At 62.9% G+C, this 114,152-nt stretch carries 107 protein-coding genes, 1 tRNA gene, 1 pseudogene and 1 CRISPR repeat array (2 of these 110 cut by a window edge); of the genes and pseudogenes, 53 read left to right on the plus strand and 56 right to left on the minus strand.

The window, feature by feature from the left end:
* From D8Y22_RS09030 to mbhE, 5 genes are all read right to left on the minus strand, one after another.
* A protein-coding gene (locus D8Y22_RS09030) for a Na+/H+ antiporter subunit E (RefSeq protein WP_141464375.1) crosses the window boundary here: on the minus strand, nt 1-588 show its 5' portion. The gene continues 114 nt to the left of window position 1, outside the view; 588 of the gene's 702 nt are visible here — the first part of the coding sequence; its start codon is at nt 586-588; its stop codon lies beyond the left edge, outside the window.
* Nucleotides 585-2,216, minus strand: coding sequence for a complex I subunit 5 family protein (locus tag D8Y22_RS09035; protein WP_141464505.1), 1,632 nt, complete (start codon nt 2,214-2,216; stop codon nt 585-587). Before D8Y22_RS09035 ends, D8Y22_RS09030 begins: the two co-directional genes overlap by 4 nt.
* Nucleotides 2,217-2,254: 38 nt before the next feature.
* Nucleotides 2,255-2,608 carry a sodium:proton antiporter gene (locus D8Y22_RS09040; RefSeq protein WP_141464376.1) on the minus strand — a complete coding sequence of 118 codons (354 nt, stop codon included), beginning with the start codon at nt 2,606-2,608 and terminating at the stop codon, nt 2,255-2,257.
* Nucleotides 2,605-3,054: an MnhB domain-containing protein gene (locus D8Y22_RS09045; protein WP_141464506.1), complete on the minus strand. Its 450-nt coding sequence runs from the start codon at nt 3,052-3,054 to the stop codon at nt 2,605-2,607. Before D8Y22_RS09045 ends, D8Y22_RS09040 begins: the two co-directional genes overlap by 4 nt.
* Nucleotides 3,055-3,133: 79 nt before the next feature.
* Entirely contained in the window at nt 3,134-5,500 is a 2,367-nt protein-coding gene (gene mbhE, locus D8Y22_RS09050) for a hydrogen gas-evolving membrane-bound hydrogenase subunit E (RefSeq protein WP_141464377.1), read from the minus strand.
* A gap of 149 nt (nt 5,501-5,649) precedes the next feature.
* Between mbhE and D8Y22_RS09055 the strand changes: the two genes are divergently transcribed.
* Together D8Y22_RS09055 and D8Y22_RS09060 are read left to right on the plus strand one after the other, a co-directional pair.
* A complete protein-coding gene (locus D8Y22_RS09055; protein ID WP_141464378.1) occupies nt 5,650-6,168 on the plus strand; it encodes an SHOCT domain-containing protein in 519 nt (172 codons plus the stop codon).
* Nucleotides 6,169-7,110: 942 nt separating this feature from the next.
* The gene (locus D8Y22_RS09060; protein WP_141464379.1) at nt 7,111-8,772 is read left to right on the plus strand and encodes a tRNA uridine(34) 5-carboxymethylaminomethyl modification radical SAM/GNAT enzyme Elp3; all 1,662 of its coding nucleotides are present in this window, start codon (nt 7,111-7,113) and stop codon (nt 8,770-8,772) included.
* Between the two features lie 10 nt (nt 8,773-8,782).
* Here the strand turns inward: D8Y22_RS09060 and D8Y22_RS09065 are convergent, their stop codons facing one another.
* Nucleotides 8,783-9,565, minus strand: a complete 783-nt coding sequence (locus tag D8Y22_RS09065; protein WP_141464380.1) for an HpcH/HpaI aldolase family protein — start codon at nt 9,563-9,565, stop codon at nt 8,783-8,785.
* A gap of 156 nt (nt 9,566-9,721) precedes the next feature.
* On the opposite strand from D8Y22_RS09065, the gene tenA reads away from it, so the two are divergent.
* Together tenA and D8Y22_RS09075 are read left to right on the plus strand one after the other, a co-directional pair.
* The gene (tenA, locus tag D8Y22_RS09070) at nt 9,722-10,381 is read left to right on the plus strand and encodes a thiaminase II (RefSeq protein WP_141464381.1); all 660 of its coding nucleotides are present in this window, start codon (nt 9,722-9,724) and stop codon (nt 10,379-10,381) included.
* Nucleotides 10,378-11,148, plus strand: a complete 771-nt coding sequence (locus tag D8Y22_RS09075; protein ID WP_141464382.1) for a TenA family protein — start codon at nt 10,378-10,380, stop codon at nt 11,146-11,148. Before tenA ends, D8Y22_RS09075 begins: the two co-directional genes overlap by 4 nt.
* A 36-nt stretch (nt 11,149-11,184) precedes the next feature.
* Here the strand turns inward: D8Y22_RS09075 and D8Y22_RS09080 are convergent, their stop codons facing one another.
* Nucleotides 11,185-11,844, minus strand: a complete 660-nt coding sequence (locus D8Y22_RS09080) for a hypothetical protein (RefSeq protein WP_141464383.1) — start codon at nt 11,842-11,844, stop codon at nt 11,185-11,187.
* 214 nt (nt 11,845-12,058) lie between these two features.
* Here D8Y22_RS09080 and D8Y22_RS09085 point away from each other — a divergent pair, with 214 nt between their 5' ends.
* From D8Y22_RS09085 to D8Y22_RS09095, 3 genes are all read left to right on the plus strand, one after another.
* Nucleotides 12,059-13,039, plus strand: a complete 981-nt coding sequence (locus tag D8Y22_RS09085) for a class I SAM-dependent methyltransferase (protein WP_141464384.1) — start codon at nt 12,059-12,061, stop codon at nt 13,037-13,039.
* An 85-nt stretch (nt 13,040-13,124) separates the two neighbouring features.
* Nucleotides 13,125-13,198 (plus strand) — tRNA-Thr (locus D8Y22_RS09090).
* A 318-nt stretch (nt 13,199-13,516) separates the two neighbouring features.
* Complete coding sequence (locus D8Y22_RS09095) at nt 13,517-14,734, plus strand: DUF418 domain-containing protein (protein WP_141464385.1); 1,218 nt, start codon at nt 13,517-13,519, stop codon at nt 14,732-14,734.
* A 125-nt stretch (nt 14,735-14,859) separates the two neighbouring features.
* Nucleotides 14,860-18,502: a CRISPR direct-repeat array (repeat unit 30 nt; unit sequence GCTTCAACCCCACAAGGGTTCGTCTGAAAC).
* A gap of 107 nt (nt 18,503-18,609) precedes the next feature.
* Here the strand turns inward: D8Y22_RS09095 and cas2 are convergent.
* The 9 genes from cas2 to D8Y22_RS09140 form a co-directional block, all read right to left on the minus strand.
* Nucleotides 18,610-18,870 carry a CRISPR-associated endonuclease Cas2 gene (gene cas2, locus D8Y22_RS09100; protein ID WP_141464386.1) on the minus strand — a complete coding sequence of 87 codons (261 nt, stop codon included), beginning with the start codon at nt 18,868-18,870 and terminating at the stop codon, nt 18,610-18,612.
* A gap of 1 nt (nt 18,871) precedes the next feature.
* The gene (gene cas1b / locus D8Y22_RS09105) at nt 18,872-19,864 is read right to left on the minus strand and encodes a type I-B CRISPR-associated endonuclease Cas1b (protein WP_141464387.1); all 993 of its coding nucleotides are present in this window, start codon (nt 19,862-19,864) and stop codon (nt 18,872-18,874) included.
* A gap of 3 nt (nt 19,865-19,867) precedes the next feature.
* Complete coding sequence (locus tag D8Y22_RS09110; protein ID WP_141464388.1) at nt 19,868-20,416, minus strand: CRISPR-associated protein Cas4; 549 nt, start codon at nt 20,414-20,416, stop codon at nt 19,868-19,870.
* Complete coding sequence (locus tag D8Y22_RS09115; RefSeq protein ID WP_141464389.1) at nt 20,413-23,088, minus strand: CRISPR-associated endonuclease Cas3''; 2,676 nt, start codon at nt 23,086-23,088, stop codon at nt 20,413-20,415. Before D8Y22_RS09115 ends, D8Y22_RS09110 begins: the two co-directional genes overlap by 4 nt.
* Nucleotide 23,089: 1 nt before the next feature.
* Nucleotides 23,090-23,896 (minus strand): type I-B CRISPR-associated protein Cas5b, encoded by an 807-nt coding sequence (gene cas5b, locus D8Y22_RS09120; RefSeq protein ID WP_141464390.1) that lies wholly within the window; start codon nt 23,894-23,896, stop codon nt 23,090-23,092.
* Nucleotides 23,897-23,900: 4 nt separating this feature from the next.
* A complete protein-coding gene (gene cas7b / locus D8Y22_RS09125; RefSeq protein ID WP_141464391.1) occupies nt 23,901-24,974 on the minus strand; it encodes a type I-B CRISPR-associated protein Cas7/Csh2 in 1,074 nt (357 codons plus the stop codon).
* Nucleotide 24,975: 1 nt separating this feature from the next.
* Complete coding sequence (cas8b, locus tag D8Y22_RS09130) at nt 24,976-27,132, minus strand: type I-B CRISPR-associated protein Cas8b/Csh1 (protein WP_141464392.1); 2,157 nt, start codon at nt 27,130-27,132, stop codon at nt 24,976-24,978.
* A complete protein-coding gene (cas6, locus tag D8Y22_RS09135) occupies nt 27,119-27,925 on the minus strand; it encodes a CRISPR-associated endoribonuclease Cas6 (RefSeq protein ID WP_141464393.1) in 807 nt (268 codons plus the stop codon). Before cas6 ends, cas8b begins: the two co-directional genes overlap by 14 nt.
* Before the next feature lie 180 nt (nt 27,926-28,105).
* Nucleotides 28,106-28,651: a CDP-2,3-bis-(O-geranylgeranyl)-sn-glycerol synthase gene (locus D8Y22_RS09140; protein ID WP_141464507.1), complete on the minus strand. Its 546-nt coding sequence runs from the start codon at nt 28,649-28,651 to the stop codon at nt 28,106-28,108.
* A gap of 136 nt (nt 28,652-28,787) precedes the next feature.
* Between D8Y22_RS09140 and D8Y22_RS09145 the strand changes: the two are divergent.
* From D8Y22_RS09145 to D8Y22_RS09160, 4 genes and pseudogenes are all read left to right on the plus strand, one after another.
* Nucleotides 28,788-29,084 (plus strand): annotated as a pseudogene (locus D8Y22_RS09145) (aminopeptidase P family N-terminal domain-containing protein); the annotation flags it as partial.
* 71 nt (nt 29,085-29,155) lie between these two features.
* Entirely contained in the window at nt 29,156-30,013 is an 858-nt protein-coding gene (locus D8Y22_RS09150) for a proline dehydrogenase family protein (RefSeq protein WP_141464395.1), read from the plus strand.
* Nucleotides 30,014-30,052: 39 nt separating this feature from the next.
* Nucleotides 30,053-30,802 (plus strand): DUF502 domain-containing protein, encoded by a 750-nt coding sequence (locus D8Y22_RS09155; RefSeq protein ID WP_141464396.1) that lies wholly within the window; start codon nt 30,053-30,055, stop codon nt 30,800-30,802.
* Nucleotides 30,803-31,011: 209 nt separating this feature from the next.
* Complete coding sequence (locus tag D8Y22_RS09160) at nt 31,012-32,292, plus strand: MFS transporter (RefSeq protein ID WP_141464397.1); 1,281 nt, start codon at nt 31,012-31,014, stop codon at nt 32,290-32,292.
* Between the two features lie 114 nt (nt 32,293-32,406).
* On the opposite strand, the gene D8Y22_RS09165 is transcribed toward D8Y22_RS09160, so the two are convergent.
* Both D8Y22_RS09165 and D8Y22_RS09170 read right to left on the minus strand, forming a co-directional pair.
* Nucleotides 32,407-33,336 (minus strand): branched-chain amino acid transaminase, encoded by a 930-nt coding sequence (locus D8Y22_RS09165; protein ID WP_141464398.1) that lies wholly within the window; start codon nt 33,334-33,336, stop codon nt 32,407-32,409.
* Nucleotides 33,337-33,483: 147 nt separating this feature from the next.
* Nucleotides 33,484-34,011, minus strand: a complete 528-nt coding sequence (locus D8Y22_RS09170) for a winged helix-turn-helix transcriptional regulator (RefSeq protein ID WP_141464399.1) — start codon at nt 34,009-34,011, stop codon at nt 33,484-33,486.
* 201 nt (nt 34,012-34,212) lie between these two features.
* On the opposite strand from D8Y22_RS09170, the gene D8Y22_RS09175 reads away from it, so the two are divergent.
* On the plus strand, nt 34,213-34,560 hold the full coding sequence (locus tag D8Y22_RS09175; protein WP_141464400.1) for a DUF7471 family protein: 348 nt from the start codon (nt 34,213-34,215) through the stop codon (nt 34,558-34,560).
* A 140-nt stretch (nt 34,561-34,700) separates the two neighbouring features.
* Here D8Y22_RS09175 and D8Y22_RS09180 read toward each other — a convergent pair whose 3' ends face one another.
* The 4 genes from D8Y22_RS09180 to D8Y22_RS09195 form a co-directional block, all read right to left on the minus strand.
* Nucleotides 34,701-36,323, minus strand: a complete 1,623-nt coding sequence (locus D8Y22_RS09180; RefSeq protein ID WP_141464508.1) for an ABC1 kinase family protein — start codon at nt 36,321-36,323, stop codon at nt 34,701-34,703.
* Between the two features lie 66 nt (nt 36,324-36,389).
* Nucleotides 36,390-36,821 carry an Hsp20/alpha crystallin family protein gene (locus tag D8Y22_RS09185; protein WP_141464401.1) on the minus strand — a complete coding sequence of 144 codons (432 nt, stop codon included), beginning with the start codon at nt 36,819-36,821 and terminating at the stop codon, nt 36,390-36,392.
* 97 nt (nt 36,822-36,918) lie between these two features.
* Entirely contained in the window at nt 36,919-37,272 is a 354-nt protein-coding gene (locus D8Y22_RS09190; protein WP_141464402.1) for a type II toxin-antitoxin system PemK/MazF family toxin, read from the minus strand.
* The gene (locus D8Y22_RS09195; RefSeq protein ID WP_141464403.1) at nt 37,272-37,553 is read right to left on the minus strand and encodes an AbrB/MazE/SpoVT family DNA-binding domain-containing protein; all 282 of its coding nucleotides are present in this window, start codon (nt 37,551-37,553) and stop codon (nt 37,272-37,274) included. Before D8Y22_RS09195 ends, D8Y22_RS09190 begins: the two co-directional genes overlap by 1 nt.
* Before the next feature lie 92 nt (nt 37,554-37,645).
* On the opposite strand from D8Y22_RS09195, the gene D8Y22_RS09200 reads away from it, so the two are divergent.
* From D8Y22_RS09200 to D8Y22_RS09215, 4 genes are all read left to right on the plus strand, one after another.
* Nucleotides 37,646-38,962 carry a molybdopterin molybdotransferase MoeA gene (locus D8Y22_RS09200; RefSeq protein ID WP_141464404.1) on the plus strand — a complete coding sequence of 439 codons (1,317 nt, stop codon included), beginning with the start codon at nt 37,646-37,648 and terminating at the stop codon, nt 38,960-38,962.
* 100 nt (nt 38,963-39,062) lie between these two features.
* Nucleotides 39,063-39,338 (plus strand): AbrB/MazE/SpoVT family DNA-binding domain-containing protein, encoded by a 276-nt coding sequence (locus D8Y22_RS09205; RefSeq protein WP_141464405.1) that lies wholly within the window; start codon nt 39,063-39,065, stop codon nt 39,336-39,338.
* A 1-nt stretch (nt 39,339) separates the two neighbouring features.
* On the plus strand, nt 39,340-39,765 hold the full coding sequence (locus D8Y22_RS09210; protein WP_141464406.1) for a type II toxin-antitoxin system VapC family toxin: 426 nt from the start codon (nt 39,340-39,342) through the stop codon (nt 39,763-39,765).
* Between the two features lie 74 nt (nt 39,766-39,839).
* Nucleotides 39,840-40,202 carry a rhodanese-like domain-containing protein gene (locus D8Y22_RS09215; protein WP_141464407.1) on the plus strand — a complete coding sequence of 121 codons (363 nt, stop codon included), beginning with the start codon at nt 39,840-39,842 and terminating at the stop codon, nt 40,200-40,202.
* Between the two features lie 135 nt (nt 40,203-40,337).
* On the opposite strand, the gene yciH is transcribed toward D8Y22_RS09215, so the two are convergent.
* From yciH to D8Y22_RS09245, 6 genes are all read right to left on the minus strand, one after another.
* Nucleotides 40,338-40,631: a stress response translation initiation inhibitor YciH gene (gene yciH / locus D8Y22_RS09220; protein WP_141464408.1), complete on the minus strand. Its 294-nt coding sequence runs from the start codon at nt 40,629-40,631 to the stop codon at nt 40,338-40,340.
* 44 nt (nt 40,632-40,675) lie between these two features.
* Entirely contained in the window at nt 40,676-43,072 is a 2,397-nt protein-coding gene (locus D8Y22_RS09225) for a transglutaminase family protein (RefSeq protein ID WP_246084386.1), read from the minus strand.
* A complete protein-coding gene (locus D8Y22_RS09230; RefSeq protein ID WP_141464409.1) occupies nt 43,069-44,073 on the minus strand; it encodes a DUF58 domain-containing protein in 1,005 nt (334 codons plus the stop codon). Before D8Y22_RS09230 ends, D8Y22_RS09225 begins: the two co-directional genes overlap by 4 nt.
* 6 nt (nt 44,074-44,079) lie before the next feature.
* Complete coding sequence (locus tag D8Y22_RS09235; RefSeq protein WP_141464410.1) at nt 44,080-45,072, minus strand: AAA family ATPase; 993 nt, start codon at nt 45,070-45,072, stop codon at nt 44,080-44,082.
* A gap of 163 nt (nt 45,073-45,235) precedes the next feature.
* The gene (locus tag D8Y22_RS09240; RefSeq protein WP_141464411.1) at nt 45,236-45,430 is read right to left on the minus strand and encodes a cold-shock protein; all 195 of its coding nucleotides are present in this window, start codon (nt 45,428-45,430) and stop codon (nt 45,236-45,238) included.
* Between the two features lie 115 nt (nt 45,431-45,545).
* A complete protein-coding gene (locus D8Y22_RS09245; protein ID WP_246084387.1) occupies nt 45,546-45,860 on the minus strand; it encodes a DUF7573 domain-containing protein in 315 nt (104 codons plus the stop codon).
* Between the two features lie 86 nt (nt 45,861-45,946).
* On the opposite strand from D8Y22_RS09245, the gene D8Y22_RS09250 reads away from it, so the two are divergent.
* Complete coding sequence (locus D8Y22_RS09250; protein ID WP_141464413.1) at nt 45,947-46,141, plus strand: hypothetical protein; 195 nt, start codon at nt 45,947-45,949, stop codon at nt 46,139-46,141.
* 67 nt (nt 46,142-46,208) lie between these two features.
* Here D8Y22_RS09250 and D8Y22_RS09255 read toward each other — a convergent pair whose 3' ends face one another.
* Together D8Y22_RS09255 and D8Y22_RS09260 are read right to left on the minus strand one after the other, a co-directional pair.
* Nucleotides 46,209-47,183, minus strand: a complete 975-nt coding sequence (locus D8Y22_RS09255) for a 5,10-methylenetetrahydromethanopterin reductase (protein WP_246084392.1) — start codon at nt 47,181-47,183, stop codon at nt 46,209-46,211.
* A 74-nt stretch (nt 47,184-47,257) separates the two neighbouring features.
* On the minus strand, nt 47,258-48,034 hold the full coding sequence (locus tag D8Y22_RS09260) for a coenzyme F420-0:L-glutamate ligase (RefSeq protein ID WP_141464415.1): 777 nt from the start codon (nt 48,032-48,034) through the stop codon (nt 47,258-47,260).
* Nucleotides 48,035-48,445: 411 nt separating this feature from the next.
* Here D8Y22_RS09260 and D8Y22_RS09270 point away from each other — a divergent pair, with 411 nt between their 5' ends.
* Nucleotides 48,446-50,419, plus strand: a complete 1,974-nt coding sequence (locus D8Y22_RS09270) for a DUF460 domain-containing protein (RefSeq protein WP_141464416.1) — start codon at nt 48,446-48,448, stop codon at nt 50,417-50,419.
* 31 nt (nt 50,420-50,450) lie between these two features.
* Here the strand turns inward: D8Y22_RS09270 and D8Y22_RS09275 are convergent, their stop codons facing one another.
* Nucleotides 50,451-50,630, minus strand: coding sequence for a DUF7470 family protein (locus D8Y22_RS09275; protein WP_141464417.1), 180 nt, complete (start codon nt 50,628-50,630; stop codon nt 50,451-50,453).
* A gap of 131 nt (nt 50,631-50,761) precedes the next feature.
* Between D8Y22_RS09275 and eif1A the strand changes: the two genes are divergently transcribed.
* Together eif1A and D8Y22_RS09285 are read left to right on the plus strand one after the other, a co-directional pair.
* Entirely contained in the window at nt 50,762-51,052 is a 291-nt protein-coding gene (eif1A, locus tag D8Y22_RS09280) for a translation initiation factor eIF-1A (protein WP_141464418.1), read from the plus strand.
* 159 nt (nt 51,053-51,211) lie between these two features.
* A complete protein-coding gene (locus tag D8Y22_RS09285; RefSeq protein ID WP_141464419.1) occupies nt 51,212-52,849 on the plus strand; it encodes a sensor histidine kinase in 1,638 nt (545 codons plus the stop codon).
* Between the two features lie 124 nt (nt 52,850-52,973).
* On the opposite strand, the gene D8Y22_RS09290 is transcribed toward D8Y22_RS09285, so the two are convergent.
* The 3 genes from D8Y22_RS09290 to D8Y22_RS09300 all read right to left on the minus strand — a co-directional run bounded on the left by D8Y22_RS09290 (nt 52,974) and on the right by D8Y22_RS09300 (nt 56,097).
* Nucleotides 52,974-54,086, minus strand: coding sequence for a pyridoxal-phosphate-dependent aminotransferase family protein (locus tag D8Y22_RS09290; RefSeq protein ID WP_141464420.1), 1,113 nt, complete (start codon nt 54,084-54,086; stop codon nt 52,974-52,976).
* A 170-nt stretch (nt 54,087-54,256) separates the two neighbouring features.
* Nucleotides 54,257-54,760: a plastocyanin/azurin family copper-binding protein gene (locus D8Y22_RS09295; protein ID WP_141464421.1), complete on the minus strand. Its 504-nt coding sequence runs from the start codon at nt 54,758-54,760 to the stop codon at nt 54,257-54,259.
* Between the two features lie 107 nt (nt 54,761-54,867).
* Nucleotides 54,868-56,097 carry an MFS transporter gene (locus tag D8Y22_RS09300; RefSeq protein ID WP_141464422.1) on the minus strand — a complete coding sequence of 410 codons (1,230 nt, stop codon included), beginning with the start codon at nt 56,095-56,097 and terminating at the stop codon, nt 54,868-54,870.
* Nucleotides 56,098-56,274: 177 nt separating this feature from the next.
* On the opposite strand from D8Y22_RS09300, the gene D8Y22_RS09305 reads away from it, so the two are divergent.
* Both D8Y22_RS09305 and metX read left to right on the plus strand, forming a co-directional pair.
* On the plus strand, nt 56,275-57,606 hold the full coding sequence (locus D8Y22_RS09305) for an O-acetylhomoserine aminocarboxypropyltransferase/cysteine synthase family protein (protein WP_141464423.1): 1,332 nt from the start codon (nt 56,275-56,277) through the stop codon (nt 57,604-57,606).
* Nucleotides 57,603-58,805: a homoserine O-acetyltransferase MetX gene (metX, locus tag D8Y22_RS09310; RefSeq protein WP_141464424.1), complete on the plus strand. Its 1,203-nt coding sequence runs from the start codon at nt 57,603-57,605 to the stop codon at nt 58,803-58,805. Before D8Y22_RS09305 ends, metX begins: the two co-directional genes overlap by 4 nt.
* Before the next feature lie 28 nt (nt 58,806-58,833).
* Here metX and D8Y22_RS09315 read toward each other — a convergent pair whose 3' ends face one another.
* Nucleotides 58,834-59,199 (minus strand): hypothetical protein, encoded by a 366-nt coding sequence (locus D8Y22_RS09315; protein WP_141464425.1) that lies wholly within the window; start codon nt 59,197-59,199, stop codon nt 58,834-58,836.
* 196 nt (nt 59,200-59,395) lie between these two features.
* Nucleotides 59,396-60,040, minus strand: coding sequence for a phosphoserine phosphatase SerB (gene serB / locus D8Y22_RS09320; RefSeq protein WP_141464426.1), 645 nt, complete (start codon nt 60,038-60,040; stop codon nt 59,396-59,398).
* Between the two features lie 139 nt (nt 60,041-60,179).
* On the opposite strand from serB, the gene D8Y22_RS09325 reads away from it, so the two are divergent.
* Entirely contained in the window at nt 60,180-61,643 is a 1,464-nt protein-coding gene (locus tag D8Y22_RS09325; RefSeq protein WP_141464427.1) for a PAS domain S-box protein, read from the plus strand.
* A gap of 86 nt (nt 61,644-61,729) precedes the next feature.
* On the opposite strand, the gene D8Y22_RS09330 is transcribed toward D8Y22_RS09325, so the two are convergent.
* Both D8Y22_RS09330 and D8Y22_RS09335 read right to left on the minus strand, forming a co-directional pair.
* A complete protein-coding gene (locus tag D8Y22_RS09330; RefSeq protein WP_141464428.1) occupies nt 61,730-62,179 on the minus strand; it encodes a universal stress protein in 450 nt (149 codons plus the stop codon).
* 173 nt (nt 62,180-62,352) lie between these two features.
* Nucleotides 62,353-63,582, minus strand: coding sequence for a mechanosensitive ion channel family protein (locus tag D8Y22_RS09335; RefSeq protein WP_141464429.1), 1,230 nt, complete (start codon nt 63,580-63,582; stop codon nt 62,353-62,355).
* Between the two features lie 136 nt (nt 63,583-63,718).
* Between D8Y22_RS09335 and D8Y22_RS09340 the strand changes: the two genes are divergently transcribed.
* The 4 genes from D8Y22_RS09340 to D8Y22_RS22335 all read left to right on the plus strand — a co-directional run bounded on the left by D8Y22_RS09340 (nt 63,719) and on the right by D8Y22_RS22335 (nt 66,993).
* Nucleotides 63,719-64,903: an inorganic phosphate transporter gene (locus tag D8Y22_RS09340; RefSeq protein WP_141464430.1), complete on the plus strand. Its 1,185-nt coding sequence runs from the start codon at nt 63,719-63,721 to the stop codon at nt 64,901-64,903.
* A 337-nt stretch (nt 64,904-65,240) separates the two neighbouring features.
* Nucleotides 65,241-65,630 carry a ferredoxin Fer gene (fer, locus tag D8Y22_RS09345; protein ID WP_141464431.1) on the plus strand — a complete coding sequence of 130 codons (390 nt, stop codon included), beginning with the start codon at nt 65,241-65,243 and terminating at the stop codon, nt 65,628-65,630.
* Nucleotides 65,631-65,767: 137 nt separating this feature from the next.
* On the plus strand, nt 65,768-66,799 hold the full coding sequence (locus D8Y22_RS09350; RefSeq protein WP_141464432.1) for an A24 family peptidase: 1,032 nt from the start codon (nt 65,768-65,770) through the stop codon (nt 66,797-66,799).
* 53 nt (nt 66,800-66,852) lie between these two features.
* Nucleotides 66,853-66,993 carry a hypothetical protein gene (locus tag D8Y22_RS22335; protein ID WP_174811810.1) on the plus strand — a complete coding sequence of 47 codons (141 nt, stop codon included), beginning with the start codon at nt 66,853-66,855 and terminating at the stop codon, nt 66,991-66,993.
* Between the two features lie 119 nt (nt 66,994-67,112).
* On the opposite strand, the gene lrp is transcribed toward D8Y22_RS22335, so the two are convergent.
* Nucleotides 67,113-67,577, minus strand: coding sequence for an HTH-type transcriptional regulator Lrp (gene lrp, locus D8Y22_RS09355; protein ID WP_141464433.1), 465 nt, complete (start codon nt 67,575-67,577; stop codon nt 67,113-67,115).
* Nucleotides 67,578-67,703: 126 nt separating this feature from the next.
* Here lrp and glnA point away from each other — a divergent pair, with 126 nt between their 5' ends.
* On the plus strand, nt 67,704-69,059 hold the full coding sequence (gene glnA, locus D8Y22_RS09360) for a type I glutamate--ammonia ligase (RefSeq protein ID WP_141464434.1): 1,356 nt from the start codon (nt 67,704-67,706) through the stop codon (nt 69,057-69,059).
* A gap of 44 nt (nt 69,060-69,103) precedes the next feature.
* On the opposite strand, the gene D8Y22_RS09365 is transcribed toward glnA, so the two are convergent.
* Both D8Y22_RS09365 and D8Y22_RS09370 read right to left on the minus strand, forming a co-directional pair.
* Entirely contained in the window at nt 69,104-69,583 is a 480-nt protein-coding gene (locus D8Y22_RS09365) for a universal stress protein (RefSeq protein ID WP_141464435.1), read from the minus strand.
* Between the two features lie 93 nt (nt 69,584-69,676).
* Nucleotides 69,677-70,699: an amidohydrolase family protein gene (locus tag D8Y22_RS09370; RefSeq protein ID WP_141464436.1), complete on the minus strand. Its 1,023-nt coding sequence runs from the start codon at nt 70,697-70,699 to the stop codon at nt 69,677-69,679.
* Between the two features lie 110 nt (nt 70,700-70,809).
* Here D8Y22_RS09370 and D8Y22_RS09375 point away from each other — a divergent pair, with 110 nt between their 5' ends.
* The 7 genes from D8Y22_RS09375 (at nt 70,810) to D8Y22_RS09405 (ending at nt 79,008) form a co-directional block, all read left to right on the plus strand.
* Nucleotides 70,810-71,604 carry an enoyl-CoA hydratase/isomerase family protein gene (locus tag D8Y22_RS09375; protein WP_141464437.1) on the plus strand — a complete coding sequence of 265 codons (795 nt, stop codon included), beginning with the start codon at nt 70,810-70,812 and terminating at the stop codon, nt 71,602-71,604.
* 106 nt (nt 71,605-71,710) lie between these two features.
* Entirely contained in the window at nt 71,711-72,376 is a 666-nt protein-coding gene (hisH, locus tag D8Y22_RS09380) for an imidazole glycerol phosphate synthase subunit HisH (RefSeq protein WP_141464438.1), read from the plus strand.
* A 170-nt stretch (nt 72,377-72,546) separates the two neighbouring features.
* Nucleotides 72,547-74,091: a methyl-accepting chemotaxis protein gene (locus D8Y22_RS09385; protein WP_141464439.1), complete on the plus strand. Its 1,545-nt coding sequence runs from the start codon at nt 72,547-72,549 to the stop codon at nt 74,089-74,091.
* Between the two features lie 106 nt (nt 74,092-74,197).
* Nucleotides 74,198-74,680, plus strand: a complete 483-nt coding sequence (locus tag D8Y22_RS09390) for a hypothetical protein (protein ID WP_141464440.1) — start codon at nt 74,198-74,200, stop codon at nt 74,678-74,680.
* Between the two features lie 275 nt (nt 74,681-74,955).
* On the plus strand, nt 74,956-76,413 hold the full coding sequence (locus tag D8Y22_RS09395) for an ATPase domain-containing protein (protein ID WP_141464441.1): 1,458 nt from the start codon (nt 74,956-74,958) through the stop codon (nt 76,411-76,413).
* A 34-nt stretch (nt 76,414-76,447) separates the two neighbouring features.
* Nucleotides 76,448-77,521: a sensor histidine kinase gene (locus tag D8Y22_RS09400; RefSeq protein ID WP_174811811.1), complete on the plus strand. Its 1,074-nt coding sequence runs from the start codon at nt 76,448-76,450 to the stop codon at nt 77,519-77,521.
* The gene (locus tag D8Y22_RS09405; RefSeq protein WP_141464443.1) at nt 77,518-79,008 is read left to right on the plus strand and encodes a PAS domain S-box protein; all 1,491 of its coding nucleotides are present in this window, start codon (nt 77,518-77,520) and stop codon (nt 79,006-79,008) included. Before D8Y22_RS09400 ends, D8Y22_RS09405 begins: the two co-directional genes overlap by 4 nt.
* A 28-nt stretch (nt 79,009-79,036) precedes the next feature.
* On the opposite strand, the gene D8Y22_RS09410 is transcribed toward D8Y22_RS09405, so the two are convergent.
* Entirely contained in the window at nt 79,037-79,393 is a 357-nt protein-coding gene (locus tag D8Y22_RS09410) for a hypothetical protein (RefSeq protein ID WP_141464444.1), read from the minus strand.
* 116 nt (nt 79,394-79,509) lie between these two features.
* Here D8Y22_RS09410 and D8Y22_RS09415 point away from each other — a divergent pair, with 116 nt between their 5' ends.
* Together D8Y22_RS09415 and D8Y22_RS09420 are read left to right on the plus strand one after the other, a co-directional pair.
* Nucleotides 79,510-80,625, plus strand: coding sequence for a tRNA (guanine(26)-N(2))-dimethyltransferase (locus D8Y22_RS09415; RefSeq protein WP_141464445.1), 1,116 nt, complete (start codon nt 79,510-79,512; stop codon nt 80,623-80,625).
* A 93-nt stretch (nt 80,626-80,718) separates the two neighbouring features.
* Nucleotides 80,719-82,038, plus strand: coding sequence for a YihY/virulence factor BrkB family protein (locus tag D8Y22_RS09420; protein WP_141464446.1), 1,320 nt, complete (start codon nt 80,719-80,721; stop codon nt 82,036-82,038).
* Between the two features lie 18 nt (nt 82,039-82,056).
* On the opposite strand, the gene D8Y22_RS09425 is transcribed toward D8Y22_RS09420, so the two are convergent.
* Nucleotides 82,057-83,355 (minus strand): MFS transporter, encoded by a 1,299-nt coding sequence (locus D8Y22_RS09425; protein ID WP_141464447.1) that lies wholly within the window; start codon nt 83,353-83,355, stop codon nt 82,057-82,059.
* A 296-nt stretch (nt 83,356-83,651) separates the two neighbouring features.
* On the opposite strand from D8Y22_RS09425, the gene D8Y22_RS09430 reads away from it, so the two are divergent.
* Nucleotides 83,652-84,713, plus strand: coding sequence for a phosphotransferase family protein (locus tag D8Y22_RS09430; protein ID WP_141464448.1), 1,062 nt, complete (start codon nt 83,652-83,654; stop codon nt 84,711-84,713).
* Nucleotides 84,714-84,779: 66 nt separating this feature from the next.
* Here the strand turns inward: D8Y22_RS09430 and D8Y22_RS09435 are convergent, their stop codons facing one another.
* Nucleotides 84,780-86,072, minus strand: a complete 1,293-nt coding sequence (locus D8Y22_RS09435) for a TIGR00341 family protein (RefSeq protein ID WP_141464449.1) — start codon at nt 86,070-86,072, stop codon at nt 84,780-84,782.
* A gap of 321 nt (nt 86,073-86,393) precedes the next feature.
* Between D8Y22_RS09435 and D8Y22_RS09440 the strand changes: the two genes are divergently transcribed.
* A complete protein-coding gene (locus tag D8Y22_RS09440) occupies nt 86,394-87,740 on the plus strand; it encodes a hypothetical protein (protein WP_141464450.1) in 1,347 nt (448 codons plus the stop codon).
* An 82-nt stretch (nt 87,741-87,822) separates the two neighbouring features.
* On the opposite strand, the gene D8Y22_RS09445 is transcribed toward D8Y22_RS09440, so the two are convergent.
* The gene (locus D8Y22_RS09445) at nt 87,823-88,320 is read right to left on the minus strand and encodes a DUF4870 domain-containing protein (protein ID WP_174811812.1); all 498 of its coding nucleotides are present in this window, start codon (nt 88,318-88,320) and stop codon (nt 87,823-87,825) included.
* A 776-nt stretch (nt 88,321-89,096) separates the two neighbouring features.
* On the opposite strand from D8Y22_RS09445, the gene D8Y22_RS09455 reads away from it, so the two are divergent.
* Nucleotides 89,097-89,426 carry a DUF7344 domain-containing protein gene (locus D8Y22_RS09455; protein ID WP_141464452.1) on the plus strand — a complete coding sequence of 110 codons (330 nt, stop codon included), beginning with the start codon at nt 89,097-89,099 and terminating at the stop codon, nt 89,424-89,426.
* A gap of 138 nt (nt 89,427-89,564) precedes the next feature.
* Nucleotides 89,565-90,233 (plus strand): NADPH-dependent F420 reductase, encoded by a 669-nt coding sequence (gene npdG / locus D8Y22_RS09460; protein ID WP_141464453.1) that lies wholly within the window; start codon nt 89,565-89,567, stop codon nt 90,231-90,233.
* Between the two features lie 98 nt (nt 90,234-90,331).
* Here the strand turns inward: npdG and trxA are convergent, their stop codons facing one another.
* A complete protein-coding gene (gene trxA, locus D8Y22_RS09465) occupies nt 90,332-90,634 on the minus strand; it encodes a thioredoxin (protein WP_281282391.1) in 303 nt (100 codons plus the stop codon).
* A 129-nt stretch (nt 90,635-90,763) separates the two neighbouring features.
* Between trxA and D8Y22_RS09470 the strand changes: the two genes are divergently transcribed.
* Nucleotides 90,764-90,925, plus strand: a complete 162-nt coding sequence (locus tag D8Y22_RS09470; protein WP_141464455.1) for a preprotein translocase subunit Sec61beta — start codon at nt 90,764-90,766, stop codon at nt 90,923-90,925.
* A 333-nt stretch (nt 90,926-91,258) separates the two neighbouring features.
* Complete coding sequence (locus D8Y22_RS09475) at nt 91,259-91,585, plus strand: HalOD1 output domain-containing protein (RefSeq protein ID WP_141464456.1); 327 nt, start codon at nt 91,259-91,261, stop codon at nt 91,583-91,585.
* 50 nt (nt 91,586-91,635) lie between these two features.
* On the opposite strand, the gene D8Y22_RS09480 is transcribed toward D8Y22_RS09475, so the two are convergent.
* Nucleotides 91,636-92,370 (minus strand): hypothetical protein, encoded by a 735-nt coding sequence (locus tag D8Y22_RS09480; RefSeq protein ID WP_141464457.1) that lies wholly within the window; start codon nt 92,368-92,370, stop codon nt 91,636-91,638.
* 228 nt (nt 92,371-92,598) lie between these two features.
* Between D8Y22_RS09480 and D8Y22_RS09485 the strand changes: the two genes are divergently transcribed.
* On the plus strand, nt 92,599-92,844 hold the full coding sequence (locus D8Y22_RS09485) for a PRC-barrel domain containing protein (protein ID WP_141464458.1): 246 nt from the start codon (nt 92,599-92,601) through the stop codon (nt 92,842-92,844).
* Between the two features lie 50 nt (nt 92,845-92,894).
* Here the strand turns inward: D8Y22_RS09485 and prf1 are convergent, their stop codons facing one another.
* Nucleotides 92,895-94,154, minus strand: a complete 1,260-nt coding sequence (prf1, locus tag D8Y22_RS09490; protein WP_141464459.1) for a peptide chain release factor aRF-1 — start codon at nt 94,152-94,154, stop codon at nt 92,895-92,897.
* Between the two features lie 133 nt (nt 94,155-94,287).
* On the opposite strand from prf1, the gene D8Y22_RS09495 reads away from it, so the two are divergent.
* Together D8Y22_RS09495 and D8Y22_RS09500 are read left to right on the plus strand one after the other, a co-directional pair.
* Nucleotides 94,288-95,115: a MinD/ParA family ATP-binding protein gene (locus D8Y22_RS09495; RefSeq protein WP_141464460.1), complete on the plus strand. Its 828-nt coding sequence runs from the start codon at nt 94,288-94,290 to the stop codon at nt 95,113-95,115.
* Nucleotides 95,116-95,425: 310 nt separating this feature from the next.
* Nucleotides 95,426-95,950 carry a hypothetical protein gene (locus D8Y22_RS09500; protein WP_141464461.1) on the plus strand — a complete coding sequence of 175 codons (525 nt, stop codon included), beginning with the start codon at nt 95,426-95,428 and terminating at the stop codon, nt 95,948-95,950.
* A gap of 134 nt (nt 95,951-96,084) precedes the next feature.
* On the opposite strand, the gene argS is transcribed toward D8Y22_RS09500, so the two are convergent.
* Nucleotides 96,085-97,872, minus strand: a complete 1,788-nt coding sequence (argS, locus tag D8Y22_RS09505; RefSeq protein WP_141464462.1) for an arginine--tRNA ligase — start codon at nt 97,870-97,872, stop codon at nt 96,085-96,087.
* A gap of 45 nt (nt 97,873-97,917) precedes the next feature.
* Nucleotides 97,918-98,652, minus strand: a complete 735-nt coding sequence (locus D8Y22_RS09510; RefSeq protein ID WP_141464463.1) for an MBL fold metallo-hydrolase — start codon at nt 98,650-98,652, stop codon at nt 97,918-97,920.
* Nucleotides 98,653-98,770: 118 nt separating this feature from the next.
* On the opposite strand from D8Y22_RS09510, the gene D8Y22_RS09515 reads away from it, so the two are divergent.
* Nucleotides 98,771-99,148, plus strand: coding sequence for a 6-pyruvoyl trahydropterin synthase family protein (locus D8Y22_RS09515; RefSeq protein ID WP_141464464.1), 378 nt, complete (start codon nt 98,771-98,773; stop codon nt 99,146-99,148).
* A 35-nt stretch (nt 99,149-99,183) separates the two neighbouring features.
* A complete protein-coding gene (locus tag D8Y22_RS09520; protein WP_174811813.1) occupies nt 99,184-100,086 on the plus strand; it encodes a methyltransferase domain-containing protein in 903 nt (300 codons plus the stop codon).
* A 19-nt stretch (nt 100,087-100,105) separates the two neighbouring features.
* Here D8Y22_RS09520 and D8Y22_RS09525 read toward each other — a convergent pair whose 3' ends face one another.
* A complete protein-coding gene (locus tag D8Y22_RS09525) occupies nt 100,106-101,101 on the minus strand; it encodes a radical SAM protein (RefSeq protein WP_141464465.1) in 996 nt (331 codons plus the stop codon).
* Between the two features lie 303 nt (nt 101,102-101,404).
* On the opposite strand from D8Y22_RS09525, the gene D8Y22_RS09530 reads away from it, so the two are divergent.
* The 3 genes from D8Y22_RS09530 (at nt 101,405) to D8Y22_RS09540 (ending at nt 106,575) form a co-directional block, all read left to right on the plus strand.
* Nucleotides 101,405-103,294, plus strand: coding sequence for a PAS domain S-box protein (locus tag D8Y22_RS09530; protein WP_141464466.1), 1,890 nt, complete (start codon nt 101,405-101,407; stop codon nt 103,292-103,294).
* A 112-nt stretch (nt 103,295-103,406) separates the two neighbouring features.
* Nucleotides 103,407-105,278 carry a hybrid sensor histidine kinase/response regulator gene (locus D8Y22_RS09535; RefSeq protein ID WP_141464467.1) on the plus strand — a complete coding sequence of 624 codons (1,872 nt, stop codon included), beginning with the start codon at nt 103,407-103,409 and terminating at the stop codon, nt 105,276-105,278.
* A gap of 193 nt (nt 105,279-105,471) precedes the next feature.
* The gene (locus D8Y22_RS09540; protein WP_141464468.1) at nt 105,472-106,575 is read left to right on the plus strand and encodes a DUF373 family protein; all 1,104 of its coding nucleotides are present in this window, start codon (nt 105,472-105,474) and stop codon (nt 106,573-106,575) included.
* 31 nt (nt 106,576-106,606) lie between these two features.
* On the opposite strand, the gene D8Y22_RS09545 is transcribed toward D8Y22_RS09540, so the two are convergent.
* The 3 genes from D8Y22_RS09545 to D8Y22_RS09555 all read right to left on the minus strand — a co-directional run bounded on the left by D8Y22_RS09545 (nt 106,607) and on the right by D8Y22_RS09555 (nt 109,351).
* Nucleotides 106,607-107,449 (minus strand): polyprenyl synthetase family protein, encoded by an 843-nt coding sequence (locus D8Y22_RS09545; protein ID WP_141464469.1) that lies wholly within the window; start codon nt 107,447-107,449, stop codon nt 106,607-106,609.
* 160 nt (nt 107,450-107,609) lie between these two features.
* Nucleotides 107,610-108,563 (minus strand): electron transfer flavoprotein subunit alpha/FixB family protein, encoded by a 954-nt coding sequence (locus D8Y22_RS09550; protein WP_141464470.1) that lies wholly within the window; start codon nt 108,561-108,563, stop codon nt 107,610-107,612.
* Nucleotides 108,560-109,351, minus strand: coding sequence for an electron transfer flavoprotein subunit beta/FixA family protein (locus D8Y22_RS09555; RefSeq protein ID WP_141464471.1), 792 nt, complete (start codon nt 109,349-109,351; stop codon nt 108,560-108,562). The genes D8Y22_RS09550 and D8Y22_RS09555 overlap by 4 nt, the downstream gene beginning before the upstream one ends.
* A 175-nt stretch (nt 109,352-109,526) precedes the next feature.
* Between D8Y22_RS09555 and D8Y22_RS09560 the strand changes: the two genes are divergently transcribed.
* The gene (locus D8Y22_RS09560; RefSeq protein WP_141464472.1) at nt 109,527-109,988 is read left to right on the plus strand and encodes a TRAM domain-containing protein; all 462 of its coding nucleotides are present in this window, start codon (nt 109,527-109,529) and stop codon (nt 109,986-109,988) included.
* 174 nt (nt 109,989-110,162) lie between these two features.
* Here the strand turns inward: D8Y22_RS09560 and D8Y22_RS22340 are convergent, their stop codons facing one another.
* Complete coding sequence (locus D8Y22_RS22340; RefSeq protein ID WP_174811814.1) at nt 110,163-110,321, minus strand: hypothetical protein; 159 nt, start codon at nt 110,319-110,321, stop codon at nt 110,163-110,165.
* 136 nt (nt 110,322-110,457) lie between these two features.
* On the minus strand, nt 110,458-113,382 hold the full coding sequence (locus tag D8Y22_RS09565) for an oligosaccharyl transferase, archaeosortase A system-associated (protein ID WP_141464473.1): 2,925 nt from the start codon (nt 113,380-113,382) through the stop codon (nt 110,458-110,460).
* A 195-nt stretch (nt 113,383-113,577) separates the two neighbouring features.
* Between D8Y22_RS09565 and aglG the strand changes: the two genes are divergently transcribed.
* On the plus strand, nt 113,578-114,152 hold the 5' portion of the coding sequence (gene aglG, locus D8Y22_RS09570; RefSeq protein ID WP_141464474.1) for a glucosyl-dolichyl phosphate glucuronosyltransferase. 385 nt of this gene lie beyond the right edge of the window; only the first 575 of its 960 coding nucleotides appear in the window; it begins with the start codon at nt 113,578-113,580; its stop codon lies beyond the right edge, outside the window.

A 114,152-nucleotide genomic window follows, 5' to 3' on the forward strand; every position in this document is an offset into this window, starting at 1 on the left:
CTGGGCCTGTTCGTCCGGGCGACGCGGGTGATGGCCACCGGAGACGACGATGTCGGGCACCGGGTCCGACGGCGACTGCGGTTCGTCGAACATCTCGAGGGCGTAGTTTTCCCAGGTGCGGATGGGAGCGACGATCGCGTCGGGATCGCGACCGTCGATTGCGTGGACGTAGAGGGCGTTCGCGTCCGCGACGTAGTCGAGGGTGACCGTTCCCGGCGTGACCGTGATGCTGTTAGCGATGAGGGTGACCGCCACGTCGGTTTCGACGCGCAGCGGGATCAATATCACCTCGGGTTCGATCGGCAGTTCGGGCGAGAGCACCCGGTAGGCGACGTCGATGTTCGCGCGGACGAGTTCCCGGACGAACGCGCGGAGGTAACGGCCGGCGGCCGGCAGCGCGCGAGCGCCGCGACCGAGATCGAGGGACTCGAGATAGAGCCGGCGGAAGACGAACGCGGTCGGCAGGCCAACGGCGAGCCCGAAGAAAAACTGGCCGATCACGACCGTCGGCGCGAGTTCGACGCCGCGGACGAAGAGCCAGAGGACGGCGAATCCGGCACCGGCGACGGGCCAGGCGGGGATCCTCACATCTGCTCACCTCCCGCGGCGTCCGGATCGGCCGGGTCGACGGCCTCGACGTACCCCTCGACATCCAGCGCGGCCGCTGCCGCGGCGTCGGCAAATTCGTAGACCGGCTCGAATCCGATGCCGACCGCGAGGATGGTCCCCGTGAGCGCGAGGAGAACGCCGATCTTGACGGGATCGACGGTCGCCCTCGAAACGGCGGCCGTTCGGGTTCCCCAGAAACTCCGATTCCACGTCCGCGTGGTGTAGGCTATCGTCAGTACGGAGCCGCCGACCAAGAGTACGAGGACGGGCATCGTCCCCGCTCGAGCTGCGGCGTCGAAGACGAGGAGCTTGCCGAAAAAGCCCGATAGCGGCGGAATGCCCACGAGCGCGAGCGAGCCCACGAAGAAGGCGATCGCGAGCGGTGGCGAACGGCCGGCTAGCCCCCCGAGGTCGGCCAACTGGCTCGTGCCGGTCGCCGACCTGACCGCGCCGACCGAGAGAAAGAGCAGGCCCTTGGCCAACGTGTGGTTGAGCGCGTACACCAGCGCGGCGACGATCGCGAGCTGTCGCAGTTCGGGAGCGGTCGTGGTCGCCGCGATGGCGACCGGCACGGCAATGAAGCCGACCTGGCCGATGCTCGAGTACGCGAGGATCCCCTCGAGCGAGGAGCGGCCGACGGCACCGATCCCGCCGACGAGGATGCTCGCGGCGGCCATGACGAACAACGCGGCGCCGACGAACGCCAGCGGCGACGTGCCGGCGACGACGGTTCCGACGCCGGGAACCGCGAGGTCGACGCCGACCTGCGCGCCCGCAAAGATCGTAAAAGAGAGCCGGAGGATCGCGTAGATGCCGACTTTCTTGGACGCGCCGGCCAGCACGGCGGTGACCTGGGGCGGCGCGGATCGGTAGGCGGTCGGGATCCAAAACTGGAAGGGAACGAGGCCGGCTTTGATCGCGAACACCGACAGCAACAGCGCCAGTAGGCCGACGACCGGTCCGGGGTCGATCCCGTAGGCCGCCGGCTCGGCGAGGCGGCGGGCCAGATCAGCCATGTTGAGCGTCCCCGTGGTCGCGTAGAGGCCGCCGACGCCGAGCAGGAAGACCGCACTCGCCAGCAGGTTGAGCGCGACGTACCAGAACGCGGCGCGAGTGTGTTGGGCGCCACCGTAGTAGGCGACGAAGATGTAACTGGCCATCAACATCACCTCGAACCAGACGAAGAGGTTGAACAGGTCGCCAGTGAGGAACGCGCCGGTGACCCCGAGCAACAGGAAGTGAAACAGCGGAAAGTAGTAGCTGCGCCGGTCGAGTTCGGGCAGCGTTCGAGCCGAGAAGACGAGCGACGTGATCCCGATCGCAGCGACCATCGTCAGCATGAACGCCGAGAGCCCGTCGGCCACGAGCGTGATGCCGAACGGTGCCGGTAGATCCGCGACCTGGTAGGTCGCGATGCCCGGCGCGTCGGGCGCGAGCACGACGTACCAGGCGATCGCCGTGACCGCGAGAACGTATCCCGCGCCGCCGACCAGGCTCACCCCGACTCGAGCGCGCGGTCGGCGACCGAGCACCAGCGTGAGTACGGCCGTCACGAGGACGATCAGCATCGGCGCGATCACGAGGTCCGAGGGGGTGCCGACCGGCATCGTCGTCAATGGTTCCGGCACGGCCGAACTCGCCGTCGTCACTCGCGATCACCCAGTTCCGAGACGTCGAGCGTGTCGTGTTCCTCGTAGACCCGGTAGGAGAGCACGAGTGCGAACGCGGTCATACCGAAGCTGATGACGATCGCCGTGAGGACGAGCGCCTGGACCAACGGATCGGCGGTCGCGGGGACATCCACGCCGTGACCGGCCAGGATGGGAACCGTCTCGAAGTCACCCTCCGTGAGGCCGCCCATCGCCAGCAGATAGACGTTCGCCGCCTGTCCGACGATCGCCAGCCCCCAGACGACCCGGATCAGATCCCGGCGGAGCAACAGGAAGGTGCCAAGCGCGAACAGCGCGCCAACGACGAGCGCGAGGACGAACGCCGTCATTCGGCACCCACCACCGAGAGGATCGTCAGCAACCCGCCGACTACGACGCAGTAGACACCGAGGTCGAACGCGAGCGCGCTCGCGAGTTCGACGTGATCGTAGATCGGGACGCCCTCGAGTTCGACGTAGGACTGGGTAAGGAAGGGCAGATCGAACAGCAGCGGCACTAGCCCGCTGGTGACGGCGATGACGAGCCCGATCGTAAACAGCCGCCGGTAGGCCGTCACGATGCGGTCCCGCGAGGGCTCCTTGCCGGGTTCGACGTCGCGACCGAGGACGCCCCGCTCGAGGAAGTCCAGCCCGAACGCGAGATAGAGGACCGCGAACGCCGTCGTCGTGAGGACGCCGGCGATGAAGCCGCCGCCGGGAAGGTTGTGGCCCTCGACGAACAGCGACGCCGAGACGACGAATATGATGGGGACGACCGCTCGAGCGGTCGTGCGCATGATGACGGTCGTGGTCACGCGCGATCACCGTCGGTATGTGTCACGGACAGCCACTTTCCGAGTTCGATACGTCGGACCGTCATTCGGAATCACCGCCGGTGCGCATGATGATGAGGGTCAGGATCGAAATCGCCGCGAGCGCGACGACGACGAGTTCGCCGAGCGTGTCGAATCCCCGGAAGTCGACGAGGATCACGTTGACGATATTGGTGCCCCCGCCTTTGGGCACGGCCTGTTCCGCGTAGTAGCGCGCGAGCGCGGTGGTCTCCGCTGGACGGGCGTCGGTGGTGACGAGCACGGTGACGAACGCCGTCGCACCGACGGCGATCGAGAGGACGCTATCGCGGACGACGTTCCCGAGTTCGACCTCGTCGTACTCCGGAATTTCCTCGATAACGAGCAAGAACAGTACCAGCAGCAGCGTCTCGACGACCAACTGGGTCAGCGCCAGATCGGGCGCGCTGGCGAGGATGTAGAAGATGGCGATCATGAATCCGAGAATTGAGAGCGTCAGGATGCCGGCGACGTGTGACTCGGAACGGACGACCGCAATTCCGGCGGCAACCGCGACGAGCAGCACGAGGGCCGCTTCGGGCGGGGCGTCGAGACCGACGACGTCGGCAGGAACGATAGTTGCCGTCGCGGCGAACCCCAGGAGTGCAAGCGCGCACGTGGTGGCGAGCGTCCACGTCGCGTACGTCCGGAGCAGACCGTTGTGGACTCGACTGGCGAGCCAGGCGCCGCCGTCGGTGAGGCCATCGACGACGGCGTCGTACCACCAATTCGAACTGACCGGCGGCAGCGTCCGCGGAAAAGCGCGTATCCGCTCGTGAATCCACCCGTAGAACGGGTACGCAAGGAATCCGACGCCGATCGTGACGGCGCTCATCCCGACCGCCGGCGAGTACGCCGTCGGGAGGCCGACGTGCATCTCGTGAGGAGACACGGCGGTCGCGTCGACGCCCGACTGGACGATCGCACGGACCGCGAGTTCGGGATCGACGCTGAAAACCGCCGTTAGTGCGGCCAGCAGTGCCGGCGGTGCAAGCAGCGTGACCGGCGGTCGATGAATGGAGACCTCGCCAAGGGGTGCAGGACGGCTGCCGAAAAATAGCGAGAGGAATCGTAGCGAGTACAGGACCGTAAAAATGCTTCCGAAGACGGCGACCGCCGGATAGAGCCACTCGAGGGGGCCGATATCGTGGACGTGGCCGGCCTCGACGGCCGCCTCGAAGAGCAGCTCCTTCGAGTAGAAGCCGCTGAAGGGCGGGAGCCCCGCCATGCTGAGCGCGACGACGACGGTGACGAGCGTCGTTATCGGGAGGTCGTGGCGGAGTCCGCCGAGGTCCCCGAGTCGGCGCGTGCCGGCTTCGTGAGCGACGATGCCTGCGATCAGGAACAGGGCGGCCTTGAATAGGGCGTGGTTGAGCAGATGAAAGACGCCGGTTTCGGCACCCAGAACGGAGGTAAAGCCGAAGCCGGCCGTAATGAGCCCGAGGTGACTCGCGGTCGAGTACGCCAGCAGTTCCTTGATATCGGTCGATGCGACCGCGAGGACGGCACAGATCGTCATCGTCGCCAGTCCGAGCGTCGCGAACAGGAGGAGCCACTCGAGGCCGGCGAGCAGGGGTCGAACTCGGCCGACGAAGTAGACGCCGACTTTCACCATCGTTGCGGAGTGGAGGAAGGCCGAAACCGGGGTGGGAGCGGCCATCGCGTTAGGGAGCCAGAAGTGGACCGGAACCTGCGCGGACTTCGTCGCTGCGCCGATTGCGACGAGTCCGAGCACCGGGACGAACAGGCCCGCCTCGCGCAACGCCCTCTGCATCTCGTCGGAGCTCTCGAGCATCGCGGCGAGGTCGAAGGCGGCGGCGGGGCCGAGGGCATCGCCGGCCACGATCGAGAGCAACAGGAAGCCGACGAGCAAAAAGAGCCCGCCGCCGACGGTGACGAACATGGCCATGCGGGCGGCGTACAGCGAGGCGTCGTCGTCGGTGTGATAGCCGATGAGGACGAACGAACAGAGGCTGGTGAGTTCCCAGAACAGAAAGATCGCCACCAGGTCGGCAGCCAGCGCGACCCCGATGACCGATCCCATGAACGCCAACAACGCGGCGTAGTATCTGACGAGACCCGGTTCGCCGTGCATGTATGCCGGTGAGTACAGAAAGACGCAGACCCCGATCCCACTTGCGAGCAGCGCGAACAACAGTGCCCAGCCATCGACGGTGAATCTAAGCGTCACCTCGAGCGAGGGGATCCAGGCGAGTTCGACGGTCCCGGCGGCCCCGTACTGGGACGCGAGCAGGCCGAAACAGCAGGCCGCCACCGCTCCACCGGCGTACCCCGTCCGTTCGCCGAGTACGTGAAACAGCAGTGGCGTCACAGCTGCGGCTGCAAACGGTAACGCAACTGCAGCAAGAACGACCGTCAGTTCCGGGGACATCCAGACTGTGAGTCACGCTACAGGTAGCGGTGGCTTAACCGTTTGGCCAGAGTTTTCGGCGCCGACCACTTCCGCCGGGGGGTTGCTGACGCCCCAACGATGGTATCCGTGTGGAAACATCTTTCCTCGTCCCCGGTGTATCAACCAGTATGAGCGACGATCCCGTGACGCGTCTCCGCGACAACGTGACGGAAGTCACGGCGATGGTGCTGACCGGGCTCTGGCTGCTCGGACTCTTTACTGGCCAGTGGTGGTGGCTCCCGCTGTTGCTCGTCAGCTACGTCGTCATCATCCCGATGGTCGCCCTACTGTTTGGCGACGAGGCCGACCACGAGGAGTGGTGGGACTGGAGCGACACCGCATCCTGGGACGACGAAGCCGAGTCCAGCGGGTCAGCCGACGACCGACCGACTCGAGCCGACGCGAGCGAGTCCAGTCCGGGCGATGCGCTGGAGACGCTTCGGGATCGGTATGCGGCCGGCGAGTTGACCGACGCGCAGTTCGAGCGGAAACTCGAGCGCTTACTCGAGACGGAGACGATCGAGGACGCCGATCGGTGGCGCCACGACGCGCGCGAGGAACGCGATCGCCGCCACGAGCGACCCACGCAGAGCACAGACACCACCGATGGGCCGAGAGAGCGAGAACTCGAGCGGGATCCGAACTGAGACGGGATTGGGAAATCGGGTCCCAGTGTCCCCCATTCCGATCGCGGTTATACGCTAAGCAGGCGCAATACCACGTCGTTCACGGCGTGGATACGCGCCGTCATCCCACCACCAATCATCGGAATCCAACTTCTCTGAGATTTGAACGCTAACGTTCAAGTGGACAGGCCACTTACATTACAAGTAGGAATTAGGTTGGAACGGAGCGATTCCCACCGGTCCTGCGGAGGCGGCCTGTCCGCCCCAAGCAATGAGATCGTTCGAGAATCTTTGATTCTCGTGATGACGAAAATCGTCGATTTTCGAACCACAGTATCCGGAACCAGTCGGGTGAACGGTCGGTTCCTATAATGAACCGATGCAGTGCCTGACTGCTTGGAAGCAGTCGGAAAGTAACTCCGAGTCCGTCGAAATCTGCCGGACTCCCCCGTGGCAAAAACAACACCGGGAGTCCGAATATGACCAAGGATAGGAGTACCGGGGGCTTGGCACTCCCAGCAGTCCCACCCGCCAAAAGACCATGAGCATCCCGACGGATTCTCACCGACTGGATGCTCGGTGAGACTGCAAACCTGAAATCTCCAACGCTGAGCAAACCGGAGGTTTGCGACGTACGCGAATCTTCGATTCGCTTGACTCAGGATTCCTCCGCGTTTACGCGGAAGAGGATGTCAAATTCGTCCTCGTTTGTTTCGTCTCCCATGGGTGTCGGACGGACGACAACCGTATGTACTTGTTGTGATGATTTGAGTAACTACTGTGTTTTCGCTGGTAGTTCTCCGTCCGAGACGACACCGCGTCAGTATCAGGATGACCGGAATCAGTCGTTGCACCCGTTTCGAAGGAATTGGTGGCGTCGTGGCTCCGTGATGGACACCGACGTGACGCTCCGAAGTGGTGACTCCGACACGCTTATTCACGCCGCGCGACGAAATCCCTGTAGTGAGCACCGAGACGCCCGAACCCACCGAGACCGAGGCCTTCGAGCGAGTCTGTGAGACGCTCGTCGAGCGCATTCTCGCCGGCGAGATCGAGCGCGACGAGGTCGAGAAAGCCAAACTCGAGGCCTGTTCGGAGCACTCGGCGCCGAAGGTACCCAAGAACTCCGAGCTGTTGGACTACGCGCCACAGGAGCACCGCGAAGCACTCGAGGAAGTCCTCCAGCGCAAACCCGTCCGGACGGCCTCGGGCGTCTCGCCCGTCGCGATCATGACCTCGCCCGAACGGTGTCCCCACGGGAAGTGTCTGTACTGTCCCGGCGGCCCCGACTCGGAGTTCTCGAGTTCCCAGAGCTACACCGGGAACGAGCCCGCTGCCGCCCGCGGCGTCCAGAACGACTACGATCCCTACGGCCAGGTCCGGCTCCGTCTCGAGCAACTGCGCGAGATCGGCCATCCGGTCGACAAGGTCGAACTCATCCTGATGGGTGGGACGATGACCGCCCGCAGCCACGACTACCAGGAGTGGTTTGTCAAGCGCGCCCTGGAAGCGATGAACGACTTCGACGTGGACAAACAGCCCGAGCCGGCCGAGGGCGTGAGCTTCGCGCAGGATCCCGACGAGTACGAGTGGCGATACGTAGAGGACGTTATCGCCGAAAACGAGACGGCCGACATCCGTAACATCGGGACGACCTTCGAGACCAAACCCGACTGGTGTGACCCCGAGCAGATCGACCGAATGCTCGATCTGGGCGGGACGAAAGTCGAGGTCGGCGTCCAGACCACCTACGAGCGGATCAACCGGGAGATGCACCGGGGCCACGGGGTCCAGGCCTCGATCGACGCCAACCAGCGCCTGCGCGATTCGGCGTTCAAGGTCGGCTTCCACATGATGCCCGGCCAACCCGGGATGAGCAAAGAGATGTGTCTCGAGGACTTCCGGCGCATCTTCGAGCAGGAGCAGTGGAAGCCAGACTACCTAAAGATCTATCCGACGCTGATCGTCCGCGGGACGGCGACCTACGACTGGTGGCACGAAGGCGAGTACGAGCCACTCGGCAACGAGGAGGCCGCCGAACTGATCGCCGAGATTAAGGACATGATCCCCCGGTACACGCGCCTGCAGCGGGTCCAGCGAGACATTCCGGCCGATTACATCGACGCCGGCGTTTGGAAATCGAACCTCCGACAACTGGCCAGAAAGCGGATGGCCGACCACGACTGGTCCTGCGAGTGTATCCGCTGTCGCGAGGTCGGGATGAACGACGCCGAGCCCGACGAGATCGACCTCGAGGTCACGAGCTACGACGCCTGCGGCGGCACGGAACACTTTCTTTCGTTCGAGGATTTCGATCAAGACCTCTTGATCGGCTTCTGTCGACTCCGGCTCCCGTCGGATCCGGTCCGACCGGAACTCGAGAACGCGGCCCTGATTCGGGAACTGCACGTCTACGGCTCCGAAGTCACGGTCGGCACCGACGGGGAGACCGACCAGCACCAGCACAAAGGCTACGGCCGCCGGTTGATGGAACGCGCCGAGGAACTTGCCAGCGATGCGGGCTACGACAAACTCAGCGTCATCTCGGGGATCGGCGCTCGAGAGTACTACCGGAACAAGTTGGGCTACCACCAGGATGGCCCCTACGTCAGCAAGCGGTTGTAGCGTCGATCGGTCAGCCCTTCTCCGCACTCGAGTCGAGTGCGTCGTCGAAGGCCGCTTTCGTCCGTTGGCTTGCCGCCCGCACGTAGGCCGTATCGACGCCGACCATGAGGCCGTCGAAGCCGCGCTCGAGCCAGCGCTCGATATCCTCGTCGCCGAGCGCGAGCGTCGTGACCGCCGTCTCCGCCGCGTGACCGGCCTCGAGGATGCGATCGACCGCCTCGAGAAAGCGGTCGTTCGTCACGTCCGCGGTGATGCCAAGCGCCGTCGAGAGATCGGCGGGGCCGACGAAGAGGCCGTCCACTCCCTCGACGGCGGCGATCTCCTCGACGTTCTCGAGCCCCGCCTCGGTCTCGATCTGGGCGATCGTCACGATCTCGTCGTTGGCCTCCTCGACGTACTCGGGGAATCGGTAGCCGTACTCGCTGGCTCGTCCGTTCGCGACGCCGCGGATGCCGTCGGGCGGATACTTGGTCGCCTCGACGAACGCACGGGCCTCGTCGGCCGTGTCGATCATCGGCGCCATCACGCCGTCGACGCCGATGTCGAGGACGCGCTTGATCTCGGCCGCGTCGTTTTCCGAGACGCGAGCGAGCGTCCCGGTGTCGGTGCCGGCCGCGTCGACCGCTCGCGCCATCTCGATCGCCGTCTCGAAATCCATCGGCGTATGCTCTACGTCGATGACGGCGACGTCGAATTCGGTGAGGCCGGTGATCTCGGCGACGGCGGGATCGGACAGCGTGTGCCAGTTCCCGACGATCGGCTCGCGCGCTCGCAATTTAGCTGGGAAGGACATGTCCCGATGTTGCCCATAGCCGGCGAAAAAGCTCCGGGTAGCGGTCGGTCGTGTGGCGACCACCGGTCGGACGGTACGGCGTGGCACCGAGACGACCGCGAGCATAACTCGATTGTATCGACTAGTTATAATAGACTGGGAATCGGTCACGTTCGTATGGCGTTCAGCGACCAGCTACTTGAGGAGGGAAGCCACATCTGGGCGGCCCAGAAAGACCACCCGTTCGTCCGCGAACTCGCCGCTGGCACGCTCGAGCGGGCGGCGTTCGAACACTGGGTGAAACAGGATTATCGCTACCTGCTCGATTACGCGCGCGTGTTCTCCATCGCGGGGACGAAGGCTCGCGACGAGGCGACGATGACCCACCTGCTCGGGGTCGCCCACGAGGTCTTAGATCACGAGATGGACCTCCACCGGGCGTTCGCCGCCGACTACGGAATCAGCCGCGAGGAGCTCGAGGCCGTCGAGAAGGCCCCGACCTGCGTCGCCTACACGAACTTCCTCGTGCGGACAGCTCACGAGGGCTCGATCGCCGAAATCGCCGGCGCGCTCTACCCGTGCATGCAGGGGTATCTCGACGTCGCCGAGCACATGGCCGACCTCGCCGAGGACGACCACGAGTACACGCCCTTCATCGAGCTGTACACCGGCGATGAGTTCCGCGAGGCGACGGCCTGGTGTCGCGAGTTCGTCGACGACTGCGGCGAGCGGTTCCCCGGCGAGCACGAGGCCATGACCGAGGCGTTCCTGACAAGCGCAAAACTCGAGTACCGGTTCTGGGAGATGGCCTACACGCTCGAGGGGTGGGAGCTGTGACCGCCAGTACTCCCGCCGAGGGTGATTCGGGCGCTCGGCCGACGTACGAGGCCTACGCCGCCGATAGCGACGAGCCCGAGCCGCGGTTTACCGACTGGCTCCGCGAGCGATCCGAACCCGCCTGGACCGACGCCGTCGACCACCCCTTTACCCGGGAGTTAGCCGACGGCACGCTCGCCGAAGACGCCTACGCCGACTATCTCGTCCAGGACTACGCGTTCGTCGGCCAGCTCGTCGGCGCGTTCGGCCACGCGGTCGGGCAGGCTCCCGACATGGCGGCGAAACGTCGACTCGTCGAGTTCCTCGAGACGGTCACCGACGACGAGGACGACTACTTCGAACGGTCGTTCGACGCGCTCTCGGTCCCGGAGTCGCGCCGACAGGATCCAGACCTCGCGGAGCCGACGGCGGCGTTTATCGATCTGCTCGGCCGAGCCACAGGCGAGGGCGGGTACGCCGAGACGCTCGCCGTACTGGTGCCCGCCGAGTGGATCTACGAGGCCTGGGCCACCGCAGCCGTCGAGACACACGCCGATTCCGCCGCTGACGGCCCGCCAAGCGCCGGCACCGAGTTGCCGTTCTACTACGCCGAGTGGATCGACCTCCACGCCGTCGAGCCGTTCTGTGAATTCGTCGCCTGGCTTCGGAGCCAACTCGATGCGATCGGCCCCGAACTCTCCCCGCGGCGCCAGCGACGCGTCGCGGCGCTGTTCGGGCGGACCGTCACCCTCGAGGTCGCCTTTTTCGATGCGGCCTACGAACGGTAAGCAGACGAGACTCTCGATCGTCCGCGATACGGCCGGTCAATCGATCGAAATCTCGAGTTCGAGCACACCGAGATACGACGGCGCGTTACCGCCGCTGGTTCGGAACTCGGTCGGCGTCGAGTCGACGTACTGGTAGAACTCCGCCTGCGTGGTCGGCATCGTAACCCGGCCGTCTTCGCCCTGCAGGTATGCTGGGGCCTTCGTCTGGTGCATCCGCTCGACCTGTTCGGTCCACTCTTCGCCGCTGTGGAGGAAGATGCCGAACGAAAAGCGGCCGGCGGCGACGGCGTCGCGTTTCGTCTCGAACTCGTCGGCTTCCTCGACCGTGTACTCCTCGTCGCTGATCCAGGCGATCGCCGCAAGTCCGCTCGTCCGCAGCAGGTAGGCGTCCCAGGAGAGCGTATCGTCGAAGATCTCCCAGGCATTTCGCGGGCCGACCGTGTTGACCTCGACGCTGAAGGCGGGGCGACCACGCGCGCCGGTCGCCTCGTGGACGAACGTCGCGTCGTAGCCCGGCACCCGAATGCCCCGATCATGATACACCAGTCCGTCGGCCTCGAGGTCGAGGTCGTTGTGCTCGGTTACCCCCTCGAGAAAGTCAAGTACCGAAATGGCACCGGTCTCCTCGAGTCCCTCGAAAAACGTGGGGAGGTGATGCACCGCCGACCACGGCTGGAATCCCTCGGGCGTACTCATCGCTGTCACCGCCCCCCGTCGCGGGCTGCACTCGTGGTCGCACTCGAGGGCGGCATCTCGAGCGTGGCGTAGACATCGCTCATACCCGACTCCAGGTGCCGGATTCGGATTAGTGTTTCCGACTGCCGCTCTCGCCCTGTCACAGGGGCGCCGTGGCCCCCACTCCCGGACGGCAAAACGCCAGGGTTACGGCAGGCGGGTCCCGACTACGGCTATGGAAGTGCCGTGCGTTCGCGTCGCGCCGGCTGCAGGCGAAGCGACGCGTCGCGACCTGGCGGACGCGAACCTGATCGACGACGGCTACGAGATCGCCGTCGTCGACGACGACCTCTACATCCCCGTCACCGATCCCGACGCCGTCCCCGACGACCTCGAGGTCGTCACTCGAGACGCGACCGAGCGCGAGACCCAGACGACGCCGGCCGATCTCCTCGGATTCGACCCGTCCTACGAGCGCCTCGGCGAGGCGGCGCTGATCGACGAAGACGATTCCGACCGCGCCCGCGAAATCGCCGACGCGATCGTCGACTCGGATCTCCCCCTCGAGACCGTCCTGAACAAGGCCTCGAAGGTCAAAGGCGAGACCCGGGTTCGCGACTGGGAACTGCTCGCGGGCGAGAGCACCGCGGTCGTCCACCGCGAGTACGGCTGTGAATTTGGGCTGGATCTCGCGGCGGTCTACTTCTCGCCGCGGCTCGCGACCGAACGCTACCGGGTTACCGAACAGGTCCAGGAGGACGAACGGGCGTTCGACATGTTCGCCGGCGTCGGTCCCTTCGTCGTTCCCGTTGCCAAGCGTGGCGCCGAGGTGGTCGGTGTCGACATCAACGAAACCGCGATCGAGTACCTCCGAGAAAACGCCCGGCGCAACGATGTCGACGACCGCGTCACCGCCATCTGTGACGACGTTCGCGAGGTCGCCCCCGACTACGAAGACTGGGCCGACCGACTCGTGATGAACCTCCCCCACAGCGCCGACGAGTTCCTCACCGCCGCAGTCACGATCGCTGGCGACGACTGCGTGCTCCACTACTACGACATCCAACACGAAGACGATCCCTTCGGCCCCGGTGAACGAGCCATCCGAGCGGCCGCCGAACCCGACTACGGCGTCACCGTCGAAACCAAGCGCGTCGTCCGCTCGTACGCCCCCCACGAACTCAACGTCTGTCTCGACGTCCGACTCGAGCGATAACCGGATGGCGAGCGAATCGCTCCCACGACGATATCGATTCGCAATCCTTATGGCTGGTATCGGCCTTACAACAGAATGCACTCGCGCCGGTGTAGCTCAGACTGGCAGAGCGAATCCTTCGTAAGGATTAGGTCGAGGGTTCAAATCCCTCCACCGGCTTTTTGCTGCGAACAACACGTGAGCAGCAACAGCCGTCGAGTGATTTGATACGGTCTGGTGTCACGATTCACCGGTGAAACCACAGCTGGAACCGCGGTTCCTCCCCCTATCGATCGGCCTCGAACAGATCGATCGGCCAACTCGAGGAGTTCAATAAACGTCTTCTATACGGACCATTATTGCCTCTTGGCGAGCGTATTTTACCTTCGTTACCCGAATTCACAACCGTTTGAAAGTATCCGCACAGCGATGTTGTAGATTGGGCGCCATGACTGTTCAGTCACAGCGACTCACGACCGGCGAGTCGGAGCGGGATTGATGAGTTCCGAAACCAGCCCGACGATACCATCGGACCGTATCGTCGCGCTCGATGCACTTCGCGGAGTCGCGTTGCTCGGCATCTTGCTGGTCAACATCTGGGTCTTTTCGATGCCCGAAGCGACGCTATCGAACCCGACGGTCTACGGCGACCTCTCGGGCTACAACTACTGGGCCTGGCTCGGCACACACGTCTTCGCCCAACAGAAGTTCATCACGCTGTTTACCATCCTGTTTGGCGCCGGCGTCGTCCTATTCACCCGAAGTGCCGAACGGAAAGCACAGTCTCCCATCGGGTTATTCCACCGTCGATCACGGTGGCTCATCCTCTTCGGACTCGCCCACGCCTATCTGCTGTGGTACGGCGACATCCTCTTTGCCTACGGCGTCTGCGCTCTCGGCGTCGTCTTCCTGCGAGACCTCGAGCCACAACCGCTGGCACTGTTCGGCGTCACGCTGGTGGCCGTTCCCTCGATACTCGAGGTTCTGGCTGGCCTCACAGCCGATCCTACGGCGCTTGCGAGCGCGTGGCGCCCCTCCGCAGTCGCGCTCGAGGCGGAACTCGAGGCCTATCGCAGCGGCTGGATCGCCCAGCTGAACCATCGGGCACCGGCGGCCTTCCAGCGACAGACATCGGGCTTTGTCAGCTACACCGCCTGGCGGGTCAGCGGCTCGATGCTACTTGGCATGGCGCTGTTCAAGTGGGGCGTGCTGACGAACGACCGCTCGAGTCGGTTCTATCGCCAACTGGTCGTCGGCGGTGCCACGAGCGGCCTCACCGTCATCCTCGCCGGCGTCTGGTTCATCCAGGCGACGAACTGGGATCCCGCGGCGGGGCTGTTCTGGCGGCAGTTCAACTACTGGGGGAGCTTTGCACTCGCCGGCGCCTACATCGGCGTCGTCATGTTGTATTGCCAGTGGCGATCCGACGGCGTCGTCACCCGAGCGACAGCCGCCGTCGGGCGGACTGCGTTCAGCAACTACATCCTCCAGACGCTGCTGGCAACGTCGATTTTTTACGGGCACGGTCTCGGGCTCTTCGGGCAGGTCACGCGCCTCGAGGCCCTCGGCATCGTCGTGGCGATCTGGGCAGTACAGGTCCCGCTGTCAGTGCTGTGGCTGCGGTACTTCCAGTATGGACCATTGGAGTGGGGCTGGCGCGTGCTGACGTACCGGTCCAGCCAGCAACTTCGGCGAAGCAACCATACCAAAAATTGAGTTTGACCGGCTTCAGTTCGTACTCGACCGAAAGAACAGTAGGGTAGGACCAAGAATTGTCACTCCAAACCCGCCAAGGATCGACCTAGCTTTTCTAGGTGCCCGATGATCTCGAACAACTGCCAGTTTCAACCCCACAAGGGTTCGTCTGAAACGTTGGCGTTCGGGAATTGGGCACGGCATGGTAACGGTGCTTCAACCCCACAAGGGTTCGTCTGAAACATCGCCAATATCCATCGCGAAGACAGCTGTGTCTCCGCTTCAACCCCACAAGGGTTCGTCTGAAACTCGGCGCACCGCCGCGTTGTGGGTGAGTCATCGTTCGCTTCAACCCCACAAGGGTTCGTCTGAAACCGCCAGCGGTCGGGTGAAGCCTACGAACAGGAGATTGCTTCAACCCCACAAGGGTTCGTCTGAAACGCCGTCCTCGGCAGCCGTATCCTCGAGTCCCCAACTGCTTCAACCCCACAAGGGTTCGTCTGAAACCCTCGACCGGCTCCAGTTCGCCCACGAGAACAACCCGCTTCAACCCCACAAGGGTTCGTCTGAAACAGGCAGTCGTCCCGCGGGACGAGTGGCGCGACGTCGCTTCAACCCCACAAGGGTTCGTCTGAAACCTCATCAGCGCCGTCGAAGACAGCGAGACGACCGTCGCTTCAACCCCACAAGGGTTCGTCTGAAACAAGACGCGACGGTTGACGCCATCCTCGAAGGGGTTGCTTCAACCCCACAAGGGTTCGTCTGAAACCCGTGATACTAAGGTCGTCCTTGGTACAAAGTCCAAGCTTCAACCCCACAAGGGTTCGTCTGAAACCAACGCAGTCAACGGAGCCGTGACTGCGGCACTGAGCTTCAACCCCACAAGGGTTCGTCTGAAACCTCGAGCGTAGTCCCAAGCGCGAACTCACCGGGGGCTTCAACCCCACAAGGGTTCGTCTGAAACAGTGCATACGAGACAACCGCTAGAACCACACTAGCGGCTTCAACCCCACAAGGGTTCGTCTGAAACAACACCCTTATCGAGTTGGTCATCCAACCACCGCATGCTTCAACCCCACAAGGGTTCGTCTGAAACTGCTCGGTATCGTCGCCACTCGAGAGGCTTGGAAGGCTTCAACCCCACAAGGGTTCGTCTGAAACGGGGTGGTTCGCTATGGTAGATAGTGATACTGAGCGCTTCAACCCCACAAGGGTTCGTCTGAAACACTCAACACCGGGGATTCGGTTGACTTGGTCAATGACGCTTCAACCCCACAAGGGTTCGTCTGAAACGCACATGATTAGCATTAAATACAACGACGACGGACGCTTCAACCCCACAAGGGTTCGTCTGAAACCTGCGTCCGTCGCGTCTACAGAAAAGGTTAGCTGGCTTCAACCCCACAAGGGTTCGTCTGAAACACGTCGTTCGTATCTGAGTTCTGAAACTCCAAGTCGCTTCAACCCCACAAGGGTTCGTCTGAAACGATTCGCAATGAGACGGTTTCAAACGACCAATCAGGCTTCAACCCCACAAGGGTTCGTCTGAAACTGATTGTCCATCCACCGATACACAGTACCCTGATTGGCTTCAACCCCACAAGGGTTCGTCTGAAACTTGCCAAGACTTCGAGCGTGCTGTCGTACCACATGCTTCAACCCCACAAGGGTTCGTCTGAAACGAGATCAATCGCGACTTCGTCGTAATCGCCAGCAGCGCTTCAACCCCACAAGGGTTCGTCTGAAACTTTACAGTCCATCACAAGGCATATTATACCTCGAGCCGCTTCAACCCCACAAGGGTTCGTCTGAAACTTCGCCCCACCAGCCCACATCGGGTTCCCATCACCCGCTTCAACCCCACAAGGGTTCGTCTGAAACTGGACATCCAGACGGGACGCTTGACAACATCGGATCGGCTTCAACCCCACAAGGGTTCGTCTGAAACTCTGCTGGATGACGGCCTCGAACAGTTGGGTTAGGCTTCAACCCCACAAGGGTTCGTCTGAAACACATATCATGGATTGTTTCGTTGAGGTCAGCGTTGGTGCTTCAACCCCACAAGGGTTCGTCTGAAACGAGGATGTGATCGTCCGCGTCCTCGAGTACCTCTGGGCTTCAACCCCACAAGGGTTCGTCTGAAACTGGACTTGAGTGGGTCGGAGGTAACAGAGGAGGACGTGCTTCAACCCCACAAGGGTTCGTCTGAAACTCGCTACCGACGCCCCACCAGTCCTAACTCGTGGCGCTTCAACCCCACAAGGGTTCGTCTGAAACCTGTTGCAGCACTCCAAGAGTTAGGCCACCTCGAGCTTCAACCCCACAAGGGTTCGTCTGAAACTCTTCCGCGTCCGCTGCAATCACCGTATCGTCAAACGCTTCAACCCCACAAGGGTTCGTCTGAAACGGTCATCACTTCCCCCGTTGTCCGAAGACTGCTCGAGGCTTCAACCCCACAAGGGTTCGTCTGAAACTACAACCCGGCATTTTGCACTCGGTCATGCTAGTTCGCTTCAACCCCACAAGGGTTCGTCTGAAACGCTCCCAGCGTGCTCGAGGCAGTCGGGATGTACGAAGCTTCAACCCCACAAGGGTTCGTCTGAAACCCGGCGATTCGCCCGCGTTTCGTACCGTTGTTCCAGCTTCAACCCCACAAGGGTTCGTCTGAAACACAATCCAGAACCGTGCGAGTGGGAAGATACTCGCGCTTCAACCCCACAAGGGTTCGTCTGAAACAAACAGTCGATCACCCGACAGGCGTCGGAGCTGATCGCTTCAACCCCACAAGGGTTCGTCTGAAACGCGAGGTCGTCGACTCCGAGGCCGTCTCAGTTGCGGCTTCAACCCCACAAGGGTTCGTCTGAAACTATCAACGCGGCCACGGACTACCTCGAGCGTTTCAATGCTTCAACCCCACAAGGGTTCGTCTGAAACTCGTCGTCTGTCTCCGGTTCTGGCAACTCGAAGCATGCTTCAACCCCACAAGGGTTCGTCTGAAACCCGTCGTCAAGGCTTTCGATAAGTTCGCTTGCGCTGCTTCAACCCCACAAGGGTTCGTCTGAAACGATCTACCCCATAGGCAAATCCATGTCCGAGCATTCGCTTCAACCCCACAAGGGTTCGTCTGAAACGTCGGCCTTGTCCGGCCGCTCGACCGCTGTCGGATCGCTTCAACCCCACAAGGGTTCGTCTGAAACAAGGAGCTCACTGGTGGCGAGGACGAGGTCAGCGCCGCTTCAACCCCACAAGGGTTCGTCTGAAACGTCAAACGAAACGAGCTTGAAGACGCGGATAGAGACGCTTCAACCCCACAAGGGTTCGTCTGAAACGCGGTCGTCCCCCTCTCGAGCAGGGTCAACACCAAGGCTTCAACCCCACAAGGGTTCGTCTGAAACCCGATCTGTCCCTCGGCGCCGTAGTCACGGAGGTTGCTTCAACCCCACAAGGGTTCGTCTGAAACGCTTCGACCAGTACGAGCCGATCAGCGAACAGATCGCTTCAACCCCACAAGGGTTCGTCTGAAACATCGTTCACAATGCGGATACGGGCGAGATATTCGGCGCTTCAACCCCACAAGGGTTCGTCTGAAACATCGAACCCACAAGGGAGACTCGAATTTGGCCAACCGCTTCAACCCCACAAGGGTTCGTCTGAAACGAGTTCCTCGACCTGCGGGTCGATTCCCGGCTCGATGCTTCAACCCCACAAGGGTTCGTCTGAAACACTCTTTTTACTCACAAGTCCCGTCATCGGGATTCTGCTTCAACCCCACAAGGGTTCGTCTGAAACCGTGCCCAATTTCCAGGCCACAGGAGCTATATCGTACGACTACACTATAGTGCTTCCGTCGACCGTCAATAACTAATCAACCGCTAGGGGTCGACGATTATAGAGGGTTACAGAAACCGCTGGTCATCGGTTGGATCATCACCATATACTGTCCGGTTGACCAGAGAATCCGAGGAAATCTCATAGAGTATGGCAGATTCACCAGGTTGTAACAACTCATCAATTTCGTTCCGTAACCGTTCGAGATCACCCTTCGAAATCTCGCCCTCGAGGACGGAGTTTTGAACGTGTGTGAGATATCGCCGGCCGATTTTCAGCGCTTTGTGTGTCCGCTCGGCTTCGAGGTCGTATACCATTACGACGTACATATCACCACCATCGTTTGAACGAGTCGTATTGTTCGCCGGTCAAGAGGTGTTTTTTGAGCTTATACGCCTCGAGTCGCATGAGATACTGATAGCTCACCTTTCGGTTCAGCTGTGGATGGTCGACTGTCCGCTCGAGTGTTTCCTCGAACGCTTTGGAATACGTTTTTCGCCCCGTCTCGTTCAGGAGACACGACTCGAGTTCGGTTTCGAAGTCGTCGCTCGTGATTTGGGATCGGTTGACGAGTCGAAAGAGAACGCGATCCGCGATGATGGGCTTGAAGAGGTCTGCGAGATCGAGTGACAGCGAATAGCGGCGTTCGCCGGGTTCGTGGAGGTAGCTGATCGTCGGATCGAGCGCGGTTGCGCGGATGGCTGACGTGCAGGTGGCGTAGACGAGCGAGTTGCCGAACGAAATCAGGCTATTGATCTCGTTCGGTGGCGGGTTGTACTCGCGTCGAGAGAGTTGGAACTCCGGCGGAAGAATGTCGTTGAACGATCGGTAGTAGGCCTTTCGGGCAGTCGCTTCGATTCCCATCAGTTCGTCGACTGGCAGGGTGGGTTCAATACGGTCGGTTGCAGCTTCGAGATCGTCGATTTCCTGCTCGAGGGCGCAGTCACGACCGTCGTAGTAGACGAGGTTCGTTCGCATGTTGTGGATGCTCCCCGAGACGATGGCAGCCGCGAGTTGGCGTCGGTGCTCGCTGTCGTCGTACGCCCGAACTTGCGCGACGACGGTTTGGCCCGACGTTTGTCCGCGTTCTGGCATGACCGATCCGGCGTAGTAGTCTTCCCAGCCGAAGACGTGGAGTGCAACGCCCTGGTCGTTCAGAAACGACATCAGACGCGTGTTGAAATCGAGTTGGCCGTGTAGAAACAGTGCCTCGGCGTTCTCGATCGGGACGTACTTTTTGTCGCCGTCTTCGGTGACAATTCTCACCGTGTCGTCTTTGCGCTCGATACGGCCGTCGGAAAACACGTGGTAGTTTCTATCCATTGATCAACACCAGCAGAAGTCGTGATACGCACAGGAGCCACAGAAGGGCTTTTCCTCGGCCGGTGGTGGTGCTTCCTGTGAGACGATGTCGTGAATTCCTCGGATCGCGTCTTCGACTCGATCAACGCGGTCGTCAGTGAGTTCGATTGGCTCGCGCTTTCGCTCCCGCGGATGGGCGAGGACGCCGTCTTTCTCGATGCCGGCAACCCGATCGAGATACCAGAGGTAGTACGAGAGTTGCATTTCTGCCGGTTCGGTGAGCGACGACGAGGGTTTGACTTCGATGACGCGACCGTCCTCGAGGAGATCGAGTGCGATCATGCCGAGATGGAGATTCTGGCGCTTGTCGTCGTAGGCCGTCTCGTCGACTTGCGTGCCACGGACGACGGTGGGATTTTCGCGATCGATCTCGAGATCCCGTGATTCGAACCAGAGTTCGCGCTTGCAGACGTGATAGTACTGCATCATCACGCCGGTGACTCGAAACGGATCGTCGACTGGGTTTCCGCGAGCGGTCTCGAGCAGTCGGGTAACGGGATCTAGATCACTCATAGGAATCGACGCTCGACAGTGTTGTCAGGGACGACGAATCCGGTTGTCGGATCGAAGAAATTTTCGAACTGTGACTTGGACGGGTCGAGACAGCGGATCTCGGTTTCGGAATGGACGGGTGGGAGGTCAGACAGCTCTCGAGCCTCTCTCGAATCGGACTGGTAGATCGGAACCGAGATTTGTTTCGTCCGTAGCTTGTCCATGAGCGAGTCGACGGTCTCGAAGTCATACCGTTTGCTCGCTGCTTTGGCCTCTTCTATCAGTTCTCGGTCCTCATCTGTCCGGGAGATGACGACATCGATGGCACGTCGTTGCTCGATCAGCGAGAGCGCCTCGAGTTTGTCGCCTCGAGCATCGTCGACGTACGTGGGGTACGCATCTTTCCCGACGTTTTTCTCCTGATGTAGTCGCTCGTAGTATCGCTTGACGGCGGTCCGAGCGACGGCGGTTTCGGGGAGTGTAGAGCCGGCCACTCGTACTTCGGCAAGTGTTTCGGCTGCGACAGGGAGCAACGACGGACCGCGATTGTAGACTGCTTCTGCAGGCGTCTTTTGTTGCTCTTCGGGAACGTCAAGCCACCAGACGGTGACGATCCCGGATTCGCGTTCGAACGATCGATTGCACCGACCGGCGGCCTGAACGATGCTGTCGATCGGTGCGAGATCTCGATACACGCGATCGAAGCTAATATCGACGCCTGCCTCCACGAGTTGCGTCGAAACGGTGACGAGGGGGTGTCCGTGTTCGGTAAGGATCTTCGCCGTTTCGATGAGTGTGAGCCGATCGACAGGACGAAGTCGTGTCGAGAGATGCAGTACCGAGTTCTCTCCGCTGTCCATAATCCGGTTTGCAAGCACTCTCGGATCGACATTGTCGACGCTACTACACCGTTCGAGTTCACCAGCGTACGTCTCGCCGATGTCGACAAGTTCCGAATGCCCTCCTGTGACGTGCTCTGTGAGGGTCTGTGCGCTGTCTATCGTATTGCAGATTGCGAGTGCAGACTCGCCATCGGCTATCGCCTCGAGCAACTCCGCCGCTGCGCCCTCGTACGATTTTGGGCCGGTCTGTTCGTCGATGTACCGTTCGGTCGACGAATCGAGTTCGTACGTTACTCGTTCAGTCGTTTTGAAGTATACGTCCGGGTCATCGACGAGTTCGGTCGCGTCCTCGACGAACGGAGTCGTTTCGTCGAAGAGCTGTGGTTGCGTTGCCGTCATGGCAATGACCGTCGCATCGTAGCGTTCGGTCAACACCGCCACCAGTCGGGGAACGAGTTTCCACCAGTCCAGTGGAAGGCTCTGCGGTTCATCGAGGATCACAACGCTGTCTCGAAGGGCCGGAAGCTTCATCGATTGCGTGTTCGCCGGACCGGCGAGGCTCTCGAACAACTGGACGAACGTCGTCACCGTGAGGCCAGCCCGCCAGCTTTCTGCTAACATCCCGGCAACATCGTCATTTTGATCGGCGTCATCAGCTTCCTGATCCGAATCCTCACCGGAGTGTTCTTCGTCCCGTATCGTCGTTTCCGAGAGGTGGTGGTGTGCCGTGAGCAACCGACCAGCGGTATCGGCGTCGTAGATCTCCTCGATCTCGTCGACGACTTGATCGATGATGCTCGTAAACGGGAGTGCGTAGACGATTCTGTCGCCACCAGTTCGATCACGGATCTCCATCGCTGCTGAGAGCCCGGACAGGGTCTTTCCCATTCCGGTTGGCAGCGTTAGCGTCGCGACGCCGCCACCGTTTTCCGCGAACGAGGCGGCGTTCTCGAGAACTCGCCGCCGCGCTCGAGAGCGATAGTGATTCAACTGCTCCGATCGCGTTCCGTTCGGGTCGGCGGTGACGCCGGCTTCGATCTCTGCGACGTGTTCGTCAAGTTGGGAAAGCGAGGGCGAGTCTGCGGCGTAGGTCGCTTCGGAAACGTCGTCACCGCTTCCCGCCTGTGCCGCGCTCGTCTTGTCTGCGAGGACGAGCGACCCCCAACACTCGAGGACGAGTGCGTAACACGACTCCGAAAGCGACTCGTAATCGAACGATCCCGTCTCAGTTGTTGTGACGGTTGATTCGATGTCGTCGAGTAAGTTACCGGCATACCGTTCACAGAACTCGCTCCAAGAGCCGTGTCCGTCGGTCGCGGCTTCGAACACCTCGGATGCAAGATCCGGTGCGTGATCGAGTATGTCCTTGATCTGCAGCCGAATCGCAGTCTGGGACTGCTCTGTCTGTGTTTGTTCGGAAACGTTTTCGCGTCGGTGAGAACGGTCGAAGACGTACGACGCAACGTCTGGGATGCTCCCATGGTGTTTCGCGACGGCGACAAAGCCCGCGAGGCACGTCTCTGCGTCGTACCCTTTCGCCTCGAGCGCGTAGAACGCGGCGAACGAACCGAGTGGGGCGTGGTACCGGTACATCTTGCGGTCCGGCTCGACCGACTCGAGCAGGTAGTCCTGGAAGAACGTCGTCGCTTTCCCGAAATCGTGAACGTATGCAAGCGTTTCGACGACGTCCTGTAACGGTTCGCCCTCGGGCGTCCGTGCATCGTCTGGGACGACGTGGCCAGTTCGCTTTGCAACGTCCTCGAGGTGGTCGAAAAGCAAGACGCCGCCATTGGATCCACTCGAGGGATCGTCGTGACCGTCTTCCGGTGGATGTGAATAGCGCGTTGGCATCTCAGACGAAGACGACGGTTCTATCGTCGACCGTCACCGGATCGACGTTTCGGACGGTAAGTGGTTCAGCGTCCGGGTTGTACGTGTACGCGGTAAAGTCCGTAGTCGTCCGACCGCCCGAGTCGGTCGCCATGAACGCGGGCGATTCCTCGACCTCACAGCGGGTTCCCGACTCGAGGACGACATTTTCGACCGCATTGGGCACGGCAGAGTCGACACCGATCTGCTGTTCACAATCGACTGACTCAGGCTCGATATCGAATTCACCGTGGTACTCGATCTCGGCGAGATACTCCGACAGCCCTAAGCTCGGAACGTAGTGTGAACGCCCGTCCTCGAGCGTCGATCGAAGCTCGCGGTATCGGTCGTCGTCGGCCAGCGCTACGTCGATACGGTACGCGGGGTCGACGAGTACTTCGTAGTTGTGTTGCTGCCGGAGCGTCGTTGGGTCTGGAAGCTTCACACTGATTTTCCCGCGGCCGTTCAGCGATTGGAGGTTTCCATCGGCCGTCGAGAGCGTGTTCATCGGCATGTTGATCGTCCGGACCTCGTTTACCGGTTCGATCGCGATCGCTGACTGTCCAGGACCGAACAGCTCGTAGTAGCCGTCCCGTTCGATACCGAGTATCGCGGCGATCAGTCCTGCGACCGTTGTCCGGGGGATAATTCGATAAGTTTGTTTGACGATATTCCCCTCGATACGCCGGAAGTGCCCCCACGGTCCCCGAACAGTGAACGAGAGACACCGCTCCGGGGCATTGGGAGCGTCGACGCCCGGCGTCCACGCCTCGAGTGATTCCCGTCCCATCGTCTCAGGTGTCGTCCGGCATCGTGGCGGTGTGTTCCTCGTAGACATCGACGACCTCGACCGCGTCTGCTCCGAGTGCGTCCTCGAGTGCATCGTACAACACGTCGGGACCGCCATGCTCGTCCTCGTAGCTGAACGTGAGTACGTCACTCGCAACGACCCGAACCCGTTCGATCTGGTCGCTCGCGCCCTCGAGACGTCCGACGAAGGCGTCGGCCTCGACGGCGAGATCGCGGACGTTTCGGAGTTTTTCGTCGGGTTTCGAACGTTCCTCGTCGAGTTCGAGGTCCTTATCGAGACCACCGAGGTGGAAGCTCTCGTCGGCGTACTCGACGCGACAGTAGAGGCGCGGTTCCTGACCGACCTTACTCCGGCTGATCGTCTGGTTCTTGATCGCGCGCCAGCAAAGCGTGTCGAGTCGGTCGATGTCGTCGCTCGTGAGATTAGTGTCTTCCGCGCCGTGTTCGTCGACGAGACCGTGGAACCGAATGAGGCCGTACTGAATACGGTGGTCGTCTAGATCGAATCCGCCCTGCTGTTTGTCCTCCTGAGTCGCGATCACGCTCGTCAGACTGTCGTATTCCTCGTTCTCGTTGACAGCGTGCATCGTCTTACCTGGCGAGAACTGGACGGGACCGGTGAAATGGTCCGGGAGGTGTTCCGCATAGATCTCGTCAGTATCGACGGACATCGTCGCACCGAAGTACCGAACGTCAACGCTTTTGTCGAGGAATTCGCCGAAAACGTCCTCGCGGAACTGATCTGCTTCCTCGCCGTCGTCGAGTTCGTAATCGTCGGGTTCGACATCTTTCAACCGATCCTCGAGCAATTGCCCTCGTGTGAACTGATTTCCTTCTTCCTGCACGTTCCGAATGTAGACGCCGTGGCCGTCATCCTCGAGTTGATCGCGGAGGTATCGTTTCAGTCGGACATCGGTGACGATCGCCTGCTGGGTCTGGGGATCGATCCGCGGTCGGTTCGCACCGCTGAGCGGATTCCCGTTCGGATTCGCGTCGACGGCGTCGTACAGGAAGACGATTTCTGAGCGATTCTCGACAATGTCGATAGTGTCTGCCATATTAGTGTTCCTCCTCGAGTGTGGTTGTTTCGTCGTCCTGTGCATCGGTGTCCCACGGGTGGTCGTTCATGCCGTAGGTCACCCCGAGCGCGTAGTAGAACCGTAAATCGTCGGTGTCGATCTCCCAGTCGTCGGGATCGGGATCGAGAATCGTCTCGCGAAGTCGGTCGACGATATGGTCGGCTTTCGTTCCTGGATAGCCGCCCTGTTGTTTCTTCTCCTGTCGGGTGTAGGTTAGCGTCTTCGCGATCGTCTCCTGAGTGACTTTCTTGATTCGCGAGTTCGTGATCGATTTCACCGGATACTGATCGACCAGCGTCGTCGACCGATCCTCGTGGTACTCCTGGTAACTCCCGATGTCGCCCACGAGTGAGCCGAGCAAGAACGCCCCGCGGCGCTGTGTGGCAACGGCCTCCTTGTCGTCTGCCGTGGACGACAGGGCGGGTGTGCTTTCGATGAACGATTCGAGCTTGTCGTCTGCGGGGTGTCCCCCGTCGGTGATCGGTATTGCGTCGAAGTCTGGCATCGTGTGTTCCTCGTAGGTCGGTTCTCGCGTGATCGGTGCTTTCGCAGTATCGGTCGTCCTCAACAACTCGAGTTTGCTATCGGCCAGCGAGCACAGCTGTGCGAACTGGCTGGCGACAAGGAACGACGGGAATCCCTCGTGCTCGCTGTCGTCGGTCTGGTCGTCGATGATTCGCTGGACGTACTCCTCGAGCAGTACTTCGATAGCGATGGCGTCGCCGCTCAGGACGCTAACGAGTGCTCCGATCCGCGGATCGTCGGCGTCCGCATCGGCGTCGTCTCGTTCGGCAAACGTCTGGTAAAAATACCAGCCCGTCGATACGGAGTTGAGACGGGAGTCATCCGACGTGAGCAGCCCCCAGCTATCGTTCGTCGGCAGGGGCGGCGTCCAATCGGTAATACTGTTAAACGCACTGGTGTCGTCGACGAGACGGTTGTGCGTGAACGCGAGTTCCCGTGGATACTGCAGTCGTCCGTTCAGCGTCTCGCCGAAGACATCGTACCGAGACATCTGATGTGGCATCACCGCCGAAACGTAGAACCGGAGGTCCCTCTCGTCGACGTTTTTCTCTCGATGGTCTATGTACGCTCGTTCGATCGGCGTCTCGTCCCCATCGTTGGTCGCCGCTTGATAGAGGAGATTGTATAGCCTGTACGCCTTCTCGGGTGTCGGTCGTCCGAAAAAGTACGGCAGGTAGTAGACCTTCGTGCCGAAGGTTCGGTACGTACAGGCCTCGACGAACGTATCAGCGTTCATCACCGTGATGGCTGCATCCTCTGAAATAGGGTGCGAACGCCACGCCTCCTCGATATCGAGTCCGGGGAATTTCTCGAGTTGTTTGCCCAGAAAGTAGTTCTGGGGGTCTTCGGAGGTACCGACCGTTCGTTCCGGCTGTCCGGTCACAATGCCAGTCGCATCACCCGAGGAATCGTCGGCGTCGTTCTTGGTGACGAGTTTCGAGAGCTTTCGCTGGCGCATCGCCTCGAGAAAGGCGTCGATCTCGCCGGGCCATCGATAGTCCCCGTTTGGTTCAGTTTTGACCTGTACCGTGAGCAAGGCAGTGGTCGATTCACCGCCGAGACTCGTGGTCACGGCGTCTTCGATAGCCTCGAGGGTCGTTTCGTCCTCGCTCAGTGCCGCTAGATCCTCGATGATCCAGCCGTCCGGGTGTTCTTCCGCAACGTCGATCACGACATCGTCGGTGGCCCATTTCGTCAGACGCTCTTTTGCGTACCGAGCGAGCTTGTCGGGATCGCTGTTCCGACCGGCCTGGTGCGTGATACTATGATCGATTCCTCGAGCGGCCGGGTACTTGCAGTGGCTGACGTTTTGGACCAGCGATTCGGTGTATCGCGTTAGCTGAACGGGACCGATCGTATCGTCAGCGAGGGTCGGATCTTCGCCGGAGATATCGATTCGAACGACGACGAGACTGTCGTCGGTGTCGACGAGATCGCCGGCCGCATCCGGCGTCAAATAGGAAGCGTACTCCCCACCACCCGTCGTCGCGAGCGTGTAGAGTTTGCCGTAAAGATACTGGATGTCCCGAAGCGACGCGATCGGCGAATTCGGGAGTTCGTCAGCTAGTTCGTCGTCGGGATAGGCCGCTTCGAAAGCCTCAGGCGAAAGCATCTTCGCCCTCCAGTTCGGTTTCACCGGGTCGCGTTCGATCGGAAATATTGACAAAGCCAAGCCCCAGCGAATTTCGCTCCCCAAGCCCGACATCCAACGCCAGGTTGAGATGCCGACGGTGATGATCGTCCCGAACGGTGTAACTGAACTTCCACTTGCTCAGCACGTAGGTCATCTCCTGGCCTTCGGTCACCGTCACCGGCACCGCGAACGTTTTGAGCAGTTCGTAGCCATCAAAGAGATCACCATCCACGTCGCTCGGTCCCGGCAAGTGATCGTGTGCGAACAACTCGTGTTTCTGATCGAGGTTCGACTCGAGTTGCGTCACCAGCGGCTCGGTCGTATGTTCGGGCCGCCAAAACACCGCCGTATCCCCGCCGGGATGGTCGATGCCGTACTCCGCGCACTTCCAGGGCGGAATCCGAACGAGCAGTCCGGTCCCCGTCTCGAGCGTCCCACGCGTTCCCGGTTCGCCGACATCTGGCTCGAGCGAGGTGACATCCTCGACGTGAAACGGCATCTCGCCGACGTTCAATTCGCGGTCCTCGAGTAGATCCGCCGCCACGTTCGCGAGTAGCTGTTCGTCGTGTGAGGCGACGAGCAGTTTTCGTTCGTCGCCCTCGGCCATGTCGTGCGGTGGAAACGGATTCGACATCGAGAATCCGGGGGGCTCGCCGGTGTTGTGGCGTTCGTCGTACGCCGTCCCCTCGAGCGCCTGCCAGATTCGACCCCGAAGTTTGTGGTGGTACGCGTTATCGTAGCTCGTATCCGCTCGAGCGCTGAGATGAGCCATGATGCGCACCGGTCTATCCACCCCTATTTGCTACGCTCATAACGCATGGAATTGGTTTTATTACCTTCATAAAATTGTTGGCCAGCAAAAATAATTCTGAGAGATCGCAAGCGGAGTTACATAGAACAAGATCCGACGGAGCGTCGTTAACGCGATCAGTTGTGTGTTAGCTCCTCTCAGCTACCACGGCTCGTTCTTCAACCCCAACCCGTACGCGACGACGTTCGTCGTCACGTGCAAAATCGGCGTGAGGACGACGACGACGAGGACGACCTCCCAGGTGAAGACGGCGAAGAACCAGCTCGGGGCCAGTAGCGCCGTCAGCGGCAGCGAGACGACGACGAAATCGAGCTGGTCGACGCCGGGGAACATCGCGCCGCGCTGGCGGCCGGTCCGGCGCTTGAGAAAGGATGCGAGGATGTCACCGAGCATCGCCCCGGCGGCGAGACCGACGGCTGCAAGCGGCGTAAACGTCGGCAAATCGAAGCCGGTCAGCCCACGCACGTCGACCGCAAACAGCGTCAATACGGTTGCGACGAGCAGTCCGGCGGCGATTCCGGCGGCCGTCCCGCGCCAGGTCTTCCCGTCGCCCAAAATCCGGCTGCCGCCCCACGTCCGCCCGCCGTCGATCGGCCGACCGCCGCCGGCCAGCACCGCAGCGTTGTTGGGAACGTAGGCGGGCAACATCGCCCAGAACGCGACGACGACCGTCTCGAGTAGTGCCATAATCGCCGCGAGGAACTGATACGTCTTAATCTCCGGTGGTTCGAGCCGCCTCGAGCACCGCGAGCGTCGAATCGCGTCCGCTTGCTGTGGACGAAACGCTTTTGCGGGTAGTTCGCGTGCGATATCTATCGTTACCATGAGACAAGATATCTTCGACGAACGCGAGTATCACGGCCGAATGGAGCGAACCCAGTCCCGGGTGCGCGAGGAGGGGTTCGACGCGGTCGTCGTCGCCGATCCCGCAAACATGAACTACCTGTCAGGGTACGACGACTGGTCGTTCTACGTCGATCAGGCCGTCGTCATCACGCCGGACCGGGACGAACCCGTCTGGATCGGTCGCGAGATGGACGCGAACGGGGCGCGAGCGACCACCTGGATCGCCGAGTCGAGCATCCGTTCGTATAGTGACGATCACGTCCACTCTCATCACTGATTCCCGAACGCAGTCCAGGTCGTGACAACCCACCAAACCCACTTGGTCGTCGACATCGTTTCGTCGGTATGATCCCGCCAATCGCGAACCGGTTCGTCGCGGGGGAGTCACCGGCGACGGCGCTCGATCACGTCAGGACGATCAACGACCGAGACGTGGGCGCCATCGTCAACCTGCTCGGCGAGCACTACGACGAGCGCTCGACGGTCCGTGCGGATGCCACGGAGTATCGCACGCTCGTCGAGGACATGGCCCGGTCGAATCTCGAGGGCTGCATCTCGGTCAAACCCTCACAACTGGGGCTCGACCTCGGCGAGGACATCTTCCGCGAGGAACTCGAGGCGATCGTCGCTACGGCGGCTGAGAACGACGCTTTCGTCTGGATCGATATGGAAGATCACACGACGACCGACGCGACGCTCGACGCCTACGAAGAACTGGCTCGCGAGTATCCCCGTTCCCCGCCGGAGTCAGGGAGCGGCGTCGGCGTCTGTGTGCAAGCGAACCTGAAGCGGACCCGCGAGGATCTCGAGCGACTGGCCGACATCCCCGGGAAGGTCCGGTTCGTCAAAGGAGCCTACGACGAACCAGCCGATATCGCCTACACCCGTGGCGAACGCGTCGATCAGGCCCTCGAGGCGTTGCTTACCTATGCGTTCGAGCACTTCGAGGGCGGCATCGCGGTCGGCAGTCACGACCCGGCTATCCTCGAGCACGCTCAGACGTTGTACGACGAGCACGGGACCGAGTTCGAGATTCAGATGTTGATGGGCGTTCGCGAGGACGCCCAGTACGAGTTTGCCGAATCCTACGACGTCTACCAGTACGTCCCCTACGGCGGGCGCTGGAAGTTCTACTTTTACCGGCGAGTGATGGAACGACGGGAGAACCTTCGATTCGCGCTTCGGGCCGTCCTCGGCCGCTAAAGGGAAGGGCTCATAACGCCATGGTGTGAGACCCAGTACATGGCCTCGTGGAAGCGGGACTTCGCGAGTGGACTGATCGTCCTCGGTCCCATTCTCATTACGCTCTACGTTCTCTACTGGCTCTACGGAATCGTCGCCGGGGTGACCCCCGGGATCATCCTCGACTCGGACGCGCTCCGGCCGCTGATTCCAAGCGACGGCGAGCAGGCCACACAGACCCGTGAGCAACTCACGCAGTTCCTGCGGGTCGTCGTCACGGTGACCGTGTTTATCATCCTCACGCTCTCGGTCGGCTATCTCATGCGGACGACCATCGGCGACCTCGCCGAACGCGTCGTCGACAACGTCGCCAACCGCGTCCCCGTTATTCGCGTCGTCTACAACGCCTCCAAGATGGCGGCCGAGACCGCCTTCGGCGAGCAGGAGTCGCTCCAGGAACCGGTCAGACTCGAGGTCTGGGACGGTCTCCGGATGACCGCGTTCAAGACCGGAAAGACGACCGACGACGGGAGACACGTGCTCTTCTTGCCGACCTCGCCGAATATCACGACGGGCTTCGTCATCGAAGTCGAGCCACAGCGATATGAGGAGATCGACGAAGACGTCGAAGACGCACTCACCCGCGTGCTCAGTGCCGGATTCGGTGATGCCGACCGACGCGGGATGGACGCGGGCGTCCAGATCGATGTCGTCGACGAGATGACGGCCGGGCAGTCCTCGAGCGACCGTCCCTCGAGCCGAGACCGAGCGATCGACGACGGGGAGTCGACCGACGCCGACGACGACTGATACGGTTTACTGTAAGTCATTGCCGGCGCAACCGCGACCCGGGCGGCGGTTGCGCCGGTAAACCGTTACAGCAATCCGTATGATGCGGACCGCTGTGTCGATGTATCGGCGCGGGCGCGACCGGGGCTATCGGAGTGGATCGTGGCGAACCGATTGCCGGTAGTCCGGGAACTGATACCCCGGCGTGCGATTGGGCGCGTACTATACCGATGTCTCGCGATGAGATACGGCCGTCTGGGGCCCACCGGTGGACCGTCTGTGTACTTTCGGCAGCCTGTCTCACCGGATTGACCGGCGTCGTCTACTCCTTTGGGGTCCTCTACGGACCGATACAGGCGGCGTTCGATATCTCCGCGGATCGGGTCTCGCTCGTCTTCTCCGTGAACACGTTTCTCACTTACGTCTGCGGGATCGTCGTCGGCTACGTGGTCGATCGGTACGCGACTCCGTGGTTGCTCGTCGCGGCCGTCGGCTGCTGGGCCGGCGGGTTGGCCCTGACGGCGACCGCGAACTCGTATCTCGGCGTCCTGTTTTTCTTCGGATGCGTCGTCGCCCTGGGGATGGGCATCCCCTACATCACGCTGTATGCCGCCGTCTCCCAGTGGTTCGACCGGCGTCGCGGCCTCGCGTTGAGCATCCTCTCGGTCGGGTTCGGTCTCGGCGGATTGGTCGGCCCGCCCGTCACCGAATATCTGCTCGGACGACTAGACTGGCAATCGACGCTGTTGGTGCTCGCGATACCGACGACAGCCGTCATCGCTCTCACCGCAATCGTCCTCGCACTCGCAGAGCGAAGTGTAGCCGACGCGATTCGAACTAGCGCCTCGAGCGGTGAATCCGATAGCGAGTCACCAGTCGCCGACCAGACGCGGACGAACGACGAGAGTGATGACGGGATGGTCGCGGCGTTGCTCGAGGCGGCGACCTCGCGGCGGTATCTACTCGTGACGTTCGGGTTCGTTTTCGGGCTGTACGCGTTCTACGCGCTGATGGTTCATTTCGTCCCCTACGCCGAGAGCGCCGGCGTCTCGCGTGAGACGGCCGCACTCGGGCTCGGGTTGATCGGCGGCGCGAGCATTCCCGCGCGGCTTCTCGCCGGCTATTTATCCGATCTGTACAACCGATTGCCGGTGATCCTGGTCGGGTTTGCGTTGATGGTCGTCGCGATGGTCGGCCTGGTCGCCGGCTCGCCACGGTGGTTCGTCGTGCTCGCGGCCGTCTTCGGGGTCGGCAACGGCGTCGTCGCGGCGTTGTACTCGCCGATCGTCGTCGAGATATTCGCTCTTAAGGATATCGGCACGATGCTCGGATTGACGAGCATCTCCTTCGGTATCGCAGGCGTGGCCGGACCGTACGTGACCGGCCTGCTCGTCGATACGACCGGCAGCTACGTGCTCGGTCTGGTAGTTGGCATCGTCTCGCTGGTGATCGGCGCTTGCTGTATCGTGCTCGCGACCGCACCGCGGTTCGAAACGAGCGAGTCGACGTAACGACGTGGCGCTCGGTCGGGTCTCGTGGCTGCTCGTACGGATCGTTGGAACGGCTTACCGGTGATTGCTCGAACGGGGTCAGCGATCACCGGTAACGAAAGACGACGGCCCGTATCAGACGTAGGTGAACCACTCGTCGTAGGCGTCGGTCTCGCGTTCGACGACCTCGAAGAATCGCTGCTGGATCTCCTCGGTCACCGGACCGCGCGAGCCGTCCCCGATGACGACGTTGTCGACCTGCCGGATTGGGGTCACCTCGGCCGCGGAGCCGGTGAAAAACAGTTCGTCGGCGGTGTTGAGTTCGCCCCGCGAGAGCGAGACGTTGTCGTGGACGGTGTAGCCCAGATCCTCCGCGAGCGTGATCACGGTATCGCGGGTGATACCGTCGAGGATCGACTCCGAGAGCCCGGGCGTGTAGAGTTCGCCGTCGCGCACGAGGAAGACGTTCTCGCCGGGCCCTTCCGCGACGTTGCCCTCCTTGTTCAGGACGATGGCCTCGGCGTAGCCGTTGCGACGGGCTTCCTCGCCGGCGAGCATGCTGTTGACGTACAGCCCCGTCGTCTTCGCGTTCGTCGGAATCTGGCTCGAGGCGTGCTTGCGCCACGAGGAGATCATCACCTCGATCCCCTCCTCTAAGGCTTCCTCGCCGAGGTACGCGCCCCACGGCCAGGCGGCGATCGCCGTTCGCGTCGGGCAGTCCTCGGGACTAACGCCCAGGGAGTTGTAGCCGTAGAAGGAGACGGGGCGGATGTAACACGACTCGAGACCCTGACGTTCGATGAGTTCGATCGTCGCGTCGGTGAGTTCTTCGATCGTGTAGCCGATGTCCATCTCGTAAGGTTTTGCAGATTGGAAGAGTCGTTCCAGGTGTTCCTCCCAGCGAAAGAGCGCGGGGCCGTTCTCGGTGTCGTAACAGCGGGCGCCTTCGAAGACGCCGCTGCCGTAGTGGAGACCGTGTGTGAGCACGTGGACCTGCGCGTCGTCCCAGTCGACGAATTCACCGTCCATCCAGATCGTATCGACGTCCATCTCGTCGAATCCCATACTCGGGTGTGATGAAGACCACCGTACTAAGTGTTCGTGATTTTCGGGCTCCGTCGAGACCACATTCGCTGGCAGACAACCGATGTCTCAAAACGAGATCGGTGTCGACGATGCCCCGGAGTCAGTTCCGCTACCAGTCACGGTCGGCTACGCCGAGTCGACGGGACCCTCAAGGAGGCTATCGACGAGCCGAGTAAACCGATCGAGGAGGCGGTCGGGGACCGTCGGCTCGACATCGGCGAGCAGTTCGCCCGTGCGCTGGGGGTTCGCGAGCGCGAGCGAGACGCGATTGCGCTCGTCGTATCGTTTGTCGACGACGCCGTGGTCGACGAGTCGATCGAGGTGGTACTCGAGGGTGCTCCGGGCAATCTCGAGATCTGTGGCGACATCGTCCGGTCGAGCTGGCTCGCGTTCGATGAGATAGACGACGATCTCACGGGTCGTTTCGCGTCGGAACAACGCGAGGGCCGCCCGTTCCCACTCGTCGTAGGCTGGCGGATAGTAGTGGGTGCGGCCGTAGAACTCATCCCGAAGGAGTTCGCCGTCGTCGATCAGCCGGCGAACGTGGTACTGGACCTGGCCGGGCGCAAACGCTGACTCCCTGACGAGTTCGTTGAAGTGGATGCCGGCGTGGGCGTAGACGTGCGTTCTGATCTGCCGTCGAGTCGTGCTCATAACTGGGTGGTGTCGCCGGGACAGCCGATACTAGCGCGATAGTGGTGATAACGGGTTCGGATCGTTCCCACGGTATAAGAACCATCCATATGGCCCCCTCGAACGCCCCCGGTACGTTATTTTCAGTGAGAAAGGGTGCCGGTAAATCAATTGACGACCGACACACATACGTAACTCTCACTCCCAGGTAGTGTAGCGGCGATGCATCATACGAACCCGCTCGAGATGGAGTGGATCAACCCACAGCTCGCGCCAGTGTTGATGCTCGTAATCGTGCTGGCAGTACTCGGCACGACGATGCTGTTTCTCTGTGGCGTCGTCGCCTACAGGCGACGTCGATCGTTCCGATACCTCCTCATCACCGTCGTCCTCGGACTCCTGGTTGGCCGGTCTATCGTCGGGCTAGGAACGATCTTCGGACTGGTCCCGATGACGGTCCACCACCTGGTCGAACACGGCGTCGACTTCGGGATCGCCGTCCTCATCCTCTATACCGTCTATCGAAGCGGACCGAGTCGGAACGGCCCGACCGCGAATTCCGACGACTGATACGGATTGCTGTATCGGTATCCACTGCCCGGCCTGTGGTTCGCCGGGCACTCGTTACCGTTACACAACCCCAGACCGTCTGGACGGTCGAGCACTCCCGCCGTGGAGCGGTCACCGGACTCCTGGCGAGCCGATCGTCGTCACGAGAAGCCCTCCTCGTCGTCGCGACGCTGCCGTTGGCGCAGGTTCTGCCGAGTAAACTGCGGTTTGACACGCGTGGTCGCCGGCTCTCGAAAGGTTCGATAGAGTTGGACCGTCATCGCGAGGGCAAACACCGCGGCGACGACGGCTGCTTCGGGCGCCTCGAGCGCGTAGAGGACGCCGGTCGAGAACAGCGACATCGTGAGCAACATCCCGTAGACCAGCCGGCGAGCGAGGTTGTCGAAGACATTCTCGGGATCCTCGACGCCGATGCGAACGTAGAGGTCGTCACGCTCGAGCCGGTCGAGCGCGCGCTCGGTCTTGGGTGCGAGTCGGGTCAGCGACTGAGCCGACTGCCGGAGTTGATCGCCGGTTTCGCTGGCGTACTGGCGGATGGATTCCTCGCGGTAGCCCGCTTCGGTGAGGTAGTCCGTCGCCGTATCGATGAAGTCGAACTCGGAGTCGAGGGTGACGCAAACGCCCTCGACGACGGTCGCGACCCGCAACACGAGCGCGAGGTTCTTCGGGAGCCGGAATGGAAAGACGTAGATCGAGTCTTCGATCTGGCTGACGATCTGGTTGACCCGATACTGGTCGACATCCTGACCGCGGGCATCCTGGATGGCGATCTCCATCACCTCGGCCATCATCGCCCGATCGGCGTCCGGTGAGAGCGTCCCGATCTCGATCAAGGCGTCGAGGATCGCGTCGATGTCTCGGTTCGCGACTGCGATGTAGAAGTCGACGATTTTCTCCTGGACGAACGCGTCGACCCGGCCGGACATGCCGAAATCATAGAAGACGATCCGGCCCTCGTCGGTCACGGCGAGATTCCCTGGGTGGGGATCGGCATGAAAGACGCCGTCGTCGATGATCATCTGCAGGTACGCCCGCTCGAGATGCTCTGCAACCCGCGTTCGGTCGATGTCCTTGCACTCGAGTTCCTCGACGTCGTTGATCTTCGTCCCCTCGACGTACTCCATCGTGAGCACCCGTGGGCCGGAGTGGCCCTCGAGGACATCGGGGATGACGAATCGATCGTCTTCGGCGAAGTTCGACCGAATCTCCTGGAGCATGGTCGCCTCGCGCTCGTAGTCCATCTCCTCGCGGATGGTCTTTGCAAACTCATCGGCCAGATTCTCCAGCGAGAACGCCCGCGATTCGTCGACGAACGTCAGGAGGATCGGCAGCGACCAGCGGATGACCCGCAGGTCGGCCGCCACCAGCGATTCGATGTTCGGCCGGCGAACCTTCACCGCGACGGCTTCACCGTCGATCTCCGCGCGGTAGACCTGCCCCAGACTCGCGCCGCTGATGGCGTCGGTCTCGAACTCGTCGAAGGTCTCATCGACGGGCCCGAGTTCGTCCTCGAGAACGGCCTTGGCCTCGGCCCAGTCGGCCGGAGGGACATCGTCTTGCAGCGCCGAGAGCACGTCGATGTACGCCGGCGGCAAGATATCGGGTCGCGTCGAGAGCAGTTGACCGAGTTTGATGAACGTCGGCCCCAGCGTCAACAGCGACTCGAGCAACACCTCGGCGCGCTGGCGGTGCGTTTCTGGATCGACGCGTCTGGTCCGTCCGAACAGGAGAAATCGCCGGCGGTCTCGAGCGTACGCGACCAGGAGGGGCAGAAAGTGCCAGGCAACGAGGATGAATCGTTTGTACGCGCGCAAGGAGGCCAGCCTGAGTCACCTCGGTTGGTCGTCGTCCCCAGCATCGTCGGCCGCCGTTGTCCCGGTTTCGTCGGCCGTTTCGCTCGCTCGCTCTCGCTCGACGACATCGATCGTCGTCTCCGTCGTCCCCGAGCGCTTGGGAAGCTCGATCTCGAGGACGCCCCGATCGACGGCGGCTTCGGTCTCGGCCGCGACTGCGTCCTCGGGGAGGGGCAACGAGACGTCGACGAACATCGGTCGATTCTCCTCGAGATAGCGGTAAGCGTCGGGTCGGTCTTTCTGCCGGGTCGCCTCGATCGAGAGGGTCCCGTCTGCGACCGACAACTCGAGCGAGTCGGCGGTGACGCCGGGCGCGTCGAGTACGAGCAGGTAGGCGTCCTCGCTCTCGAGCAGATCGAAGAAGACGTCGTCGGAAAGCTCTCCTAACGCGTCCCGAAGCCCAGACATGGATACACGTTCGAACGCCGATACGAAAAAGCCCGCGGTAGCGGTCGGTTCGTGAAGTCGGCGCGAGTGGTTCCAGGTACCGAAATCGCGGCGACCGTCAGAGATCACGCAATCCCAGACTGTACTCGAGTGCAGTATCGACGTCGTCCAGTCGTTCGTCCGGAATCGAGCCGATAACGTTCGAGACTCGGTGGTCGATCGAAACTGTTCGGAGTTGGCTACAAAGCGCGACAGAATCCTCACGGAGTGCACACTCTTCAGCCGAGAGCAACACTTCGAACGGATACAGTTCGTCTCCGAACGACGTCGTCAGCGGGACCACGATGGTCGTTGGTGCGTTCTCGTTGCCGACATCGTTCTGGACGACGAGGCACGGACGGGTGCCACGCTGTTCCGAGCCTCGCGTTGGATCCAGTCCGACGATGCAGATATCACCGCGCCGTACGTGCATTACTCGTCACCATCTTCCCAGTCTGGGACGTCGCCAAGGCCCCGATTTGCCTCCCGAGAAACGCCAGTCAGTTCTTCGGTAAGCGCCTGCTGCTGGTCACTTCGTCGACGGTATCCCTCGGCGAGTTCCTCCCGTGACGTCGGTTTCTCGATGACGATCTTCGTTCCTTCCGCTCGAATCGTCACCTCGTCACCACCACGGATGTCGAACGTTTCACGGAGGCGTTTTGGGAGCGTTACTTGACCCCGGTCACCGACAGTTCGCCGTTCGGCGTCCACCATACATATTCACATCATATTCGTACCCATAACCGTATCGGTGCACCTGGCGTGGCTCCCCCACGTTTTTGCCCTCCCGCGCCCCGAGTCCACGTATGAAAGGTGCCGACAGCGAACGGACGGCCGCCGGCTTCCGAGAGCGGACGCCGGTTCCCGAAGCTCGCCGAATTCTTCGAGACGCAGTCGACACAGCCGGCAACGGTGAACGCGACGAGAAGACACCGCCCGTCGGAACCGAGCGCATCGACATCGAGCGGGCCGACGGTCGGGTACTCGCCGCGGCGCTCGAGGCCGCTCGAGACGTGCCCCACTACGAACGGGCGGCGATGGACGGCTACGCGGTCGTCGCGAAGGATACGTTCGGTGCCAGCGAGCGCTCGCCGGCCGTCCTTGACATCGCCGACGGCGTCGGCGCGGACGCGACTGTCAGACCAGGAACGGCCGCGCGCGTCCACACCGGGAGCGCGCTTCCCGATGGTGCAGACGCCGTCGTGCTGATCGAACGCGTCACCGAACGCGAATCAGTCGGCAACCTCGAGGTCGAGACGGCACTCGCGGAAGGGGAAAACGTCGCCCCCGTCGGCGAAGATATCGAGGCCGGCCAGCACCTCTACGACGCGGGCCACCAGCTTCGGCCGTCGGATCTCGGGCTGGTTCGATCGGCGGGGTACGCACAGGTCGACGTGGCCGAAGAGCCGAGTGTCGGCGTCATTCCGACCGGCGAGGAACTCGTCGCCGGCGATCCCGACCCGGGTGAGGTCGTCGAGACAAACGGGCTGACCGTCTCGCGACTGGTCGAACGGTGGGGCGGACGGGCCACCTACCGTGACGTCGTCACCGACGACCCCGACTCGCTGCGGGTGGCGATCCAGCGCGATCTAACGAACGACGTCGTCGTCACCACCGGCGGCTCGAGCGTCGGCGAACGGGACCTCCTCCCGGAGGTGATCGACGACCTCGGCGAGGTGCTCGTCCACGGCGTCGGGCTCAAACCCGGCCACCCCGTCTGTCTCGGGATCGTCGAAGAGACCCCCGTCCTCGCGCTGCCGGGCTATCCCGTCGCCTGCATCGTCAACGCCGTCCAGTTCCTCCGACCGACCCTGCGCTGGCTCGAGGGTACGACTCCCGACCCCCACCCGACTACCCGGGCCGTGCTCGACCGGAAAATCCCGAGCGAACCCGCCACCAGAACCTTCGCCCGGGTTCGCCTCGAGCGGCGGGACGAGGCGGACCTCGAGGCGACCGATCAGCCGGACGAACCCGCATACCGTGCGATTCCGACGCGGGCAAGCGGCTCGGGCGTGCTTTCCTCGGTCGCGCTCGCGGACGGCTGGGTCGTCGTCGACGACGCTCGAGAGGGGATCCCTGCCGGTGAGACCGTCGCCGTCGAGGATTGGGAGCCAAATCGGTGAGCGGTATCAGAAACCGCTTCAGGTCACGAGAGTCGAGAGAGGTGTCGCTCCCCGCTCTCGCGGCAGAAGAGATTTATATATTCCCACTGTAGTGGGATCCATGAATATCGACGGGGAAAACCGCCAGATCGATGATAAAGGGCGGATTACCATTCCGAAACAATTACGCGAGCGGTTGAATCTCGAGCCAGGTGAACAGGTTCGAATTGGCGTGGAAGATGGAACGATCGTCGTCCGGCCGCGCGTGTCTCGGTCGACGTTCATCGAGTCGATGGAGGGCTGTATCACGGACGAGTCGAAAGCGACCGATGCGCCATCCGTTTCTCCAGACGACCTGAAATCCGACTGGACGTCCGACCTCCCGAACGAGTCGTAGTATGCGATGTCTCGATGCAAATATCTGGGTCTACTACTTCGATCAGACACTCGAGGAACACGCTGCCGTCACACCTGCTGTAAGGCACGTCCTCGGCTCCGAACCGATATTCGTGCCGACGGTTTTACAGATGGAGGTCGTCCACTACCTCGAGGGACAACTTTCTGAGTCTCGAGCGTCGACGAACCGATTTCTCTCGCTCGAGGATGTCGTTACCGCGGAGTTGACAGCAGCGGACGTCGAACGGGCGACCGAACATCTCCAGACGCATCCCCACGTTGGCATCGGTGGTCGGGATGCAACGGTGCTCGCGGCGATGGAACGGTTCGACGTTGCCGAGTTGTGGACCCACGACGGTGGATTGCAACGAATTGGAGACGAACTCGACTGGCTGCGAGTGTTCGATCCAGTCGAAGAAGACGTGTAAATACCGTATCGTTGCCCCCGAGTGAATCGACTCGAACCGCACCCTTATTCCGCCCGCGTTCGAATGTGGTTGCGATGGACGGCGAAATTGCACCCAAGGAGGTCAAGGAGTTACTCGAGTCAGACGCGGACGTTCGGATCGTCGACATTCGCGACGAGGCCAATTTCGAGCACAGTCACATCCCCGACAGCGAGAACGTGCCGTTTCACGAACTCACCCAGCGGATCGACGAATTCGAGGACGCAGACCGCATCGTCACGGTCTGTCCCCACGGCAAAGCCAGCGTCCAGGCCGCGAAACTCATCGGTTCTTACGAGGGAAGCGCCGACGCGACGGTCGAAAGTATGGCCGGCGGCCTCGAGGAGTACGGCCTGCAGTTCGGCCTCGTTCGCGACGACGACGACGTACAATCTCAACGTAGCGAGTCACCGTTTTGAGACCGGACAGGCGATAGCGTCGAGCCAGCGGCTCGATCGCTGAACCGGGTCCTCTCGAGAACGAGAAACGAGGTCGTAACGGGTCGGTGCACGGCCGAGTCGTGGGTTCGGAAGTCGTCTCAGATCATCGCGGGCTCATGCGACGTTGAAGCCGCGGTCCCGAAGGAAATCCTCGATGCGGCCGGTATGGTTGCCCTGGAGTTCGATCTGGCCGTCCTCGACGGTGCCGCCACAGGCGAACTTTGACTTGAGATCCGACGAGAGACTGTCCAGATCGACGTCCTTCGGATCGAATCCTTCGACGATCGTTACCTCTTTACCGTATCTGCGCTCGTCAATGCGGATGGTGAGTTGCTGTTGTCCCTTGGCCACGTCTTCACAGACGCAGAGTTCCTCGGGCAGCCCGCACGTCGAGCAGACTTCCGACATTACGTTCGTCCGTACGAAAGGCCCATATTAAACACTATCGGGACCTACACGCCGTCGCCCGGTTCTTTTTGATGCTCGCGGTCGGAAAACCGACTTCGACCGACGAACGGGAGCCGCTCGCGTGCCAATTCGTCGACCGTTTCGATCGCCTCGTCGGCCTCGGCCCGCTCGAGACCCCCACCGTAGACCGCTCGTTCGTAGTGCTCGAGGACGTCTCGCACGCGCGGATCGGTGGCGAGCGCGGAGTCGCCGTGGGTCTCCGCTTTGGCCGTGGCACTCGTTTCCCCCCCAGCTCCGGCACTCGCCGCCGCTCGTCCCTCGGTTGCGAGCGCCTCGAGGTAGCCCCGAGCGGACTCACCGGGACATCGCGGTCGATACTCGTCGGCCAGCAGCCACTCGAGTCGGCGGTAGGCACGCACCACGTCTCGATCCGGCTCGCCGCGGCGGCCGTGCCAGTAGCACCCGACGCTCCGTCGAACCTGGGCCGCCATTCCGGCTCGGTGGATACCAGCGACGACACCGAACAGGAGGACGGCTGCGAGGGCGATCGTCTCTCGGCCGACGGTGACGGGAATCGTCAGCCCGTCGGCGTCGTCTCCCGTCGTCGCGTCGTCGGGAGCAGGTGAACCGACATCGTCGCCGCCGTCGTCGGTCTCGTTCGGTTCGGATTCGTTGGTTTCGTCGTCGTCCGGTTGCTCGGGTTCGTCAGTCGCATCGTCGGTCGTTTCCTCGCCGTCATCGGATGGATCCTCGGCAGCGGCATCCGCACTCGCCGGGGTATCCACGTCTTCGAGCCCGTCCTCGCGTGCTTGCTCGAGTTCCTCGCCGTGAACCTCGTTGCGGTCGCTCGGTGGCGTGGGTTCGAACGCGACCCAGCCGTGGTCGGGGAAGTAGACTTCGACCCAGGCGTGGGCGTCGAGGCCGCGGACGACGTAGGTGTCGTCACCGACCGGTTCGCCCGTCGAGTACCCCGAGACGTAGCGGGCGGGCACGTCCTCGGCGCGTAGCATCTGGGTCATCGCGGTCGCGTAGTAGACGCAGTAGCCTTCCTCCATCTCGAGGAGGAACGCCTCGGCGACGTTATCGGTGGGGCGTTCGACCTCGAGGGAGTACTCCTTGGACGTTCGCAGATACTGCTCGATGGCGATGGCGGTCTCGAGGGGCGTCTCGGCGTCGTCGGTGATCTCGGCCGTTCGCTCGTCGAACTCGCTGGACGTGTCCTCCGGCCGCTGGAGGTAGTGGTCGGTGATCTCCTCGGGGTAGTCCGTCCCCGCCTGTTGAAGCGGCTCGCGCTGGGGCAGGACGACCGCGCTTTCGACGGTATAGCGTTCGCCCTCGCGCAGCGTCGTCGTCGGATGAACCTGGCCGTGACTCGAGACGGTGGCGTCCTGGGCGATCGGGCCGTCGAGGTCGACCGGTTCGGGTGCGACGGGAACGACACCGAGGTCTGATTCGGCCTGGACGGTCTGTTCGACGCGATTGAACTCGCCCGGCGGCGTCTCGAGTTGGCCCTCGAACGGCTCTTCTTGGCCGGATCGAAGCCACTCGTCGCCGGTAAACCGATCGTAGACACCGGTTCGCCAGTAGGACGGCCGCTCGGATTCGACGGTGAATCGCACCGCCGGTGAGAGATCGACGTCGCCGGCGATTCCCGAGCGCTCGGGCGAGGAATCGATCGCCCCCTCGAGCGTGCCGGGATCGCTCGCGCCGGCCGTCGTCGGGTTGGCTGGCCCGCTCGGAACGAACGTGGCCGACAGCGAGAGCACGATGACGACCGCAAAGAGGACGGCCAGCAAGTCGAGTTGGGCGATGGAGCCGCCCCGGGACGTGAGTTCACCGAAGCCGACGGTCGCGAGCGCGCCGAGCGTTCCCACCAGCGTCACCGTCGTCCCGGCGTCGCCGGTCAACACGAGAAACAGAAGCGCCACTCCGCCGGGGACGACGCTCAGGGCGTACCGCCCGCGCAGGGCCAGATACCACGAGAGAAAGACCGGGGCCGGCGCGAACGCCAGCGTCCAGACGCCGGCTTCGATCATCTGCAACAGCGGCAATCCGGTCGCAAGCGTCAGCGCGTCCGATAGCAACTCGTCTGCACTTCCAAGCACCGCCCGGCTGCCGATCCCGGCCGCCTCGAAGTAGTACGCGAACCCGCCGACGCCAGCCAGGATGGCGAGCGTGCCGGCGGTTCGCGGTCGAATCGCCCGCGCGAGGACCGTCGCGACGAGCAACGCGGCCCCGACGATGGCGAGTAGCGACTGGGTGCCGCCGACGACGCGAGTTACCTCCCGCAGGACGCTGACGTACGACGCCGTCAGGACCAGTACGCTCGCGAGCGCGAACAGCCGGAAGGTGGTGGCGTCGACCGTTCCGTCCGCATCGAGCCGAATTGATCGACCGTGCGGACTCGTCTCGGGACTCGAGTCGCCGGTATCGATGCTCACGCCGCCACCCCCGACGGATCGCTCCCATCCCGGAAGCGTTCGAATTCGCGTTCGGTGTCGTCGACGACGACGGTTGTCCCATCGTCGTCGGTCCGAACGAGGACGTCTGCCTCCCGACGCCGGTCATGATCGAGGTCGCCGCCGTCACTGACCGCGAGCATCGCCAATATGTCGCGGCGGTGTCTGGATCCCCCGCCGGGTGGGCATGCATCGTCGCCGAGCGTGACGCCGACGTCGATCCCGCCCGCGAGCAGATCGGTCGCGATGCTGGCGAGGGCACTGGTGAGTTCGTCCGCGTGTGCGGGTGAACACTCGCCGGCGAGGGAAATCGAGCCGACCGCGGCGTCGGCGAGGTGTTCGGTGACGACGAGGTCGCCGTCGGCGCGTTTGGCCGTCGCCTTCCAGTTGACGTCGCGCATCGGATCGCCGCGCTGGTAGGCTCGGAGGTGGTCGAACTCGTCGCGATCCTCGCGGGCGGCGTTCCCCTGCGATCGGACGGCGCGAGCGGCGTCGCCCGAGAGTTCGTATACGGGTGGATAGACAACCACCATCGATGTCGCGTCGTCGTCGAATCGCCGCCGGAAGAGTCCGAAGATATCCGTCACCGTGATCGAGAGCGGACCGACCGTCCGCTCGCCCCGTTCCTCGAGGGCGACGTCGTAACGCAGTCGCGTCTCCCCCTCGAGGGTCGTCTCGGCGACCGGTTCGCCGTCGACGGCCGCGAGCCCATCCCCGACGGTATCGCGGATCGTCGCGGCGACGGTGGCGTCGGTGTCGACGGTGACCGTCACCGTCCTGTGATCGCCGACCGGCCCGTCGTCGATCGGCTGGCGCTCGACGCTGGGGCGATCGTACAGGGCGACCGCGGCCAATCCGGCCACGAACACGATCACGAGCGGCACGACGATGGCGTTCAACGATCGGGGACCGTACTGCCAGCTCAACGCGAGAGCGGCGACGACTGTCGCGAGGACTGTCCAGCCTCTGCGTGTGAGTCGCATACGGGATCACTCGAGATCGGTTTCGACCGGCACGGACTCGAGGGCAGCCGAAACGATGTCGTCGCCGTTCCGGTCGCGATCCTCGGTCCGGATCCGATGGGCGAGGACGACCGGCGCTTGGAGCTGAACGTCGTCGGGGATGACGTACTCCCGACCGTTGGTGCCGGCTCGAGCCTGGGCGGCCCGCAACAGCGAGATCGTTCCACGGGGACTGACGCCGACGCGGGCGTGCTCGCGAGTGTAGCCGGCGAGTCGCGTCACGTACTCCCGGATGGGCTTTGCGACGCGAACGTTGGCGACGGTTTCGCGGGCACGAACGAGCGTTTCGCGCGTCGTGACTGGCTCGAGGGCATCGATCGGATGATCGCCGATGGTGCGACCGAGCAGTTCCGACTCCTGGGCGGGATCGGGATAGCCCAGCTGAAGCTTCGCCATGAATCGATCGAGTTCGGCAAACGGCAGGTCGTAGGTCCGGTTCGGTTCGACGGCGTTCTGGGTCGCGATAACCGTAAAGGGAGCGGGAAGTTCGCGTGTCTCGCCGTCGACGGTGACCTGTCCCTCTTCCATCGCCTCGAGCAGTGCCGACTGGGTCTTCGGCGGTGCACGGTTGATTTCGTCGCCCAAAACAACGTTACCGAAGACGGGGCCGGGCTGGAACTCGAATTCGCGGCTCTTCTCGTTGAAAACGTTGACGCCGGTGACATCGGCCGGGAGCAGATCGGGTGTAAACTGCACGCGACGGAAGCTGCAGTCGATCGAGCGGGCGATCGAACGAGCCAGCATCGTCTTTCCGACGCCAGGAACGTCGTCCAACAGGACGTGTCCGCGGCCGAGCAAGGCGATCACGACGTGTTCGACGACATCTTCGTGGCCGACGATGACACGCGAGACGTTGTCCTGAATCTCCGCACTGACCGATTCGACCGCCGATATCGAGAGTCGATCCCGGTCGGTCGAGGACTGTTGGGTCGGCGACGGTGGGGAGTTCACATCAGTCATCTGTCGAGCAACGGGGTGACGATCGGTCCCGCAACGGGCGGCACATAGCTTCGGATCAGGGACAGCGAAACATATGCTTTGTGTCGAAAAACTGCACCGTTTCGGGTCGAGCGCTGCTGCTGGTCGGTCGACAATCGGAAAACGATACCCCTTCTGAATCGACTTACAGTCGTTCGAGATTCGTCGCGCGTGGGCCTTTGTCGGCCTGCTCGATGTCGAACTCGACCTCCTGTCCCTCCTCGAGGTCGGGACCGCCGACGTCTTCCATGTGGAAGAATACGTCCTCGTCCGCGTCCTCAGTCTCGATGAAACCGTAACCGCCCGTGTCGTTGAAGAATGCGACCGTACCTTTCGCCATTGCAGGTTTACAAAGCCACGACTACGATATAAATGTTCTGGAGGCAGACACCAAAACGGCAGTAATCGACGACAGCAGCCCGTATTACAGCAGTCCGTATGGATCGTGAGCGGTGTTACCACGCCTTGCAGGCCGGACAGACCGTTTCGTCCCCGTCGCGCCAGACCCGCTGGGCGACTCGATCACAACGTTGGCAGCGAAACTCGCCCCAACCGTAGGTCGCCCTCGCGTGTAACGGTTCACGTGGGCCGTCGTCGTCACTCGAGCCGGCGCCGTCGTTCGGGTCGATCTCCCCGTTGTTCCCGCTGGCGGGGTCGATTCCCTCGTCCCCGTCGCGATCGCCGCGATCGGCGGTGTGCTCGTCGATGTCGGAGTCACCGTCGCCGTCGGTCGGTCCGGTGAAATCGGTGAGGCTCGCGTCCTCGGTCACGACGGACAGTAGGAGCGAATCCGACATATACCGATCGATAACGACGGACCGGCACGGCCAAGTACCACCATTGCCAACCGTCTCGCATGGAAACCGCCGCAGTACTGAACGTCATCGTGGACAACATCGTCGAGATGAACGAATACTTCAGCGACGTCGCGATGGGCGACGGTCTGGCACCGCTGCTCGTGCTCGCCGGCACGCTGCTGGTCGTCTTCTCGCTCGGCGTCTTCGGCGCGCTCACGCTGGGGGCACTCGGCAGTCTCGTCACCTCGAGTTGAGTCACCGTTCGAAATCGATTTCCCGAGTCCGTCCTCGCTCAGCGGCTCGTACGCGAACGCGCCTCGCTCAGCGGCTCGTACGCGAACGCGCCTCGCTCGCGCGCTCGATCGCGTCCTCGAGGTCCGGACCCAGCGGCGAGCCGACGACGATCCCGTCGACGTGCTCGAGCACCGCGTCGAAACGGTCTGCGACCGTCTCGGTCGTGCCCGCGATACAGAACGCGTCGACCATCGACGGCGTCACCGCGCCGAAGGCCTCGTGTAACTCGCCACGCTCTAAGGCGTCGCTGACCGACTCCGCGACCCCACGATCGATATCGTGTCGCTCTAAAACCGGCTCGGCCGCGCCGCCAACGATGAACGCGACCGGCGGCCGGGCCGACTCGCGGGCGGTCGCCTCGTCGCCGGCGACGCTGACGCTCGCGAACGCGAGCGACTCGAACTCGCCGTACTCGTCGGGCCGCGCGTCGAGGCCCTGCTCGATCTGGCCGGCTGCCCACTCGAGATCCCGCGGGTGGGCGGCGTTGATCAGCGCCCCGTCGGCGTGTTTTGCGCTCATCCGGAGCATGTGCGGTCCCTGTGCGCCGACGTAGACCGGGATCGAGGCCGAAGGGGGATCGACGTTGAGCGAGGCGTCCCGCGCCGTGAAGGTCCCTTCGTGGGTGACGGTCTCGCCGTCCCAGAGCTCTCGTGCGAGGTCGAACGTCTCGAGGACGCGTCGCAACGGTCGGTCGCGCTCTATGCCGAGGTTCGAAAGCGAGGAGCGGTCGCCGGCACCGACGCCGAAGACGCCGCGCCCGCCGCTGATCTCGTCGATCGTCGCCGTCTGGCTGGCGAGTTTGACGGGGTGGCTCTCGTAGGGGTTGACGACGCCCGGTCCGAGGCGGATCTCGTCGGTGGTATCGACCATCCGCGACAGCGTCACGAACGGATCGCGATTGAAGTAGTGGCTGCTGGCGAAGGCGATATCGAACCCCTCGGATTCGGCCAGACTCGCGAGGTCCGCGATCCGATCTGGCGGGTGTTCGGGGGTGAGCTCGATACCCCAGGTCGGTCCGACGGATTCGTCGGCAGCGGCGTTCGCAGTGGAATCGTCGCCGCCCTCCGTTTCATCACTCACGAATCGTCACCCCAGTCCCACTCCCGAAGCGCCTGCCGAACGAGGTCGTCCTCGACGGCTCTGAAGAGTTCGTCGCTGCCCTCGAGGTCGCCGAACGCCCAGTCACGGACGACCACCGCGGGCGTCCCGTCGGCGCCTTCGCCCGTGACGAGGTTCGCAGCCGAGGCAAGTTCGTCGACGACCGACTGGACGGTGACACCGAGTTCGCGCCCGTCGCGGTCGGGTTCGCCACGCCAGTCGCGACTCGCGGGCATCCCCGCCCAGCCGAGCGCGACGCCGCGCTGGCCGTGACGGAACGGGCGCCCGCAGGTGTCGGTGACGATCACCGAGACGTCCTCGAGTCCGCGCTCCGTGAGCCCCGTTCGGATGCGCTCGGCGCTCTCGGCGGGCTTCTTCGGGAGCAACAGCAGGTCGTGATCCGGCACGTTCGACCGGTCGATCCCCGCGTTCACGCAGATGTGGCCAAAGCGCGTCTCGGTGAGCAAAAAGGGCGCCTCGATCAGCAGTTCCGTACTCTCCGCTAAGACCGCCTGTGCGAAGCGCGGATCTTTTCGTTCGCCTGCGACCGATTCGATTCGATCGGCAAGCTCCTGGGCTCGCCCGCTCACCGGATACGACTCGAGGTCGACCATCCGGCCTTCGGCCTTGGAGACGACCGTGCTCGCGACGGTGAGCACGTCGCCGGCCTCGAGCGACGCTCGGTCCGCGATCAACTCGGCGAGATCGTCGCCGGGACGGATCTCTGGCAGATCCGCCACTGGCTCGAGTTTCATACTGAAAGGTAGGACAGTGACGTGAAAAACACACCGTCACCGGATAGAGTGGCCACTGTACTCGACGTCAGTCGGTCGTACCGGTGGTCATGCACTCGATGTCGGCCGATCCACAGCGCGAACAGTGTTGGATCGGCGAATCACTGAAATTCGTGTTACAACCGAACATCGCTCTCGACTCGTCTCGATGCCGGGCGTCCCACACAGCGAGCACTGGCGGCGACTCGCTTTGAAGTTCGCTCCACAGGACCGACAGCGGTAGACTCCCCGCACGGGGTCGCTCGGTTGGCGACGGAAAAAACGCCCGCGCTTGCGAACGCGTGCCACGGCCGGCTGGTCGACGGACGGCCCGGTTCGGTCGCCCCTCGAGTCCGCGCCGGATTTATACCCAACTCGTTCCTATAGCCTCCTGTGAGTACGCGAACGAGTGCGCTCGATGCAGTCGTCTTCGGTGTCGATATCCAAAGCGGTGACGTCCGCGGCGACGCGCCGTCCTACGCGCTGGTCGTCTACGACGGCGAAGACATCACGCGCGACGTCGTCTCCCACCGGAAACTCAGGCGACTGATCGACGACGAGGCGCCGGCGATCGTCGCGACCGACAACATGTACGAACTGGCCGCCGACAAGGACCAGTTGATCCACTTCCTGGGCTCGCTGCCGACCGGGACGAAACTCGTCCAGGTTACCGGCTCCCAGCAACCCGAGCCCCTCTCTCGCGTCGCGAAACGCCACGGCATCCCCTACGGGAAAGATCCGATGCAGGAAGCCGAAGCCGCCGCTCGGCTGGCCGCTCACAACGTCGGCTACGAGGTCTCGGCGTTTACCGACACGACCACCGTCAAGGTCTCTCGCGGGCGCTCGACCGGGAGCGGCGGCTGGAGCGAGGACCGCTACACCCGCCGCATCCACGGCTCGGTCAAGAAACGCGCCCGCGAGGTCGAATCCGAACTCGAGGACGCGAACCTCGCCTTCGAGACGGATATCAGGGAGGCCTACGGCGGCTACGCCAACGCCGTCTTCACCGTCGAGGCGCGACCGGCCGACCTCCCCGTCTCCCGCAATCGATCCGGCGACGTTCGCGTCGAGATCGAGCGCGAACGCCGGGACGGCATCGAGTTTCAGCCGCTCGCGAAGCGACGCGATCACGTCGTCGTCGGCATCGACCCCGGGACGACGACCGCCGTCGCCATCGTCTCGCTCGAGGGCGAGGTGTTAGACGTCTGGAGTTCCCGCACGAGCGACACCGCAGACGTCATCGAATGGATCGTCGAACGCGGACGCCCGATCGTGATCGCGGCCGACGTGACGCCGATGCCCGAGACGGTCGAAAAATTCCGGCGGAGCTTCGACGCCGCCGGCTGGACGCCCCAGACGGACCTGCCGGTCGACGAGAAACAACATCGCACGCGCGAGCACCCCTACGACGACGACCACCAGCGCGACGCGATGGCCGCGGCGCTGTACGCCGCCGACGCCCACGAAAACCAGTTCGACCGCATCGCGGAAAAACTCCCGCCGGGACTCGACCGCGGCGAGGTCACCGCTCGCGTCGTCGCCGGCGAGGAAAGCGTCGAGGCCGTCCTCGCCGACCTCGAGAACGACGACGGCGACGACGAAGAATCGACCGAGCACGAACCCCGCGAACTCACCGACGACGAGCGCCGAATCAAGGACCTCGAGACCCAAGTCGAGCGCCTCCAGTCACACGTCGAGACGCTCGAGGATCGTCTCGAGGAGAAAGACGACCGAATCGACGAACTCGAGGGCGAACTCGAGAGCGCCCGACGGGAGGAACGCAAGGAAGTCCGGCGGAACCGCGAAGTCACGCGCTACCGGCGCAAGGCCGAGCGCCTCGAGTACGAACGCGACGAGGCTCGGGAAGAAGTCGAGGCACTCGAGGCGAAAGTCGACCGAATGAAGGCCCTCTGGAAGCTCGATCACTCGAACTTCAGTGACGTCTCCGCGGAGAAGGAAGGCTTGGTGCCAGTAAAGGTGATCGAGAAGTTCACCAAGGGAGCGATCCGCGAGGCAGACCAGCAGTACGGCATCGCGCCCGGGGACGTGGTCTACGTGCGGGATGCAAGCGGTGCGGGCCGGTCGACGGCGGATCTGCTCGTGGAGTTCGAACCCCGCGTCGTGTTGAAAGACGGTGGACTGTCGGAGATCGCCGACGAGATCCTCTTCGAACACGAGATTCCCGTCGGCCCAGCCGGTGACGTCGCGATGCAGGAAGTCGACGAACTCGCCGTCGCCCGCGAGGACGACGTCGAAGCCGTCGTCGAGGACTGGCGCGAGCGAGCGACGAAACGCGAACTCGACAAGAAGGCGGCGATGGTCGACCAGCTCATCAGCGAGCACCGGGCCGGCGACAACGAAGTGTAGTTCCACACGCCACCGCAGGATCGAATCCGTATCAGAACATGCCGAAACTCTGGAGCATGCCCGACACGAGCGACTTGACGACCAGGCCGAGCCCGGCGATCGCAAGCGCCAGCCCAGCGGCGACGATGAGACTTTCGTAGGCGATCAGCGCGATTCCCGCGAGCAAAAGCACGATACCGACGATTCCCAACGGACCGAGGTTGTTCAACATGTGCTGGACTCCAGAGGCGAGAAAAATAAACGACGTGGTTCACGGGTGAGACGGAGCGTCGCTGTCGATGCTGGCGATTGGCGTCGCGATATCGATAAAGGGTTAAACCACTCGAACCCGAATCACGCGGTATGAGCGACGACGGCGACGGCGGTCGAAGGAACCTCCGGATGCCCGAAGACGACGAGGTCTTCGCGACCGTCACGGACATGCTCGGGGCGAATCGGGTGAAAGTACGCTGTGCTGACGGTCAGGAGCGAACCGCACGCATCCCTGGCAAGATGCAAAAGCGCATCTGGATCCGCGAGGACGACGTCGTCCTCGTCTCGCCCTGGGACTGGCAAGACGAGAAGGCCGACATCACCTGGCGCTACGAGAAGAGCGAAGCTGACCAACTTCGAAACGAAGGCCACATTCAGTAACTCGAGTCGATTTCGGACGGTTGTTTCCGTGGACCGACCCGGTTCGTCGTGATCCTATCGCTCAGTAGGATCTCGAGGTCGTCGTCGGGCAGCCGATCACAACGCCGTGCCACAAGAGGGATCACGTTCGGTTGTCTACGTACAGTAGGTCGCTAACGCATGGTCGAATTCTCTGGTGGCGAAATCCAACTCGGTTACCTCTTGGTCTTCGGTTGCTCCGCGATTCTCTGTTTCGTGAGTGTTCGACGGCTTCGATACATTGAGCACGACGCGACGCGGCGCGGACTCTTCTGGCTGCTGGTGACCAGCGGTGGCTGGTCGCTGGCCCACGTCGGATACCTTGCGACGTCGTCGCCGCGACTCCAGTACGCGCTGTACGTGAGTGGATTGATCCTCGGCTTCGCCACCGTCGGCCCGTGGCTCTACTTCTGTTCTGCCTATACAGGGCGGTCGCTACACGCAAACAGGACCGTCCAGGGGATCGCAGTCGGCGTCTTCCTGACGGTGGCCGCAGTAAAGGTGACGAACCCGCTACACGACCGCTATTTTACCACCGAGCTGACCGCGACGCCGTTCGTCTACCTCCAGATTCATCATCAGCCACTCCACTGGATCGTGATGGCGCTGGCGTACGCGCTCGCGTTCGTCGGAATTTTCATGCTGTTCGAGCTGTTCGTCCGGGTGAGTTCCGATTCGCGACCGCTTGCCGTCCTCGTCGCACTCACCGGCGTGCCGGTGATATTCGACGCTCTCGGTGTGGTTTCGATGCCGCTGCTCGATATCACTCACTCGCCACTCGGCGTCGCCGCCTTCGCGGTCGGCGTCTGTTTCGTCTATCTCGAGCGCTTCCAGCTCGTGCGAGCGACCGGGGAAAGCGACAATCCCGTCGTGATTCTCGACGACGACGACCGACTCAGAGAGGCAAACAGACGCGCTCGAGGGTTGTTTCCGGCGCTCGAGGGCGGCGTCGGCGAGCCGTTCGCCGAGCTCCTTCCGGGGGTCGCGGCGACGATGGAGTCGCCCGATCCGCTCCTCGATATCGAGGTGAACGGCCGGACCCGGTACTACGATATCTCGTCGAATCCGTTTTCGACGGATCGAACGCGTCTCGGCCGAACGATACTTTTTCGAGACATTACACACCGAGAACAGTATCGACAACGGCTGGAACGACAGAACGACCAGCTCGAGCAGTTCGCGAGCATCGTCTCGCACGATCTCAGAAATCCGTTGACGGTTGCCAAGGGACGGACCGAACTCGCACTCGAAGAAGACGACACCGACCACCTCGACGGCGTCGTCGAGGCACACGACCGCATGGAGGGGCTCATCGACGACATCCTGACACTAGCCCGAAAGGGAACGGCCATCGACGAGACGAAACGGGTCGACCTCGCGGTGATCGCGACCCAATCGTGGGAGATGATCGCGACCGAGGCGGCGACGCTCGTGCTCGCGACCGACAGCGGCCCCATCCTCGAGGCGGATCCGGAACGACTCCAGCAACTGTTCGAGAACCTGTTTCGAAACGCGTTGGAACACGGTGGCCACGATGTCACGGTCACGGTCGGCGAACTCGCCGACGCGGATGGGTTTTACGTCGAGGACGACGGCCAGGGCATTCCAGCCGAGAGCCAGGCGGGGGTCTTTCAGGCCGGCTATACGACATCTCCGGACGGAACCGGATTCGGGCTGGCGATCGTCGAGGAGATCGTCGCCGGCCACGACTGGGAGATTCAGGTGACCGACGGCCGCGACGGCGGTGCTCGGTTCGAGATCACGACCGGGGACGATTGAGACGGTTTACTGTAAGTCGTTACCGCCGAAACCGCAGACGGGTCGCGGTTTCGCCGGCAAATCGTTACAGCAATCCGTATGAGACGAATTGCCGTACCGTGTTCCGGAACGACTACAGGACTGCTCACAGTCCGGCGACGTCTTCGATGGCGTCGGTCAACGCCCGAATCGACTCGAGGTCGTGTTCGCCCATGTGGCCGATACGGAAGGTTGTCTCGCCGAGTTGCGAGCCGTAGCCGTTCGAAAAGACCATGTCGTACTCCTCGTCGACGGTCGCGATGGTTTCGGCGACGTCGATCCCCTGGGTGTTCTCGATGCAGGCCACCGTCTGGGATTCGTACCCTTCTTCGGGGAACATGTCGAAGTGCTGGTGAGCCCACTCGCGGGTGTACTCGGCCATCTCGCGGTGGCGCTGATCCCGGGCGTCGTGGCCCTCTTCGAGCATGTACTTCATCTGCTTGTGGTAGGCCAGCATGATCGGAATCGCGGGCGTCGAGTGGGTCTGGCCTTTCCGGTCGTAGTAGTCGAGCGTCCGCTGGAACCCACCGTACCACGAGGCCGAGTCGGAGTCGAGTTCGCGTTCGTAGGCCTCGTCGCTGACGACACAGACCGCTAACCCGGGTGGCATGGCGAAGGCCTTCTGGGTCGATGCGAAGATGACGTCGATGTCGTGTTCGTCGATGTCGACGTAATCCCCGCCCAACGCGGAGACGGCGTCGACGACGAAGTACGTGTCGGGGTAGTCGGCGACGACATCACCGATCTCCTCGATAGGGTTGCGGACCCCAGTCGAGGACTCGTTCATGACGGTTGCGACGACGTCGTAGTGCGTGTCACTCGATTCGAGCGCGTCGCGGATGTCTTCGGGCTTGATCGCCTGGCCCCACTCGTACTCGAGGCGGTCGACGGTTTTGCCGAGGCGTTCGGCGACGTTAGCGTGGCGTTCGCTGAAGCTGCCACAGGTCGGAACGAGGATATTCTCGTCGACGAGATTGAGCGTCGAGGCCTCCCAGAACTCGGTCCCCGACCCCGTCAGCACGATGACCTCGTTGTCGGTGCCGAGAAACGCCTTCGTGTCCTCGACGATGGTCGTATACAGGTCCGTCATGCGGTCCATGCGGTGGCCGAACATCGGCTCGCACATCGCCTCGATAACGTCGTCGCGGACCTCGGTCGGCCCCGGAATATACAGCGTCTTGTCGGGATAGTCGTCGTTGTATTCGCGTTTGTTGGTCACGCAAACCACCGGATACGGTCCACTGCGTCGCGAGGCGGTATGGTACTTTTGATGCCCGGACGCCACGGGACGACGATCGATCGAAACACGGCAGTGAAACGGCCGATGTCGGGATATCGAACCCTCGAGCCTACGGCTACTCGAGAGCGAAAACGGGAAAGAGAGAGACGTTATTCGACCTGCAGTTCGCCGACCATCGTCGTTTCATGGGGATCACAGACGTATTCGGCCATCTCGGCAGTAGCGGTGAACTCGAGGAACTGGTCGTCGGGCTCTGCGTCCTGCACTTCGTCGGTCTCGTAGTCGTCGACGACGTCGCCGCCATCGTCACGAATCTCAATGTTGTGTCGGCCGCCGTCGCCTTCTGGCCAGCCGATCTCGTAGTCCTCGCCGTCCTCGAGGATGAGCGTCGGATTCTCTTCACCCTCGATATCGCTCGGTGCGATACCCTCCCAGCCGGTCGTCTCGGCGAGAAGTTCGATCGTCGTTCCGGGCTCGATGTCGACGCCACCCGCGGCATCGCCGTTGCCGTCGTCGTCACCGTTGCCGTTGCCGTTGCCGTTGCCATTGCCGTTACCGTCGTCGTCGCTACAGCCGGCAACCAGGGCGGTCGCAGCGGCTGCACCGGTGAGCTTCATGGCGCTCCGACGCGAAATCGCGTTGTCTCGTGTCATCGAACAGTCGTAGGTATCGGGGACATAAAAATTGATATCCTCTGGTTGTCCGTCGGCATGTGGTTGCATACCACGAATTATGAGGATTTGCGTGGGTCAAGAACTGATCACGCGTCGGGATCACCAGCCTCGACACGATTGTCGTGACCGATCGAGAGTCGCACGAACGCGGGGATCGCGACGAGAGCGATCGCGATCTCGAGGCCCCCGACGACGAGAAAGGCCAGATCGAAGCCGTAGCGGCCAGCGACGGTCGCGCCGACGAGAAAGCCACCGAGGAAGCCGAGACTGCCAGCGAGGTTGAAGCCGGCCATCGCGATCCCGCGTTCGCGTTCGTCGGCGATGTCTGTCACGAGCGCCATCGTCGCCGGAGCGACGAGCGATCCGAGAACGCCAACGGCGACCATCGCAACGGCAGCACTCGGAACCGTCGGTGCCGCGCCGACGGCGAGGATACCGCCGCCATAGCAGATCGAGCCGACGACGATCGGCGCGGTGCGACCGATCCGATCCGAGAGCATCCCCATGGGATACTGCAGCAGGGCGAAGGGAGCGAAGAAACACGCGAGCAAGAGGCCGGTCGTCCCCGCGTCGATCTCGAACGTCGACTGGAAGTACAGCGTCCCTGTCAGTGCGAAGAAGCCGGCCGTCATTCGGTCGACGAAGCCGAAGGCGTAGGGGATCGACAGCGTCGGCCGTCGTCTGACGCCCTCGAGCAGCGCCCGAGCAGTTCGACTGCCCGACGACGGCTTGTCGCTCACCGTCGTAACGAGTCCGCCGACACAGACGAGCAGGCCGGCGGCCACGACGAGAGGGGCGAGCGGATCGACATCCGTCAACTGGCCGCCGATCGGTGCGCCCAGGGCGGCGCCGAGTCCAATAGCGATACCGGCCGCGCCCATGTTGCGACCGTGCCCGCCTTCGAGGTCCATCAGCATCGTCATCGTCAGCGAAAGCGCGCCGATGATCGTCGCACCCTGGACCACCCGGAGGAGGAGGACGCCCTCGAAGGAGATCGAGCCGATCGTGGGTACGAGTGCGAGGACTGCGTAGCCGGCGGCGCTCGCGAGCGCACCGAGAACGATAAACGGCGTTCGACGGCCGGTAACGTCGGAGACGATACCCCAGACGCCGACGAAGACGACGGAGGCAGCGAACTCGGCGACGAGGAACCACATCCCCGCATCGAGCGTCGTCGTCGTCAGCGCGGAATCGGACGCATCGGCGCCCAGCGTCTCGACGAGGGTCCCGATACCCGGATAAAGCAACAGCTGAGAAAAGAGCACGGCGAAGACGACCGTGGCGAGGACGAGCCGATCACGGTCTCTCGGTTGCACGATCCGGCGTAGGGCCCCCACCCCTATGAACTCGTTCGTCTCGAACGGGACGTGGCAACTGTAGACGAGGCCATCCACAGCCGTACCGTCCGTGTCGTGTGTGAACGACATCGAATCGATTGCGGTTTTTGCCGTTACTGAGACGCATATGAGCGTGCAGCAGTATGCATACTAAACATGAGTGACGACGTGAGCGACGGGGCGGACAACGCCGAGCGCGGGCTCGGAACGCGAAGCGTTCACGCCGGACAGGAACCCGATCCGGAGACGGGTGCGGTCGCGCCGCCGATCTACCAGACGACCTCCTACGTCTTCGACGACGCCGAGACGGCCGCCGACCGCTACGCCCTCGAAGACGACGGCTACATCTACTCGCGTATCGCCAACCCGACCGTACGAACCCTCGAGAAGCGCCTCGCCGACCTCGAGGGCGGAGCGGACGCGGTCGCGACGGCAAGCGGGATGGCGGCGCTCGATTCGGCCGTGTTGATCCTCGCCGAGGCGGGCGACAACGTCGTCTGTTCGACCGACACCTACGGCGGAACGACCGCTTACTTCTCGAAGACGGCCTCCCGGCGAAACATCGAACCGAAATTCGTGCCGACGCTCGAGTACGAGGCCTACGAGGAGGCCATCGACGAAGACACCGCGTTCGTCCACGTCGAGACGATCGGCAACCCCTCGCTCGTGACGCCCGACTTCGAGCGCGTCGCCGAGATCGCCCACGACAACGGCGTTCCCCTCGTCGTCGACAACACGTTCGCGACGCCCGCGCTGTGTCGCCCGCTCGAGCACGGCGCGGACGTCGTCTGGGAGTCGACGACCAAGTGGCTCCACGGCTCGGGCACGACCGTCGGTGGCGTCCTCGTCGACGGCGGATCCTTCCCCTGGGGCGAATACGGCTACGAGGAGATCGCCGGCCAGAACCACGCCTACCACGACGTGGACTTCTCGCGTGACTTCAGCGAGGCACCGCTGGCTGCGACCGCCCGATTCCGGTCGCTGCGCAGCCTCGGCAACCAGCAGTCGCCGTTCGACGCCTGGCACACGCTCCAGGGACTCGAGTCGATGCCCCTGCGCGTCGAGAAACACTGCGAGAACGCCGCCATCGTCGCCGAGTACCTCGCCGACCACGACGATGTCGCCTGGGTCACCCAGCCCAGCCTCGAGAGTCACCCGACTCACGACAACGCCTCGCGATATCTCGCGGATTACGGCGGCATGGTCGCGTTCGGCCTCGAGAGCGGTTACGAGGGCGGCAAGCGTTTCTGCGAGCGCGTCCAACTGGCCTCGTTTCTCGCCAACATCGGCGACGCGAAGACGCTCGTCATCCACCCCGCGAGCACGACCCACGGCCAGTTGACCCCCGCAGAACGCGAGGAGGCCGGCGTCACCGAGGATCTCGTGCGGATGTCGGTCGGTATCGAGGATCCCGAAGACATTCTGGCCGACCTCGAGCAGGCGATCGAGGGGGCGACGCGAGCGTGTCGAGCGGAGGAACCCACATGACGACGGAACGAATCGATCTCGGCGAGTTTCAGTTCGTCTCGGGCGAGACGATTCCCACCCTCGAGGTGGCCTACGAGACCTACGGCGAGTTTACGGGTGACAACGCCGTGCTCGTCTGTCACGCCCTGACCGGCAGTTCCCACGTCGCCCGCCGACCCGACACCGGCAGCGAGACGGCCGGCCAAGCACGGGCCTGGTGGGGCGATGTCGTCGGCCCAGGGAAAGCGATCGATACGACCGAATACTATGTCGTCTGTGCGAACGCCCCGGGGTCGTGTTACGGAACGACCGGCCCCTCGAGCGAGAACCCGGAAACGGGCGACCCCTACGGCACCGACTTTCCGCCGGTGACGGTGGGAGACTGGACCCGCGCCCAGCGACAGCTCCTCGACCGGCTCGGCGTCGGTCGCCTCCACGCGGTCGTCGGCGGCAGCGTCGGCGGCATGAACGTCCTGGATTGGCTCCGGCGGTATCCCGACGACGTCGAGCGCGCGGGGGCCGTCGCCACCGCCGCCCGCCTCGATCCCCAGTGTCTCGCGCTGGATACGGTCGCCCGGCGCGCGATCACCAGCGATCCCAACTGGAACGACGGCCACTACTACGACGGCCCCGAACCTCAGGACGGGCTGGCTCGAGCGCGCCAGATCGGCCACGTGATGTACCTCTCGAAGGCCTCGATGAGCCGCAAGTTCGGCCGGCGGTCGGCCGGCCGGGAGACGGTCCGTGAGGAGCCGCCGGACTCCGCCGCGGCCTTTTTCCCCTACCGGGAGGTCGAGTCGTATCTCGACTATCAGGCCGAGAAGTTCGTGGATCGCTTCGACGCGAACAGCTATCTCTACATGACCCGCGCGATGGACGATTTCGACCTCTCGGCGGGCTACGAGAGCGACGCCGACGCGCTGGCGGCCTTCGAGGGCGAGTTGCTCGTCCTTTCGTTTACCGGCGACTGGCACTTTACGGTCGAGCAGGCCGAAACGGTAGCCGACGCCGCACGCGAGGCCAACGTCGACATCGCCCATCACGTCGTCGAGTCGGACCACGGCCACGACGCCTTTCTCGTCGAACCCGAAAAAGTCGGGCCGCCGCTGTCGGAACTGCTATCGGCTGGACTCGCCGGCCGAACGATCACCGACACCGACTCGAGCGACGACGAAACCGAGTCGTTCGCACCGGTGCATACGAGTCTCTTCTCCACCTAACAACGGCAGGACCCAACCCCAGAGACGCTCAGGAATCGTTCGGCGAATCGATCGGCGTGTACTGTTCTGCGATCGGCTGTCCCCGTCGTCGTTTCCCGATCCATCGCTGTACGTCTCGAGCGAACAGGTCCAGCCCGGTCGCGCGAGCGAACCGCCTCGAGGTCGGGGAGCGACAGAGTGCGATCAGCGTCCACATCGCGCCGGCCGCGAACGAGCCGGCCGCAGAGAAGGTCATGCCGAGCGTGAGGAAGGTGGCGGTGTAGACGAAGCCAATCGCCATCGAGGGGAGGCTCGTTCCCAGCGGCACTCGTGCACTCCCGTCGCGAAGCGTCGGCGCCAGAAAGACGACCGAAAGCCCGCTTCCGAACATGAATACGAAGTCTTGCCACATCATCGAAATAGATTACTCGCTCACGAGTAAATAACTTCTACGGTCGAGAAAAGGCCGATTATCGGCGACAGTCGGCCTGTATGGACTATTCAGGTATTATTCACAGGAATCGGTTGTGGCAGACGGCGAGCAGCCGCCGTCACGAAACGAACGCATTCGTCGTGTGGGCATTCGGGACCGACCGCGACGAAAGGTCGCGTTACTCCGCCTCGAGGATCTCTTCGTCGACGAGTTCGTCGCGCGCTTGGGCCATCGTGGTCACGACGACGTCACAGTGGGGTTCGACGGCCGGCTTCGGATCGAATCCGATCGCCAGTCCGGCAACTTGCAACATCGGCAGGTCGTTCGCACCGTCGCCGACCGCGACGGTTTCGTCGAGATCGGTTTCGACGTCGTCGGCGAGCGCCTCGAGGGCGTCGTCTTTGGTTCCCTCGATGAGCGACCCCTCGACGTCGCCAGTGAGTTCGCCGTTCTCGATCGGCAGCCGGTTCGAGACGATGTGATCGACGGAAACGCCCTCGTCCTCGAGGGCGGCCGCGACGCCGCGTTCGAACCCGCCGGTGAGGATCGCCGTCGTCACGCCGGCATCGTTCAGGTCCGTAATGAGGTCGGCTGCGCCCGCTCGCAGTTCGACCTCGTCGAATGCGGCCCGTGCGTCCTCGGCAGCCAGCCCCTCGAGCAACGCCGCTCGTTCACGAAGGCTTTCGGCGTAGCCGATCTCGTCGTTCATCGCCCGTTCGGTGATCGCGGCCATATCGTCGGCGACGCCACAGCGCTTGCCGAGCAACACGGTCATCTCGGAGTCAGAGAGCGTTCCGTCGAAGTCGAAAGCGACGACTGTCATCGGTCGCCGATTGTCGGGCCCCGGATAAACCAGTTCAGGTTTCGGTTCGCTGCGGTCCGACGACCATAGTACTCAAAATGATATGTGGCCGCCAGCTTTTTCCCTGCTGAACTTCGTTACAAGTTCGTGATCGGGATCGATGAGCCGAAAGGCTAACCACGGCGTCGACCTCGAGTCACCACTTGTCACACTCGAAGACGGCAAGTTCTTCCGGCGTCTCGTCGCCAACACCTCCGAAGGGCTGCTCACGATCGACGAGGGGAGTACGATCGTCTTCGCCAACCCCGCGATCGAGGAGATTCTGGGCTACACCCCGGAAGAACTCATCGGGAGCTCGAAGATGACGCTGATCCCCGAACGCCTGCAGGACGCCCACGCCGCCGGCCTCGAGGCGTACCTTCGAACGGGCGAAAAACACATCGACTGGGACGGCATCGAACTCCCCGCGTTGCACAAGGACGGCCACGAAGTGCCGGTCCTGATCAGTCTCCGGGAACACGAACACGACGGGGAGCGACGATTGTTTACCGGCCTCTTCCGGGATATCTCCGAACAGAAGCTCCGCGAACGACGCTTCGAAGCCGTCTTCAACAACACCTACCAGTTCACCGGCCTGCTCGAGCCCGACGGAACGCTGATCGAGGCCAACGAGACCGCCCTGTCTTTCGGCGGTCTCGATCGATCCGACGTCGTCGGCAAACCCCTCTGGGAGGCGTTCTGGTTTCAGTCGAACGACCGGGCCCGCGAGATCGTCCTCGAGGGCGTCGAAGTCGCTCGCGACGGCGAGTTTTTCCGCGAGGAGGTCCGCGTCCAGGGTGCAGACCAGACCGCGATCATCGACTTCTCCATCCGGCCGGTGACAGACCACCGCGGCGACATCCGGTGGCTCCTGCCCGAAGGGCGAAACGTAACCGATCTGAAGATGCGCGAACAACACCTTCGGGTCCTCCATCGGCTGCTCCGGCACAACCTTCGGAACGATCTCAACGTCATCAACGGCTTCGCCGAAACCCTCGAGACCCAACTCGAGGACGACAAATCTCGGCAACACGCTGCTACGATCAGGCGGACATCCCAGGAGTTGATCGAGATGAACGAAACCGCGAAGCAACTGGCCGACGTAGCGCTCGATCGTGACTGGCGCCAAGAGTCGATGGAACTGTGGCCGGTGCTAACCGATGCCGTCGACGAACTCGGCCGGACGTATCCCGAGAGCACGATCGTCGTTCCCGATCCGACCGATGTGGCCGTCATGGCTGACGACCGCCTGGAAACCGTCGTTCACGAGGTCGTCGAAAACGGGATCGAACACACCACCGATCCCGAGCCAGCCGTGGAGATCGACATCGTCACCAGCGCCGACGCCGTCGACATCATCGTCGTCGACGATGGGCCGGGAATCCCCAAGTCCGAACAGACTGGGGTCTTCGACGAACGGCCAGTGACCCAGACCGATCACGGGAGCGGGCTCGGGCTCTGGCTCGTCGAGTTGATCCTCGACGACTACGGCGGAACGTTGTCGTACGACACCCGTCCGGTCGAGGGGAGTCGGGTGACGATCTCGTTGCCTCGACGGACGACCACCGGATCGGAATCGACCTGACGGTCGATACCGGGAGTGTGGCATCGGCAGACCGGTGAAACCATGACTCGCCTGGGTTTCACCGGTCTCGTGACAGCAACTCCCGTTCACTCCTCCACCGGCGTTTTGACGATCGTCACCGGACGAGAGGCGAGTCGTGACACGCGTTCGGTGACGCTGCCCAGCAACTGCCGGTACTCTCCCGGCCGCTCTTTCGAACCCATGACCAGGAGGTCGACATCCATCTCGTCGGCGTAGACGAGTATCTCCTCGTGGGGCCGACCGTGCCGGACGGCCACCGTCGGTTCCAGCCCCGCCTCGCGGGCCGCTTCGGCCGCCGTCTCGAGCGCGTCCTCGCCGACCTGTTCGAGAGCCGCTTCTAGCCCCTCGAACTCGTGTACGTACTCGTCGCCGGTGTAGGAGGCGTACACGTCGCTGTCGACGACGTACAGCAGGTGGAGATCGGTATCGGTCCGTTCGGCGACCGCAATCGCGTGTTCGGTCGCCAGTTCGGTCCCCTTCTCGGCGTCCGTCGGCAGCAGAATGCGGTCGTACATCGGTGTCACGTACGTTGTTCCACTGGATAAGGGTTGGTGGCAGTTCTCGTCCGGACGGAAGAGGCGGAACGCTGACCGTCTCGTACGGGCCGCTGTCCGTCGTGTCCGACGACCGTGGAGTGCGGTCGCACCGGGAAACCGTCCAGCAGACCGCCTCACAGCGTCGGCTGGTACTACGCCTCCCGGTCGGACGGCGACTCGTCTGCGGGAGGATATTCGGAAGACGATGGGTCGTCGGACACCTGTTGCTCGTCGAACTGGTGGGTGGTTCCCGGCTCGTCGTCCAGGTAGCTGAGTTCCCGCTGGGGGAACGGGATCGTGATCCCGGCATCGTCGAACGCCTCGTAGACGCCCCGGTTGATCTGATCGATCGCCCGCTTTTCGACCAGCGGGTGATTGATATACGCTCGGAGTTGGAACACCAGCGCCGAGTCGCCGAACTCGAGGAACAACAGCTTCGGCGACGGTGACTCACGCACGATCGGGCTCTCCTCACAGACCTCGAGGACGAGCTTCTCGACCAGTTCGTGATCGGTGCCGTAGGCGGCCGTGATCGGGATCCGCAGTCGCATGTGTCGCTGGGGGGCGCTCTCGTTGACCACCTGGTTCGAGTTCAACATCGCGTTGGGCACTGTCACGAGCAGATTATCCTCGGTCAGCACCGTCGTACTCCGGATACCGACGTCGGTGACGGTCCCGCGCATGTCGCCGTCGACCCGGATCACGTCACCGAGTTTGTAGGTGTTGTCGAAGTAGAGCGCGACGCCGCCGATCAGGTTGCCGATCGCGTCCTGGGCAGCGAAGCCAATGACGATCCCGAGGACGCCGGCCGAGGCGAGAAACGGCGTCAACTCGAGGTTCCAGATCGAGAGTAACAACAGCGCAGCCCCGAGGACGACGGTGATCGTCCAGAGGTTCTGGAACATCGGGGCGAACTCGTAGGTCGTCTCGCCCTCCTGGAGGAACTCGATCCAGCGCCGGCCGATCCGGATCGATGCCCGGGCCCAGAGGACGACGAACACCGTCGCGATGAACCCCACGATGACGGGTGTCGACTCGAGGAGATCGAGCACGCGCAGGCTGAGATAAACCCCCAGTAACGCGATAGAGATCGCAAGCGGCGTGTGGATTTCGGCGAAGGCCGCCCGACCAAACGTCGTCTCGGCACGCTCCCCGTCGAGATAGCGACGGCTCAGTCCCTGAAGGAGCCGCGCTAACAGGATCGAGCCGACCAGAATAAGTGCCACCAAGAGCCAGACTCGATCGATGCCCGCTACCGTCCCTTCGGTTAGCGACTCCCCGAGCTGCGTCACCTCGGACGGTTCCACAGCGACCGGCGTCGCTCGAGAGGGCAGATCGATAGCGACGACGAGCAGCGACGCGGTGACTGACGGGCCCGGCATCAATTTGAGTAACGCATAGTTAACCGAACGCTAAATACTGTCTGGTCTCCGTCGTTCTCCTGACACAGCCCCGAACGGTCACCATACAGCAGCGGAAATGGGGGCGTTTTTATGAAGCGCGCTGCTACCGAGTAGCGTGACGGAAGTACTGCTTATCGTGGGACTGCTAGTCGCAGTGTTCGTCGGCTACAATATCGGTGGCGCGACGACCGGGCCAGCGTTCGGTCCGGCCGTCGGTGCCAACGTGATCACGAAGTTGATGGCGGCCGCGTTGATGGCGATTTTCTTCTTTCTTGGTGCGGTGACGATCGGGCCACAGGTCGTCGATACGCTCGGACAGGAACTCGTCCACGACACCGGAATCTTTACGATGCGCTCGAACGTCGCCGTCCTATTTTTCATCGGCGGGGCGCTGTTCGTCGGCAACTACGCCGGCGTTCCCGCCTCCACGTCGATGACCGCCGTCGGTGCGATCGCTGCACTCGGATTGGCGACCGGCGAGCTCAACCTCTCGGTACTCGGCGAAATCGTCGTCTGGTGGATCGTCGCTCCGATTATCGGCTTCTGGGTAGCCGGTGTCATCGGTCGGTATTTCTATCCACAGATCAACGCCTGGATCGCCATCGATAGCACCGACACCGACGGACCGCCGATGGTTTCGGTCGATCGGTCCGGAATCGCGCCGCGGCTCCAGTTCCGTGCCGACGGCGACCGTCGAGAGGCCGTCGGTGCACTCGTGGTTATCGGGATCGGCTGTCTGATGGGCTTTTCCTCGGGCACGAGCAACATCGCGAACGCGATCGCACCGATCTACGGGACCGGAGACGTCGACATGCTCCCGTTGATCCTGATCGGCTCGGCGGCCGTCGCCATCGGCTGTTTTACCATCGCCCGACGCACCCTCGACACGCTGGGCAACGATATCACGAACCTGCCGTTGACAGCCGCGATCGTCGTCGCCGTCATCAGCTCCGTGATCGTCATCGGGCTCTCCTGGATCGGCATCCCCGCGAGTTTCGTCGTCATCGCGACGATGAGCATTATCGGCCTGGGCTGGGGACGAGCAACGCGGACGACGACGCTCTCGGAGGCCGCCCGCGGCGAGGAAACCCCCGTCTCCGTCGGCGCACTGACCGCCGAAGAGGAGGGCGAGCGATCACCCAAAATCGGGGAAGAAGAGCCCGAAGACATCCCGAAGGCGTCGGATCTCTTTGATCCCTCGACGACCGCCCGCGTCATCCTCATGCAAAACATCGTCCCGATGCTGTCGACTGTCGGCGCGTTTCTGACGTTCCAATTCGTGCCGATCTTCGGCGTGTGACGTAGCCGGTCTCCCGGAACGATCGACCGGCACAAGATCTACCGGACAACAACCGGTCACGCGGTCACACCGAAAATGACGGACGACAACCGTGTCGGTCACGGCTGCCCGGAGAAACCGTACGACAGCCCGTCCCACGACCGTTCACCGGCTCGAGCAACGGCAAAAAATACGACCGGATTTCAAAATCGTCGTCGGCATCCACTTTTCGGCCCGCAAAGTCGACAATTAACACAAACGATTGCCGTTCACTGCCGATCACTGGCCGTTTTTAACTCAAAAACAATTTAGGATCGAACAGCAAGCTATACCAGTGCGGGACGAGAACTTCATCCTGATGCCCACGGTAGAATACCTCAACTACGAAGTAGTGGACGACAACGGCTGGGACATTTACGACGACGATGTCTTCGATCAGGCCGCCGACGAAGGCCTCGACGACGAAGACTACGGGACCCTCGAGGTCAACGAAGGCGAGTACATCCTCGAGGCCGCTGAGGCCCAGGGCTACGACTGGCCCTTCTCGTGCCGTGCTGGCGCGTGTGCAAACTGTGCTGCCATCGTCGTCGACGGCGAGATCGACATGGACATGCAGCAGATCCTCTCCGACGAAGAGGTCGAGGACAAGAACGTCCGGCTGACCTGCATCGGCTCGGCCGAGACTGACGAAGTCAAGATCGTCTACAACGCAAAGCACCTCGACTACCTGCAGAACCGCGTCATTTAAACGCGCGTTCCCTCTTTTATTTGGAGTTTCGAGTCGCGAGAGCCATCAGCATACATCGTCAACAGCAGTCACGAGCTGTCGATCCAGCCCGAACGGTGCCGAAAGTATAACGGTATCGCGCTTCCCAGACCCGGGACGTGACGGTTGCACTCGCGACGACGCCCGATCTCCTGCGACTCCTCGTCCTCCCGGTCTTCGCCTGGGTCGCCGTCCGGGATATCAAGACGAGACGAGTCTCGAGCGAGGTCTGGATCCCGCTGGCCGTCCTCGCCGGTGTATTACTCGTCTGGGACGGCTGGCTCGCCTGGGAAGCCGGCGGGACGGTCTGGACCCACGAGTTCGTCCTGCCGGCGGCGATCAGCGTCGGCTTCGTCGTCCCAATTGCCTACCTGTTCTGGTGGTTCGGCGGCTTCGGCGGTGCCGACGCGAAGGCGTTACTGGTGCTTGCAGTACTCTTCCCGACGATCCCACAGTATACCCTCGGCGAGGTGAGCCTGCCGCTTGCGACCCCGGCAATCGGCGCATTTTCGTTTACGATCCTGGTCAACGCCGTTCTCGTCGGCGTCCTCGTCCCGGTCGCGCTCGCGATCCGTAACGGGGCTGCCGGCCGGTTCGGGGCGGTGATGTTCGTCGGCTGGCCCATCGCCTGGGATCGGGTCCCGGAGGCTCACGGCCGACTCCTCGAGACGCCAGCGGGCATCTCCCGCGGCGGCCTCGACCTCGACGCGCTGCGGATGTACCTGCGCTGGCGCGGCCTCACGCTCGCGGCCGTTCGCGACGACCCCGCCACCTACCGCGACCCCGCGACCGTCCCCGCGGAACCGAATCCGCCGACCGACGGTGCGGTCACCGCCGACCCACGCTCCGACGGCGGGTCGCCCCTCGAGGCGACCCCCGGTCCCGACTCCCGTTCCGAGGGCGACGCTGACCGGGATTCACGACCCGACCCTGGCACGTTCGACGATCCCTGGGGTGCCGAGGCGTTTCTCGAGGATATCGATCACTCGGCCTACGGGACGACCGCCGAGGAACTACGGGACGGGCTCGACGTGCTTGCCGACGCCGAGACGGTCTGGATCTCGCCGGGGACGCCGTTTCTCGTCCCCATCTTCGTCGGGCTCGTGATCGCATTCACCTACGGTGATTTATTGTTGGGAACGCTCGTTTGACCCGTGGCAGGTGTCGACGGATGATTTATTGACCGCCGCGGTGTGGACCGGCTATGGCATACCGAACTACCATCGGCTGGTCGTTGGTCTCCTCGGGTATCGTCACGCTCATCCTCAAGGTGCTTCCGTTCGACTCGCTGTGGTGGGGACTGCTGTTGCTCGCGGTCGGCCTCGTCGTGTTATACGTCCGTTAATATCCTTTCCGCGCCGAGGTTCGGGGGTTTGCGCCAGTTCATCCCACACCAGTACCGGCAGACAGAGATTCCACTCGAGGGGGTGTCGATAGCGAAACGCCGACCGATCGGCGAAACAGTTACGCGTTTTCGTCGATTTCGAGTTCGAACTGCTCGTTCTCGGAGACGGCGTTGAGGACGACGCTGGTGTTCGAGGCCTTGATGTCGGGATCGGTCAACAGCGTCTTGATCTGGTCGTTCATTCCGTCGGTGTCTTTGAACTTACCGATGGCGATCACGTCGTAGTCGCCGGTGACCTCGTAGACGCTGATCATCTGACGGTGGTCACGCAGCGTATCCGTGATGTCGGGGAGGGCGTTGCCCTCTACTTGTAACTGGATAACGGCAGTGACATCGTAGCCGACGGCATCGTAATCGAGCCGCGGTGTGTAGCCGTCGATAACACCTTCCTCCTCGAGGTCCGAAAGGTGATTCGAGACGGTAGTGACGGAGACGTCGAGTTCTTCGGCGAGACTACGGAGGCTCGCGCGACCATCGCCCAGAAGTGCATTCACTAGTTTTGCATCGAGATTTTCGTACGTCATCACTCGAAACCAGAGAGCGGAGCCTTTAGAAATTTACGAATATGCAATTCCATCGAGACAGGAGAAGATTTGCGTAGAGCAGTAGTGTTTTAGTAGGGGAGATGCTTGGATAGCACGACTAGAAAAATGACAAGCGGAAACATCACCGCCGACGAGCAGGCGGTCGTCGACGAAATCGAAGAGAAGGATATCGACTTTCTGCGGCTCCAGTTTACGGATATTCTGGGTACCGTAAAGAACGTCTCAGTACCGGCACGACAGGCCGAGAAAGCGTTCAAAGACGGAATCTACTTCGACGGCTCCTCGATCGAAGGCTTCGTTCGCATTCAGGAGTCGGACATGCGTCTCGTGCCCGATCCGGACACGTTCGCCGTGCTTCCCTGGAAGGCCGACGACGACGGTGCCTCCGCGCGATTGATCTGTGATGTCTACGACACCTCGACGGGCGAACCCTTCGAGGGCGACCCGCGTCGCGTCCTTCAGAACGCCCTCGACCGCGCCGAGGAGATGGGCTATACGGTCAACGCCGCACCCGAACCCGAGTTCTTCCTCTTCGAAGAGGACGAAGACGGCCGCGCAACGACGAAGACCGGCGACCACGGCGGCTACTTCGACCTCGCGCCGAAAGACCTCGCCAGCGACGTGCGCCGGGACATCATCTACGGACTCGAGGACATGGGCTTCGAGATCGAAGCCAGCCACCACGAAGTCGCCGAGGGCCAACACGAGATCAACTTCGAGTACGACGACGCGCTGTCGACGGCCGACAACGTCGCGACCTTCCGCACCGTCGTCCGGGCCATCGCCGCCCAGCACGACCTGCATGCAACCTTCATGCCCAAGCCGATCCCGAAAATCAACGGCTCGGGGATGCACACGCACCTCTCGCTGTTTACCGAGGACGGCGAGAACGCCTTCCACGACGGCGACGACGAGTTCGACCTCTCCGAGACCGCACACTCGTTCCTTGCCGGTATCTTAGAGCACGCGCCAGCAATCACCGCCGTTGCGGACCCGACGGTCAACAGCTACAAGCGCCTGGTGCCGGGCTACGAGGCACCGGTTTACGTCGCCTGGTCGGACCGCAACCGCTCGGCACTGATCCGGAAGCCGGCCGCACGCATCCCAGCGGCCTCACGCATCGAAGCGCGCTTCCCCGATCCCTCGTGTAACCCGTATCTCGCACTCGCCGCCCTTATCCAGGCGGGTCTCGACGGCATCGAGAACGACCTCGAGTGTCCCGATCCGGTTCGAGAGAACATCTACGAGTTCGACGAGGAAAAACGCGAGGAGTACGGCATCGAGACGCTGCCGTCGAACCTCGGCGAAGCAGTCGACGCCTTAGAGGAAGACGAGGTCATCTACGACGCGCTCGGCGAACACGTCGCGCCGAAGTTCGTCGAAGCCAAGAGCCAGGAGTTCGAGGACTACCTCGTCGACGTCTCCGACTGGGAACTCGACCGCTACCTCGAGACGTTCTAACCGATCGAAGCGACAGCTGATTTTTTCGCAACCCCTCGAGCGAGTTACTCGATCGCGACCCGTGAGGACGCATCCTGCGTGGTAACTTCCGTCTCCGTTTCGACCCGGACGGTCAGGACCGGGACCGTCGAACACCGCACGACTCGTTCGGTCACGCTGCCGAGCAAGAGCCGGTCGATGCCGCCGCGACCGTGTGTCCCCATCACGATCAGGTCGCAGTTGGCCGCGTCGGCTTCGTCGACGATAGCGCGGCTCGGTGACCCCTCGAGCACTGTCGTCTCGATTGATACGTCCGGTGGAGCGAGATCCTCGACCCGTTCGACGGCCGTCTGACCGTCCGCGTGAAGCGCATCGGTGATTCCTTCCCAGGCAGTCTCCATCGGTAGCCCACCGTATCCCGCGGCGTTGACGACGTAGAGCCCCCGGACCGTCGCATCGTGGGTCTGGGCGAGTTCGAAGGCGTACTCGAGTGCGCCTTCGACCTCCGGCGAGCCGTCCGTCGGGACGAGGATGCGATCGTACATCGTGCTATGTCTTCCCGTACCTCGTGCGGGAAGATAAGCGTTATCATGAATAATGTGTGAGGATAGGGGCGGAGCGGATGGACAGATCGGTGCCTACGTAGCGAAGACGACATCGGTAATGTCGTCGGCGCTTGCTCGACGAACGACGGCTCGAACTGGATCGCGCGCGCCGGCCAAGTTGTGCGAATCGCCGTCTAGCACTAACAGGCGGGCGGCCCGACCGGGTTCGATTAGCCCGTACTCGAGGTCGGCGATTTCGGCGCCGTTGATCGTCGCCATCCGCAGAATATCGGTCGCCGAAAGATCCGAGAGTTTGGCCAGAAATTCCATCTCGCGGAACATCGACGGCGAGTTTAGCATGACGTTGTCCGTCCCGAGTGCGAGCGTCGTTCGCTCGGACAGTTCAGTGTAGGGCGAAAGACCGACATTCGTGACGAGATTCGATCGCGGACAGACGACGATCGGCACCTGACTGTCGGCGATTCGCTCTAAGTGGACCGGCTGTGGGTGGACGACGTGGACGAGAAAGTCCGGATCGAGGTCGAGCGCCGGGTTAATGTCGCTCTCGTCGACCTCACCGGCGTGAATGCCGAAGGGTTTGCCAGCCCTGCGGGTTGCCGTCCGCTCGCGATCGAACGTCGCGTCGTTCGCGCCGCTGGCGCCGAAGCCGTCGCCGGCCTCCATCGCGTCGATCGACCCCCGTGCAAACGCGAGTGCATCGATCTCGAGGTCCGAGGCCGCCGCCCGGAGCATCTCGACGCCGGGAACGTCGCCTTCACGAAAGTCGAGACACGCAGCGGTGCCGCTCGCTTGCATATACTGCAGCGAGCGTGTCATCGCCGAGACCAGTTCTTCGTGCGACGCATCGCGAAGAAGGCGGTGTTTGAGTCCGTCCGGTGGCGCAACGAGTTCCTCGAGCGAGAGGCCGCCGCCGGCTTCCTTGGCGATCGAGTCGCCGATGTGCGTGTGTGCGTTGACGAACGCCGGCAACACGATGTCGGTGCTGTGGACCGACGCTTCTTCGATAGCGTCGATGCGGCCGTCCTCGTCGATCACGATTCGTCCTTCTACGGGCTCGAATGCCCGCCCCCGTAGTATCGTTCCCGTCAGTTCCATACGAGGGTGTTCGTGGCCGCTCCCTTCAACCGTTCGGGCCCCTCGTAGACGGACGACCCGACTGCAGGCGACCCCCGGAGTATATGGTTCCCGTTCGCAATGTCTGGCCCATGGTATCGTATGACTGTCTCACCTACGCGGCCGACGACGGCGTGGCTCGCATCGCGTTAGATCGTCCAGACGCGCTCAACGCGTTGAACCCCCAGCTGCTTGACGAACTCGAGGCGGCGATCGACCGGGCCGGTGAGGCCGACGACGTTCGAATCGTCGTCCTCCGTGGCAACGGTCGCGCCTTCTCCGCGGGCTACGACATCGGCGACGCCGAAACCGAGCGATCGACCGACGACCGGATTCTCGAGCAGCGAACCCACCTCGAGGCGATCTTCTCGAGTCGGCTGCCGGTCATCGCGGCCGTCGACGGGCCGGCGCTTGCAGGCGGCTGTAACCTCGCGATCTGTTGTGACCTGACCTTCGCATCGGCCCGGTCGGAGTTTGGCTATCCCGACATGCACTTCGGCGAACCGCCGCCAAAGTTCGTCCTGCCGTTCGTGACGAACTCGCTGAAAGACGCACGCGAACTGCTCTATTCGGGCAAGACCATCGACGCTGAGACCGCCGCGGCGATGGGGCTCGTCAACCGGGTCGTCCCCGAGGGCGAACTGGACGCGACCGTCGAATCGGAAGTCGACGACATCAAAAAGACGCCGAGTACGGCCGTCGCCATCACGAAGGCGATGCTCAACGACGTCCAGGAAACGCAGGGGTTCAGCCGATACGGCCGCCTCGACGAGTTCGTCGGTACGCTCACCATGGAGTCGTCGCCGCCCGAGCGATTTCGAGAGATTCGAGACGAAGCGGGGCTCCAGGAAGCCCTCGAGTGGATGCACGAAACCGACAAACCCTGATCGAGGCGGGCAGAGACGCGGGCTCCACACAAAATGAGTGTAGCGGCTCTCAAGCCAGGATTGCACGAAAGGCAATACACTTCAACGACCCACACCCAGATCGGGTATGAGCGTCGTTTCGAAGTCTCCGGAGGAGACCCTCGCCTCGGTCGTCGTCGTCGACTACGGGCTAGGGAACTTGCGAAGCGTTACCCGTGGCTTAGAGCGTGCGGGTGCCGATGTCGAGATCACCGACGATCCCGAGGCCTTCGCCGCCGCAGACGGCGTCGTCCTCCCCGGCGTCGGCGCCTTCCGCGAAGGCGTCGAAAACGCCGATCCAATCCGCGAGGACCTCCTCGAGGTCGTCGAGCGCGGCCAACCGCTCTTTGGCATCTGTCTGGGTATGCAGATGCTGCTAACCTCGAGCGAGGAGGGCGAAACCGACGGCGACGCCGCCGTGAAAGGTCTGGACCTGGTGCCGGGAACGAACGTCCGCTTTTCGGACGGCCAGAAAGTCCCGCACATGGGCTGGAACGAACTCGAGGTCGCGCGCGAGCACCCACTCGTCGAGGGCATCGATGGCGAGTACGCCTACTTCGTTCACTCCTATTACGCGGTACCAGAGCGCGACGAGGCGGCTGTTGCCACGACCGACTACGAACGCGAGTTCCCCTCGATCGTCGCCAACGATGAGGGTACCGTCTTCGGGACCCAGTTCCACCCGGAAAAAAGCGGCGAGACGGGACTGCAAATTCTGCGAAACTTCGTCGAAATCTGTGCTGAAGAACGATAATTCGAGCACGGATAGCGATTCCCCACCAGAACACAGTTTTTGTGTTCTTCCCCCAGAGTAGCTAGCCATAATATATATTCTGAGTTGTATGTCATAGGATCTTAATACGTATACCTACCTAAAGTATATTCCAATCAACTCTTTTATCCCAGCCTCTCCCTTCTGCGCACATGTCACCGATTGGATCGGCGAAGACGATCGACGGGACGGGTGGTACCGATGACGCGACGGCCGGGCACGAGGACGACGTGCTGGCCACAGCACAGGGGGCCGTCGGCGTCGTCCACGAAACGTCGGCAGCGGTCGACGACGAACTCGAGGTGATCGATGATCTCGCGACCGGACAGGTCGAGGAGATGGTTGCCGTCGCGGAGGATGTCGCCGATCTCAGCGCGACGATCGAGGAAGTCGCCTCGAGCGCCACGGAGATGTCCGATCGAAGCGATCAGGCTGCATCGGCGGTCAGCGACGGGCAAACGGCGGCTTCGGAGGCCGCCTCGGCGATGGCTGACATCGCAGACATTGTCGAGACGATCGCCGACGATGTCGAGCAACTCGTCGACAGCGTCGAACGGATCGACGAGATCGTCGACATCATCTCGGGTATCGCCGACGAGACGAACCTGCTCGCACTGAACGCCTCGATTCAGGCTGCCCAGGCCGACGGTGACGGCGCCGGCTTCGGCGTCGTCGCCGGCGAGATCAAATCCCTGGCGAACCAGTCCCAGGAGCGAACCGCCGAGGTCGAAGGCGTCGTCGACGACATTACCGACGCGACCGACACGCTCTCGGCGCGCCTCGAGTCGGCGGTCGATGTCGCCGAGACGGGTGCCCGGCGAGCGGCCGACGCCGAGGCCGAACTCGGGACCGTCGCCGGGGCCGTCGGGGATGTCGCGACGGGGCTCGACGATGTCTCGGCGGCGACGACCGAGGGTGCCGAGGCGAGTGAGCGGGTAGCCCACCGCTGTGAGGAGACCGCCGACGCGGCCGACGATATCGAGGCCGCCATCGACGACATCGACGACGAACGATACAGGCAGACGGATATGCTGGCGGAGATCGATCGTGCACTCGAGGTCGCGACGGTGGCCCGCCGCACTCGCCTGGCGAACGGGCCGGCGATACCCACGGGAGTAGCCGCCGTCGACGACGCTGGCGGCGTCCCACAGGGCTGTCGCGGCGTGGTGCACGTCGCCGACGAGACGCCAGGCCGGGACGCCGATCGAACCATCGCGACCCTCGTCGGGACGGCTATCGAGAACGGGTACGCCGTCTCGCTGTCGCCGACCGAATCGCTCGATCGGGGGAACCTCGAGCGCGCACTGTCCAGAGTGGGCATCGATCTCGAGGACGCCATCGCGAACGACTACCTGTTCGTCATCGATCTCTTCGATAGCTGGGACGACGGGACCAACGTCTTCGGCGTCGACCACCGGTCGCTCGGTGAGGTCAACGAGAGTATCGACCGACGGCGGGAGCGACCGTTGCTCGTGATCGGCAACATCGCCGGCGAATGTCACGCCTTCGGCGAACAGGCGACGCGCGAGACGACCTACGACAACGACGATGGCGTCCTCGAGGCGACGGATACGGTGGTCAACGTCGTCGACGGAGCGTCGGTTCCGAACTCACTCGCCCAGTTCTACGTCGGCGCTGCGGATCAGGTGGTTCGCGTCGAGTCCGGCCCCGACGTGGACGTCTCTCGGTCGCCATAGCGAGACTGCAGCGGCTGCCATCGCGTGGTTGCAACGCCCCGCGGTCGATCCTCGAGAGCTGCCGCGAAAACCCACGCTTATTGTCGCGCCGACAGTTGGTGGAGCTATGTCCGGATTCGAACGACGGACGAGTCTCGGTGTCGGGATCGTCCTACTCGTCGTCTTCGCCTGGTCACTTTGGAACAGCCTCGAGGCCCTGACCGCGGCGCCGACGGCGCTCTCGAGCGTCGCCTTGCTGGTTGCTGGCGCGGCGATGCTGTTTGCCGGCTTGTCGTTCGTCACCGCCGGCCTCCGCGAACGCCTGACCGTCGCCGGTCGCACGCTCGAGTGGTGGCAGTTCCAGTACGCCGGCTTCGCCTTGCTTGGCGGATATATGGCGATTTCCGGGCTCGTGCAGGCGACATCGGTGACCGTCTACTCGCTGTTGACGGTCGTGGCGGGGGTCGGCTTCGTCGGGTTCGGGCTCTATCACCTTCGGCACGGACCGACGACGGAGACCGACCCGTCGACGGGCCAGATCGCGATAGTCGTCGGCGGGATGATGGCACTGGTCTTGCTGTTGGGGCTGTTGCTCGTCCTCTCGATATAGTACTCCGGCGCGTCGGCTAAATTCGAGTCGAAGTAGAGAAATGACCGAGTATCGTTATGTTCGTGATCTCGTCGGGAATACTGATGGGTTATAATCGATGGCCCGGATCGATGTTATACAGCTGTCGGCGCGTGGAACGGTAGATTAGGATACTGTTTCGGGTGAATAGACGAGGTCGATATCACCCCCATTACATCACTAAATTATTAATTCTACGAAACACAACCTCACAGTATGGCAAGAAACTACTTACGTGCATAAATTCACTCCTGGCTATGGGTGATTCCGTAAGCCACAACCGAACTCGAACGGGGCTTCGGCAGGCTGACGCGATACTCGATGGGGGACTATTGCCCGCTTCTGGGACACTGATCAGGGGGCCACCGGGAACGGGAAAAACGATTTTCGCTCTGCACTTTCTCGCGGACGGAGTACGATCGGGCGAGACGTGCCTGTATATCAACCTCGGCGAGCCCACTGCCTATCTCCGCGATACCGCAGACAGTTTTGGACTGGACATCGATTCCGTCAATTTTCTCAATCTCTCCCCATCCGAGGCGGAGTTCCACGACGACCAGACGTACGACCTTTTTCGGTCGGGTGAAGTAGAGAACTCGTCGCTGGTCGAGAACGTTCGTGACGAGGTCGATGCGATCGCCCCGGATCGGATCGTCATCGATCCGGTCACTGAACTTCGGTACCTGACCACCGACGACCACCAGTTTCGAACGCAGATCTTGGGGTTACTCGATTTTCTCAAGGCCGGGGGAGCGACCGTTCTATTGACTTCCCAGACCGCTGAGACGATTGCTGACGACGACCTCCAGTTTCTGGCCGATGCTGTCATCACCCTCGACCTTGAGGGGGACCGACGGACATTACGGATTTCGAAGTTCCGCGGATCTGACACACAGCGTGGCCCTCACACGGTCACGATCACTGGCGACGGGATGTGCGTTTGGCCCAAACTCGTCCCCAACGATCACAGTCAGGAATTCACCTCGGAGACGCTCTCATCGGGCGTGCCGGAACTCGACTCGCTGCTCCGTGGTGGCCTCACGACCGGGACAGTCACGTTTCTGAGCGGGCCGACCGGCGTCGGGAAGACAACTACCGGTCTCCAGTTCATGAAAGAAGCCGCCGGCCGTGGCCAGCGATCCGTCCTCTACAGCTTCGAGGAAAGCCGTTCGACCATGCTCGAGCGGGCGGAAGCCGTCAATATCCCAGTCGAAGCGATGCTCGAACGGGGCACACTTCGTATCGAGGAGATCGGCCCGGACGAGCTCACGGTCGACGAATTCACCCACAGGATCCGCCAGGAGGTCGAAGGGGAAGGATCGGAGATCATCATGATCGACGGTGTCAGCGGGTACGAACGAGCACTTCGCGGAAACGGAGACGACGCCACACAGCACCTGATCAAGATCGGTCGGTACCTTCGGAACATGGGTGTGACCGGCCTGGTCACAAACGAGGTTCATCGCATCACCGGCGAGTTTCGAGCGACGGAACAGCAGATGAGCCACCTCGCAGACAACATCGTCGTTCTCCGTCACGTCGAGTACAAGGGGGAACTCCGCAAAGTGATCGGCGTCCTCAAGATGCGAACGAGTGACTTCGAGAACTGGCTCCGGGAGTTACAGATCACCGAACACGGGCTGACAGTCGGCGAGCCGATGTCCGATCTCCGTGGCATCCTGACGGGGACACCCAACTGGGAGGATGACGGGTAACTGTTCGGAGTCCGTGGAACGCAGCGAAAAATCGGTGGAAACCACCCGCGTCCTGCCGGCACTTGCAAACGCCGGCAACCAACGGGTCCTCCGCAAGTGGATGCGCGGTCAGGACGAATACGAGGTCGTTTCCGGAGGAGGGGACGCCCTCGCTACCGCCGAGTACGACCTGTGCGTTCTCGACGAGTGTACGTTTCGTCAGAATGTCAGTACAGTTCGTAACCGTCGAGAGGCCGAAAGCGGTATTCTGCCGGTATTGCTGGTCAGCTCCGCCTCGGAGTTCGAATCGATCGATTCCTGGACCCGCCATACGGTGGATCGGGACCTCTGGGACCTCGTCGACGAGATCCTGACGCCACCGATCGAACGCGTCGAACTGCGGAGACGACTCGAGAACCTCCGTCGACTCAGAGCGCAGTCGATCACGGTCGCACAGACGACCGAGCAACTCCTGCTTTTGAACCGGATCACCCGACACGACATCCAAAACGAGATGAACGTCATTACGGGGTGGGCGGGAGAACTCGAGGCCCACGTCGACGACTCCGGCCAGGAGATCTGCACGAGGATCCTCGATAGTAGTCGCAACGTCGTCGACCTGACCCGGGCCGTCCGGGAGTTCGTCGACATGCTCGAGATGGACGACGACCCGAAGCTGGACACGGTCGACCTCGAGGCCGCGCTCAGAGACGAGATCAGCAAACGGCGCTCGCTGTTCGAGGGTGCGGAATTCGTCGTCGACGGCGAGATCCCGTCCTTGCACGTCCGGGGGAACGAACTGCTTTCGTCGGTGTTCCGGAACCTGTTGAACAACGCGGTCCAGCACAACGATTCGGAAACGCCGCGTGTCACAGTTACAGTCTCGGAACGGGAACGGAGCATCGTCGTTACGATCGGCGACAACGGGCCGGGTATTCCGCCGGATCGTCGAGACGCGGTACTCGGTCGCACCGAAGCGGGAATCGATCATCCGAGTGCCGGGGTCGGGCTGTACCTCGTCGATACCCTCGTCGATGGTTACGGTGGCGGCGTTCGAATGACTGAGTCCGACGAGGGCGGAACCGCCGTCGTCGTTACGCTCCCGGTGATTCGAGGTGGGAGACGGTGACCTCGGACGGGACGGGAACCGCCGACGACTTCGAGTCCGGATTGTCCTCACCCGCCGATTCCGCGACGATCTATCCACTCGTTACCGGGGACGGCAACCGGCGCGTCCTCCGGGAGTGGCTGTCGACACACGACATTTACCGGGTGGTCGACGCCGAGGTCGACCTCGAAGCGGCCGAGTTCGATCTCTGTATCGTCGATCAGGGTGGACTGAAACGACACGCGGACAAACTGAGACGGATCAAAGCCGAGACGAAACCGGTCCTCTTTCCGGTCCTGCTGTTGTTGCCAGAACGCCAGTCGGAGATTATCGAGACCGACCGGGGAGAGATCGCCGATAACGTGTTCGGGACGACGATCGACGAGATCGTCTCGCTCCCAATTCGGCAGGCCGAACTCGAATGGCGGATCCAGGCACTGCTTCGCCTTCGGGATCAGTCGCTTGCGTTACAAGACCGAACCGACCAACTCCACCAGTTCAAGAAGGCCGTCGAGGCGTCGGGCCACGCCGTCTATATCACCGACCCGGAGGGGACGATCGAGTACGTCAACCCAGCCTTCGAGGAACTCACGGGCTACGATCGAGAGGAGGCGGTCGGTCGAACTCCGAACATCCTGCACTCAGGGGAAATGCCACCCAGCTACTTCGAAGAGCTGTGGGAGACCGTGCTCTCGGGGGCAGTTTGGGAAGAGGAGGTGATCGACCGCCGAAAGGACGGCGAACTCTATACCGCCTATCAGACAATCTCGCCGATCACGGACGGTGATGATGTCACGGCGCTCGTCGCGGTCCAGGTTGACATCACCGAACTCAAAGACGTACACCGACAGCTTCGCGTGGTCGATCGGATCCTACGGCACAACCTCCGTAACGACCTGACGGTGATCCGTGGCCAAGCCGAACGGGTCCGCACTGACGTTTCGGGCGAACTGGCCGACGCCGCTGACGAGATGATCGGCCTCGTCGACGACTTGCTAACGACGAGTGAGAAGTCCCGGGCGATCACCGATGTCTTGAGCGAACAACCAGACAGCCAGCGAATCGATATTGCCGACGTGGTTCGCCGGATCGCCAGCGCGGCCGACGCCGACTCGAGTGCCCGTATCGACGTCGACGTCCCCGACCAGGCGATCGCCTCGGCAACGACGAACGTCCACGAGGCGATCGAAGAACTGGTCAAAAATGCGATTAATCACAACGGAACCGAGTCACCGTCCGTCTCCCTCTCGGTCACGGTGAACGACCAGAACGTCGTGGTAACGGTCGCCGACAACGGGCCCGGTATCCCGGAAATGGACCGTGCCGTCTTAGCGGCGGGTGACGCGATCGACGACCTCTATCACGGGAGTGGACTCGGATTGTGGTTGGTCTATTGGATCGTTAACCGGTCCGGGGGATCGATCGCCGTTGGGGATATCGAACCACGCGGAACCAGGGTCACGGTTTCCCTTCCACGGGATGAGGTAACCACCCCAGCAACTCGGTAACTACACCACTCGAGTCTCGGTCGGCAGGTTAGAGAAACTCTCGGACCTCGGAGTACCACATGTCGTGGTAGTCGACGTGGCCGACGCGACGTGCGATCGCGACGGCCAGGACGTGCCAGCAACACTCGGTGGGATCGTCCGGGTCGAGGTTGTACTCGCTGTCCTTGCAGGTACAGCCGCCGTCTTCGACGATGTACTCGTCGTCGTAGCCGACGACGATCGTGAAGTCCTTGTAGGTCTTGACGCGGTTCTCGCCGACGGCTTCGATGGCGCGAACCCCGCGGTCGCCGTGGAGTCGCGAGATCTGTTCGACGATTGCTGGCGTCAACTCTCCGGCCTCCTCGAGATCGGCCTGCCAGCGCTCGACGGGATTCGCGTCCGACACGCCCGGACCTCTGTACCGAACTGTAAAATCGGTTTGGTTGTCGTGACGGCGCTCGAGTGTCCGTACCGACGCCGCGAGACCACACCGCTTTTCGCTCCCTACCGACGAGAGAGCACATGCGCGTCACCGAGGGCGGAGTCGACCTCGAGGTCCCCGGCGAACAGACCGAGGGGATCGAGGAGTCGGTCTTTTACAACCCGCGACAGGAGCTGAATCGGGATCTGACGATCGCGACGCTGCGGGCCTACCGCGAGCGCGAGGAGCGAGCGGAAACCTACCTCGACGCGATGACCGCAAGCGGGATTCGCGGGCTCCGGGCGGCCGCCGACGGCTGGGACGTCACCTGCTGTGATCTCGAGGAAGACGCCGTCTCGCTCGCGCGGGAGAACGTAGCGCGCAACGACCTAGACGCCGAGGTCGTCCACCGAAACGCGAACGCGCTCATGCACGAGGCGGTCTTCGACGTGATCGACCTCGATCCCTACGGGACGCCGATGCCGTTCGCCGACGCGGCCGTCGCGAACTGCCGGGACCTGCTCTGTGTCACCGCGACCGATACCGCGCCGCTGTGTGGCGCCCACTTCAACAGCGGCGTCCGCTCGTACTCCGCGGTCCCACAGAACACCGACTACCATCCCGAGATGGGCGTTCGTATCCTCATCTCGGCGTTGGCTCGCAGCGGCGCCCGCTTCGACGTCGGCGTCGAACCCATTTTCACGCACGCGACCAGCCACTACGTCCGGACCTACCTCGAGCTCGAGCACAAACCGACCAGCGCCGACGCCGCAATCGACGAACTCGGCCACATCTATCACTGCGAAGACTGCCAGTACCGGGACACCGATCCGGGCCTGATCGCGGACCCGCTCGAGACGTGCCCTCACTGCGACGGCACCCGACTGCTGACTGCCGGCCCGGTCTGGCTCGGGGCCGTCCATGACCCCGAATTCGTCGCTGCCGTCCGCGACGAGATACCCTATCAGTTCGAGACGGCACCGACCGCGCGCGAACTCTGTGACACCCTCGCGGCCGAACTCGACGTTCCGACCCACTACGACCAGCACAAACTCTGTCGTAACTGGGGGCTGCCCGCCAACGCGATGGACGAGTTTTTGACCGACCTGCGAGCGGCCGGCTACGAGGCCTCCCGCGCCCACTACGGCGGGACGACGTTCAAGACGACCGCCGACGTCGGGGAGATTCGCGAGGCGACGGCTGCGACCCTCGAGTAGGTACCAACCGTTGCCGATGGAGAGCGGCCACTGTCGGCCGCTCGACCTCGAGCGGAGCCCCCGTTTTTGAGGGCTCGCAGCGTACGTACCGACGTGATCGACCGTCACCAACTGCGTGAGCTCGCCTCGGAAGTCCTTCGGCTCGCGCGGACCGAACAAGTGACGCTGCTGGCGGCCGGCGTCGCCTTCTACGGGTTCATCTCGCTCGTGCCGCTGCTGTTGCTCGGAATGGGGATCGCCGCCTCGATCGGCGGGGAAGCGCTCGCGAACCAACTGACTGCCGCGGCGAGTGACGTACTCACGCAGTCGGCCCAGGAACTGCTCGCCGAGACGGTGCTCGACGACACCGGTCGACAGAGTGCGACCATCGTCGGCGCACTCGGGCTCCTCTGGGGCTCGAGCCGCGTCCTCCGTGGCCTCGATCGGGCGTTTTCGCAGGTGTACGGCACTGCCGGCTCGAAGTCCCTGATCGATACGTTCTGGGACGCGATGATCGTCTTTCTGGTCATCGCGTTCGGACTGGCTCTCGTCGGCGGCCTCGAGTACGTGATCCGGTTCGTTCCCTTCGTCGGCGTCGGAATCCTGGGACCGGTGCTGGTCGTGGTCGGCCTAAGCGTGACCTTTCTGCCGCTGTACGTCGTCTTTCCGGATGCGGACGTCGGCGTTCGCGAGGCGTTGCCAGGAACGCTCGTCGCCGCCGTCGGCTGGTTCGCGCTGAGCCAGTCGTTTTCGGTGTACGCCGACCTCGCGACCGGCTACGCCCTTTACGGAGCACTTGGCGCCGTCTTTCTCGTCCTTATCTGGCTGTACATCGGCGCGATTATCCTCGTCTTCGGCGCGATCCTCAACGCAGTGCTTGCCGGCCGTGATATGGATCGGCAGCTACAAAGTCCCGGCGCCCGACAGGTCTCGATAGAAGCGATGACCGACGACGCCACGGGTGCCGACGAGGAAGAGCCGGTCGACGACTCGGCTGGGAGCGACGGCCACGCTGCCGGCGGCGAGCAGCGAGCGCGCTCGAGCGCCCGAACGCGAGACCGGGCCGACGATCCCGAGGCGCTTCGCGAGGAGATCGAGCGGCTACGCGACCGCATCGACGACTACGAGGAGTCCGTCGAACGCCGAACCGTTCAGAAAGACTCCCTCGAGGGCGAACTCAAACGATACGTGCGCCGCCGGATTCGACGAGGACACGCCCGCGACTGGGGGCCCTATGTCGTCTTGCTCTATGGCACCGTGCTGGCGCTTGGTGCGTTTTACTATCTCGAGGGGATCTGGGCGATTCTCGCGATGTTTACCGTCTGGACCTCGACGCTTGGCGTCTACGTCCTGATGGTGCTTTTCGGTGCCGGCATCGCGTTGCTCGACGTTCCCGGTCGGATCCGCGACGCGATCGGCGAGCGCCGGTCCTAATCGCCCTCGACGCTCCGGTCAATCGGCGTGTTCGCTCGAGCCCTCGCGGGCGCGACTCGTCGCCTCGAGGAAGTCGAACGTCGGGAAGAACCGGCCGGTTTCATGGTGGACTCCCGCGAGGAGGACGCCACCGGCTGCGATGGGGGCAATCGCACAGGCGAGATAGACCGGCCAGAAGCCCAACAGTTCGACCAGCGGCAGGGCGACGATCGGACCGAGGCCGCCGCCGACATCGCCGAGGACGTTGTTCGTCCCGACGGCGCGGCCCATCCGGTCCTCGGGCGTGAGATCGGCCAGCAGCGCCATCAGCGGGCCGCTCGTGCCACCTTGTCCGGCGCCGATCAACAGGCACGCGCCGGTGAGCGTCACGACCGAGTCGGCCATCGCCAGCAGAACGAAGCCGGCGAACGTCAGGCCGAGAAACCACAGCAGCGTCGGTAACCTCGAACCCGTTCGGTCGGTGACGTAGCCGCCAAGGAACATGAACAGACCCGCGGCGACGACCGTAATCGCCATGAAGATGCCCGAGGACGCCTGCGCGCCGAAGCCGAAGACGCCGAGATCGTTGTGGTCCAGAAAGAGTACGAGCGTGGCGAATAGCGCACCGATGTAGGCAAACAGCACCGCGAAGTTGACGATGCCGACGGTGACGGCGGGGACGCTCGTGTCGACATCCCACAGCGAGACGGCTCGCCGTTCGCGATTCTCGACGTGGGTCTCGGGGATCGTCACGTAGGCGACGACGCTCGCGGCGACGGCGAAGACCGCGGCCACGAGAAACGCCGGCACCGTCCCCGCGAGTTCGCTCAGCACGCCCCCGATGACGACGCCGCTCGGGAATCCGAAGAGCACGCCGCCGCGGATGAGGCCCATGCTCGCGCCCCTCGAGTCGCCGTCGCTGACGTCGGCCGCGATCGTGTAGGCGGTCGCAAAGACCGCCGCGCTGCCGACCCCCCAGACGATCCGCGCGGAGAGGAACCAAGCTTCGGGGACGTTCGGCAGGAACCACAGCTCCGGCCGCGCGGCGACGACGGCGACCACGTAGCCGAACGTGGCGACGCTCTGGACAACCATCCCGACGACGAACGGCGTTCGCGTCCCGATCCGGTCGACGAGGACCCCCGCGGGTGCGTTTGCGAGCAGCCGCGAGAACCGATTCGCACTGAGAATGATGCCGACCAACAACGGCGAGATACCAAGAACCACGCCGAGGTTCGGCAAAATTGGAAAGATGACGCCACCGCCGAAACCGACGAAAAACGTACTCGCGATGACCGCGCCGACGACGACCCAGCTTCGCTCGACCGACCCACTCACTGGGTCACACCGCCGGCACGTCGACGCTCGTCTCGAGCCGAACTGCCGACCGACAGTTCGAGGTACTGGTTCGATGCTGACTGCATTTAACTGACTAGTTAGTCAGTAGTCGCGAAAAGCGTTTGGGTTCACGTTCCTCGAGAAGCGAGTAAACGCTGGTAGACTGTCACCGATACCGAACCACTTTCGTTAAGCAGTGGAGTAATGGTACCGTACATCATCATGGCAGTTGTGCACCGACGTTCCGACGACATCGCGGACCCTACCCGAGGAGGGAGGGCCACTGACAGCCACCCATGAGCGACACCTACTACGAACGCCTCGTCGACGAGGACGCACTCGCGGCGTATCTCGAGGACGAACTCGGCGAGGCGGACGACTACGACGTCGAACGGCATCAGGAAGGTCACTCGAACGAGACGCTGTTCGTCACCTGGGGCGATCGCGAGCTCGTCATCCGGCGGCCGCCGCCGGGCGAGACCGCCGATACGGCCCACGACGTCATCCGGGAGTACAGCGTGATGGACGCGGTCGCGGACACCGACGTTCCGGTACCCGAACCCGTCTCGGCCTGTGAGGATCACGATATCATCGGTAGCGACTTCTACGTGATGGAACAACTCCAGGGCGACGTCCTCCGGGAGGACGAACCGGATCGCTTCGCCACCCCCGAGCACCGACAGCGCATCGGCGAGGAACTCGTCGACACGCTGGCGAAGATCCACCGACTCGACTACGAAGAGATCGGCCTCGGCGAGTTCGGCAAACCCGAGGGCTACACGCAGCGACAGGTCGACCGCTGGGGCAAACAGCTCTCGTGGGCCTTCGAGGTCACCGAGGACGAACGCGAAGTGCCGGTCCTCCACGAGGTCGGCGACTGGCTCCGTGACAACGTCCCCGAAGAACATCCCCACACGCTCGTCCACGGCGACTACAAACTGGATAACGTTATGTACGGGCCTGGAACACCGCCGGAAGTCGTCGCCGTCTTCGACTGGGAGATGGCGACGCTTGGCGATCCGCGGGCCGATCTGGGCTGGATGCTTTCCTACTGGCGCGATCCCAAAGACCCCGCGCCGGAGCTCCCCGAACTCGTCACCGACTTCATGGAACGGGAGGGGTATCCCACCCGCGTCGAACTCGTCTCCCGGTGGGAGGAACTGACCGGCTACGAGTTCACACACGAGCGGTTCTACCGCACCCTCGCGGTCTACAAACTCGCGGGCCTCGGCGAGATGTTCTTCCGTCGCTATCTCGAGGGCAACAGCGACAATCCGATGTACCCGAAGATGGAAGACCGCGTCCCGGCACTGGCCGCTCGCGCGAAACGCATCATCGACGGCGACGAACCGCTGTAACGCGACGGCGGGTCGCTCGAGAGTACACGCCATCACACCGCGTCCGCTTGAGCCAGACCGATCCGCTCACCGCTCGACGAGACCGATATATCGGATCTCGACGGCGATGTCGGCGTTGGTCTGGGCAGTGATACGCTCGTATATTTCGTCCTCTAACGCTGTCGATCCCTCGCCAGGCGGTCCGCCGATCGTGACGACCGCACGCTCGGGCCCGAGGAACGGATACTCCTGGTCGGTCGTCACCTCGAACTCGAGGAGCTGGTACTGGGCGAACTCTTCATCCTCGAGGACGAGTTCGATCTCGCTTGTCGCGTCCTCCTCGAAGGTGGCCAGGGCATACGAGGAGTAGGTGATCGCGCCCAAGAAGACGGCGAAGACGAGGACGACCAGGGCCAAACCGGCGACGCGCTTGCGGACGCGCGCTTCGGTCGGGGCCAGTGAGAAGATACCCTCGGGTCGGTAGCCAGCGTACCACAGCGTCACGAGGCCAGCGAGGTTGACGGAAATGACGTTGACGAGGACGAGGACGGTCGAGCCGATCGCCGCCGAGGGTTCGCCCCAGGCGATCGCGATGCCAGCCGCCGCGGCCGGCGGGATGAGCGCCGCCGCGATCATGACGCCGACCAACGCCACCGAGATTCCTGTCGAAATGCTTACAATACCGGCGACGCCCGCTCCCAGTGCGACCGCAAGCGAGAGGAGATCCGGCGTCAGCCGCTCGGAGATCTCGCCGACCTCGGCGATATCCAATCCCGGCGGGACAATATTCGTCACCCGGACCATCCACGCGAACAGCGCCGCCGCCGCGATCGCGAGGACGACACCGAGAATCTGGTAGAGGACGCTCTCGAAGACCAGTTCCTCGTCGTCGATTACCGACCCCACGCTCGCCCCCAGCGCTGGCCCGATCAGCGGCGCGATCACCATCGAGCCGACGACGACCGCCGGCGAATCGAGTAACAGACCCGCTGTCGCCACAATCGCACTTACGACCGTCATCGTCGCGTAGATGCCAAACGTCGGCGTCAGCGACTCGGCTTCGGCCTCGAGTTCCTGTCTCGAGATACGTTCGGACTCGACGTTCCCGGTCTCGTACTTCTCGCGGAGGGACTCGAACCGCCGTGAGACGACGGTTTCGGCGTCGACGACGACCGTGTAGGCGTCGTCGTCGATCCCCGCCTCCTGTAACTCGTCTAAGACGGGCTCGACTGCCGCCGAGGGCAACGGGAAGTAGACGACCGCCGTATACTCGCGGTTGCTCTTCTCGTCGGTCACGACGTAATCGATCTCGCGATCGTCGAGCGTCTTGAGGATCGTCTCGCGTTTGCCCGTCGGCACCGTCAACTGGACGAGTCGCACGTCCGGGCCTGAAACACTCCGGGTTCATAATTGCTAACTATTTTTGGTCACGGCCTGCCGGTCCTCCCGATCCATGTCCGAGCGTCGATCCCGCGGTACCCGGTGATCGGCGTCTGCTGTACCGACTGTGTGCCAGCGGTTTGTTCGAGTGTGCAACGGCACCAGGACAGTCACTCCCGCCGCGGTGGCACAACCCTCGGCTGGTAGCGGCCCACTACGCCGGCTATCGTCGACGTACGACGAGCGCTCGCGAGGCCAATCCGCGATTAGATTCGCAACCGTGATATCGTTTTTTGACGAGTTCGTGGGGTAGCGACCGCTATGGACGATCCAACGCGACGGCGGTTACTGTGGGGGGCCGCGACCGGCAGCGTCGTGCTCGCGTCGATCGACGGAACGGCTGCTAACCGGCGAAGGGGTGTTGCCTCCAGTGGGACGGCCACGGACGCACTCGAGGTCTCGATCATCGAGACGGACGCGCCGGTTCCGGCGGGGGAGTATCTTCGAATCACGACCGAACTCGAGAACACCGGGTCGACGGACGTTCGGATCGGGATGGAACTACTCGTAGGCCACGCCGAGGCGTCGATCGGACGCCGCGAACTAACGGTCGAGGCCGGCGAGAGCCGGACGGTCCGGCAGGGCTTTTATACGTACCCGGTACCGTCCGACGACGAGTTCCCGATCCGCGTCGAGACCGACGCCGGATCGGCCGAACGGATGGTGTCGGTGACCGGGGCGTCGACGCTGCCCGACTCGAGCCCCGACGCCGAACTGACGGTCGCGCCCGGCACGGAGGTGTTCTTCGAGGCGGGTGCGATCGATCCGGACGCGTTCCAGCAGGCCATCTGGTGGGTCGACGGCACCCGGGCGGGCGGCGGGGTCGGCGGCCCCTGGGAGAGCACCTATTACGGCGAGACCGGCGCCCACTACTGGCGTCAGACCTTCGACGAGGTCGGCACCTACGAGGTCGCCGCAGCCGTCGTCCCTGACGACGGCGAACAGACCTACGCCGCGACCTGGACGGTCGAGGTCGACCCCGGCGGGCACGGTCCGCCGTCGATCGACGACCGTCGCCCCAGCGCGGACGTTCTCTCGGTTTCCCGGGGCGAGACTTACGAGGTCGAACTCACCGCGAGTGATCCCGACGGCGGTCTCGATCGGGTCGTCTGGTGGCTCACCCAGGCCGATACGATCCTCGAGATCACCGACCTCGAGGGGACGACCGACACCGCGACGCTGTCGACGGACGCCTTCTGTCACACCTGCCACGTCATGCCATGGGTGATCTGTTCGGACGGACGCATCGCCACCCTCGAGGGCTGGCAACTCGAGGAAGACCGCGGCACCCAAAACGGCGTTTCGGTGTCGATCCGGTCGACGAACTCGCCGGTCGAGGCAGGGGATCTCCTCGAAGTGATCGTCGATGTCGAAAACAGTGGGCAGACACCGATCACACAGGATCTCGAGCTCGTCGTCGGTCACGATCCCGAGCTGGTCGACACCCAGGAAATCACTCTCGACGCCGGCGAGTCGGGCGCGGCGACCCTCGAGTTCGAGACCTACCCGGTGGCCCAGGATCAACGGTTCCCCGTTCGGGTGGTCGGCGAGGATGACGAGGCCGAGATAACGGTCGTCGCCGAGGCGGAAGCGACTACCGAAGACTGATACGCGGTCTCGATACACCGACACGATCGTCTGTGGCTTCGCCACGGACGGACAGCGCCGCGCGTGAGCGTTGCCACGACGGTCACTGGCTGCGGACGCTGGCGACGTAGCCGACGACATCGGGTGCGATCGGATACGTCCAGGCGGTCCCGAAGATCGCCTTCGCGGTCGCCACGAGACAGAAGAGGATGGTAAGCGGGAGCAACAGGGTGACGAAAAACGCGAACAGAAACACCGGCAGAACGAGCAGCAGTTCTATCACGCCCGGGAGCGCCACCGCGTCGGTCAGCCACGCCACCGGGAAGAACACGGCCACGAACGTGACGACCGTCGCGAACAGGAACGCGTACCAGTTGATCGCGTTCCGGGTGTTCGTGCGGGTAAACTCGTGATCGGAGAAGCGGTAGATGAGTATCGGAACGACGAACAGAAACGGGACGAGATTCGCGACGAACGCGATCACGTGGGCGAAGACGCCAAGCAGCGTTCGCTCCGCGAGCACCGACGGCCCGGGCGCCCTCGAGTCGATCGCGGCCGATTCGTCGCGGCGTCCGGACTGAAAATCACGGTCGGTAGACATATCGAGTCTCGGTTCGGTCATCGGCGAACGGATACGTGAACTACCCCACCCTGCTCGCGCTGATGCGCTCGCTGAGGGTGGGGCTTCCTGGTTCCGCGACGCGCTTTTTCACGGATGCTCGACTGACGCCGACCATCCGCGCAGGGAGCGCAGTCTCCGCAGGCGTAGATTCGGAGTGACCCACTCCTACTCGATGGTGATGGCGAGATTCATCTCGACCGCCCTTTTTGTCGGACTCTAAGCCGAGACGATGAGTAGCTACCATCACACTTCCAGTCTTCGACTGGCAGTGTTGTAAATACCCGGCACAGACTGAAAGTGAAACGAAGACGGCGCTGTATCCCTCCCTACTGCGCTCCTTGTTCGCTGGTGCGGACTGCGGTGCTCGTTGAGGAAGGGGACTTAGCGCCTGCAATCAGGTAAAAAAGGGGCGCGCCGCCTCGAGCATCGTTTCGACGACGTGGCGCTGTGTCAGTTCCGTTTGGCGCCCGCCAAAATGACGGTTCTCTTTTACATCGCCGCTCGCTAATGGTTGTGCTACAGGAGTTTGCCGCTCCTGTCGACCCCGCCTTCGGCCCTCCACTGCTCGACGGCATCGTCGCCGCGCTGGCGTTGTGGACTCGGTGCCGGGACTCGAGCGCCGTTCGGTCGAGCGTCGACGATAGTCGTCAAGTCATCAAGTAACGTATATTTCGGCCGTCTGTCCAGTGTGTTCGTAGTGCGAACCAAATTTTTTTGGAGATATTCTCATACACGTTATCGATGACGGGCCACGTATGGACGAGCTCTTCGAGGCGCTCTCGAGCGCCCACCGACGCCGTATCCTCCGTGCGTTGCTCGACCATCGTCCACACGACGATGGTGGGCTCCGTGTTCCAGCGGACGTCTTCTCCACAGCGCAGTCGACCGACTCCCTCGAGCTCGCGTTGTATCATACCCATCTGCCGCGGTTAGCTGACCTCGGACTCGTACAGTGGAACCGAGAGACGCGGATGGTGCGACCGGGGCCCAGGTTCGAGGATATCACCGGGATGCTCGAGCACTGCGACGAGTATCCAAGGGCGGCCCCGCAGATGTCAGAATCGAACGGCTCAGTTGGGGGCTAGCCGGCAGCGCCGTCCGGTCGATCGACGATCGGTTCCGAGGTGGCCACCGGTGGGAGTCGTCGCCGACCGCGTCGGGAATGCCGGCGAGATCGACCGCTCTCCAACCCATTTATTCGGCTGCCGTCCGCAGAGGCGGGTATGCGACTTGCACTACTGGGCGGTACTGGCGACATCGGCGAAGGACTAGCGGTTCGGTTCGCACGCGATACCGACCACGAAATTCTCATCGGCTCGCGCGATCCGGAAAAGGCCAGAGACGCCGTCGCGGCGTACGAAGACGACCTCGAGAGTCGCGGCGTCGAGGCCGACATCAACGGCTTTGGCAACGAGATGGCGGCCGACCGGGCCGACGTCGTCGTGCTCTCGGTGCCGCCGTACTACGCGGGCGACACGGTCGAAGCGGTTGCGGACGCGCTCGATAGTGAGACGATCCTCGTCACCCCTGCGGTCGGGATGCAAGGCGACGAAGACGGGATGCACTATCATCCGCCGGGTGCGGGTAGCGTCACCGAACTCGTCGCTCAGCGAGCCCCCGAGGAAGTACCGATCGTCGGCGCCTACCACAACCTCGCGGCAGGCAAACTCGCGGATCTCGACGTCAGTTTCGATCTCGATACGCTCGTCGTCGCCGACGACGCGGACGCAAAACGGACCGTGCTGGATCTCTCGAACGAAATCGATGGGCTGCGCGCACTCGATGCCGGCCCGCTGGCAAACGCCGCGGAGGTCGAAAGCGTCACGCCGCTGGTCATCAATATCGCAACGTACAACGACGACCTTCACGATGTCGGCGTCAAGTGGGTATAGTGGCGTTCCAAGCCCGACTTCGTAGTCGACGCCTGGAGCGGTACTAGAGCCGCCGCTCGTCAGTCGGGGCGTGGAGAAAACGACCGTCTCGTCGTCTCTTAGGCGCCCGCGGACTCGAGGGCGTCCTCCAAGTCCTCGCGTTGGGTGACGCCGACGAACCGCTCGACGATTTCGTCTTCGTTCTCGATGATCAGCGTTGGCAGCGACCGAACCTGATACTCGTTAGCGACATCTTGTTGCTCGTCGACGTTTACCTTCTCGACTTCGAAACGGCCCTCCCAGTCGTCCTCGAGTTCCTCGAGGATCGGGTCCTGGGTCTTACACGGGCCACACCAGTCTGCGTAGAAGTCCTTGAGTGTGACAGTCATACGGTTCATCGCTAGTTGCCACGCGCCGCGCATAAGGGTTTCCCAGTCGACCGAGCGTCGAACCGCTGCGACCGAGAGACCTCGAGCGCGCGAGTGGCGGCGGTGTCAACACCGACACTGGTGTGTCGAAAGATTTAGTTTCGGGGAGCCGTAGTAGAGAGTATGGACAGAGGACAGAATACTGGCGGACTGATGTCCAGTGCCGGACTCGTCCGGTACTTCGACGCAGAGGACTCCAACGCGATTCTCATCAACCCCAAGACGGTCATCGCGACCGGCGTCATGCTGGGCATCCTCGTCCAGTTGTTGACGTTCGTCTCGTAATCGAACGACCCTTTTGCGTTCGTCGGCGGTGAGCGACTGCACTGGGACCGAGAGGAGAGTCGCCCAACCGCTCGTTGCTCGAGTTAGCGACAACGGGCGTTCGCTCGCGACGCGCCGTGGGCCCACCGTCGGTCGGTGCCGGTCCGACGGCGACTCGTCCCGCCGGTAACCGGGGCGTCGATCCCACGGACCGTCTCGGTCGCGAAAGACGTTCTCGAAAAGTGGAAATTCAAATATTTCCCCAATTGGTTCGTAACCCGACCATACGTACCAGTAAGCAACGATTACGTTTTTAATACTCACACGGAAAGTGGCTGTCGTAGACGAACTGGTATGCACGGCCACCACCCAGCAGCAGACCGAACTCGTTCACGAGTGTATCGCGCGATTCACGATCCCGACGGCCCGGCGACGCTCAGTACGACCGTCGTCCACGCACTGGCAGACTGTCTGGGCGTCGACCCGACCGAGGGGCGTCTCTCGCTGTACGACGCCGTCGATCCGGACGCACTCGATGCGCTCTTTCGCCATCGACACGACGGCACGCCGCGAAGCGGGGGTCGACTCTCGTTCGTCGTCGACGACCACCACGTCACGGTCACCGGTGACGGCGAGATACTCGTCGAACCGCCGACACCGCGCGAGCGGCCCCTGCGATAGGGATAGTAACAGCTGCAACTAGAGAAACCCTCCCAGCCACCCGGCAGTCGTCACAGCCGGTCGACAAGTCCGTTTTCTATCGCGTCCAGGTGATCGACCCCGACGACGGCGACGACATCGCCGCGCTCGGGTAGCGTCTCGAGACGGTCGATCATACAGTGCTCACGCGTTTCGTCGCGGTACGCCAGTGCCGTGCCGTCGGTGTCGACGCTCTGGAGGAGCGCCTGGACGCTCGAGACGTGTGACCGCTCGTGGGCCGCTTGGTCGGCGGGCGGATCGGCGGCCGTACAGTCGTACTCGATAGCGTCGTCGCGGTCGATCGTCATCGACGTCGCGTGAGTGAGCGTCGCGGCGACCCGGCAAGTGAGTGCGTCCCGCGTCGCACCGCCGACACTGGAGACAACGCGGCGCGCAGTCGTCGGCGAGACGCGATCGGCAACCAGCCGGGTGACGAGCCGTCGCAGGAACGACCAGTTCGGGGCGTCGATTCCGACGACGTCGGCGTTGCCTGCGGCGCGAATCGCCGCGCTCATCTCGCCGCCGAACTGTGGCGAGTCGTCACCGCCTCGAGCGTAGGCGCGATAGAGCGGCAACGCTGCGGGCGGTAACTCGACGGCGAGGACCGACGGCTGGATCGACTCGAGGACGCACTCGACGCGGGCGACGCTGGCGGGATGATCGTGGACAACGCCGAGAAGGACGAGATCGCCGGCCGATCCGGGAATGTGCCGACAGAACTGGTCGGTGATTCGCGGATCGTCGAACGAAGCGGGGAAGTCGGCCATTGATCGACTGGTAATACGCGACTAGCGCCATAACCCTTCTGTTGTCCGCAGCACCGAATCCAGTTACCGTCTCGGAGTCTGGTAGCGGTTCCGTGTTGGTAATCGTTTCCAGCCGAGTAACCGCCGCCTACGATCGTGCTCGTGTGTAACAGTCCGTATCCCACGACAACGATTTTGGCAATTTATGCGACAGCCGTCCTTCGAGGAAAACAGCCGGACGCTGGACACATGACACGAGAGCAACTCACGGCGGCAGACGAGGGAAAACGTGTGCTCAACACCGACGGCAACGACGTCGGCCGCATCGTTGCCGTCGAGGACGGTCGGGGATACGTCGAGCCGAATCCGAGCCTCACGGACACGATCAAGGCCAAACTCGGGTGGGGCGACCCGACGGAGACGGCCCATCCACTCGACGAGGGAAGCATCGAGCGAATTACCGACGAGGCCATCTATCTTCGGGGAACGCTGTAAGCGACCTCGACTGTCGTTCTGGTCGTCGCCAACGGCTCGAGTGACCGCGATTAGACGCCGGTCGAGTAGCGCAAGAGTCCGGCGAAACCGCCGAACGCGTTGTAAAGTTGTTCGCCCTTCTCGAAATCGGTCGAGATGAATTTGGTTTCGGTGCCGCGCTGTTCCGCGATTTCGATCAGGTGGTCGATGGCGTCCTCGCGGTCGTCCTCGGTCGCTTCGACGTTGGTACCGCAGTCGCTACAGGAGTGTGACGGCGTCGACTTACGTCGGTCGATGACCTCCCGATCGGTGTTGCCACACTCCTCGCAGTCGTAAGTGACGACGTCCTTTCGGAGGTCCTCGCTGATGAGCAGCCGATCGACCGCGCCCATCATCAGGTTCCGTCGGGTCTGCTCGAAGCCGTAGGTGGCGAGGTCGCCCGCGTTGAGTTCCTCGAAGAACTCCTCCATCTGCTTTTTGTCTTTCATCACCTCGGCGTCGGCCAAGGCATCTTCGGCGTTGTCAACGAGGTCCTTGAGGCCGGATTCGTCGGTGTAGGCGACATCGAATTTCCCGATGACGTTGTCCTGGATCTCGTGGTGGAGGTAGTCGCCGTCTAAGAACTCGTCTTTCGTCGGCGAGGGGCCGCCGACGAGGATGCCGTCCAGTTCGTGGCGTCTGGGGACGAACAGGTCGTTTGCCATGCCCGCAACCTCCTGATAGAAGTTGTCGATCGCCTCCAATCGCAGGCGGGCGAATCGCTGGGCGGACTGGCCACCTTTGCGCTGTTTGCCGGGGACGAGCGAGGAGGCGGACTTGACCGGTTCGATGCGTTTGCCCTTCAGCCAGCCGACGTTGGCTTCACGTCGGTCCAGGACGACCAGCCCGTAGAGGCCCTTGTCCGCGAGCATCTCCTCTAACGGTTCGGTGAGAAAGTCGGAGTCACAGTGATAGCGGAAGGATTCGACGGGTTGGGGCGGGCTCTCTAAGACTCGCGTCACCATCTCGGTCTGACCGCCGCCGGAGTTGACAGCACCGGAGAAGAGAACGATGCCGTTGTCGGGCGGGTAGGTGTCGTAGTAGCGGAGTCGATCCTTGATGCTCGTCAGGGCGTCCTGGACGGCCGTCCGGGTCTGTTTGGACTTGATGTTGGCCGCCTCGCTGTGTTCCTGGGTGACGTGGGTAACGACATCGCTGATCTGTCGATCATCGGGAACGTAGATCGTCACGAGTTGGGTGCCGGACCCCTCGAAGTCTTTGAGATCCTCGATAACCTTCCGGAATTCGTACTTCTTCCGGTCGGATTGTTCCTGCTCGGCCTCCTGGCTCATTGTCAGAACAAAGCACTGGCGCGGGTAAGTATCCTTTGACACTCCCGAACGAGCGCCACAGCGGACCGCCGCGGGGACGATGGGGGGTAAGATTCACGGTGGTGCCGTCCCATCGTCCGGACAGTATCCGAGTATGTCCCATGAGACGGTCTATGCTATCGCGAGCGGGAAAGGCGGCGTCGGCAAGACGACGACGACGGTCAACCTCGGGACGGCGTTAGCCCAGGCTGGCGAGCGCGTCGCGATCGTCGACACCGACCTCGGCATGGCGAACCTCGCGGGGTTCGTCAGTCTGACCCCCGACGCGACGACGCTACACGACGTGCTGGCCACAGACGCATCGATCGACGACGCGACCTACCGACTGGCGGACAATATCGTCGCCGTCCCGAGCGGCACGGGGTTGGACGACTACGCCGAAACGTCACCGGAGGGACTTCGCGAGGCCGTCGACACGCTTCGGACGAAATACGACTACGTCTTTCTCGATGTCGGTGCGGGCATCAGCCACGAGACCGTGTTGCCGCTCGGACTCGCCGATGCCGTCATCGTCATCTCGACGCCCGAGCCCGCCTCCGTACAGGACGCGCGCAAGACGATCCAGCTGACCGACCACGCCAACGGCGAGGTTGCCGGACTCGTCGTCACCCGCGTCCACCCCGACAGCGACGTGACCTACGACGAAATCGCCGACCAGCTCGAGCTCTCGTTACTGGGTGCCGTTCCGGAAGACGGCACCGCCCGCGAGAGCGTCTACGCTGGCACGCCGCTGGTCGTCTACGATCCGGAAAGTCCGGCTGCGGTCGCCTACCGACGTATTGCCGCCGAACTCGCCGGAATCGAACCGCCGTCGAACGACGCCGACTCGACACCGACCACCGACGAAACCACACGCGACATCGACGAGGGTGAACGCGACGACGCCTCGAGTGCAATCACGGAAGCGGAATCCGATCCCTGAACGGGACTGGCCAGGACGGTCTCGACCGACTAGCCGTCGGTAGGCGGTACCTGGATCGGCGCTGTTACGGTTCGAATGCCGGGACTCGATCGAAGGGACGGGCTACCATCGATCCGAGCCTCTCCGCGAACCCGACGGCGCTGGCAGTTGGACTCCCATCGCCACTCGAGTGCGCTTTTGATCGCGTATTCGTGCCGTACAGCCCTGATTCTCCATATTTCTCCAGAAAATACTCGCTCATCCGAGTAACTCACGACATCCTGAGAGTACGAGCTAATTACTAATCCATCCGTCTCTGGAGCGCTCGAGCATGGAGCGACGAAAAATCCTCCTTGGCAGTGGAGCGGCGCTCGCGACCGTGCTTGCGGGCTGTTCCAGTACCGAAACCGACGAAGAAACACCCTCCGACGACGACGGCTTCGACGACGGCGGGTCCGACGACGGGTACGAGGACGATGACGACGGCGACGACGGCGACGATGAGCACGACGACGTACCCGGTGTCGACAACGACAGCCTCGAGCCCGACAGCGATCACTTCAGCATCGAACGCATCGATAACAGTCCCGAAACGCTACAGATCGTCGTGGCAACGGACACGACCGATAGCGAAATACTCCACAAGGAACTCGAAGGGTACGCAGAGGGTATCGCACACGCGATCGACGATCGCGACCGGTTCAAAACCGAGATCGAAGTCGTCGAGCTGATCCTCGAATACGATGGCAGTCGCGTCGCCGCGATCGCCGTCAATATCGAGTGGCTGCTGGAGTTCCTCGACGGCGAGATCACGAAAGAAGAACTCGGCGGCAAGGTCGTCGACGCGAAGGAGTAAGTCGCCCGGACTGCTCTAACGATGTCCCGGTGCAATCGTAGACGTATCGCGATTGGATCGGCAATGACGTACAGGAAACCGTATCAGGCGACGCTTGGCTGTCGGTCCGTCCCCACCCGTTTCCCCGCGCGGCCTTACATCGACCGCGGCGCAGCGACACCGAGGATCGAGAGCGCGTTCGCGATCGTGTGTTTCGAGGCGGCTACCAGTGCGAGACGCGCCTCGCGGAGTTCGGGATCGATCTCGTCGGAAAGCACCGGACACTCCCGGTAGAAGCCGTTGAACTGCTCGGCGAACTCGCGCGTGTAGGTGGCGATCCGGTGGGGTTCTAAGTCGTCTGCAGCCTCCTCGACGACGGCCGGGAACCGGGCGATCGTCTCGAGGAGGTCCCGTTCGGCCTCGGTCGCGAGCAGGTCGGCTTCGAAGCCCTCGAGTTCGATCTCCTGGGCCGCGAGATCGGTCTCGGGATCGAGTCCCGCTTCTTCCAGAATCCCGCAGGTGCGAGCGTGGACGTACTGGACGTACGGCGCGGACTGGGCCTCGAAGTCGAGTGCACGATCCCACTCGAAGGTGATCGCCTTCGTCGGCTGTTTCGAGACGATGTCGTAGCGCACCGCCCCGATCCCGACCTGGTGGGCGATGCGCTCGACATCGTCCTCGTCCAGCTCGTCGTCGCGGATGCGATCCTCGAGGCGGTCCTCGACTTCCTCGCGCGCGCGATCGATCGACTCGTCGAGCAGGTCGTCCAGATCGACGCCGGTGCCACGTCGCGTGCTCATCTTGCCCTCCGGCAGATTGACGTAGGAATACAGCACCTGCTCGAGCCCGCTGGTATCGTTGTCGAGCAACTCGAGAGTCGTCCGCAGTTGTCTGGCCTGCAGTTTGTGGTCCTCGCCGAGGACGGTTACCGCACGATCGTAGTTGTCGAACTTCCACTCGTGGTGGGCCAGATCCCGCGTCGCGTACAGCGAGGTGCCGTCCGAGCGCAGGAAGACGAGGTTCTTGTCGATGCCGTGGTCGTCGAGTTCGAGTTGCCAGGCGTCTTCCTCGTAGACGGCCGCGTCGAGTTCCTTGAGTCGCGAGACGAGGTCGTCGGTGTCGCCGTTGCGCATGAAGCGGGTCTCTTTAACGAACTCGTCGAACGCCGCGGGCAGGCGTGCGAGACAGCCCTTCATGCCCGACAGGACCTGATCGACGACCTCGCTGACCCGGTCGTAGGCCGCCTCCTCGCCCGCCTCGAGGCCCTGCATGATCGACTCGATCTCGGCTTCTGCCTGTTCGAGTTCGTCCTCGGAGGCGTCCTCGAGGTAGGCGTTGCCCTTCCGGTAGTAGCGCACGAGGTCGTACTCGATGCGATCACGTTCGGGCTCGTCCTCGAGGTCGGCCTCGTCGAATCTCTCGTAGGCCCAGGTGAAGACGGCCATCTGGCGGCCGGCGTCGTTGACGTAGTAGTGGCGATCCACGTCGTAGCCGGCGAATTCGAGGAGGTTCGCCACGGCATCGCCGATGATCGGATTGCGCGCGCGACCGACGTGGACCGGCCCCGTCGGGTTCGCGCTCGTGTGCTCGACGACCACGCTCTCCTCGCGATCCGTGAGATGGCCGTACGCGTCGTCAGTCGCTGCCGCGAGCGTCTCGGCGAGGTAGGCGTCACTCGGCAGGAAGTTGAGGTAGGGGCCCTGCGTCTCGACAGCGCCAACGTAGCGCAGGTCGTCGGTGTCTATCTCGTCGCCGATCTGGCCGGCGACCTGGGGCGGGGGTGTGCCGGCCTCGCTGGCGAGTCGAAAGGCCACGCTCGAGGCCAGGACGCTTTCGACGTCTTCGGGCGGTTCTTCGATCCCGAGATCGTCGGTCGGGAACTCGAGTGTCGAGAGCGCCCCGTCGAGGGCGGCTTCGACCTCGGTGCGGAGAGACAGGAACATACCCGCCCGTATTCAGGGATCGACTAAAGGGGTGTCGGGTTCGAGTTACTCGATCGAGACGGTCGTCAGATCCTCCGCAAAGCGAACGTCGCCGTCGTAGTGACTCTCGATCGACGCGAGCATCTCCTCGTGGCGATCGTCCGTGTGCGGGTAGAGATGCGTGAGGTAGACCCGGCCGATGTCGTGGCCCTCGAGGGCGGTCCCAAGCGTTTCTGGCGTCGGATGGTTCGAGACGTCGACGTCGTCGGGGAACGAACAGTCGTGGGCTAAAATCGCGGACTCGTCGGCGAAGTTCGCCAGGCCGGCGAAGGCCTCGCTGTCGCCGCTGAAGGTAAACCGATCGTCGAAGCGATAGGCCAAACACGGCAGGGAGTGACGGGTCTCGTAGGCCGAGACATCGAAACCGGCGACCGAAAAGTCGCCGGCGACGACCTCCCGAACTTGCAGGTCGAGACGTCCTTCCATGTAATCGTGGACCGACAGCAGATCGTCGACGAGCGATTTGGTTCCCTGCGGGCCGACCACCTCGAGGTGTTCTTCGCCGGCGAGCCATCGGGCCTTGAACAACGGCAGGAGGTCGGCAACGTGGTCGAGGTGATGGTGAGTAAGCAACACCGTCGAGATGGATTCGTAGCCGATGCCGGATTGCTGGAGCCGATGGAGCACGCCCGATCCGCAGTCGATCAAGAGGCTGCGGTCGTCCTCCTGAACGACGATCCCCGTCTGGAAGCGTTCGCCGGTCGGCAACGCACTCCCGGTCCCGAGAAATGTAACGCGCATACGAGAGGGTGCTTCCGGCCGGGAGAAAAGGGTTGTGCTGGCTCCGGAGCGATATCTCGCTGCCTGCTGTCCGGCAGTACGAATAAGTGCACTCGTGTAGTCGAACGGACATCCAGTGATGTACACGGTTTCGGTCTCCGACGCGTTCGTCGCCCAGCACTACCTGACGGTGCCCGATGCTGGTCCCGAGGGGCAACTCCACTCACATCGGTACACGGCTACCGCGACGTTTCGCGGCCCCGAACTCGGTCCCGACGGCTACCTCGTCGATATCGACGCCGTGACCGACGCCCTCGAGTCAGTCGTCGACTCGATTCGCGACCGAACGCTCAACGAGCTACCTGCCCTCGAGGAGCTGAATCCGAGCGCCGAACGCGTCGCGACGCTGCTTGGCGACCGACTGGTCGCGACGCTTACGCCGGAGCTGGCGACCGAACTCGGGATTCGACTTTGCGAGGACGACGTCGCGACCGTCAGTCACGAGCGATCGCTCTAACCCCCTCTCGACCCACCGTCGGTGAAACGCCAACCGTGCCCACGAAAATCGAGTATCTGGCCGCGAAACGGACCGTCGACGACCGAGCGCTTGACCGACACGTCTGGGACCGGTTCGTATCGACGCTCGAGGCCGACGCTGACGGCGACCCGATTCGAATCCTCGAAGTCGGCGCTGGCATCGCCACGATGGTTGCCCGACTCGCGACATGGGGGCGACTCGACCGGCCCCTCTCCTATCGCGCCGTCGACCTCGACGCCACCTGCATCGACGCCGGCCGACGGCTGCTTCCCGACTGGCTCGAGCGGGCCGGCTACGACGTCGAACGGCGCGGCGAACGTCTCTACGCCTGGGATCGCACGGCCGGCCGTCACGCCCACCCCCAATTCGAGATCACGCTCGAGGTCGCCGACGCGACGACGATCACCGACGCAGCCGACGCCGTCGTTGGGGCCGCCGTCTTCGATATCGTCGACCTCGAGACGATGCTCGTCGCCCTGCGAGATTGCCTTCGGCCGGGCGGCCTGCTGTACGCGCCGTGTACCTTCGCTGGGACCACGACCTTCGTTCCCAGACACCCCCTCGACGATCGGATCGAACGCCACTATCACCGACACATGGACGACGTTCGCGAGCAACCCGGCGGGAGTCGGGCAGGCCAGCAACTCATCGAGACGGCCCCCGAGCTCGGCTACGAGCACCTCGCGGTCGGGGGCGCAGACTGGGTTATCCTTCCGCGAGACGGCGAGTACCGACACAACGAGGGCGTCGTTCTCGAGCACCTCCTCGAGACTATCGACGACGCCCTCGCCGACGTTCCCGAGTCGGTCCTCGAGTCATCCGTCCGGAACCGGTGGCTCGAGCATCGCCGGCGACAGCTCGAGCGTACGGAGTTCGGGATGATCGTCCACCACTTGGACGTGCTGGCCCGACTGTAGTCGCCGGCGCTTGCGGTACTTACGCCAGCGGCGTCCGCTCGACGACCTGGCCGTCGTAGCTCGGATACTGCTCGACGATCTCACCGCTTGCGAGGTCGCCTTCCTCGATCATCTCCTCTAAGAGCCACCAGGCGACTTCGACGTGGTTGGATTTGACGGTGTAGAACTCCTCGGGAACGCCGAGTTCGACGAACCGATTGGGGTCGACCTCGGTCTTGCCGTAGACGAGCGTGCCGTCGTCGGTAACTTCGTCGAACTTCCGGCGGATGGTGCGAGCCATCCGTTTGAGTCGGCGGCGGTGCTGGGCGGCGTCCTTGAAGACGGACGTACAGAAGTAGACCTTCTCGTGGTCGCCCATGACCTCGAGAATTTCGTCTCGGGAGCCATCGACGGCGCTCATGTGGTCTTCCTTGAGTTCGAACCCTGCCTCTTGCATCCGGCGGTAGTTGCCGTCGCTCATCTCGAACTCGTTGACGTTACAAAAGTCGGCAGCGCCTTCGTCCAAGAACTCGAGAAACTCCGGTTCCGGTCGAATGCCGGGAATCTCGAAGGCGGGCGTCAATCCCTCTTCGCGGGCGATATAGAGGATCTCCTCCCACTCGGTGCCGTGGAGGTCACCCCACTGCTCGAGTGGCGGATGGAACCGAATTTCGTCGAGGCCGGCTTCCGAGAGCCGACGCATATTCTCGCGACCGCCCGGAATACCGGTGTAGAGGTGCGTGTGGTGATCCTCGCCGAACTCCTCGGTCAGTAGCTCGAGATAGTGACAGGTCCGCCCGAGCGCTTCCTGGGGCTCGCCGCCGGTGATCGAGGTCCCAAGCGCGTCCATGCGCTTTGCTTCCGTGATGACGTCGTCGTCGTCCTCGACGAGTCGTTCGTTGGCGTAGACGTCGGTGACGTTCTTGCGGTTCTCGCCGAGCGGGCAGTAAAAGCAGTCGCGCTGGTCGCAGTAGCCGTAGACGAAAAGCACCATCTTGCCGCCTTTTGCACACTGCTCACAGCCCTTCGAGATCATTCGACCGAGTATAGCGGGCCGACTCACAAAAGCCGTGCGAAACGCGTTGGTGTGACCAACCCGGCAACTCGTGTCGCTCCAATTCGATCGCTCAGGGTGTACCGCTGTCCCGGCGCGACTGTCGGCTGTCGCGGTCGCACGGGAAGACCTACAGGAGTCATACGGTTTCTGTAACGGTGTACCGGTGCAACCGCAGGACGGGACGCGATTGCACCGGAAACGACGTACAGTAAACCGTATCAATCGCAGCGTTCTCTCGGCCTCTATGCTTATTGTTATCGAACCGGAACCAGTTCCCTACTGATGGCCGGTTCGACGCGCGTTCTCTACGTCGGTGACGATCTGGCTACCGAGAGGGGGCTCGACGACTGTCGCCGGGAACCCACCGTCACGTCGCTCGCCGATCCGGCGGCCGCGATCGATCGTCTCGCGAGCGACGACATCGATTGTGTCGTCTGTGACGCCGCGTTCGACGAGGCGGTCGAGATGGATGGACTCGACCTCCTCCGAACCATCCGCGACCGCGATCCGTCGCTGCCGGTGATCCTGGTGACGGACGGATCGCCCGAACAGACAACTGCAGCGATCGCCGCTGGCGTGACCGATCTGCACACGACTACCAGCCCAGACACTGCCACACCAACGCTCGCCTCGCGGGTCGATGTCGCGGTCGACAGCGCCGGGACGGCGGTCGATTCCGTGGCCGGCGAGTCCACCACTCCCGTCGGCGCTTCCGACGACGGTATCGCCACTACCGAAACCGACTCGTTCCAGTTGGTGGAACTGTTCACCGACATCGATCGCTACCGCCCGGTGATCGACGGGATCGCCGATCCGGTGTACGTCCTCGACGACGAGGGTGTCTGTATCGCCGCCAATCGCGCGTGGTCGGCGTATACTGGTCACGACCGATCCGTCTTCGTGGGCCGTCACGCTCGCGAGTTCCTCGATGAACAGGAGTACGAAACCGCCTCGGCGACGGTCGCGAATCTGTACGCGGAGGACGGCGGCCGGGACGCCTTCGAAATGACGATCGAGACGGCAACCGGTGAGACCCGACGTGTGGAGGTCAACGTGACGGTCGTTACGGACGAGACCGGCGCGTACGCCGGATCGATCGGCGTCATGCGAGACATTACGGAGCGCAAGGCGCGAACCCGGGAACTCGGCCAGTACGAAGCGATCGTCGAGACAGCCCCGATCGGGTTGCTCGCGGTCGACGCCGACGGCTACCTCCGTTGGCACAACGAGGTGTTTACGGAGGATCTCGGCATCGATCGAGAGATCGTGGGCACCCACTTCACAGAGATCGTCGACGACGGGTTCGTCCCGGAGATGGTCCTCGACAACTACCTCGACCGCGTTCGGCATTTGCTCTCCGACGAGAACGACGACGAGCGCGTCACCTACGAAACGGAGTGGGTCGACGCGAACGGGGACCGCGGTGTCACTGAGTTCAACATGGGTCTGCTCCCGCTCGAGGACGGCGAGTTCGCCGGCACCGTCCACGCCTTCCGAAACGTGACCGAACGCGTTGAGTATCACGCGGAACTCGAGCGCCAGAACGACCGCCTCGAGCAGTTCGCCAGTATCGTCTCCCACGACATTCGCAACCCGTTGAATGTCGCGAGCGGCTATCTCGACATCCTCGAAGCAGAGCACGACGACGACGAACTCGAGGAGATCCAGTGGGCACTCGAACGCATGGAGGAGTTAATCGACGACCTCCTGACCCTCGCACGGTACGGTCGCACGGTCGACGAACGTGAACGGGTCGTCCTCGACGAGGTCCTTGCCGAGTCCTGGGCGGGCGTCGATACCGCCGACGCGACGCTGGTCGCGGCTATCGACGGCTCGATCATAGCACACGAGAGCCGTATCCGCGAACTGTTCGAGAACCTCTTCCGGAACGCGATCGAACACGGTGGGTTGGATGTCACCGTCACCGTCGGCCGCATCGACGGCGAAGCGGACGGGTTCTTCGTCGAGGACGACGGCGGCGGGCTCCCGGACACCGAGGATATCTTCGAGTTCGGCCACACGACCGCCGAGGACGGAACCGGCTTCGGACTCGGAATCGTCTCGGACATCGCCTCCGCTCACGGCTGGTCGATTACGGCGTGTCAGGGTGCAAGCGGTGGCGCGCGGTTCGAAGTTCGTGAGGTGACGAGCCTCTCGGAGCACCCGAATTGAGCGACGGGTTCGAAACGTGTGGTCCACGCGGAGCGACCGCCCGGAGCGAACCGGCCGGCTACGGTGAAAAACACAAACTATTATGTAAGTTGGGTACCCTCTATCCAACCCGATGCACTCCGGGATGGACGTACTCTGCGTCGACGACGACCCGGATGTCCGCGACCTCACGGCGACGTTCCTCGAGCGGACCGCAGACGCCATCGAGGTTACGACCGCCCCCTCGGGCCGTGACGGTATCGAACGCATCGACCAGCAACCGATCGACTGCGTCGTCAGCGATTACGACATGCCCGGTCTGAGTGGCCTCGAGTTTCTCGAGGTCGTCCGCGAGCGCGATCCCGAGTTGCCGTTTATCCTCTTTACCGGCAAGGGATCCGAAGAGATCGCCAGCGAAGCAATCTCTGCCGGCGTCACCGACTACGTTCGAAAGGAGCCAAGCACCGACCAGTACGCCGTCCTCGCCAACCGGATCGAAAACGCCATCGCAAAACGCCGCGCCGACCAGGCACGTCGCCGGAGCGAACGCGAACTCGAGCAGTATCGCACGCTCGTCGAAACGGCCGTGGACCCGATGTACGTCCTCGACGATTCCGGCGTCTGTCTGGTCGTCAACGAAGCGCTCGCCGACTTTGTCGGCTGCGACCGCGAACGGATGATCGGGAACCGACTCGAGCAGTTCGTCGATAGCGACGCGTACGAACGCGGTGCCAAATCGCTCGAACGATTGGTCGGAACCGGTCACAAACGGGATCGCCTCGAGGTTACGATCACGCAGGACAACGGCGAACGTCGCGTGGGCGAGGTTCACCTCACCGCACTCACCGACGACGGTGCGTTCGACGGGTCGGTGGGCGTCGTTCGAGACATCTCCGACCGGAAGGAACGCGAACGAGAACTCCAGACGTACGAACGAATCGTCGAACTCGCGCCGATCGCACTCTTTACGCTGGACGAAACCGGCACGATCTCCTGGCTGAACGACGAGTTCGCCGTTCCGTTCGAAGAGTCGCCAGCAGAACTACGGGGGACCACATTTCGGACCCTCATCGACCGTGGCTACTACGACGAACGTGTGGCCCGCAAGTACGAGGAGAAGGTCAGACAAATGCTCTCCTCGAGACACGACAGCCAGCGAGCGATGTACTCCGTCCGGTTTCGGTCGGCCGACGGCGACGTCGAGATTCACGACGTCCACACCAAACTCCTCCCGCTCGAGGACGGCGAGTTCGCCGGCACCATCCACGCCGTCCGGGATATGACCCAGCGGCGCCGCCATCAGCGGGAACTCGAGCGCCAGAACGACCGCCTCGAGCAGTTCGCCAGCCTCGTGTCTCACGACCTGCGAAACCCACTCAACGTCGCCCAGGGGAGTCTCGAGAGCCACGCGAGTGCCTGTCACAGGACGGACGACCACATCGAGAACGTCCGTGACTCCCTCGGGCGGATGAACGAGCTAATCGACCATCTCCTCTCGCTGGCCCACCACGGACGGACCGTCGGCGAACCGACCGCCGTTCCCCTGTCGCAACTCGCTCGAGACGCCTGGGATTCCGTCGACACCGGTGGCGCCACGCTCGAACTCGACGGCAAGGCGACGATACTGGTCGACACCGGCCGTGCACAGGAACTTCTCGAGAATCTCTTTCGGAACTGTGTCGAGCACGGCGATGGGGACCCGACGATCACTGTCGGAACCCTCACAGACGACGATGCGATGGAGACGGCCGTATACGTCGCCGACGACGGCCCTGGACTCCCGCCGGGAGAGCCGACCGAGACGCTGTTCGAGTTCGGCTATACGACGAGCGAGTCCGGCACCGGTCTGGGGTTGGCCATCGTCCGCGAGATTGCCGAGGCCCATGACTGGACGATCACGGCGACCGACAGCGCCGATGGTGGTGCACGCTTCGAGTTTCGTGACATCACTATCGGTGCCGATCAGGTGGGCGCCCATGATCCCGGCACCGTCTCGGAGAACTGATACGGATTGCTGTAACGATTTACCGGCGGTGAGTCGAACGGTGTGCGACGAGCCTCGGTCGAGGAGCGACGCGAGTCGACCGGCGCACCCGCGACCCGTGCGGCGGTTGCGCCGGAAATGACTTACAGTAAACCGTATGACTCCCTCGCGGTCCCAGAAGAGGGAAATACCGCGGTGCCCAACCACCTAACCGATGCTGCTGGTCCTGTGTGTCGATCTCGACGACGACCTCGGCCGCAAGACCGGCTTTTCGACGCCGGTTATCGGCCGTGAGCCGGTCAAGGAGGCAGCCGTTGCGCTCGCGACCGCAGATCCCGAAGACTCAGACGTCAACGTCATCTTCCAGGGACTCCACATTTACGACGACCTCGACGACCGCGATGAAAGCGTCGAGGTCGCCGTCGTCACCGGCACCGACGGGGGCGACGTCGAGGCAAACCGGGCGGTCGGGCGCGAAGTCGATACCGTCCTCGCGAGCCTCTCGACGGCCGAGGACGTCACCACCCTGATCATCACCGACGGCGCACAGGACGAGTCCGTCATCCCCGTTATCCGTTCGCGGGTGCCGATCGACGGCGTCCGCCGCGTCGTCGTCCGCCAAGCCCAGGACCTCGAGTCGATGTACTACACCATCAAGCAGGTGCTCGACGACCCCGAAACCCGCGGTACGGTGTTGATCCCGCTTGGCATCCTGTTACTGATCTACCCCCTCGCGCTGATCGGCAGCGCGCTCGAGATGCCCGGCTTCGTTCTCGGGACCACGTCCGCGTTGTTAGGCCTGTATCTCATCTCACGTGGCCTCGGACTTGGCGAGCGACTCGATGTCGCCGTCGAGTACGCCCGACGGTCGCTCTATGCCGGGCGGACGACGCTGCTTGCCTACGTGGTCGCCGCCGCGCTGTTCGTCCTCGGCGGTGTCAGCGGATTGAATACCTTAGAGGGCGTCGAGGCCACCCACGGCGATGTCGGTGCGCCGGTCATTCTCGCCGCACTCGTCTACGGCTCCATCCAGTGGCTTGCTGCCGCCGGCGTCACCACGAGCCTCGGCCAGATCACCGACGAGTACATCGCCGGCACCCTCGAGTGGCGCTATCTCAACGCGCCGTTCTACGTGCTCTCGATCGCCATTGTCTTGCACGCAGTCAGTGGCTTCTTCCTCGACGAAGCCGGCGTCAGCTATCTCGCGGCGGCGTTGACCGCTGGCACGTTACTCGGCATCGTGAGTACGCTCGCGTTCGCCGTCCTCGAGTCGCGATATGCCGACGGCGAGGAGACGCGGACGCCGGATCGCGCCTGATACTGGAGTGCTCGGCCGCCCAACCAGCGGGTTACCGTTCCCGTTCGACGACGAACTCGGCTAACTCCAGTAAGTACTCTCTGGCGGCCGGATCGGCGACATCGACGCGCTCGAGCGCATCGATCGCGCCCTCGGCTTCGGCTCGAGCACGATTATTGGCGTCGGCCGGCGAGAGATCCGTCACCTGGACGACGGAGGGTCGTTCCATCGCAGCGTCGTGGCCGGTCGGCTTTCCCAGCCCGTCGGCGTCGGCAACCGCATCGAGGACATCGTCGCGCATCTGGAAGGCGATCCCGACGCGTTCGGCGTACTCGCCGAGCGCCTCGACGGTGACGGGGTCCGAATCGGCCGCGATCGCCCCGAGTTCGGCCGCGGCCCGAAAGAGCGCGCCGGTCTTTCGTCTGGCCAACGTCATGTACTCGTCCTCGTTGTCGGGCTCGGCGGTGAGCTCCGTCGCCTCGCCGATCCCGAGTTCGACCATCGCTTCGGCGACGACCCGCGTCGCGTCGGGATCGCTCGAGAACAGGGCGAAGGCCTCGCCGAGCAATCCATCGCTGGTGATGATCGCCGGGCCGTAGCCGAACTCGGCCCACGCGCTCGTCGTCCCGCGTCGCAGTTCCGACCGATCGATGATGTCGTCGACGACCAGCGACGCCGCGTGAACGAGTTCGATTCCGACGCCGAAATCGACTGCGTCCTCGGCCGTCCCACCGACCGTCTCACAGGCCAGTATCGTGACCATCGGTCTGACGCGTTTCCCCCCCGAGAGCGCAACGTGGCGAACTTCTCCATTGAGCGTCTCGGGTTCGACCCCGTCAAGGACCTCGACGAGACGCTCCTCGATTAGCGCCCGACGGCGCTTCAGAAGTTCCATTGCCGGCTGTTAGAAGAGGGTAAAAAAGTAGGTGACGGTTCGACATCTCTCCGCCCTCGCTCGTGCCGTCTCACCGACAGCTGCTCGATACCGGCAGCCCCGTGTCGTCGACTCGAGCTCGCCACGAAAAATGTCGGCGACCGAACCGCTCGCGGTGCAGTTACTGGAACTCTTCGGTCAGGGCCGGCACGACATCGAAGAGATCGTCGTGGATCGCGTAGTCCGCGATGTCCATGATCGGCGCGTTGGGGTCGGTGTTGATCGCGACGATCGTATCCGAGCCCTTCATGCCGGCGACGTGCTGAACCGCACCCGAAATGCCGATCGCGATGTAGACATCGGGCGTGACGACTTTCCCGGACTGGCCGACCTGCCGATTCTTGGGCAGCCAGCCGTTGTCGACGATCGGTCGCGACGAGGAGACCGTCGCGTCGAGCGCGTCGGCCAATTCCTCGATGATCGGGATGTTGTCTTCCTCCTCGATGCCACGACCGACGGAGACGAGCACGTCGGCTTCGCTGATGTCGACATCGCCGCCGGCCACTTCCTCGAAGCCGTTGACCGTCGACCCGAGGTCGTCTTCGTCGATGTCCGCATCGAAGGATTCGATCGACGCGTCGCCCGTACCTTCGGCCTGGGGCCACTCGGCGCTTCGGATCGTGACGACAGCCGGCCCCTCGAGGTCGTTCGTGGTTTCGACCTTCCCACCGTACATTTCTCGGGTGGCCGTCAGCGTCTCGCCGTCGGTTTCGACGCCGACGACATCGGTGACGATCGGGAGATCGAGTCCGTTGGCAACGGCTGGCGCGTAGTCGAGGCCGTTGACGCTGTTTGGAATCAAGACGTACTGTGGTGCGAGCTCGTCGTAGAGCTGGGTGGTCGCCTGCGTGTAGACGCCGTGGTTGAACTCCTCACCGTCGGACACGGTGTGGATGGCGTCGACGCCCTCTCGGTCGAGCTTCTCGGCGAAGTCGTCGACGGTGCCGCTGATGACCGCAAGGTGGAGGTCGCCGCCGGTCTCATCCGCGAGTTCGCGGCCGGCAGTGATGATCTCGTAGCTGACATCGCGCAGTTCGCCACGGCGGTGGTCGGTGATCGCGAGCACGTCACTCATGGTGCCACCCCCTTGTCCCGCAGCAGTTCACCCAACTCGCTGGCGGTTTCGTCGGCGCTCCCCTCCCAGACGGTAACGTCGCTCTCGCTTTCGGGTTCGTACATGTCCGTCAGGGTGACCGCACCCTCGACGGCACTCTCGTCGACGCCGAGGTCACCGAGCGTCTGGACATCGAGTGGCTTACGCTGGGCTTGCCGAATGCCACGCAGGCTCGCATAACGAGGTTCGTTGATACCCGTCTGAATCGACAGTACGGCCGGCAGTTCGACATCCGTCAGCTCCTCGACGCCGCCCTCGAGTTCACGTCGGACGGCGGCGATGCCGTCGTCGAGGTCGTGCTCTAAGTGGTTGACGACCGCTGCCCACTCGTAGTCGAGTTCTTCGGCCAGCGAGACGCCGGTCGCGCCCCAGCTGTCGTCACCGGACTGGACGCCGGTCAGGACGAGGTCGGGGTCTTCCGCCGCGATGACTTCCTGGAGGATGGATCGTTTCGCGCCGACATCGAGGAGGTCGACGCCCTCGAGGGCGTCGTCCCAGACGCGGATAGCGCGGTCGGCACCCTTTGCTAAGGCCTGTCGGATGGTCTGTTCACAGTCTTCCGGTCCAATCGTGACCGTGACGACTTCATCGGCGACGCCGTTCTCTTGCAGTTGAACGGCTTCTTCGATGGCGTAGTCGTCCCACTCGTTTAAGTCCTCACCGAGGTACTGGTCTGCGATGGCAGTCCCCTCGATTTCGAACTCGTCTTCGACGGTCGCGACTTCTTTGACCGTAACGAGGATCTTCATCGTTTGTCACTGCTACCTCCCTCCCGTAAACCTTTTCGAAACGCCCCGTGGGATTCATTCCGTTGATTGAGAGTCACTGTCATGGACCGACTGTGCCGTGAACGGATACTCGCACCGCCGGACAGACCCACGTCGAGACGGAAACGGTTTAACGACGCCACCGGTAGTACTGGCCATGGCAGACTGTCCACTCGCCGATGACTGTCCGAGTTTTTCCGAACGGATCTCGGGAATGGGGTGCCAACACTACGGCGACCGGGGCGGTAAAGAGTGGTGCAAACACTACAGCCAGCCGATCGAGGACCTCAAAACGCAGCCGGTCAAATCCGGCGAAGAAGTCGTCATCGATGTCGTCGATATGCACGAAAGCGGCGCGGGCGTCGGCCGTACAGACGACGGCTTTATCGTCATGGTCGATGGCGTCCTCCCCGAGGCTCGAGCGCGCGTCGAGATCAGCCGTGTCCACAGCAATCACGCACGCGCCGACGTGCTCGAACGACTCCCGATGGACCCGGACGAAGACGACAGTGACGATGACGAGACAGGAACGGACGTCGCCGAAGCCGACGATCACACGACCGACTCCCCGACAGACCGCGAACGACTCGGCAGCCGAGAGAATTTCTGGGGCTCGTAACACACTGCCGATTTGGACAGTCTCGAGTGACGACACCCAGCGACCGACTGATTAGGGCGGGGCCGTGCGACGTTTGATACGGTTTACTGTGCGTTATTGTCGGTACAACCGCCCACCCCGACGGGTACGTCGGGAGATCGTTACAAAACCCGTCTGACCGCTGCCGGCCGCAGTTTAGGCAACGTCGCCTTTGGTCAACGCTTCCGTTTCCGAAACGACGAACTTCGCTAGCTTGCGTTTCGAGTGGTCGACGACCAGATGATCCTCGAGCCGTTGGTCCGACGACAGGTCGCTACGACAGAGCGGACATTCGATCGGTGGACGGGACGCCATACGAACGCGAGTCACGCCGCGGTAAAAAGTGTCTTCCTGGCAGTATACTGTCGATAGAAACGACCCGAACGCTCGTTGTGAAGCCGATCGAGTCGATGGGCCAGACCGAGTGGCCCGGACCTCGAGCCCGAGCCGGTTACCCTTCGGCTTCAGCGCCCGTCTCGTCTGCAGTGTCGCCGGGTTCGTCCTCGATATCGTCGTCCTCGAGTTCCGATTCGAGGTCGTCGCTATCGTCGACGATATCGGCGTCGTCGTCCGCCTCGGCCTCGATTTCCTCCGGTGCCTCGGCTTCTTCGAGGGTTACATCGACGGTCTCGCCCTCGACGACGGCAGTCTCGGGCACTGCCGTTTCGCCTTCGTAGGTCGCCATTCCGTCGTCGGACGGCACGACAGCCGAAACGACGTACTCCTCGATCGCGTCGACGCTGCTATCCGTGTAGCCGTCCTCGACGCCGAGTTCGTCGTCGGTCGCGTACGGGACGGTCATCTCGAAGCTCCCGTCGTCCTCGAGCTCGGCGTCCTGCGTGTAGATGAACGGCTCGCGCTCGCCGGCATCGAGTTGGACGGCGGCCGTCACCGTCGCGTCCTCGATGTCGTCGACATCGCCGTCGATACTGCCCTCGAGGGTCGCCCCCTCGACGCGTTCATAGGTCTTGACCGCCGCTGCGGTTCTGGCGTCGAAGACCACGATGTCGTCATTCTCCTCGAGTTGCTGGTAGGTCTCGAACGGGATCTGTTCGTTGACCGCGACCGCTGGCTCACCCTCTGCGGGCGAGACCGGTTGGCCCATCTCGTCGAAGTGAACGACCTCGCCGTCGTCGATCTGTGCGTAGCTGGCGTACACGACCGAGCCAGCCTCGGCGTTCTCGTGGACGAGTCGGTAGTTCTCCATCCCGTCGGCGTCGTCGAAGTAGAGGTTCGACAGCGTCGTCTCGTGGTACGGAATGTCGCCGAAGATCTCACCGACTTCGTCTTCCTCGATCGGCTGGCCGGGCTGGTAGTCCTCCGCCGTCATGTAGTAGTTGGGCCCTGGGTCGGTCCAGGTGGCCATCGCGGGGAACTTGTCACCGGCCATCTGGTAGTCGATCATCACGTACCGGATCTCCTCGTCGAGCTCGTCGCCCTCGGCAATCATCTGCTCGAGTTCCTCGTTCGTGTGGTCGTCCGGCGAGGCGCCGGCCGCGACCGCATCGAGGATCAGCTCGGAGCGATCCTCGGATTCGGCGGTGAAAAACGCCGAGGAGGATCTGGCGTTTGACTGGAACGGGTTCGAGTGGGGGATCCGTTCGGCCTGGGTCGTTATTAGGTGGCCGTAGTCCCACCACGAGATCACGCCGTAGGATCCCGGCGGGTAATCGTAGTCCCCGCCGTCGGGATACTCGTAGGTGCCGTGGTACTCGAGTTCGTCCTCGTAGCCGGCACCGCCCCAGTTACCGGGTTCGGGTGTGTTTTCCGCGAGCCACTCGTTCGAACCTTCCCAGACGACCGAGTCGCCGCTCGGTTGGGCACCGTCGGCTTGCTCCCAGGAGGCCGTTCCATCGGCAGCGACTGGTGGCAGCAGTGGTGCAAACAGCAACAAGACGACCATGAGCAGCACGAGAACCTGATAGCCTTCGATCTCGCGGAGGGAATCGATATTCTCCCGAAGATCGAGATCGAAGAGGCTGACGAGATCCGCGACGAAAACCGCGTTGACGGTCACGACCGCGAGCACCAGATAGTAGGAGAATCGAACCTGCGTCGCGGCCATGCTAATCAAAAACAGCGACCAGACGACGATCAGGGTGTACTCGGTTCGATACTCGCGACCGAGAAACGGTCTGGCGACGAGCAACACGAGGCCTGCGAGCATCGTGTAAAACGCCATGCCGAACTCGTTGACGACGAACTCGGTGAAGTCACCCGGCGGCTGGGCTTCCTGAATCGTGAGGTCGGTCGCGGTCGCCCCGAAGGGGATCACGCGCCGAGTCAGGTTGCTCACAATCGTGCTAAAGAGATCCGGGAGGACCAGCCACATGACCGCAAACGTCGCTCCCAGGAGCCCGGCGATTGCCGCTGGATAGTATTGTCGGTCGATCTCGTGTGCGTTCCACTGACGGGCGAACCAGGCCATAAACAGACAGCCGGCGGCGACGAGTGCGGCGCTGGCTGGCTGCAGATACCCGAAACTCGTCGTACTCGTTCCCGGCTCTTCGATCAACAGTGCGGTGATCAGCGCCGTCAGTCCGAGGCTAACCGCACCGACGAACGCGACGTGATCGGGCGAGACGTTTCGAACGTAGTCGAAACAGAGCTGTACCGTAAAGAAGACGGCGAGGATGCCGATCAGGACGACGCCGGGAGGCCACACCCAGATGTACAGCGACAGGGCGACGCCTGCGAGCGCGCTGTAGATAGCTGGCCGACGAAGGGTGTCCCAGTCCTTGTCGACGACCAACTCGTAGATCGGCTGCTCGCGTTCTGCAGCCCGAAGTGCGACCATCATCGCCAGCACCGCGATCGCCATGAACAGCACCTCGCCGACGTGGTGCTGGAGACTACCGACGTTCGTTCGATGCAGGAACTGTCCTGGAACGAGCGCCAACAACAGCACAGAGACGATACCGCCGATCGTCCCGCCGAGTCGGCGGCCGATGAAAAACACCGGAATCGCGACGAGTGCGGCCATCGCCGGAACGGCGAGCAACGCCACCGTATACAGCGTTTCGGTCGACGGATCGCCGAGACCGACGATCATCGCTGCGGTTACGATAAGCTGGTCGAACAAGGTGCCGAACTGACCGACGTACCGACCCGTGGGAAAACTCGTCCAGACTTCGTAGGGCATCGTCCACGGATAGTTCTCCGCGGTCCACTCGACCGTCCGCCAGTGATACCACGAGTCGACGCCTGCCAGGGCGGGCGATCCGTCTTCGGTGACGAAATTATCGTAGGCCTGGGTCCGTACCCAGAACATAAACAGCATCACGACCCCGACCACCGGGATGTGATACCAGTCTTCCCACATCTCGAGGACGGACGTTTCCGTCCCCTCCTCGATACGTTCGGTATCCGTACTCATTAGGTTGCACCAGACCCAAGTAACGAATAAGCCTTGTTATCTCCCGTCGGTGTTTTTCCGTCGACATCTATTCGGGGAAATTATCTCGATACTGGCAGTGTCGGGGGGATCGAACGCGATCGCCCACTGGGGAACCACCGCCGTGTATCGGCCGAACGAAAAGGCTTATTCGACGACCGCGGAAATCGATCCACAATGAAGGTCTCCGTCGTCATCTGTACGTACGCGATGGATCGATACGACGTCTTCTCGGAGTGCGTCGACAGCGTCCTCGCACAGACGTACGACCCGCTCGAGGTCGTGATCGTCGTCGACGGCAACGAAGACGTCTTCGATCGCGTCTGTGACGACTACGGAGAGACGGACGATGTCGTTCTCCACTGTAACGAACGAAACGAGGGCATCTCCTACAGTCGAACGCGTGGGGCGGAACTCGCGACGGGGGCGGTCGTCGCGTTTATCGACGACGACGCCGTCGCCGAACCCGACTGGATCGAAGAACTGGCTCGCGTCTACGACGAGACCGACGCTATCGCGGTCGGTGGCCACGCCAAACCCGACTGGGTGACCGCCAAACCCGACTTCTTCCCCGCGGAGTTCTACTGGCTCGTCGGCTGTGACGAACGCGGCATGGGCGAGCACATGGAGGAACTGCGCAACACCTACGGCTCGAACATCTCCTATCGGCGCGACGTCTTCCTGAACGTCGGCGGCTACGACGAGAACACGGGTCGCCACGGCGACCGCCACATCCAGGCCCACGAAGCCCC

It is taken from the genome of Salinadaptatus halalkaliphilus, assembly GCF_006543045.1.
GTDB lineage: Archaea > Halobacteriota > Halobacteria > Halobacteriales > Natrialbaceae > Salinadaptatus > Salinadaptatus halalkaliphilus.

Coding starts and splice junctions, on each gene's coding strand:
- D8Y22_RS09185 (WP_141464401.1), bottom strand. CDS start 36,821: ATGTCTGGGCTTCGGGACGCGTTAGGAGAGCTTTCCGACGACGTCTTC.
- D8Y22_RS09190 (WP_141464402.1), bottom strand. CDS start 37,272: ATGCACGTACGGCGCGGTGATATCTGCATCGTCGGACTGGATCCAACG.
- D8Y22_RS09515 (WP_141464464.1), top strand. CDS start 98,771: ATGTACACGGTTTCGGTCTCCGACGCGTTCGTCGCCCAGCACTACCTG.
- mbhE (WP_141464377.1), bottom strand. CDS start 5,500: ATGTCCCCGGAACTGACGGTCGTTCTTGCTGCAGTTGCGTTACCGTTT.
- D8Y22_RS09045 (WP_141464506.1), bottom strand. CDS start 3,054: ATGCGCACGACCGCTCGAGCGGTCGTCCCCATCATATTCGTCGTCTCG.
- D8Y22_RS09540 (WP_141464468.1), top strand. CDS start 105,472: ATGCTGCTGGTCCTGTGTGTCGATCTCGACGACGACCTCGGCCGCAAG.
- D8Y22_RS09470 (WP_141464455.1), top strand. CDS start 90,764: ATGGACAGAGGACAGAATACTGGCGGACTGATGTCCAGTGCCGGACTC.
- D8Y22_RS09475 (WP_141464456.1), top strand. CDS start 91,259: ATGCACGGCCACCACCCAGCAGCAGACCGAACTCGTTCACGAGTGTAT.
- fer (WP_141464431.1), top strand. CDS start 65,241: ATGCCCACGGTAGAATACCTCAACTACGAAGTAGTGGACGACAACGGC.
- serB (WP_141464426.1), bottom strand. CDS start 60,040: ATGACAGTCGTCGCTTTCGACTTCGACGGAACGCTCTCTGACTCCGAG.
- D8Y22_RS09285 (WP_141464419.1), top strand. CDS start 51,212: ATGGTCGAATTCTCTGGTGGCGAAATCCAACTCGGTTACCTCTTGGTC.
- D8Y22_RS09170 (WP_141464399.1), bottom strand. CDS start 34,011: ATGAGCACGACTCGACGGCAGATCAGAACGCACGTCTACGCCCACGCC.
- cas5b (WP_141464390.1), bottom strand. CDS start 23,896: ATGGGACGGGAATCACTCGAGGCGTGGACGCCGGGCGTCGACGCTCCC.
- D8Y22_RS09550 (WP_141464470.1), bottom strand. CDS start 108,563: ATGAGTGACGTGCTCGCGATCACCGACCACCGCCGTGGCGAACTGCGC.
- D8Y22_RS09230 (WP_141464409.1), bottom strand. CDS start 44,073: ATGCGACTCACACGCAGAGGCTGGACAGTCCTCGCGACAGTCGTCGCC.
- D8Y22_RS09205 (WP_141464405.1), top strand. CDS start 39,063: ATGAATATCGACGGGGAAAACCGCCAGATCGATGATAAAGGGCGGATT.
- tenA (WP_141464381.1), top strand. CDS start 9,722: ATGGCGTTCAGCGACCAGCTACTTGAGGAGGGAAGCCACATCTGGGCG.
- D8Y22_RS09305 (WP_141464423.1), top strand. CDS start 56,275: ATGAGTGACGACGTGAGCGACGGGGCGGACAACGCCGAGCGCGGGCTC.
- yciH (WP_141464408.1), bottom strand. CDS start 40,631: ATGTCGGAAGTCTGCTCGACGTGCGGGCTGCCCGAGGAACTCTGCGTC.
- D8Y22_RS09040 (WP_141464376.1), bottom strand. CDS start 2,608: ATGACGGCGTTCGTCCTCGCGCTCGTCGTTGGCGCGCTGTTCGCGCTT.
- D8Y22_RS09445 (WP_174811812.1), bottom strand. CDS start 88,320: ATGTCTACCGACCGTGATTTTCAGTCCGGACGCCGCGACGAATCGGCC.
- D8Y22_RS09335 (WP_141464429.1), bottom strand. CDS start 63,582: ATGCCGGGCCCGTCAGTCACCGCGTCGCTGCTCGTCGTCGCTATCGAT.
- D8Y22_RS09480 (WP_141464457.1), bottom strand. CDS start 92,370: ATGGCCGACTTCCCCGCTTCGTTCGACGATCCGCGAATCACCGACCAG.
- prf1 (WP_141464459.1), bottom strand. CDS start 94,154: ATGAGCCAGGAGGCCGAGCAGGAACAATCCGACCGGAAGAAGTACGAA.
- glnA (WP_141464434.1), top strand. CDS start 67,704: ATGACAAGCGGAAACATCACCGCCGACGAGCAGGCGGTCGTCGACGAA.
- D8Y22_RS09150 (WP_141464395.1), top strand. CDS start 29,156: ATGATCCCGCCAATCGCGAACCGGTTCGTCGCGGGGGAGTCACCGGCG.
- npdG (WP_141464453.1), top strand. CDS start 89,565: ATGCGACTTGCACTACTGGGCGGTACTGGCGACATCGGCGAAGGACTA.
- D8Y22_RS09535 (WP_141464467.1), top strand. CDS start 103,407: ATGCACTCCGGGATGGACGTACTCTGCGTCGACGACGACCCGGATGTC.
- D8Y22_RS09115 (WP_141464389.1), bottom strand. CDS start 23,088: ATGCCAACGCGCTATTCACATCCACCGGAAGACGGTCACGACGATCCC.
- D8Y22_RS09485 (WP_141464458.1), top strand. CDS start 92,599: ATGACACGAGAGCAACTCACGGCGGCAGACGAGGGAAAACGTGTGCTC.
- D8Y22_RS09370 (WP_141464436.1), bottom strand. CDS start 70,699: ATGGAACTGACGGGAACGATACTACGGGGGCGGGCATTCGAGCCCGTA.
- D8Y22_RS09210 (WP_141464406.1), top strand. CDS start 39,340: ATGCGATGTCTCGATGCAAATATCTGGGTCTACTACTTCGATCAGACA.
- D8Y22_RS09395 (WP_141464441.1), top strand. CDS start 74,956: ATGGGTGATTCCGTAAGCCACAACCGAACTCGAACGGGGCTTCGGCAG.
- D8Y22_RS09140 (WP_141464507.1), bottom strand. CDS start 28,651: ATGGCACTACTCGAGACGGTCGTCGTCGCGTTCTGGGCGATGTTGCCC.
- D8Y22_RS09250 (WP_141464413.1), top strand. CDS start 45,947: ATGGAAACCGCCGCAGTACTGAACGTCATCGTGGACAACATCGTCGAG.
- D8Y22_RS09275 (WP_141464417.1), bottom strand. CDS start 50,630: ATGTTGAACAACCTCGGTCCGTTGGGAATCGTCGGTATCGTGCTTTTG.
- D8Y22_RS09330 (WP_141464428.1), bottom strand. CDS start 62,179: ATGTACGACCGCATTCTGCTGCCGACGGACGCCGAGAAGGGGACCGAA.
- D8Y22_RS09565 (WP_141464473.1), bottom strand. CDS start 113,382: ATGAGTACGGATACCGAACGTATCGAGGAGGGGACGGAAACGTCCGTC.
- cas6 (WP_141464393.1), bottom strand. CDS start 27,925: ATGGCTCATCTCAGCGCTCGAGCGGATACGAGCTACGATAACGCGTAC.
- D8Y22_RS09455 (WP_141464452.1), top strand. CDS start 89,097: ATGGACGAGCTCTTCGAGGCGCTCTCGAGCGCCCACCGACGCCGTATC.
- D8Y22_RS09095 (WP_141464385.1), top strand. CDS start 13,517: ATGAGTTCCGAAACCAGCCCGACGATACCATCGGACCGTATCGTCGCG.
- D8Y22_RS09500 (WP_141464461.1), top strand. CDS start 95,426: ATGGAGCGACGAAAAATCCTCCTTGGCAGTGGAGCGGCGCTCGCGACC.
- D8Y22_RS09430 (WP_141464448.1), top strand. CDS start 83,652: ATGAGCGACACCTACTACGAACGCCTCGTCGACGAGGACGCACTCGCG.
- D8Y22_RS22340 (WP_174811814.1), bottom strand. CDS start 110,321: ATGGCGTCCCGTCCACCGATCGAATGTCCGCTCTGTCGTAGCGACCTG.
- cas2 (WP_141464386.1), bottom strand. CDS start 18,870: ATGTACGTCGTAATGGTATACGACCTCGAAGCCGAGCGGACACACAAA.
- D8Y22_RS09440 (WP_141464450.1), top strand. CDS start 86,394: ATGGACGATCCAACGCGACGGCGGTTACTGTGGGGGGCCGCGACCGGC.
- D8Y22_RS09325 (WP_141464427.1), top strand. CDS start 60,180: ATGAGCCGAAAGGCTAACCACGGCGTCGACCTCGAGTCACCACTTGTC.
- D8Y22_RS09365 (WP_141464435.1), bottom strand. CDS start 69,583: ATGTACGATCGCATCCTCGTCCCGACGGACGGCTCGCCGGAGGTCGAA.
- D8Y22_RS09055 (WP_141464378.1), top strand. CDS start 5,650: ATGAGCGACGATCCCGTGACGCGTCTCCGCGACAACGTGACGGAAGTC.
- D8Y22_RS09385 (WP_141464439.1), top strand. CDS start 72,547: ATGTCACCGATTGGATCGGCGAAGACGATCGACGGGACGGGTGGTACC.
- hisH (WP_141464438.1), top strand. CDS start 71,711: ATGAGCGTCGTTTCGAAGTCTCCGGAGGAGACCCTCGCCTCGGTCGTC.
- D8Y22_RS09240 (WP_141464411.1), bottom strand. CDS start 45,430: ATGGCGAAAGGTACGGTCGCATTCTTCAACGACACGGGCGGTTACGGT.
- D8Y22_RS09200 (WP_141464404.1), top strand. CDS start 37,646: ATGAAAGGTGCCGACAGCGAACGGACGGCCGCCGGCTTCCGAGAGCGG.
- D8Y22_RS09545 (WP_141464469.1), bottom strand. CDS start 107,449: ATGGAACTTCTGAAGCGCCGTCGGGCGCTAATCGAGGAGCGTCTCGTC.
- D8Y22_RS09155 (WP_141464396.1), top strand. CDS start 30,053: ATGGCCTCGTGGAAGCGGGACTTCGCGAGTGGACTGATCGTCCTCGGT.
- cas1b (WP_141464387.1), bottom strand. CDS start 19,864: ATGGATAGAAACTACCACGTGTTTTCCGACGGCCGTATCGAGCGCAAA.
- D8Y22_RS09510 (WP_141464463.1), bottom strand. CDS start 98,652: ATGCGCGTTACATTTCTCGGGACCGGGAGTGCGTTGCCGACCGGCGAA.
- D8Y22_RS09415 (WP_141464445.1), top strand. CDS start 79,510: ATGCGCGTCACCGAGGGCGGAGTCGACCTCGAGGTCCCCGGCGAACAG.
- cas8b (WP_141464392.1), bottom strand. CDS start 27,132: ATGCTTTCGCCTGAGGCTTTCGAAGCGGCCTATCCCGACGACGAACTA.
- D8Y22_RS09080 (WP_141464383.1), bottom strand. CDS start 11,844: ATGAGTACGCCCGAGGGATTCCAGCCGTGGTCGGCGGTGCATCACCTC.
- D8Y22_RS09215 (WP_141464407.1), top strand. CDS start 39,840: ATGGACGGCGAAATTGCACCCAAGGAGGTCAAGGAGTTACTCGAGTCA.
- D8Y22_RS09035 (WP_141464505.1), bottom strand. CDS start 2,216: ATGCCGGTCGGCACCCCCTCGGACCTCGTGATCGCGCCGATGCTGATC.
- D8Y22_RS09235 (WP_141464410.1), bottom strand. CDS start 45,072: ATGACTGATGTGAACTCCCCACCGTCGCCGACCCAACAGTCCTCGACC.
- D8Y22_RS09110 (WP_141464388.1), bottom strand. CDS start 20,416: ATGAGTGATCTAGATCCCGTTACCCGACTGCTCGAGACCGCTCGCGGA.
- D8Y22_RS09160 (WP_141464397.1), top strand. CDS start 31,012: ATGTCTCGCGATGAGATACGGCCGTCTGGGGCCCACCGGTGGACCGTC.
- D8Y22_RS09295 (WP_141464421.1), bottom strand. CDS start 54,760: ATGACACGAGACAACGCGATTTCGCGTCGGAGCGCCATGAAGCTCACC.
- metX (WP_141464424.1), top strand. CDS start 57,603: ATGACGACGGAACGAATCGATCTCGGCGAGTTTCAGTTCGTCTCGGGC.
- D8Y22_RS09525 (WP_141464465.1), bottom strand. CDS start 101,101: ATGATCTCGAAGGGCTGTGAGCAGTGTGCAAAAGGCGGCAAGATGGTG.
- D8Y22_RS09315 (WP_141464425.1), bottom strand. CDS start 59,199: ATGATGTGGCAAGACTTCGTATTCATGTTCGGAAGCGGGCTTTCGGTC.
- D8Y22_RS09375 (WP_141464437.1), top strand. CDS start 70,810: ATGGTATCGTATGACTGTCTCACCTACGCGGCCGACGACGGCGTGGCT.
- D8Y22_RS09195 (WP_141464403.1), bottom strand. CDS start 37,553: ATGGTGGACGCCGAACGGCGAACTGTCGGTGACCGGGGTCAAGTAACG.
- D8Y22_RS09085 (WP_141464384.1), top strand. CDS start 12,059: ATGGAAGTGCCGTGCGTTCGCGTCGCGCCGGCTGCAGGCGAAGCGACG.
- D8Y22_RS09530 (WP_141464466.1), top strand. CDS start 101,405: ATGGCCGGTTCGACGCGCGTTCTCTACGTCGGTGACGATCTGGCTACC.
- D8Y22_RS09065 (WP_141464380.1), bottom strand. CDS start 9,565: ATGTCCTTCCCAGCTAAATTGCGAGCGCGCGAGCCGATCGTCGGGAAC.
- D8Y22_RS09390 (WP_141464440.1), top strand. CDS start 74,198: ATGTCCGGATTCGAACGACGGACGAGTCTCGGTGTCGGGATCGTCCTA.
- argS (WP_141464462.1), bottom strand. CDS start 97,872: ATGTTCCTGTCTCTCCGCACCGAGGTCGAAGCCGCCCTCGACGGGGCG.
- D8Y22_RS22335 (WP_174811810.1), top strand. CDS start 66,853: ATGGCATACCGAACTACCATCGGCTGGTCGTTGGTCTCCTCGGGTATC.
- D8Y22_RS09165 (WP_141464398.1), bottom strand. CDS start 33,336: ATGGGATTCGACGAGATGGACGTCGATACGATCTGGATGGACGGTGAA.
- eif1A (WP_141464418.1), top strand. CDS start 50,762: ATGAGCGACGACGGCGACGGCGGTCGAAGGAACCTCCGGATGCCCGAA.
- cas7b (WP_141464391.1), bottom strand. CDS start 24,974: ATGGCAGACACTATCGACATTGTCGAGAATCGCTCAGAAATCGTCTTC.
- trxA (WP_281282391.1), bottom strand. CDS start 90,634: ATGCGCGGCGCGTGGCAACTAGCGATGAACCGTATGACTGTCACACTC.
- D8Y22_RS09555 (WP_141464471.1), bottom strand. CDS start 109,351: ATGAAGATCCTCGTTACGGTCAAAGAAGTCGCGACCGTCGAAGACGAG.
- lrp (WP_141464433.1), bottom strand. CDS start 67,577: ATGACGTACGAAAATCTCGATGCAAAACTAGTGAATGCACTTCTGGGC.
- D8Y22_RS09560 (WP_141464472.1), top strand. CDS start 109,527: ATGGCAGACTGTCCACTCGCCGATGACTGTCCGAGTTTTTCCGAACGG.
- D8Y22_RS09495 (WP_141464460.1), top strand. CDS start 94,288: ATGTCCCATGAGACGGTCTATGCTATCGCGAGCGGGAAAGGCGGCGTC.
- D8Y22_RS09175 (WP_141464400.1), top strand. CDS start 34,213: ATGCATCATACGAACCCGCTCGAGATGGAGTGGATCAACCCACAGCTC.
- D8Y22_RS09260 (WP_141464415.1), bottom strand. CDS start 48,034: ATGAAACTCGAGCCAGTGGCGGATCTGCCAGAGATCCGTCCCGGCGAC.